The sequence below is a fragment of the Pseudoxanthomonas spadix BD-a59 genome, from assembly GCF_000233915.3.
Taxonomy (GTDB): Bacteria; Pseudomonadota; Gammaproteobacteria; order Xanthomonadales; family Xanthomonadaceae; genus Pseudoxanthomonas_A; species Pseudoxanthomonas_A spadix.
The window spans coordinates 1,414,685-1,530,027 of the sequence record NC_016147.2; the positions used below are offsets into that span (position 1 = coordinate 1,414,685).

Sequence of the window (115,343 nt, forward strand, 5' to 3'; positions counted from 1 at the left end):
GGCCACTTCTCCCCGCAGGCGGGGGGGAGAAGAAGCTGCTTGTCCCTGTCAACGGCCAGGCGGGGCTGCTTTGCTCCCTCTCCTCCGCCTGCGGGGAGAGCTCGAAGTCGCGGCGAGCGACTGAGGGGGGTGATGGAGCTGGCGCCGGCGACGATCACGATCAACGGTCAGGCGGGGCTGTTTTGCTCCCTCTCCCCCCGCGAGCGGGGGAGAGGGCCGGGGGTGAGGGGGGCGCGAGCAAAGCGAGCGCGCTCTTGCGTCGTTTCACCGCATGTGAGGCAACAGCACACTCGCTGCGCTCGCCCCCTCATCGACCCTTCGGGCCACTTCTGCTTCGCACCCCGGCCCGCGCTAGCGGCGCGGGCGCTCCAAGGCACGCGCGCCAGTGGCGCGCAAGCCGTGCCTTCTCGCCCCGCAGGCGGGGGAGAAGAAGCTGCCAAACGCGATGTCCGCCGGCTGCGCTCGCCCCCTCATCGTCCCTTCGGGCCACTTCTGCTTCGCACCCCGGCCCGCGCTAGCGGCGCGGGCGCTCCAAGGCACGCGCGCCAGTGGCGCGCAAGCCGTGCCTTCTCGCCCCGCAGGCGGGGGAGAAGGAGCTGCCAAACGCGATGTCCGCCGGCTGCGCTCGCCCCCTCATCGACCCTTCGAGCCACTTCTGCTTCGCACCCCGGCCCGCGCTAGCGGCGCGGGCGCTCCAAGGCACGCGCGCCAGTGGCGCGCAAGCCGTGCCTTCTCGCCCCGCAGGCGGGGGAGAAGGAGCTGCCAGCGCTGCAGCTTCACGCCGCCGGCGCCAGGGCCGCGAGTAGTCCCTTGGCCGCGTTGAAGCGGTCGGCTGGCTCGGGCAGGGGCAGCTTGATCCTGAGCTTGTCCGGGCCGTCCATGACGTAGATTCGCGGCTGTTTCTGGATCATCTGGATCACGGTCATCGGGTCGACCTGGGGCTTGGCGTCGAACACGATGCGGCCGCCGTTCTCGCCCAGTTCCAGCTTGCGGATGCCCAGCGCGTCGGCGGTGAGTTTCAGCTCGGCGGTGGCGAACAGCGACTTGACCGGGTCGGGCAGCAGGCCGAAGCGGTCGATCATTTCCACCTGCAGTTCGCGCAGTTCGTGCACGTCCGGGGCGCTGGAGATGCGCTTGTACAGGGTCAGGCGGGTGTGCACGTCGGGCAGGTAATCTTCCGGGATCAGCGCGGGCACGTGCAGGCTGATCTCGGCCCCGCGCGCCTGGCCGGCATCCAGGTCGGGCAGCTGGCCCCTGCGGATCGAGCGCACCGCGCGCTCCAGCAGCTCGGTGTACAGGCTGAAGCCGATCTCGGCCATCTGCCCGCTCTGGTCCTCGCCCAGCAGCTCGCCGGCGCCGCGGATCTCCAGGTCATGGGTGGACAGCATGAAGCCGGCGCCCAGTTCGTCCATCGAGGCAATGGCTTCCAAGCGGCGGCGCGCATCATCGGTAAGCGAACGCATCTCCGGCGTGACCAGATACGCATAGGAGCGATGGTGCGAGCGACCCACCCGCCCGCGCAGCTGGTGCAGCTGGGCCAGGCCGAAGCGGTCGGCGCGATTGATGATGATGGTGTTGGCGTTGGGGATGTCGATGCCCGACTCGATGATGGTCGAGCACAGCAGCACGTTGAAGCGCTGCTTCTGGAAGCTCAGCATCACCTGCTCCAGCTCGCGCTCGGGCATCTGGCCGTGGGCCACGCCGATGCGCGCCTCGGGCACCATGACCTGCAGGTCGCGCTGCATGCGGCCGATGCTTTCCACGTCGTTGTGCAGGAAATACACCTGGCCGCCTCGGCTGAGCTCGCGCTGGAAGGCCTCGCGCAGCAGCGCCTCGTCCCACACGGTGACAAAGGTCTGCACCGCCATGCGGTTGGCCGGCGGGGTGGCGATGATCGACAGGTCGCGCAGGCCGGCCATGGCCATGTTGAGGGTGCGCGGGATCGGCGTGGCGGTGAGCGTGAGCAGGTGCACGTTGGCACGCAGGGCCTTGAGGGCCTCCTTCTGGCGCACGCCGAAGCGCTGTTCCTCATCGACGATGACCAGGCCCAGGTCCTTGAACTTCACATCCGGCTGCAGCAGCCGATGGGTGCCGACGATGACATCCAGCTCGCCCTCGGCCAGCTTGGCCAGCTCGGCCTTGATCTGCTTGGCCGACTTGAAGCGCGAGAGCACTTCAACGCGCAGCGGCCAGTCGGCGAAGCGGTCGCTGAAATTGCGGTAGTGCTGCTCGGCCAGCAGCGTGGTCGGCACCAGCACGGCCACCTGCTTGCCGGCGCTGGCCGCAGCGAACGCGGCGCGTACGGCGACCTCGGTCTTGCCGAAGCCCACGTCGCCGCAGACCACCCGGTCCATCGGCTGGCTGCTGGCCAGATCGCGCAGGACCGCGTCGATGGCGTGCAGCTGGTCGGGGGTTTCCTCGAACGGGAAGGTCGCCGCGAACGGCTCGTACATCGCCCGGTCCACGTCCAGCGCCAGGCCGGCGCGCGCCTGGCGGCGGGCCTGGATTTCCAGCAGTTCGGCGGCCACATCGCGCACCTTCTCCGCCGCCCGGCGCTTGGCCTTGGTCCAGGCTTCGCCACCGAGCGAATGCAGCGGCGCGGTTTCCACCGACGCGCCGGAATAGCGGCTGATCAGGTGCAGCTGGGCCACCGGCACGTACAGGCGGTCGCCCTTGGCGTATTCGATCTCCACGTATTCGGCCGGCATGCCGCCGGCTTCCAGCGTGACCAGGCCGCGGTAGCGACCCACGCCGTGGTCTTCGTGGACGATCGGCGCGCCTTCGGACAGCTCGCCCAGATCGCGGATGATCGCCTCGGGCTCCTTGCCGCTGCGGCGCCGGCGATGCGGCTGGTTGGCCCGCTCGGGGAACAGCTGGCGCTCGGTCAGCACCGCGATGGGCGGGGATTCCAGCGCAAAGCCGTCTTCCAGCGGCGCCACGGCGATGGCGAACCTGCCTTTGAGCCCCTCTCCCACCGGGAGCGGGGTGAGGGTGCGGGACGTGCGCGATGGTTCGGACGTTGCGGTCTTCGTCGTACCCTCATCCGACGCTTCGCGCCACCTTCTCCCGGAGGGAGAAGGGTTCAGAAAAGCATTGAAATCGGCCACCACTTCCGGCATCAGACCGGCCGACTGCATCACTTCCATCAGCGCTTCGCGGCGGCCGGCCGAGTCCGAGGCGATCAGCACCCGGCCCGGATAGTCCTGCAGGAAGGTCTTGAGCGCCTGTCCTGCCGGTGCATCGCGCGGGGCCAGCGGCAGCGGCGGCAGGGCGACATCGCCCAGCGGCGTGGCGTCCTCGAAACGCGGATGCGCCGGCCCGCACAGCTCGATGCGCGGCAGCCGGTTGAGCGCCTCACGCAGCGGATTGGGCCCCAGGTACAGTTCCTCGGGTGGCAGCACCGGGTGTTCGACATCGTGGCGGCGCTGCTCGTAACGCGCCTGCGCCTGCAGCCAGAACGCATCGCCATTGCTCAGTGCCACCTCGGCCAGCAGCGGCAGCGCCGTCTGGCCCAGGTAATCGAACAAGGTGGCGGTCTGCGCGTAGAACAGCGGCAGGTAGTACTCCACCCCGGCCGGGGCGATGCCGGATTTGAGGTCCTGGTAGAGCGCGCTCTTGCGCGTGTCCACGTCGAATCGCTCGCGCAGGGTGTTCATCGCCTGCTCGATGCTGCGCGGATCCAGCGGCACTTCGCGCCCGGGCAGGATGCGGATGGCCTCGGTCTTTTCCAGCGAGCGCTGGGTGTCCGGGTCGAAGGCGCGGATGGTGTCGATGGTCTCGTCGAACAACTCGATCCGCAGTGGCGCTTGCGCGCCCATCGGGAACACGTCCAGCAGCCCGCCGCGCACGGCGAAGTCGCCCGGGTCCTGCACCTGCGGCACGTTGCGGTAGCTGGCCGCCTCCAGGCGGCGCTTTTCCGCGTCCAAGTCCAACCGCTGGCCAACCTTGTAGTCGAAGCTGCTGCCGACCATGCGCGCCACTGGCGGCAGCCGCTGCATCAGGGTCTGGATCGGCACCACCACGATCCCGCGGCCCAGCGTGGGCAGGCGGTTCAGTGCCGACAGGCGCTGGGAAATGATGTCCGGGTGCGGGCTGAAACGGTCGTAGGGCAGGGTCTCCCAGTCCGGGAATGGCAGCACCGGCAGCTCCGGGTCCGGCCCCAGCAGGGTGTGCAGGTCCGATTCGAGCTGGCGCGCGGCCTGGTTGTCGGCGGCAATGGCCAACAGCGGACCGTCATGTGCGCGGGCGGCCTGGGCGATGTACCAAGCCAGCGCGGTCGGGGACGAAGGGGCGCGCCACCAGGCGCGCGATTGGCCGGCACGCGGCAGCGGCGGGGAGTGGGGGGACTTGCTCATCAGTCCGCCATTTTAGCGTGGCCAGCGCGCTGAACCGCGTCCGAGCGCGCCACCGGCGCGACGGGGCTTGGGCGTAGGAGCAACTGTCTTCTCAGGCGCCTGTCATTCTCCATTCAGTTTGGTCTCTGGCCATGGCGTTGAGGCGGGTGAGCAGCACCCGCATGCAGGCGGTGATGGCGACCTTCCGATCTACTGTTCGGGCTAGGGACGAGGTCGATGTGCGGCGGCCCGGGCTCCTACACGTGCTTGGCAACACTGCGCTCCATCGGCCTGCCGCACATCGCTCTCCACCCAAACTCTAGACCTTCGCGCAGACACAAGCGCACCTCAGGGCGCGATGGGGCTTTCCCGGTGAAGCCTCGCGCGGCCCTGCGGTCCGCTCCTACGGGGCGCAATCACAGGATAGGGCGAAGGAGGCTGCCCGGCCACGCAGGGCCGGAAACGGTCAGCGTGCCGGCACAAGATCCGGCTCGCCGGCCTTGCCGGCTGCGGTTCCAAGATCCAGCACAACCCGGGCCAGGCCGGGGGCGTCATGGGCTGGCAGCACGCGAAAGCCCAGCGACCTGACCAGCTGCAGCATCGGCTGGTTGTCGTCCAGGACTTCGCCGTGCAGCTGCTCCAGCTTGCGGCTGCGGGCCCACTTCACCAATCGGCGCATCAAGTGCCGGCCGACACCCTGGCCGACGATGAAACGGCTGACCAGGATCGCGTATTCGGCATGGCGCGCGCCGTCCAGGACCCGGGCCCTGGCCACCGCACCGACCAGCGCCTCACCCGGCGGCAGCGGCTCGGCGGCGACCAGGGCGAATTCGCTGCGCGGGTCCGGGCTGCACAGGCGTGCAGCCTGTTCCGCCGGAAGTTCGGCCATGGTCGTGAGAAATCGCCGGCGGATCTGCTCAGGCTCCAGCAGCAGAAAACCTCCGCGGATCGGGGCCGCATCCTCGTGCCGGATGGGGCGAATCAGCAGCTCCCGGCCATCTTGCAGCCGGAACTTCTCATGCCATGGCGGCAATCGCTTTTGCCCGCTCATGCAACCGATGCTGGCACGCATGAAGTGAAAGCCGGTTTGACATCCGCATTACAGGCGCGACAGCGCAACGTGGGGGCCGCGCGATGGCGTCATTCGGGTTGCTTGAGCCACTCCAGGCGGGTGGTGGCACCGGCCTGGCCCAGCAGGTTCTGCAGGATGGGCAGGGCCGGGGCGATGGCCTGCTCCAGCTGCCAGGGTGCGTTGATCATCAGCATGCCGCTGCCGGCCAAGCGCAGCGGTGAATCATCCGCGCGCACCTGCAGTTCGGCCAGCCAGATGGAGCGGGCCGGCAGCGCGGCGGCCTTGCGCAGGAACGGCAGCAGGGTGCGGCGCTGCTTGATCGGGTACCACACCGCCCAGGTGGCGTGGGGCCAGCGGCCCAGGCCTTCGCGCACGCTGGCGATGATCTGCCGGTACTCGGCGTCCTGCGTTTCGTAGGGCGGGTCGATCAGCACCAGGCCGCGGCCGAACCTGGTCTGGCCGATCCGCGGCGGCAGCAGCGCCTTGATCGCGCCGTAGCCATCGCGGGTATGCACGGCCACCCGGCTGTCGTGGTGGAACAGCTCGCGCAGGCGCTGGGCTTCCTCCGGCTGCAGCTCGCAGGCGGCCAGGCGGTCCTGCTGGCGCAGGTGCTGGGCGATCAGCAGCGGTGAGCCGGGGTAGGCCAGCAGCGCGCCGACCGGGTTGTGCGACTGCACCGCGCGCAGGTAGCGCTCGATGCTTTCGTGCAGGCGGGCCTGGCCGAACAGCTTGAAGACCCCTTCCTCGGCCTCGGCGGTCTTGCGGCTTTCGGCCGCAGCCAGCAGGTAATGGCCACGGCCGGCGTGGGTGTCCAGCACGAAATACGGGCTGTCCTTGCGCGCCAGCGCCTCCAGCAGGTTGACCAGCACCATGTGCTTGAGGACATCGGCGTGGTTGCCGGCGTGGAAGGCGTGGCGGTAATTCATCGCGTGCAGGATACAGAAAGGCCGCAGGGCGCCGTTATGCTGCGCGCCATGCCCAACGTGCTGGTTGTCGAAGACGAAGCCGCCATTGCCGACGCCGTGCTCTACGCGCTGCGCAGCGAAGGCCTGCAGGCCGAGCACGTGACGCTGGCGCGCCAGGTCGCCCCGCGGGTGCGTGCCGGCGGGGTGGACGTGGTGGTCCTGGATGTGGGCCTGCCTGACGGCAGTGGCCTGGATGTGTGCCGGCAGCTGCGCGCGTTTTCCGAGGTGCCGGTGCTGTTCCTGACCGCGCGCAACGAGGAGATCGATCGGGTGCTGGGGCTGGAACTGGGCGCGGACGACTACATCGCCAAGCCGTTCTCGCCACGCGAGCTGGTGGCGCGGGTGCGCGCGCGGCTGCGTCGCAGCATCGCGCAACCGGCACAAGGCCCGGCCCGCGGCGAGTTCAGCGTGGACCACGAGGGCCACCGGGTGCGCTTCCGCAACACGGTGCTGGACCTGACCCGCTATGAGTACGCGCTGCTGGCCGCGCTGCTGCAGCGCCCTGGCGCCATCCTCAGCCGCGCCCAGCTGATGGACCGCGGCTGGGACCGCGATGCCGACAGCGCCGACCGCACCGTCGATACCCACATCAAGACCTTGCGCGCCAAGCTGCGCGCGGCCGGCGCCGACCCCGACCCGGTGCGCACGCATCGCGGGATCGGCTATTCGCTGGAGCTGTAGGCCGTGCGGATCGGGGTGCGGCTGTTCCTCGGGTTCTTCCTGATCACCGGCCTGGCTGCGTTCTTTGTGATGCGGGTGTTCGTCAACGAGGTCAAGCCCGGCGTGCGCCAGGCGATGGAGTCCACCCTGGTCGATACCGCCAACGTGCTGGCGGTGATGGCGGCCGACGACCTGGCCGCCGGCCACATCGCCGATGGCCAGTTCGCGCGCGACCTGGAGGCCGCCGCCGAGCGCGAGGTGGATGCGCATATCTGGCAGATCCCCAAGAAGCGGGTCGACTACCGGGTCAGCATCACCGATGCGCAGGGCGTGGTGGTGTTCGATTCGCGCGGGCATGAGCTGGGCCGCGACAACTCGCGCTGGAACGATGTCTACCGCACCCTGCGCGGCCAGTACGGTGCGCGTTCCAGTCCCGAGTCGCCTGGCGATGAGGTGCACACGGTGATGCACGTGGCCGCGCCGATCCATGCGCCGGGCGTGACGCCGGCACGGCTGATCGGCGTGCTGACCCTGTCCCAGCCCAACCGCACCTTCGAGCCGTTCATCGCCGCCAGCCAGCAGAGCATCCTGCGCCGCGGCGGCTGGTTGATCGGGCTGTCGGCACTGATCGGCCTGGCGATGACCTGGTGGCTCTCGCGCGGCATCGGCCGCCTCAACCGCTACGCGCAGGCGGTCAGCGCCGGGCTGCCGGTGGCCCCGCCCAAGCCGCGTCGCGACGAGATCGGCGACCTGGGCCGGGCGCTGGAAACCATGCGCCGCAAGCTGGAAGGCAAGGACTACGTCGAGCAGTACGTGCAGTCGCTGACCCACGAGATGAAAAGCCCGCTGGCCGGCATCCGCGGCGCGGCCGAACTGCTGCAGGAGCCGCTGCCCGAGGCCGAGCGCCAGCGCTTTGCCCGCAACATCCTGGAGCAGCAGCAGCGCCTGACCGAGACCATCGACAAGCTGCTGGCGCTGGCCGAAGTGGAGCAGCACGGCTGGCTGCAGAGCCGCGAGCCGGTCGCGCTGCAGGACCTGTTTTCGCAGGCGACCGGGGCGGTGCGGACGCGACTGGATGCGGCCGATGTGCGCCTCGAGGTCCAGCTCGCCGATGGGCTGGCGGTGCACGGCGATGGCTTCCTGCTGCGCCAGGCGCTGTCCAACCTGCTGGACAACGCGATCGCGTTTTCGCCGCGTGGCGGACGGATCGTGCTGTCGGCCGTCGCCCAAGGCGATCAGGTGGAGATCAGCGTGCGCGATGACGGGCCGGGCGTACCGGATTACGCGCTGGAGCGGGTCTTCGAACGGTTCTATTCCCTGGCCGCGCCGGCAACCGGACAGCGGGGCACGGGCCTGGGATTGCCGTTCGTGCGGGAGGTCGCACGGCTGCATGGCGGCAGCGTGACGCTTGTGAATGCCGAGGGTGGGGCGTTGGCGGTGGTCGTGCTGCCGGTCGCTTGATCCTTCGGGATCTGATCGAAATTTCTGAAGCAAGGGCTTTCGCACCGCTTCGTGGCCCGCCCGCCCGCTTCGCGGGTCCGCGACGGGACGAGGGATTTTTGGATGGAACATCACTGTCAGTGCGAACATGCCGCACATGCTTGTGCGGTGCGCCGCGGGTCTGATGCTCGTCCTTGGCCGCGGCTCACCGAGGATTTCAGCGCGTAAGCAAAAAGCAGCCGCGCACGCCCGGCTGCTTCGGCTTCGGCTTCGGCTCTGGCTTTGGCTGTTGCCTGCTCTTGATCTTCAGCGCCTTCAAAGCGAGCCGAGCACCGCAGGCTGATCGGGTCGTAGAGGCGCCCTGTTTGAGCGTAGCGAGTTTGGGCGCCGTGCCCGATCAGACGAGGAGCACAGGGCACCGCCGCCAGAGCGGCGGCGAGTGTCAGGCGCAGGCGGTTTTGGCTACTTTTGCCAAGACAAAAGTAGCTCGCGCCGTCAGGCGCGAAAGCCTTTGATCTTGCCGTGCAAAAAAGAACAGGCCGTGATCGATTTCGATCCGTTGCAGGATTGGAAGAGCGGACTCAAGCCGTCGCCCGGATCACATCCCCCAGCACATTGAAGATCCGGTCAATGTGTTCCTTCTCGATGATCAGCGGCGGCGACAGCGCGATCACATCGCCGGTCACGCGGGTCAGCATCTGGCCGTCGTGGAAGGCGCGGTTGAACACCTCGAACCCGCGCGCGCCCGGCGCATCCGGGCGGGCCGCGAACTCGATCGCGCCGATCAGGCCGAAGTTGCGGATGTCGATCACGTTGGGCAGGCCCTTGAGCGAATGCAGGCCCTGCTGCCAGTAATGGCCCAGTTCGATCGCCTTTTCGAACAGGTTCTCCTCGGCGTAGGTGTCCAGGGTGGCCAGCGCAGCGGCGCAGGCCAGCGGATGGCCGGAGTAGGTGTAGCCGTGGAACAGGTCGATGGCGCTGTCCGGGCCCTGGGTGAACGCCTCGAAGATGTCCTCGGACACGAACACCGCGCCCATCGGTACGCAGCCGTTGGTGATGCCCTTGGCCGCGGTGATGATGTCCGGGGTGACGCCGAAACGCTGCGAGGCGAAGGCCTTGCCGACGCGGCCGAACCCGGTGATCACCTCGTCGAAGATCAGCACGATGCCGTGCTTGCTGCAGATCTCGCGGATGCGCCTGAGATACCCGTCCGGCGGCAGGATCACCCCGGCGCTGCCGGAGATCGGCTCGATGATCACCGCGGCGATGGTCGACGGATCGTGCAGGGTGATGACCCGTTCCAGTTCCTCGGCCCATTCCAGGCCGTGCGTCGGCAGGCCCTGCGAAAAGCCGTTGCGTTCGATGTCCAGGGTATGGCGCAGGTGGTCCACGCCGGGCAGGCCCGGGCCGAACCACTTGCGGTTGTTGGGCAGCCCGCCCACGGAAATGCCGCCAAAACCCACGCCGTGGTAGGCCTTCTCGCGGCCGATCAGGCGAAAACGCTGGCCCTCGCCGCGGGCGCGGTGGTAGGCCAGGGCGATCTTCAGTGCCGAATCCACCGACTCCGATCCGGAGTTGGTATAGAAGACGTGGTTGAGATTGCCCGGGGTCAGTTCGGCCAGGCGCTGGGCCAGCACGAACGGCAGCGGCGAGGACATCGAGAAGTTGGGCGCGAAATCCAGCGTGCCGATCTGCTGTCTGACCGCCTCGACGATGCGCGGCCGCGCGTGGCCGGCGTTGACGCACCACAGGCCGGCGCAGGCATCGAGGATCTGCCGGCCCTCGATGTCGGTGTAGTACATGCCCGCGGCGCTGGCCAGCAGGCGCGGGCTGGCCTTGAAGGCCTTGTTGGCGGTGAACGGCATCCAGAACGCCTCCATCGAGGCCGGCATCTGCATGCCCAGCTGTGCGTAATGGGCGGCGTAGCCGGCAGCGGGAGACGGGGAATCGGCGCTCATGCGGACCTCGGGGGATGGCGGACGCAGCTAGCCTATCGCGTTGAAAAAACTTTACAACCGAGCCGCAAAAAGGGCTCAATGCGGGCGGTAGTGTCAAGAATTTCGCAACGCGGCGGACGAGGAAGTCGATGGACATCGGGGCGCGACTGCAGCAGGTGCGCACTTCCAAACAGCTCAGCCAGCGCGAGCTGGCCAAGCGCGTGGGGGTCACCAACAGCACCATCTCGCTGATCGAGCAGAACAAGGTCAGCCCGTCGGTGAGTTCACTGAAGAAGGTGCTGGACGGGATCCCGATCTCGCTGGCCGATTTCTTCACCCTGGACCTGGAAGCCGGCTCGCCGGACAACCCGTTCTACGCGCTGGCCGACACCCCGGATGTGGGCAGCGACGGCGTCCATTATTTCCTGGTCGGCCAGCGCGTGGCCAAGCGCCAGATGTGCATCCTGCGCGAGGTCATGCCGCCGGGCACCGACACCGGCCAGACCATGCTGGCCCATGCCGGCGAGGAAGGCGGCGTGGTGGTGTCCGGCGAGGTGGAAGTCACCGTGGGCGATCAGGTGCGGGTGCTGCGCGCCGGCGAGGGCTATTACTTCGAAAGCCGGCTGCCGCACCGGTTCCGCAACCTGGGCGATGCCGAGGCCGTCATCGTCAGTGCCAACACGCCTGCCACCTTTTAGTACTTGGCTTTGAGCCCCTCTCCCGCCGGGACGGCAACCCCCTTCTTGGGGGAGGGGTGGGGTGAGGGTTCGGAACGAGCGATAGACCGCGCATGCCACGGTGAAGTCCGCCAGCACGGTGCGAATCGCCCGTCCCGCACCCTCATCCGCCCCTTCGGGGCACCTTCTCCCGATGGGAGAAGGAGAAAAGCAGTGTGCTGGCTTTCCTTAATTCTCTGCCCCTGGAATCCCCATGACCGCCACCTTCGAATCCCGCAAATCCCAGGCCGCCGCGCTGTCCATCGCCACCCAGGCCTTCATCGACGGTCAGTACGTGGACGCGGCCAGCGGCGCGACCTTCGACTGCATCAGCCCGATCGACGGGCGGGTGCTGGGGCAGGTGGCCGACTGCGGCCAGGCCGACATCGACAAGGCGGTGCGGGCGGCCCGGCGCAGCTTCGAGGCCGGGCACTGGGCCCAGACCGCACCGACCCATCGCAAGAAGGTCCTGCAGCGCTTTGCCGAGCTGGTGAACGCGCATGTCGACGAGCTGGCGCTGCTGGAATCGCTGGACATGGGCAAGCCGGTCGATGACGCGCTGGGCTACGACGTGCCGGCGACCGCCCGCTGCCTGGCCTGGACCGGCGAGGCGATCGACAAGGTCTACGGCGAAGTCGCCGCCACCGGGCCGGGCGAGCTGGGCCTGATCACCCGCGAGCCGCTGGGCGTGGTCGCGGCGATCGTGCCGTGGAACTTCCCGCTGGTGATGGCCGCCTGGAAGATCGCCCCGGCGCTGGCGATGGGCAATTCAGTGGTGCTCAAGCCGTCTGAAAAATCGCCGCTGAGCGCGCTGCGCCTGGCCGCACTGGCGATGGAAGCGGGCATTCCGCCCGGGGTGTTCAACGTGGTGCCGGGCTTCGGCAAGACCGCCGGCGAGCCGCTGGCCCTGCACATGGATGTCGACGGGCTGGTGTTCACCGGCTCGACCGCCGTGGGCAAGCGCCTGCTGCAGTGCGCGGGGCTGTCCAACATGAAACGCGCCTACATGGAATGCGGCGGCAAGAGCCCGAACATCGTCTTTGCCGATGCGCCGGACCTGGACAAGGCCGCGCAGGTCGCGGCTTCGGCGATCTTCTACAACCAGGGCCAGGTGTGCACCGCCGCTTCGCGGCTGCTGGTGGAGGAATCGATCCACGCGCAGTTCGTCGAGCGGGTGGTCGCGGCCGGCCGCAAGCTGCAGCCGCAGCATCCGTTCACCCCTGGCGCGGCGATGGGGGCGATGGTCGATGCCGGCCAGGTCGAGCGGGTCATGGGCTACATCGCCAAGGGTCAGCAAGAAGGCGCGCGCCTGGTGCTGGGCGGCCGCCAGGCCAGCGTGGTGGAAGGCGGCTGCTATATCGAACCGACCATCTTCGACGGCGTCCAGCACGGCCAGACGATCAGCCGCGAGGAGATCTTCGGGCCGGTGCTGTCGGTGATCGGCTTCAGCGACGAGGCCCAGGCGATCCGGTTCGCCAACGACAGCGAGTACGGCCTGGCCGCGGCGGTATGGACCGGCGACATCGCCCGCGCCCATCGGGTGACCCGCAAGCTGCGCGCCGGCAGCGTGTGGGTCAACTACTGGGACGGCGGCGACATGACCGCCCCGTTCGGCGGCTACAAGCAGTCCGGCAATGGCCGCGACAAGTCGCTGCACGCCTTCGACAAGTACACCGAGCTCAAGGCCACCTGGATCAACCTGGAGGGTTGAAAGCCAGGCGCGCAGGCCACTTTCCGCGCGCGCCGCGCCAGGTTTGGACTGGTGCCTGCTGCGCGCGGCCGGTGCGGTCGGTGTCGTTGCATTGCCCGGACACGGCGGTATCGATTTACATCATGCCTGCCGCGCCGCGAACGCTTCTGCGGTCATGATCAAGTCGGGAAAAACCTCTCGCATGGCAAGAATGTCCGCATCGCCGGTGATCAACGCATCGGCCTTGCCGACATGCGCGAGCACCAGGAACACCTGGTCCTTCTCGTCGCGGCAGGCTGGCAGGTCTGGCCATGGTGCCGGCAGTTCCACCACCTCGGCGTAGGGCAGAAAGTCCGCCAGCAACTCCTGTTGCTCCAATGCCGAGAGCTTCAACTTGGGATAGGCCAGGACGCGCAGGAGTTCACCGGCCGTCTCCCGGCAGACCAGCGGCTGCAACTGCTGGCGCTGCCAGGCCTGTCGAATCCAGGCCTGTCGAATCCAGGCCAGAGGTCCGGCACTGAAGATCAGCGCCGAGAGCACGATGTTGGTGTCCAGGACGACCCTGCGCATCAGCGCCGCGCCCAGGCCACCGCATCCTCGACGTCCTGCTCGGTGATCCCGAGTTGTTCCAGCTTCTCACGCACGGCCTGGGCATTCTGGACCCGCACCGGCGTCAGGACGATCCGGCCGCCCTCGACGGTCACCTCGAAGTACTCGGCAGCATCCACGCTGGAGACAGCCGCCTTGGGCAGCGTGATCTGATTTTTCGACGTGAGCTTGGCAAGCATGGAAGCCTCCTGTAGGTTTCAAAGGAAATCTTACTTCCTTACTTCATTCCAAGCAAACACGCCTTGGGCGCCAAAAGGTCAGCCCCGGCGTCCATCAGCGATCCAGCCGCAGTGGCCCGGCATTGACCGGGCAAGGCAGGCGCGCGATGGCGCGCCGCGGCGTTTAGAATTGGCGTTCTTTCTTTCCCAGCACCCCTGATCGCCTTCATGACCACTTCCCACGCCCCCCTGCGCGGTAGCATCGTCGCGCTCGTCACCCCCATGCACCAGGACGGCAGCGTCGACTACGCCGCCCTGCGCAAACTGGTGGACTGGCACGTGGCCGAAGGCACCGACTGCATCGGCGTGGTCGGCACCACCGGCGAGTCGCCCACGGTCAACGTGGACGAACACTGCCAGATCATCCGGGTCGCGGTCGAACAGGCCGCCGGCCGGGTGCCGGTGATGGCCGGCTGCGGCGGCAATTCCACCGCCGAGGCGATCGCACTGGCCCGGTTTGCGCGCGAAGTCGGCGCCGACAGCCAGCTGCAGGTGGTGCCCTACTACAACAAGCCCGGCCAGGAAGGGCAGTACCGCCACTTCGCCGCCATTGCCGAGGCCACCGGCGATCTGCCGATCGTGCTCTACAACGTGCCCGGCCGGACCGTGGCCGACCTGCAGCACGACACCGTGCTGCGCCTGGCCCAGGTGCCGGGCATCGTCGGCATCAAGGAAGCCACCGGCAACATCGAACGGGCGCAGTGGCTGATCCGCGAGGCGCCGCCGGGGTTTTCGATCTACTCCGGCGACGATGCCACCGCCGTGGCGCTGATGCTGTGCGGCGGCCACGGCAACGTCAGCGTGACCGCCAACGTCGCCCCGCGCCTGATGCACGAGCTGTGCATGGCCGCGCTGGCCGGCGATGTCGCCACCGCGATGTCGATCCAGCTGCGCCTGCTGCCGCTGCACAGGCAGCTGTTCGTCGAATCCAACCCGATCCCGGTCAAGTGGGCGGTCTCGCGCCTGGGCCGGTGCGGCGGCACCCTGCGCCTGCCGCTGACCGAGCTGGAGCCGGGCAACCAGGCCCGGGTGGAAGCGGCCCTGCGCGGAGCGGGCCTGCTGGCATAAGCCAGCGAGCCGGCCCATCAGCGCCCGGCCTGCGCCGCGCTGTCCGGGCGCAGCCCCATGACGCGCGGCGCACCGGCGCGCGGGCGGCCTGCCGGCACCGCATGCTGCCGAAGCGTCAGACGTGACAGAATTCGCCGGATTGGTTCATGGAACAGACCCTGAAGATGGCCGCCGTCCCCACCACCGCCCCTGTCAATTCGCCTGCCCGCGTGCTGCTGGCCAGCCTGATGGGCACCACCATCGAGTTCTTCGACTTCTACATCTACGCCACCGCCGCGGTGCTGGTGTTCCCGAAGCTGTTCTTCCCGCAGGGCGATCCGGTCGCCGCGCAGCTGGCTTCGCTTGCGACCTTTGCGGTGGCCTTTGTGGCGCGGCCGTTCGGCTCGGCGCTGTTTGGCCACTTCGGTGACCGCATCGGGCGCAAGGCCACGCTGGTGGCTGCGCTGCTGACCATGGGCATCTCCACCGTGGTGATCGGCCTGCTGCCCACCTACGGGACCATCGGCGTGATCGCGCCGGCGCTGCTGACCCTGTGCCGCTTTGGCCAGGGCATTGGCCTGGGCGGCGAATGGGGCGGGGCGGTGCTGCTGGCCACCGAAAACGCACCGCCAGGCAAGCGCGGCTGGTACGGCATGTTCCCGCAGCTGGGCGCGCCGCTGGGCTTTCTGCTGTCGGCGGCGACCTTCCTGATCATGGGCGCCACGCTGAGCCCGGAGCAGTTCATCGGCTGGGGCTGGCGGGTGCCGTTCATCGCCTCGGCGCTGCTGGTGATCATCGGCCTGTGGGTGCGCCTGAGCATCAACGAGACCCCCGCCTTCCAGCAGGCGATCGAATGCAACGTGCGCCTGCGGGTGCCGTTTCGCGCGGTGTTCTCCCAGCACCTGGGGCCGCTGGTCCTGGGCACCCTGGGCGCGTTGGCGACCTTCGTGCTGTTCTACATCATGACCGTGTTCGCGCTGGGCTACGGCACCGGCATCCTCGGCTACAGCCGTCAGCAATTCCTGCTGCTGCAGATGGTGGCCATGCTGTTCTTCGCCGCGGGCATCCCGCTCTCGGCGCTGTACGGTGACCGCACCACCGCACGCGGGGCGATGCTGGTGGCCAGCGTCGGCATCCTGGTGTTTGGCCAGCTGTTCGGCCCGCTGTTCCAGGCCGGGCATGTGGTCCAGGTGGCGATCTTCCTGTGCATCGGTTTGTTCATCATGGGCTGGACCTACGGCCCGGTCGGCACCCTGCTGGCCGAGGTCTACCCGACCGAAGTGCGCTACACCGGCTCGTCGCTGTCGTTCAACCTGGCCAGCGTGCTGGGCGCGGCGCCGGCGCCGTACGTGGCCACCTGGCTTGCGAGCAACTACGGCGTGCAGATGGTGGGTTACTACCTCAGCGCCGCCGCCCTGGTCACGATCCTGGCGCTGCTGGCGGTGCAGCGCCACGCCAGCGTCAAGTAGGAGTCAGCTCACGAAATTCGTTCAAACGCATGCCGAAACCGCCCGTGCTCTTCAATCAACCCCAGTGCAACGCGCGGGCCGGGTGCGTCGACGAATTTGCAGATCCAACGCCGTGAAGGGTCAGCACGAGCAAAGCAGGCATGGGACGACTCATGGGTGAGAAGCGTCGTCGTTGTTGCGCACGGTGCCCAGTAACTGCAACAAGTTGGGGAGCGCGGTTTGCACCGTCTCCCACACCACGTCGAGGTTGATGTCGAAGTAGCCGTGGGCGATGCGGTTGCGCATGCCACGCATACTCCGCCACGGCACGTCGGGATGGGCCTGGGTGAACTCGGCGTAGCCATCCATCACCTTGGTGGCGGCCTCACCGATGACGATGAGGCTCATGACGACCGCCTGCTGGGTGCGCTTGTCGGCAAGGAAGTCGCCCTTGCTCAAACCGTCCACAAATCCGCACGCGTCGGCCGCCGCCTGCCGCATATGGTTCAGGTAGTCGGCCAGGCGGCGATCGCTCATACGGGCTGCGCTTCGGCGAGCACCTGCGCACGGAACGACGCTGGAAGATCACTCGGCGTCAGCAGATCGACGGAGATGCCGAGCAAGGCTTCCAGCTCGACCTGCAAACCGCCGAGGTCGAACAGCGTTGCGCCGGGCAGCGCGTCGACCAGCAGATCCAGGTCGCTGCCCTCCTGATCCGTGCCACGCAGCACGGAACCGAAGATGCGCGGGTTCGCCGTACGAAAACGGCTTGCTGCTTCGCGGACGGCACTTCGCTTGAGATCGAGCACGATCGACGGGCGCATCCGGCATTCTCCTTTATCGAAACTCATGGTTACGGTAGTCGTGCATGAATAGGGTTTCAAGAACTGTTGTGCTACCCGCGCCGTCCCGGTTTCGCGTTGCCGCCCGATGGCGAGCCGCCCGCGGCCTTGCTGATGCACGTCGTCGACAGTTGCGCATCGAGCCGGCGGTGTGGCCGCAGTATGCACAGCGGCCGGAAACTCGGCGCGAGCATCTCGCCAAATTGCAGACGTGGCTCAACCTGAGACCGTTCTCGGCCGCCGACTATCGCCGCGTGGTCCACCAGCTCAGCGAGCTCGCCCAGCAGACCGACCGTGGCATGGTGCTGCCGCACGCGCATCGGTCTTCGCGACCGGCCGCGGCGGGGCCGCCGCTTCAGTGAAAGAAGCGGGCCAGGGTGCGATTGAGCCAGCCGCCCTGCTGGTGGCTGCGGGCGAACTGATCCAGGTGCCTGCGCACGGTGTCGCTGTAGGCCCTGTCGTCGCTGCGGATGTGGTTGAACAGCCAGCGCGAGAGCAGGGTCTTGAGGTCGTCGGCCACTTCCTCGCCGGCTTCGAACCTGAGCCGGTAGTCACCCACACGCTTGACGAACACCTCGTGCACCCGGCGATGGGCGGCGCAGAACGGGTAGCCGGCCTCCTCCATCAGCTCCTCCTCGAATGCGAAGTGCGACATCGTGTAGTCGATCAGTTCGGCGATCACCTCGCCCACGCCATCACGCGAACCGCGGCCCTGCGCGGCGTGCAGCTGGTTGATCATCTCCACGATCCGCCGGTGCTGGTTGTCGATCACCTCGATGCCGGTGTCCAGGTCGTCCTGCCAGATCAGCAAAGCCATGGAAACGCGCTCCAGTGCCGGGACTGCCGGCCCGGCGCGCGCAGTAGGCAAGCGGCCCATGGCGGACATTGATCCGGATCAAGGCGATGCCGGCGCATGTTTGCGCGCCGGCCACGGCGCCACCTTCAGCCGCTCACCACAGGGCATCGCGCAGCTTGTACCAGCCCGTCGCCGCCACCAGCAGCGGCGTGCGCAGCGCCTGGCCACCGGGGAACGGCGCATGGCTGATCTTCGCAAACAGGTCCAGCCGCTGCGCCTGGCCGGCAATGGCCTGCGCAATCAATCAGTTTGCCGGCCCGCGCGCTGGCAAGTGATCAATAAGCCGGCGCCTGGTGCCAGCGCCAGGCGCTGTCGATGATCTCCTCCAGCCCGGGGTGGCGCGGTTGCCAGCCCAGCACGTTGCGGGCCTTGTCGCTGGCGGCCACCAGCACGGCCGGATCGCCCGCCCGGCGCCCGGCCTGCTGGTAGCCAATGTCGCGGCCGGTGACCGCGCGCGCCGCCTGCAGCACCTGCAGCACACTGAAGCCTTGCCCGTTGCCCAGGTTGAAGGCGTGCGCGCCCGGCTGGCGCTGCATCAGTTCCAGCGCACGCAGGTGTGCATCGGCCAGGTCCAGCACATGCACGTAGTCGCGCACGCAGGTGCCGTCGACGGTGTCGTAGTCGTCGCCGAACAGCTTCAGGGCCGGGCCGGTGCCCAGTGCCGCGCGCAGCACATTGGGGATCAGGTGGGTTTCGGGCTGGTGCGATTCGCCGATGTTCTCATCCGGCGCCGCGCCGGCGGCGTTGAAATAGCGCAGGCACACCGAGCGCAGCCCGTAAGCCTGGGCCGCATCGGCCAGGATGCGCTCGACCATCAGCTTGCTGGCCCCGTACGGATTGATCGGCGCCTGCCGATGGTCCTCATCGATCAGCGCGCTGAGCGGGTTCCCAAAGATCGCCGCGGTGGAGGAAAACACCAGCCTGTCCACCCCACGCCGGGCCATCGCCTGCAGCAGATGCAGCGTGCCCACCACGTTGTTCTCGTAATAGGCGTAAGGCGCGCGCACCGATTCGCCCACCAGCGAGCGCGCGCAGAAATGCATCACCGCATCGACCGGGCGCTGAAACGCGGCATCCAGGGTGTCCGGCTGGAGGAGGTCGGCCTGCACCAGCGGCCCCCAGCGCACCGCGGCGCGATGGCCGGTGGCCAGGTTGTCCAGGACCGTCACCGCGTGCCCGGCCCGCGACAGGGCCAGCGCCGCATGCGCACCGACGTAGCCGGCGCCGCCGCAAACCAGGATGTGCATGCTCGCTCGTGGTTGTCCCCGTGGGGCGCAGATTGTAGCCAGCCAGGGCGCCGCCGACGGCGCGCAGGCGTGCGCCGGACCAGCGGCCGGTGCAGATTTACCCGCGCCGGCGCCCATGGCAGACTGCAATGGCTCGCGCCAGCTTGCGGCGGCGGCACACGGGGCAACGCGAAGGCCATGGGGTGTGCCGGCGCAGCACCGCGCCCCGCCCATCCTCGGCACGCCCCCCCTGCGCGCAACCTTCCCTCACGTGCCCGGTCCCCACATGAACCCTGACTCCCGCATTTTCGTCGCCGGCCACCGTGGCCTGGTCGGCAGCGCCATCGTCCGTCGCCTGCAGGCGCTGGGCTACAGCAACCTGCTGCTGGCCGGCCGCGAGGTGCTGGACCTGCGCGAGCGCACCGCGGTTGATGCCTTCTTCGCCCGGGAACAGCCGCAGGTGGTGTTCCTGGCCGCGGCCAAGGTGGGCGGCATCCACGCCAACGACACCTATCCGGCCGAGTTCCTGCTGGAAAACCTGCAGATCCAGAACAACGTCATCGACGCGGCCTACCGCAACGGCGCGCACAAGCTGACCTTCCTGGGCTCCTCGTGCATCTACCCCAAGTTTGCCGAACAACCCATCCGCGAGGATTCGCTGCTGACCGGCCCGCTGGAACCCACCAACGAGTGGTACGCCATCGCCAAGATCGCCGGCATCAAGCTGTGCCAGGCCTACCGCCGCCAGTACGGATTCAACGCCATCAGCCTGATGCCCACCAACCTGTACGGCCCCGGCGACAACTTCGACCTGGACAACTCGCACGTGCTGCCCGCGCTGATCCGCAAGTTCCACCAGGCCAAACTGGCCGGCGCGCCGGAGGTGGTGATGTGGGGCACCGGCACGCCGCGGCGCGAGTTTCTGCACGTGGACGACATGGCCGCCGCCACCGTCTACCTGACCCAGACCTACAACGGCGCGGACATCGTCAACGTGGGCGTGGGCGATGACATCAGCATCCGCGAGCTGGCCGAACTGGTGAAGGACATCACCGGCTACACCGGCAGGATCGTCAACGACACCAGCAAGCCCGACGGCACCCCGCGCAAGCTGCTGGACGTCAGCCGCCTGCACAGCCTGGGCTGGAAGGCACAGGTGGAGCTGCGCGAGGGCATCGCCGCCACTTACCAGTGGTTCCTGGACAACCAGCAGTCCCTGCGCGCGGCCTGAATGTGCGGACGCGCTGCCAGCCGCCCCCAAACCGCTGAAGGGACAGCAAGGCCAGCTCAACTGACAAATCCTCGCCCAGCCCGCATGCCGCCGCGTTTGCCCCATGGCCGTGCTGCCCGCGATGGGTGACGGGCTGCCCCTTGGCAGCTGGCGCTGGTTCACGCCGTGGGGCGATGCGCTGCTGGTGCTGCCGCTGGTGGTCTGCGCGGCGGCGCTGCTGGCCTGGCACCACCGCGATGCGCGCCGGCCCGCACTGCGTTGGCTGCTGATCGTGGCGATGGCCTGTGCGGTGACTGCGGCCAGCAAGATCGCCTTCTACGGCTGGGGCACCGGCGTGCCTGCCTGGGACCTGACCTGCTTCAGCGGACATGCGGTGGTGGCCATGGTGTCCTGGCCGGTGCTTGGGGCGCTGCTGGCGCCACGCCGGTGGCCGGGCGCGCGCCAGGCCATGTGCCTGGGCGGCATCGTGCTGGCACTGTTGACCGGCTACTCGCGCGTGCACGTGGGCGGGCACTCGCTGGCAGAAGTGATCGCCGGGGCCGGCCTGGGCGGCCTGGGCGCCTGGCTGGCGCTGCGCGCACTGCGCAGCCACACCCTGGACCTGGCCCGCCGCGTGGTGCTGGTTCCGCTGGCCCTGGTACTGGTGGCCGTCACCGCCGCGCCGCCGGTCCGCATCCCCACCGAGAGCCTGCTGGCCCGCATCGGCACGCTGCTTTCAGATGCACCCACCCCGGTCTCCCGGAAAAGCTGGCGCCAGGCGCATGGCTACGGCGACATGGGGGCAGAGAAGGAATAGATGCGCCGACCGAGGCCCGGTCTGGCAGCCGGGCGGGGCCCATCCTCGGCTGCTACAGCCGTGCATGCCCGGCCTCCCGTTGACTTCGCACGGCCAGGATGAAAACCGTATCAATCGCCGCGGCATAGCGATACAGCGCCACATACCCGCGCGCACCCCGACCGATCACCAACTCGCGATTGCCCGCGATGTCCGGACGGCCGATCAGGGGATTGCGTTCCAGCACGTCGATTGCCGCGATGATGTCCTGCAACCGCGACGGGGCGTCCGCTACGTCGTACTCGGCAAGATGGGCCAGAATCCGGTCAAAGTCATCCGCAAGCTCCGGAGCCAGCTCGATACGGGACACCTTCAGGGCGCCAGCTTGCGCGCCGCCGGCCGCGCGGGACGCTTGCCCTCCATGCTTTGCTCAAGGTAGCGCCGCATTTCCTGCCACGGGATGGTCTCGCCGGACGCCACGATGTCCGCATACCGCTGGTTTGCGGTCTCGTTGAAATCCTGCCGCAAGGCTTCCTGTTCGGTTTTCTCCACAATGGCTTGCAGGATGAAGCCGTGGGTTGTGGTGCCTGATCGTTCCGCCGCCAGACGGATACGCTGTTTGAGTTCATCCGACAGGCGAATGGTCGTGGTGGACATGGGCCGCTCCAGAAGCAAAATGATGTAGCACTTTAGTGTCACATGCTCGCAGGTTTCCGCGCCGCAAGTCCAGCCCGTAGGAGCGGCGCCCCGCCGCGACCAACGCCGGCGGCCACCCCCGTAGAAGCGGCGCCCCCGCCGCGATCGGTCCCCGATGCCGTTCGCAATCCATCGGCCCGAGGGCGGGCCTCCTACAGGCACCCGGTAGGAGCGGCGCCCTCGCCGCGATCGCCCCCGCGCAATCAACGGCCCGCGGCCACACCGCACCGCCCAAACAGAAAATCCGCCTGCACCGCGCGGCCTTGGCCGTCATCGGCCATGTTGTAGGCGCCCGCAAGCCCCAGCCCGCGCTCGCGCTCGCGCAGCCAGGCGATCACCGCATCGGCCAACGCCTGTCCCGCATACAGCTCCATGAACCAGCACTCCACATATATCCAGGCGAAGCGGTCCAGCATGCCCTCGCAGCCCGCCAACGCCGGCAGCTCGAAGCCCTGGACATCCATCTTGAGCAGTGCCGGTTCGGCGAGATCCGCCGCTGGCACTTCACCCGCCGCATCACACGAATGCTGGCCGTGCCCGCCTGCAAGAATGATTTGATTGCAAGACCAGAGGATCGTCCACCAGAGGACACCTACACCAGTGCAACGCTCACACCCAAGGCCTCTGCCGCAGCGGCAAGACCACGATCCAGCGTGCGCACCCGGGCTCCGCGCCGGCTGGCAACCGCCAGGTGCAGGGCATCACCCGCGCGCAGGCCGGTGGCGTGCTGATCGGCGAGGCGCGCGGCGACCCGGAAATCCTGCCCCGAGACCGGCAACACCTGAAAGGAGGCGTCCACCAAAGCCGTGAAAACCGCCAGGGCTTCCGCCCGATCGGGCGCGGCCAACTGCCCGGTCCGCACCTTGACCGACATCGCCGCCGAAAACTCCGTCAACACCCACTCACTGATTGCGAGCACCCCCGCGGCCTGATCCGCCAGCCACGCCTGCATCCGGCCGGTAGCCGGTTCGCGGGTCAATGCCGCCACCAGAATGCTGGTGTCGACGTACAGCATCAATACCGGCTCTGATCGCGCACCTGGCGCATGAACTCGCCCGCGCTCTGCGGCTGCTCGGCCATGCGTGCGGTCAGCTCCCGCAGCGCATCGGCATCCACCGGCCGCAGCAGCCGCTCGGCACGAATCAGTCGGCCCACCGGACGGCCCCGCTTGGTAATCACCACCTCGTCACCTGAAGCCAATTGCTCCGTCAATTCGCTCAAGTGAGCCTTGGCGTGCGCAAAGCTCACGATTTTCTCGCCCATACATCACCTCGTGACCACATTACTGGTCACATAGTAGCCGCCGCCATGCATCGGGACAATATCCGCCACGCCCGTCGCCCACACCCAACCCATCGGCCCGGGGGCGGGCCTGCTACAACTGATGCCGCGTAGCCGATGCCGCCGTGGCGGTGCTGGACGTTGTACCAATGCACGAAGGCCGCCATCACGCAGCAGCAGGTCGATCGGAGACCGGCGGGGCGTCGCCGGCCGCGTGCAGAAGTCGGCCTGCACCAGCAGCGGCGTCGTCAGGGTGAGCGAAATTCCCGGGTCTTGAGGCGCTCGGCGGGATTACCGACATAGACACCCCAGGGTTCAGCGTCCTTGAAGAGCACGGTGCGTGCGCCAAGCACGGCGCCTTCGCCGACGGTCACGCCAGGACCGACGAACGCCTCCGCGGCAACCCAGGCCCGTGTCCCGATGCAGATAGGCCGCGTCACCAGCTGGAAATCTGGATCGGCGATGTCGTGTGTCCCGGCGCAGAGGTGCGCGCCCTGGGACACGATCGCCTTCTCGCCGATGTCGATCCGGCCCTGGCAATAGCAGTTGACCCGCGGGCCCATCACCGCGTGCGCGGCCATGGTCAGGTTTAGCGGAAACCAGATGCGGGCCGAGCCATAGACCCGCGCGCTGGGATGCAGCCTTGCACCAAAACAGCGCAGCACCAAGTTGCGCCAGCGATGCAGCGGCGGCGGCGTCCAGGCGGCAAGCAACAGCCAGGTGATGCCCCACAGCGCCCGCAACAGCCGGTGGCGCAACGAAAAGCTGGGGCCGCCTTCCAGGGCGCGCTGGTCCTGGGCATTGAGTACGGTCATCGGGGCGGATCCTCCGTACGGTTGGCGCCCTGCGGAGCGCAGTACTCGCTTTCGCGCGGCGGTTGGCGCAGGAAGGCGGCGTGGCGCCGCTCCTGTTCCTCGTCGGCGAAGCGCTTGCGGATGAAGCGGGCGGGTACGCCGCCGACCACTGAAAACGCGGGCACGTCGCGAGTTACCACCGAACCGGCGGCGATGATCGCGCCGTCGCCGATGCGTGTGCCAGCCATGACCACGGCGTTCGCGCCGATCCAGGCGTCGCTGCCGATCCGCGTGGCTTTGAACGGAGGCCGCCCGGAAAAGATGATCGCGCGGCCTGCGACGTCAAAGACGTGATCATTGCCGACGATCTTTACCCCAGGCCCGAGCATCGTGTAGGTGCCGATCTCCACCCCCGGGTCGATCAGGCAGCCGGGCCCCACGTAGGCATACGCGCCGGCGACGAAGTCCCGGCTGATCGACGAGCGACCGCCGACGAGGAAAGTCGGGTGCACCGAACGCAGGCGCAGGCGCTTGCGCCAGTACGCGCGGCGCAGCGCGCGGACTAAGCGGCGCAGGCTCATGCCTGCTCCCGCGCGAACAGCGTGAAGGCGTCGTCGCCGGTGGCGGCGGGCAGGCCGCAAACAGCGCGCAGCATCACTTCGGCCTGCTTGTCGGGGTTATAGAGGCGGTCGATCATCGTGAAGCACCTCTCTCGGGTCAGCCGGCGGTCGGGGAAACGCGCGGGGAACGTGGCCAGTTTGTCTGCGAGGTCCGACACCGATCCGGCGCGGAAAAGTTCGCCGGTGAAGCCGGGCACGATCGCCTCTACTTCCGGCATCTGAGACTCGAAATCGTCGTGGGTTATCACCGGCGTGCCGAACATCAGGCTGTGCATCGCAGTCAGCCCGACCTTGCCCGGCGACACAGTGACGTCGGCGTCGAACACCAATCCGGCGATCCGTGACTCATCGTAGATCGCGCCGTGAAATTCCACATCCACGCCCAAGTCGCGCGCCTGTCGCTCTAGCGCCTCGCCTTCCGGGCCGTCGCCGACGAAGACAACGCGGCTGCGGATGCCTTTGCCGGCTAGCTGCGCTGCCGCGTCCAGCAGCATATCGTAACGGCATATCCGGGTCAGCCGGGAGATGCAGAAGATGCGCAGGACCGAGCCGTCGCGATGGCCCGCCTGATTGCCTCCTAGCAACGCCTGGCGCAGTGGCAGCTGCGCGTCGTAGTTTAGTGAGTTGAAGCCCACGTGAATGCGTCCCGGGTCCGCGCCCAGCGCCATTGCGTTGCGCTTCGCCCGCCAGCCGTAGGCGTAGAAGTCGTGGGCGAGCGAGAAGAACAGCTTGCGCACCCGGTTCTTTAGGTCGCGACGCGCGTACTTGAAGCCATGTCCCCAGAACACTACGCGCTTGCCACGCAGGCGGGCGATTAGCGCGCCGATCCAGGTGCTCACGTGGTTGGGGCTGGCCAGGAAGACGAACACGTCGCGCCGAGCGCGCAGACAATAGCCGACCACGGCCGGCTGGAACGCTAGCTTACCGAGGTAATAACAGCGTGCCGCATGGAATTCCTCGCCATGGTCGAAGATGTAGGGAGCGATCCCTTCGGCGCCTTTGCGGTCGCCGACGAATGCCGCATCCAGCCGCTGTGTTAGTGCGCGAACCACGCCGTAGCGGTAGTGCGGGAAGAAATGGTAGATGAACGCAACCTTCTCGGTCGGTCGGATGGTCGGCGCGGTCATGATGTCATCGGAGTAGCAAAGGGCTTTCGTTAGGAGCAGCGGCCGCGGGCCGGGCTGCCGGCGATCCGTCTTGGCATCTTGTGGCTGTCTGCGGGCGAGCGAATGGACTGCGACCATGCCCACGCACCGGTAATGGCCAGTGCGGGGTACGGCCGAAGAAGTGGGTAACGATAGCGAAAGCGCCACGCGGCTTCGTCCACTGTCCAGCTTCGGTCGGAGTGGATGCGGTCGTTGAACCAGGCCTCGAACTCGAACGGATTGCGATCAGCCAGCGCATTGAAGCGCTCGACCATGTAGGGGGAGGGGATGTTGTTCCAGTAGACGACGAAGGGCCGCATTTTATTTTCCCGGCCACTGCAGGATGTTCCCGGACAGAAATTCACGCACCGCCCAGGTCCCGGCCTGACGATCCAGCAAGCGCCGCCAGATGCTCCCACGGGTGAGGTCGATGAGCGCCATGCTCTTTACGTGGCCGAGCCAAGATTGGATAAATAGTTCACGCAGGTCGCGGTGGGTAAAATAGTGGATATGGCCATCATCCCAGACGCCATCGAGCGCATTTCCGTCTGCCGTTTGCGGCCCGTAGCCAGAAAACACGACATGGGCGATATTCTTCAGATAGCGAATATTTGGCGTGGTGATAACACAGCGCCCGCCTGGGCGAAGAATGCGATGAATTTCCCGGCTGAATTTGACGGGATCCAGGATGTGCTCAATCGCTTGATTGGCGATGACGACATCGGCCAAACCATCCGCCAGTGGGAACAGGCCATTCAGGTCCGCCTCGCGGAACTCCCAGCCGTCCGTCTTGCCATCCCCCAGCGTATCCAAGCGCGTTCGGGAGACATCCAGACCGATGCGCTGATCGAATCGTTCGGCCAGTGCGATTAGCAAGCGACCGGAGCCGCAGCCGAGATCGACTGCGCAGGACCCCGTGCCGATACTGGAATTCAATCTGGTGTCCAGCATTTTTAATGGCTCTCGGTAAAGGAGGGGCAGCCTCGCATAAAGATTGGAGCGGCCGCTGGATGATCCGAAGCGTCGGACTTCATGCACATGCTGACTGCACGTCAATTCTGGGCCCAGCAACACAGGGCGCTGGGTGTCGGTATCGGCAATCCACGAGAACGTGACGTCCCCGCCCCTCGCCCGAGCTCGCGGCAGAGCGATGCAGCTCTGAAAAAATGCGCTTTGCAATGCGACCAGCGGACATTATGGAATAGATTAATCTCCATCAGAAATCTCTAAACTTGGCCAGAATTTTCCGCGTAATGATTCTTTTTTTCTGGTGTCGCTAGATATGCGCAAAATGTGCCGAACCAAAATGCCCGATAAGTGACCGTAGCCTGACCGCCGTCGAACAGAAGTGGAATTGCGAAAGCTGATAGTAGGAGAAGAAAGCTGAAAACCCCTCGGCTATGCTGTGATTTGTAGGCTCTCAACATTAACCAGAAGGTAGCGGGCACAGAAACCAGATATCCGTAATGGTAAGTTATAAAAAGAAGTAGAGAATCAGCTGTATTACTGGCACTAGATATACCATTGAACCAAGGGTCAAAATTCTCAGATTCGACTGACGTCCCCAGGCCGAGGCCGTGAGGGAAAATAAGATTAAACGACTGGTCGTACATGTAGCCGAAATAGGAAATCCGAAGGCTATCACTATCTGATGCGTAACCTCCATCAAAATAATTCAAGGCGTCCACCGTTTTTCCGATTGACTGAATATAGAGAGATTCGTTACTATTAAAGAGGGTGTTGAAAAACCCATAGGAAAATAATGCGATGAACGCCATGGCGGAGGTCGCTATTAACTTTGTCGAGATGATTTGATTCCCCCTTTGTCTCCGAAACAAGCATGCTACGACGACAAAGAGCGCGACAAGCCAATACTGCCGATAGAAAGAGACAGCGGACAGAAAAAGCACTGCAATGACCGCGCAAACTAATTGCAATGTCTTTGTTCGATCTGTGGCGATTAGGGCGGCCACGGCCGGGGCGAACAGGGGATTGGCGAACTTCGAACCTAGTTGTCCGCTTGAGTATAAAAAGAGCCAATAAAATGCACTATAAATTGCTGTGCACATGGCGAGCATGTATATATAATCTGGACGTCTTTGCAAGACGTGCCTGCAAACAATAAAGCCAACTACCAGAAATAGGGATGATCTAAATTGGGCATACGCATTGAGAATGCTTCCGTGCCGAAGCGAGCCGATAACAAAGAAGGTTGCAATGAAGAATGCTGCAAATGAAAGAGATACTCTGTTCGAGATTAATGAGCGCGCAAACTCTCTTCCAAGGTTGTCTCGGAAGATGATGTGGAAAGCGATCACGGTCAGCGCTGCAAGCTCAAAAAAATATCTTCCGCCGACGTTAAATATTGTATAGGTTGTTGGTGAGAAAAGTATAAAACTATACGCCGCGGCGGCCAGCCACGATTTAAATTCAGACTTCGATATCGAGTAGCTCCGGTGCATTTTAATCGGGTTTAATAAGGGGGATTTTTGGTTAGAGAAAGAATATAAATTAAAAGAACTACCGTCCTAGCTAGGTGAAATTACCTTAAAAAGTTGCGACCTAATATTCCGAAATGCGGATTTCAGACGAGAATTCTTGTAGGAGATTCCCATTGAGCCTGACACACCCATTACCCGCGGTGTTGGCGTCATGACATAGCGTGCAGGTGATATTTCAGCAAGAGCTTCACAGAATGCATGCTCAAGATAGAATCCATCCAGGTCGCTGACGCTTTCATGGGCCTCAAGCAGGTTCTGGATGTAGAAGCGCTTGCTAACAATGTAGAATCGCGTGTCGATCTTGTGCGGGCTGAATCGTCCTTCGTAATCGAAAGCGGCTTCACCGTTGAAATTTCGTGCGCACTTTTCCGCATTTGTTACCCATAGCTTGGCAGTGCATTTCATGAATTGCGTTGCACTGCGTAGCACCTCGCTCTCTTTCAGGGCGAACTTGATAATCTCGCCTTCTCCCCAGCCTTTTCCCTTTCTGGAGATCATATTCAGGTCGTTTTGGAAACGAATGAGCTCTATTTTTTCGTAAGCCGGGATGACATTTGCGATATGGGGGGCAAGGTCGAAGTTCGACCCGTCGCAAACAATGATTTTGTCCGTGACCCCCATCTCGATCCATTGCCCGAGCGCCTTGATGGTTTCGAGAAGCCTCTCAGAGCTATCGCTAAGCATGGTTTTGGGAGCTGAAGCGATGATTGACGAGGTGATGAGTAGCGGGATCATGGTGACACCCGTGGCGGTTCTAGGCCCAAAGCATCCGAGTCGGCTGCGTCTGCGGAATAGTCGCCGGTGATCGGGTCATGAGCCAGAATTTCGGCCCCGGGATGACGAGGCGTATGGATAAGGTGGAGCAGTCGCATTTCAGGCCATCTCCGAATGGAGCAGGTGCCGGTTCGTCAGCCAGATCGCGATGCCGCAGAGGCCGACGGTGCATGCGGCTATTGCCACCGCGCCCGAACCGCCGAAGGCGATGCCCGCCGGCCAGCCGACCGCCAGCAATATGGCGAATGCCAATAGCGTGATGATGATGTTGTTGCGCATGTGCCCCGAGGCCATTCCCAACAGATAGGCGGGAATGCCCACCACGTTGCCCAGGAATCCCAATGCCAGCAACGCCACGTATAGCCAGTAGGTGGCGTCTATTCTGTTCAACCAGAACAGCGACGGCAGTGGCGCGAGCGCGACGACGGCCAGCGAGGCGGCGGCCATCAGCTGTGCGGACAGCCGGAACGCACGCGCGTAAAGCTGACGCAGCCTCTGCCGGTCTGCACGGAACAATGCGGTGATGGACGGCATGGCAGCGGTCACGGTGGATGCGATCAGGTTGCGCGGCAGCAGCACGGTCTTGTAGGCCAGCTCATAAAGTCCCTGGGCCGCCATCCCGCCGAAGTGGCCCACGAGCATTTTCGATACCGGCTCGATCAGTCCATTGGCGATGTTGACCACCTGGGCTTTCAGGCTGTAGCCCAACATGTCGCGGAAGGCGGGCAGGTCAAAGCTGTACGGACGCAGCACACGGCCCAGTTTTCTGCTGACGGCGGCAAAGGCCAGCAACATCACGATGGCATATTGCGCAACCTGCGCCCACGCCAGGCCGATCAAGCCATGTGAGGGAACCAGCACCAGAACGGCAGCCAGTTGGGTCATCGTTCCGAACACCGAGAGTTGCGACCGGCGGTAGCCCAGGTGCAGGCCTTGAAGCATGCCCATCAAAGTGCCGGCGACGTTCAGCAGGAAGAAGCCCAGCAGCAGCCAGGGCAGGACATGCCGCGCCTCCGCAGCGTGGTCCGCGCCGACGATGCGATCGACAAATGGCGAAATGCCAGCGTAGGCAATCAATGCCAAAGCGCCGAACTGCACGATGTTGGTCAGCAGCGCCGTCTCGGCGTAGGTACGCACCCGTTGCTGTTCCTTCCCCACATCCCACATCGCCAGGAAGCGCGTTGCGGCAACAGCCACCCCGGCATCGCCCAAACGGATCAGGTTGGTCCATGCGTAAAGGGTGGACCAGACACCAATCGCCTCGATTCCGCCCTGTTTGATGACAAGGCGATAGCCGACGAACAGCAGCAGCGTGGTGAGAATGAACTCGCCTGCCGCGTAAGAAACGTTCTTGCGCAGGTTCAGTCGTTCAAGCAGTCCTTCGGGGGCGCTCATCGGCGCAGGTCCAGGGCCTTGTGCAAGGTTTGCAGGCTCTCGTCGCGCATGCGTCGGGTCCGAGCCAGTACGACAGCGCGTGGTTCCCTGGGCGGGATGTGACTCAGGGACTCCCAGTCGTGGTCAGCAGTGCCGATGGCAACGCATGGAATGCCTTCTCGCAGGCACTGCCGGTGGATCAATGCGCCTTTCCGGACCACGACGGGAATCCCCAGTTGGACCGCACGTCCAAAAATGCCAGATGCCTGATCATAGCTCGCGTCATACGCGCACCAGACAAGGTCAGCCCCTGAGTAGAGCTGCATCAGCTCATCATCGCTGACAAAGCGGTTGCAACCAAAGCCTCCGGAGCGCGTGAAAGATTCCAGGGGGGCAGCCAGATCCTGGCTCACCTTGCCGCCGAACGCGAACAGCACCGACTCACGCAATCGGAGATTTTCTGCGAAAAGTCGGCAAAACCAGTCAAATCCCTTGCTCCTGTCCTGCCGACCAATGGCCATGCAAATCGGTCTCCCGCCCGCACTTGCGTGCAACTGATTCAAAAGGCCAGGTGTAGATGGGGGAGCGGATTGCCTTTTCTGTTCCTCCAGATCCCAAAGTTGTGGATCATGGATCCAGTCATCTGCAATCTCGGCAAAGCGCGGCTCCACTTCGAAGGGCAGGATGGTCAACGTCGTGACGCGCGGGAATCTTCGCAGTAGTGCAAGCAAAAGGTACTTCGCTTTGAGCCGCACTCCGTTTCCGTACAGTGCCGGCAAGGGGCGGAACAGCAAGCCGGCGGTCGATCTGCCCATCAAGGAGCGGATGACGGCCGTGGCAGCGTAGATGAGAAACGATTCCTCGACCATCGGGACAAGGACGGGACGTCGCGAAAACACGGCTCGCCGGCAGAAGCCCATTCTTTCCAGAGGGAAGAGACTGGAAAGGAAAGAGACATACGATGCGCGATGGCCGTCTTCAACCATGCCGATGTCGAGCAGCGTTATGGACTTCGCGGAATCGGCAGCCAATCCTTCCGGCCCGCGCTGGGGGATTTCGCTGACGCATTCCATTTGAGTCCCATCACTCTCGGGCAGTTGCAACGGTATAGCCGTGCGTACTGAGCAACGCATGCTGCCTTGCCACGTGTAAGTCGCTCGCCACCATCTCCTTCACCATCTCCTGCAACGTGACCTGCGGCACCCAGCCCAGGTCTGCCTTGGCTTTGGCCGGATCACCCAGCAGCGTCTCCACTTCCGCCGGGCGGAAGTAGCGCGGGTCCACCTGCACGATCACATCGCCTGGCTTGACCGCCGGGGCCTTGTCGCCTGCCACCGCCTGGACCACGGCGCGCTCGTGGGCGCCTTGGCCCTCGAAGGCCAGGGTGATGCCAAGTTCGCTGGCGGCCATCTCGATGAACTGGCGCACGCTGTACTGCACGCCGGTGGCGATCACGTAGTCCCTGGCCAGCTCCTGCTGCAGCATCATCCACTGCATGCGCACGTAGTCCCGGGCGTGGCCCCAGTCGCGCAGGGCGTCCAGGTTGCCCATGAACAGGCAGTGCTCCAGGCCCTGGGCGATGTTGGCCAGGCCGCGGGTGATCTTGCGGGTGACGAAGGTTTCGCCGCGGCGCGGGCTTTCGTGGTTGAACAGGATGCCGTTGCAGGCATACATGCCGTAGGACTCCCGGTAGTTGACCGTGATCCAGTAGGCGTAGAGCTTGGCCACCCCGTAGGGGCTGCGCGGGTAGAACGGGGTGGTTTCGGTCTGCGGGGTTTGCTGGACCAGGCCGTACAGTTCGCTGGTGGAGGCCTGGTAGAAGCGGGTCTTGTCGGTACGCTTGAGGAAGCGGATCGCCTCCAGCAGGCGCAGGGTGCCCATGCCGTCCACGTCGGCGGTGTATTCGGGGGCCTCAAAGCTCACCGCCACGTGGCTCTGCGCGCCCAGGTTGTAGACCTCGTCCGGCTCCACCTCGGCGATGATCCGGGTCAGGTTGCTGCTGTCGGTCAGGTCGCCATAGTGCAGGTGCAGGCGCGCGCCAGGCTGATGCGGATCCTGGTAGAGGTGGTCCACGCGCTGGGTGTTGAACGAGGAGGCGCGGCGCTTGATGCCGTGGACCTCGTAGCCTTTTTCCAGCAGCAGCTCGGCCAGGTAGGAGCCGTCCTGGCCGGTGATGCCGGTGATGAGTGCGCGCTTGCTGGTCATGCAGGGTCCGTGTCGGTCAAGGGTTCGCTGGGCGCGCCGCGCGCCAGCAGGGATTGGATGTCGATGTTCAGGCGCGTGAGGATGGACTCGCGCGCCAGCGTGCTTTCGGCCTGGGCGCGGGCGGCAGCGCCCAGCTTGCCACGCATGGCTGCATCGCAGGCCAGCTCGCGCAGCGCATTGACCAGTGCCTGGGCATCGCCGGGCGGCACGCTCACCCCGGAGCCCAGCAGCGCGTTGGCCACGCCGGTGCCGGGCAGGGCGGTGGCCAGCACCGGGCGTCCGCTGGCCAGCATGCCGGTCATCTTGGATGGCATGACCAGGTCGGCCACGTCGGCGCGTTGCGGCAGCAGGTGGATGTCGGCCAGGCCCAGCCAGTCGTTGAGGCGCTCGGTGGGTTGCAGGCCCAGGAAGTGCACGTTGGACAGGCCCTGGCAGTTCTGTTCCAGCAGTTCGCGCCCCGGGCCCTGGCCGCCGAACACGAAGTGGAGCTGTGGCAGGTCGCTGGTGGCGCGGGCCACTTCAGCCAGCAGCTCCAGGCCCTGCTTGAGGCCCATGTTGCCCGAGTACAGCGCCACCAGTGCGTCTTGCGGGATGCCCAGCTCGGCCCGGTACGGGCTGGGCGCATCCAGCGGACGGATGCCGTCGATGTCGGCCCAGTTGGGGAAACAGGTGCAGGCATCGGCCTGGACCCCCTTGGCGTGCAGCCGCTCCAGCATCTTGTCCGAAATCGTCGACACCCGGTCGAACGCGCGCATCACCAGGCGCTCGATGCCCATGGCGATCTTCCTGGCCGGGCCGGCGTTGACGATGCCCATGTCCAGGGCGGCATCCAGCTCGAAATCCTGCACGTGCAGCCAGGTCTGCGAGCCGGACAGCCTGGCCGCCAGCAGGGCACCCGGTGCGCTGGCCAGGGTCGGGGCGATGTTGATCACCACGTTGGGGTGGAAGAACAGCGAGCCGACCAGCGGCGGCAGGCACGACAGGCCAAAGCTGGCCAGGTGGATCATCCGGGTCAGGCCGCCCGGTCTGGCCGGCACCCAGACCGGGCAGCGGATCACGTCCACGCCCGCGATGGTCTCGCGCGACCACCACCAGCGCCTGTAGCCGGCGGCGACTTTCCACGCCGGGTAATAGGGCGGGGCGGTGACCACCCGCACCCGGTGCCCCTGCGCGGCCAGCCAGGTGGCCATCTCGCTGGTGTACTTGCCGGTGCCGATGTTCTCCGGGGCGTAGTTGATGCCGGTGATCAGGATATTGGCCACGGTGGACTCTCCTTGCAGGCGACGCACCGCGGCGCGCCAGGCGCCACGGACCGAAAAAAAGGGGCGGGGGAGTGGACCGCGGCTGCGGGGCTGCCGGACGTGGGATCGGGGTGCGCGCATCAGTACGCGTTCCTTCCCGCAAATCCGGTCAGCACGGTCTGCACGATGATGCGCAGGTCCAGCAGCAGCGACCAGTGCTGCAGGTAATGCAGGTCCAGTTCGATCCGCCGCGACATCTTGTCCACCGTGTCGGTCTCCCCGCGCAGGCCGTTGACCTGGGCCCAGCCGGTGATGCCCGGCTTGATGCGGTGGCGCTGCATGTAGTCGACGACCTGTTCCATGTACTGCTGGTTGTGGGCCACCGCATGCGGGCGCGGGCCGACGATGGACATCCGGCCCTGCAGCACATTGATGAACTGTGGCAGTTCATCCAGGCTGGTGCGGCGCAGGAACGCGCCGAAGCGGGTGAGCCGGGCGTCATCGCGGGTGGCCTGGGTCACGCTGCCGGCGTGCTCGTCATGCACGTGCATGCTGCGGAACTTCCAGACCTCGATTTCCTGGCCGTTGCGCCCGTGGCGCGACTGGCGGAACAGCACCGGGCCGGGCGAGGACAGCTTCACCCCGATGGCGATGGCCAGCATCAGCGGCCAGATCAGCAGCAGGATGAGACAGGCCAGCAGGCGGTCTTCCACCGCCTTCAGCAGGTAGGCATTGCCGTTCATCGGGGTGCTGCGCAGGTTGATCACCGGCATGCCGGCCACCTGCTCCACCGAATGGTTCAGCAGCTGCAGGCCGAACAGGTCGGGCACCATCTTGATGTCGGCGGTGGAATGGCGCAGCGCGTCCAGCACGTGGGCGATCTGGTCCTGCGCGCGCATCGGCAGGACGATCCAGACCTGGTCCACGCGGTGGGTTTCGACGAATGCCGGCAGCGCGTCCAGTTCGCCCAGGCATGGCGACTCATCCAGGTATCTGTGGCTGTTGGGCGCGGCAAACCAGCCCAGCACGTGGATGCCGGCCCAGGGCTGGGCCTTGAAGGCGCCGACGATGCGCCGGGCATTGGCGCCACCGCCGACGACCACGGCGGTGCGCTGGTCCACGCCGCGCGCGCGCAGCCGTTCGGCGGTGTGGCGCACCGCCACCCGCACCGAGATCACCGCAGCCAGGCCCAGGCCGTACCAGGTCAGCCACCACGCCCGGGACATCCCGCCAAACTGCTGGACCAGGGTGCTGTACATCACCATGCACCCAAACAGCATCGTCCACAGCGACACCACCCGGGTCAGCTCCGCGGGCAGGCCGCGGCCGCGCCAGCTGCGATAGAGCGAAGAACTGGTCAGGATGATCAGCGCGAACAGCACCGAACACAGCAGGGTCTGGCGGTAGGCCAGTTCCAGGGCGAAGCTGCCAAAGCGCAGTCGATACGCGAGCACGCCGCCGCCCACCAGCGCAAGGATGTCCGTCAGCCGCAAGGTCAGGCCAAACAGCGCCGTGAACTTGCTTGCGGAGCGCGCAGCCGTTTCAGCTTCCCGCCAAATCGGTGCCAGCAACATGCTGTTTCGCCCCCAGTTGGGCCGCTTTCCTGATGCAGCCGCGTCTTCCATTGGCGCCATCCCCAGGTCTCGGCAACGCTAGTCCCACAAGATCAACAACATCGGTCCCCGCAAGCAGCGCGGACGGTTGTTCTCGTGTGCAGGCAGAAAAAGGCATCTTCACTCATGGTTCGCGAAGTTGACGCGCCCATGAATGCAGCGCCCCACCTTAATGAAAAGGTGACGGACGTGCAACTTCGGTTGGCGCTAGCGGCCATGGCTGGCAGCGGGTCACTTGTCGATCTGGTCGAAGTTGTCACGGAACAGGTCGGTGTCGCGCTCGCTGGTCAGCTGGTACAGCGAATAGCGTCGCGCCAGCCGTGCGCCGCCGTCGCGGGTCAGTGGACTCCACACCACCGTGGCCCGGCCGCGGGTGGAGCGCGGCAGCAGGAAATCCATCGGCACCGAGAAATAGATGCCCTTGTCGAAGCTGCCTTCGCCAAACTCGGCTGCCGAGACGTTGGTCTTGGTCGCATAGGCGCCCATGGTGACGCCGTTGTCGAACACCCGGCCCACGTTGAGCGTCGCGCCCCAGTCGCCGGCCAGGTAGCGGCCCGCTGCCACCGACACCACCGTGCGCTGCGCGCGGCCCAGCTCGTAGTAGCCGCTGACGTGGCCGGTGGTGATCCGGTAGTCGCGGAAATCGAAGTGCTGTTCAAAGCCGCGCTGCTTGACCCAGTTCAGGTCGATGCCCAGGGCCCAGCGCTCGCCGAAGGGGCGGTACAGCAGCTCGCCGCCGGCGCCGGCGTACATCGATTCCAGCAGGCCCGCGTAGCCCATGCCGTAGAGCGCGCCGCCCAGGCTGCGGGCCGTGGTCAGCTGCAGGCTGGGCACGGTGATATCCGAGCTGGTCAGGTACTGCCGCATGTAGGTGCGCACGCGCGGCAGGTTGCTCGGCGCGTCGTAGCGGAACTTGTCGAAGTTGTTGAGCAGGTTGACGCTGACCACGCCGCTGAGCCAGGTGCGGCGGCTGAAGAAATAGCTGGCCCCATAGTCGGCCGACAACTGGTACAGGATGAAGCCATCGGGCCCGCCCAGCACCTGCCGATAGCCGGGCGCAAATCCGCCGCGGTAGCGCTGCAGCGGGGCCTGGTACAGCACCTCGCGCTGCTGCTGGGTGGGCGCGGTCAGTTCGGTCGCCCGCGCCAGGGCCTGCAGGTCGCGGTCGTGGCCCAGGTATTGCCGGAATGCGCTGCGGTTGATGCTGCTTTCGGCCACCGGCATGCCCAGGCGGGTATGGGCCAGGGTGAACCACTCGATCGGCGGGCCGACGCTGTTGTCCAGCACGCGCGCCGCGCGGCCCAGTCCCTGCGCCGGATAGAAATAGCGCACCTGTTCGCCACTGACCACCAGCTCGCTGCCGCGCACCGAGATCTGGTCGACCCGCAGGCCGGCGTTGTCGCGCAGGCGGGCGGCGACATCGGCCCAGTCGGTGCCGGCCAGCGCGGCCACGGTCTGCTCGCGTTCGGCATGGGCCTTTTCGGCGGCATCGCGGTAGGCGCGCGCCGGTGCCGGGCTGGCTTGCGCGGCGGTCGATGACGACGGGCGTGGGCGCACGGGCTCGGGCGGCGGATCGAGCAGCTTGGGCATGCCTCGCGCGCGCTTGAGGTTGTTGTGCAGGGCGATGCTGGCCATCATCGTGGTGCCGCGTTCCCAGCCCAGGCTGACATCGACGTTGCGGTTCAGTGCGTACACCACGCCGACGTTCACCGGCGTGCGCTGGCGCTGGTTGTTGTTCTGGGGTTCGTGCCGGTAATCGTTGCCGTCGTATTCCAGCTTCAGCTGCAGTGGCGCCCACGGGGTCTGGTAATGGATGCCGCCGAAGATGCCGACCCGGCCGCGGAACATGGCGCTGGTGCTGAAGTCACCGGCGGCCACCGAGCCCCCGGGCCGGGTCTTGAACCGGTCATCCAGCACGCCCAGTGGATTTCCGAAATCGCCGCGGTTGCCCAGATAGCCCGTTGCCAGGCCCAGGCTGGCATCGAAGGCACCAAAGCGCTTGCTGGCCACCAGGTATTCGCCGGCAAACAGGCCGGTGCCACCGATGTCGCGGATGCCCAGGGCCACGTCGGGCAGCCAGCGGCTTTCCTTCCACAGGCGGACCTTCACATCGATCGACTTGTCCTTGTAGTTCTGGTCGCCGGCGATGGCCGGGCCATACCGGCGGTTGGCCACCGAGGTGTAGCGGAAGCTGCCTTCCAGCCAGGAGAATGGCTGCAGGGCGATGTTGTAGCGGCTGTAGGGCGAGACATGGCTGGCGCTGAAGGCCAGCTCGCCCTCCTCGGCCATGCGCGCGCTGGGGGTCTGCAGCAGGCCCACGCCGCCCCAGTCGCTCTGCGAGGACAGGGCCTGGGCGTGCGCGCCGCCGGCCAGGCCAAGGCCCAGCGCGGCCAGGATCTGGCGGCTGAGCCTGCAGCTGAGGGGGCGGCCGGAGTTCATGGCGACCCGGCCGGCGCGGGCAGTGGCTGGGTGGCGATGAAGGCCGCAAATTCGCGGTTGAAGTCCGGGTCGACCTTGCCCACGGCGCGCTCGGCCAGCGGCACATACACCGTGGCCCCCGGCGCCAGGGCCTGGGGCGGGCTGCGATTCCAGGCCGCGATGCCGACCGTTTGCACGTGCCCGTCCGGCTGCACGACATAGACCTGGTCGCGGTCCGCGGCCCGGCTGCGGGCACAGGCGGGCAGGTAGCTGGCCACGTCCTGCAGCGGGATATGCGGCAAGGTGCAGTCCTGGACCACCGCGCCGACCACGGCAATGGTGCTGGGACGAAGCGGATAGACAAAGCGGTCGCCGTCGGCCAGCAGGCCGTTGGCATCCAGGTCCAGTTCCAGCCGGCGAGGCTCCAGCTGCACCACCACGCGCCCGGTGGCCGCTCGCCCGGCCAGCCACGCGCGCAGGCGCGAGGCGTCCTGGGACAGCGGCGCATCGGCCGAGGCCGGATCGGCCAGCAGATCCAGGTCGTACAGCAGGCCGGCCTTCAGCCGGACCTGGGCCTCGATCTGGCTGCGGCGCATGAGCGCGGCGCCCAGCGGATAGGCCAGTTCGGTCGGCCGCGCGTCCAGGACCGCATCGGCCAGGCGGGCGCCGGCGCCGAAGGTGCGGGTGCCGGGGACTGCGACCGCGCCCTGCACGCTGGCCTGGACGGTCTGCGCCCGCGCATCGGCCAGGGCGAGCGCAAGCACAAGCAACATGGCCAGGCCAGGTCCGCGCCTCATCGCTGCGGCCTGTAGGGTTTGAGCTGGGTGATCTCCACGCTCAGGCCGGGGGCGACCAGCTGGCGGCTCTTCCAGATCTCGCCGCTGGCCGGATCGACCCAGTACTGGTTGAGCGCGCGCAGGCCGGGGCCTTCCAGCACTTCTTCAAAGCGATCCAGCTGCCGGTCGGTGCCCAGGATCCGGACCGTCTCGCGGCCGCGGCGGACCAGGCGGCCGCGCACCACCGCGCCGTAGCGGTAGCCCGGCATCCAGTCATAGCGGCGGATCACGGTCGTGGCCTGCGCAGCGCGGGTCAGCTCGTCGAACGGGTTGTCGCCTTCGATCCGGATCTGCATGGCGTCCTGGGCAAAGCCGGTGCTTCCAACCAGCAGGCCATCGCGCAGATACACCATGTGCCGGTCGTTGCTGTACCAGGAGGTCTGCCCGGCGTCGTCATTGCCCAGCACCATCAGCGCGCTGCCATCGGGCCAGTTGAGCAGGATCTGCGCGTAGGGCAGGGCCGCCACCTGGGCCGGGGTTGGCGCAAGCTCGCGATGGCTGGCCACGATCGTGCGCAGCGCGTCGTAGCTTGCGCGGCTGGTGGTGCTGCAGCCAGCCAGCGCCGCCAGCGCCACGGCGCAGGCGAGCAACCGGCGTCGACCGGCCGCAAGCCGTCGGGGGTGATGAATCGGGGGGGCACTCATGCGCGCGCTTACGACCGGGCCGAGGGCGGCGTCAGTTGGACAGGTCGTTCTTGCTGCTCGCTGCGCTGCTGATGATCCCCGAGAAGGGCAGCAACTGGCTCACGAAGCGGCTCCAGCGCGTGATTCCCGCCGCCCCCACAAACACCACATCGCCCGGAAGCAGTTTGAACTGGCTGGCCACGGCAAAGGCCGCCGGTGACCTGGCTTCCAGCTGGTAGACCGCCGAAGGGGTCTGCTGCAGGTCGGCCGAACCCCGGATGACATAGACCGCGTTGCCGTTGGCAGTCGGTTGCGCCAGCCCACGGGCACGGCCCAGCGCCTGGCTCAGGCTGATGTTGCCGGTCTTGAAGTTGAGCGCGCCGGGTGCAATGACCTCGCCGACCACGAAGACTTCCTTGGCATCGAGGAAGGGCACGTACACCTGGTCGTCCTTCTTCAGGTAGATCGTGCTGCCGGCCTGGCTGTCCAGGTCGATGGTGTAGGTCACGCCGTCGCGGATCAGGCGCACGCCGGACAGATCGGCAGATTCGGGATTGAGCCCGGCCTGGCTGACCGCATCGCTCAGGGTCAGCGGCACCACGGTGAGCGGGATCGCGGAGGACTGGTTGACCGCGCCGGTGATCCACACGCGCTGGCTGGCGTAGGAAAGCACCGTGACGTCCACCTGCGGGGACTCCACATAGCGGGCCAGTTTGGACATGAGCTGGTCACGCAGGGCCTGCGGGGTCATGCCGGCGGCCTGGATCATGCCGACGTAGGGGTAAAACAACGTACCGTCGGACTGGACCGGGCGCCCGGCCGCGTTGAGCTGTTGCTGTGGGCCGGCCGGGACCGTCAATTCCGGGTGGTCCCAGACGGTGATGTACAGCACGTCACCGGGACCGATGGTGTAACTGGGCGGCCGGTAGCTGGTAAGCGCCTCGGGCAGCTGCGGCACCTCGCGCGCGGCGCGGTCCATGGCCACCAGCTTCGGGGTGATGCCGATGACCTCCACCTGGTCATCGCCGACGGTCTGCATCTGGTTGGGTCCACCGGCCTGCCGGCGCATGTGCTGGCCAGGTGCCCAGGCGCAGCCGCTGATCAGGAGGGCCGCCGCTGCGGCCGCGACAACAACGCGCGGGAACTTCATTGCAGACTCCATTTCACACATTTATAACAGCGGAATGCTGCCCATAAAAAACCCGCCGAGCCAGCCCAGCGGGTTATTTGGCCCCCGGTCCAGGGGCCTGATGCGGTTCAGTTCGTGGTACCGGTGGTTCCAGTCGTGCCGGTCGTGCCGGTCGTGCCGCCGGTACCGCCGGTGCCGTCACCGCCGCCATTGTCATTGCCGTCATCACCGCCGCCGCCACCCGAGGCGGCCGCCGCGCCCACTGCGGCAACACCTGCCACGATGCCGATGGTCGCTGCGGTGCTGAGGCCGGCGCCAACGGCTACCCCGGTCCCGGCCGCGCCGCCAGCGACTGCACCGCTGCCAGCCGCACTGCTGCCAGCTGCACTGCTGCCAGTTGCACTGCTGGCGGAAGAACCTTCTGCGCCCGAGGCCGGCGTGGTCGCGGGCTGCTGGGCAGGCTGCGGCTGCGGGGTTGGCTGCGGAGCCTGCTGCTGGGCGAGGCTGGTGGAGGACAGGGCCAGAAGTGCCGCCATGCCGACTGCATTCACGAGCTGCTTCATGATGTACCCCTTGCGCCGTCGATGGGTTTAACAAAGATTAAAACTAGGCGCCTGGGTCCGCCCTGTCAAGCTTGGCCCGGCGCGGGCTCATCGGGGCGGGCTGCGGCAGGCATCTCGGTCGCAGTGGTGCAGCATGCGCTACCCTGTGGCGGCTGCAGCCTGGGGCCGCCAGGCATCGAGCAGGGGAATCGGGGACGCGTGTTTCGCAAGATCTTGTTTGTCTGCGTAGGCAACATCTGCCGCAGTCCGACCGCCGAAATCATGATGCGGCATGCGCTCGGGCGCGATGACATGGACATCGGCTCGGCCGGCCTGCAGGCAATGGTTGGCCATCCCATCGAAGCCACCGCCGGCCTGTTGCTGCGCGAGCACGGCCTGGACGGCAGCGCGCATGTCGCCCGCCAGGCCACGCCGGCCCTGCTGACTGCGGCCGACCTGATCCTGGTGATGCAGCGCAGGCACCTGGCCGACATCAGTCGCGACCTCCCGCAGGTCAGCGGCAAGGTCTTCCTGCTGGGAAAGTGGCGCGAAAACTGCGAAATTCCTGACCCCTACCGGCAGCAGCGTGTCGCCTTCGAACACGTCTATGACCTGATCGCCGACAGCGTGGCGAGCTGGGTTCCCTACCTGCGGTAGTTTTTTTTTATCCAAGAGAGAACAGCCTGAATGAGCAACGACCTGAGTGCCAACTCCGCACAGGATGAAGATGAGATCGACCTGCGCGAACTGGTGGGCGTGCTGCTGGACCACAAATGGCTGATTGCGGGCATTACCGGGCTGTTCTTCGTGGTCAGTGTCGCCTACGCGCTGCTCGCAGCGCCGGTGTACCAGGCCCAGGCCATGGTCCAGGTCGAATCCAAGATGCCCTCGATTCCCGGCCTGGCCGACCTGTCCTCGCTGGGGATGGACGGGTCCAGTTCGGCGGCGACCACCGAAGTGGCGCTGATCACCTCGCGCGCGGTGGTGGGCAAGGCGGTGGATCAACTGAAGCTGGACACGCAGGTCGCGCCCAAGCGGTTGCCGCTGCTGGGGGATTTCCTTGCGCGGCGGTTCAAGCCGGAGACCGAAGGCGCGGTCGCCCCGCCCCTGCTCGGCCTGAACCGCTACGGCTGGGGTGGAGAGCGTCTTGCGATCGCCAGGCTGGCGGTGCCCGAGGCCATGCTTGGTTCGCCGATGACCCTTGAAGTGGGCGATGCGGCAGGCCGCTACACCTTGTTTGACGAAGAAGGCGAGGTCCTGCTTGAGGGTAAGGTCGGCGAAGAGGCCCGCGGGCACCAGGTGACCCTGCTGGTCGAGTCGCTGGCCGCCAACCCCGGCACCCATTTCAGTGTCACCCGGCAGCGTCGGTTGAACGTGGTCACCTCGCTGCAGGGGCAGGTCAAGGCGTCCGAGCAGGGCAAGGAGTCCGGCATCCTGCAACTGAGCTATCAGGACGAGGACCCCGACCTGGCTGGCAGGTTCCTGCAGGAGGTAGCCGAGGCCTATGTGCGCCAGAACGTGGACCGCAATTCGGCCGAAGCCTCCTCGCAGCTGAGTTTCGTCAGGGAGCAACTGCCGGTCGTGCGCCGCCAGGTCGAGGCGGCGCAGGCGGCGATGAACGCCTACCAGACCCAGGCCAAGTCGGTCGACATCACCATGCAGACCCAGGGCCTGCTGGAGCAGCAGGTCGCGGTCGAGACCAGCATCCAGCAGCTGCACATGCAGCAGGCGGAGATGGACCGCAGCTTCACCCGTGAACACCCGGCCTACCGCGCGCTGCTCAAGCAGATCGCCGAGCTGGAAAGCCGCAAGGCCGGCTTCAATCGGCAGGTCGGCGAACTGCCAGACACCCAGCAGGAACTGCTGCGCCTGAGCCGCGACCTGCAGGTCAGCAACGAGTTGTACACCGCGCTGCTCAACCAGGCCCAGCAGCTGGACGTGGCCCGCGCCGGCACTGTCGGCAACGTCCGCATCATCGACGCTGCCGCGGTGGATGTGACCCATCCGGTGAAGCCGCGCCGGTCGCTGGTGGTGCTGGTCGGCACCCTGCTGGGCGCCTTCCTGGCGGTGGGTCTGGTGTTCCTGCGCCGGATCATGAACCCGGGCATGGAAGATCCCTCGCAGATCGAGGAGCTGGGCCTGCCGGTGTACGCGGTCATTCCGCTGAGCCCGGCCGAGGACCTGCTGGAGCGCGGCAAGCGCCGTCGGCGCGGTCGGCGCAGCAGCCGCAGCACGCAAGGCCGCCTGCACCTGCTGGCGGTCAATGCGCCGGCCGACCCGGCGGTTGAAGCGATCCGCAGCCTGCGCACCAGCCTGCATTTCGCCATGCTGGAAGCCAAGAACAACGTCCTGATGATCTCCGGTCCGCGCCCCAGCGTGGGCAAGACCTTCGTCTCGGCCAACCTGGCCGCGGTGATCGCCCAGACGGGACAGAAGGTGCTGGTGATCGATGCGGACATGCGCAAGGGCACGCTGCACAAGGTGCTGGACGTGGTGCCCGGCGCCGGGCTGTCCGACCTGCTGGTGGGCAAGGCCGACCAGGCCGCGACCATCCACCCGCTGGAGCAGGTGCCGAACATGTACTACATGACGCGCGGCGAGATCCCGCCCAACCCGTCCGAGCTGCTGATGCACCCGCGCTTCACCGCGCTGCTGGAATCGATCTGCTCGCAGTTCGACCTGGTCATCATCGATACCCCGCCGATCCTGGCGGTGACCGATGCGGCCATCGTCGGCCAGCACGCCGGCTCGTCGCTGCTGGTCACCCGGTTCGGCGTGAACCAGCCCAAGGAAGTGCTGTTGACCAAGAAACGCTTCGAGCAGAACGGCGTGCAGATCAAGGGTGCGATCTTCAACGCGGTCGAAAAGCGGGTCACCGGTTACTACAGCTACGGTTACTACGAGTACAAGTCCGGCGGCGCCAGCGCCTGATCGCGCCGGTCGGACGGGAGCGGGAAACGGCGCCGGGTTGGCGCCGTTTCACTGTCCGCAGGGTCGAACCGGAACGGGCTGTCGATCAGGGGCGATGCCGGCGCGCGCTTGCACGCTGGCTGGCGGCCGCACCTTCAGCGCATCGTCGGGCTCACCACAGCGCATCGCGCAGCTTGTACCAGCCCATCGCCGCCACCAGCAGCGGCGTGCGCAGCGCCTGGCCACCGGGGAACGGCGCGTGGCCGATCTTCGCAAACAGGTCCAGCCGCTGCGCCTGGCCGGCAATGGCCTGGGCAATCAGCTTGCCCGCCAGTCCGGTGGCGACCACGCCGTGGCCGGAGAAGCCTTGCGCGAAGTACAGGTTCGGTTGCAGCCGGCCCCAGTGCGGCGCGCGGTTGAGCGAGATGTCGACCAGGCCGCCCCACACGTACTCCAGCGGCACCTCCTTCAACTGCGGGAAGACGCCGGCGATGCGCCGGCGCATGATCCCCTGCAGGTCGCCCGGGTCGCGCCCGGAATAGCTGGCGCGCCCGCCGAACAGCAGCCGGTGGTCATGGCCGAGCCGGTAGTAATCCAGCGCCCAGGCGGTATCGGCCACGGCCATGTCGTTGCCGATCAGGGCGCGCGCGCCATCCTCGCCCAGCGGCGCGGTGGCGGCGATGTAGGTGCCGACCGGCATGATCCGCGCCTCCAGCTCCGGGGCGATGCCGTGCAGCAGCGCGTTGCCGGCCAGCACCGCGAAATCGCAATGCACCTCGCCCTGGGCGGTCCTGAACAGCGGACGTGCGCCGCGCACCAGCGAGGTCACTTCGGACTGTTCGAAGACCTGCACGCCAGCCTCGATGGCGGCGCGGCCCAGGCCCAGCGCATAGGCCAGCGGATGCAGGTGCCCGCTGATCGGGTCATACAGCGCGCCCAGGTAGCGGTCGCTGGCCAGCGTGCCGCGCAGCTGTTGCCGGTCCCACCATTGGACCGGATGGTCGTAGCGCGTATTGAAGTGCTCGACCATCGCCTGCAGCTCGCGCTGCTGGCGCGGCTTCAGCGGGACGGTGGCGTGCCCGGGGCGCCAGTGCGCCTGGATATCGTGCCGGGCCAGACGGCCATGCAGCCAGTCCAGGCCTTCGCGCGAGAGGTCGAACATGCGCCGCGCATCGTCCGCGCCGACCAGGGCTTCCAGCTTGCGCTCGCCACAGCCGAAGCCGACGATCGCCTGGCCGCCGTTGCGGCCCGACGCGCCCCAGCCGATCCGCCGGGCTTCCAGCATCACCACCCGATAGCCGGCTTCGGCCAGTTCCAGTGCGCAGGCCAGGCCGGTGTAGCCGGCACCGAGCACGCACACATCGCAGTCGATGCGCCCGACCAGCGCGGGCTGGACGGGCAGGGGCGTGGTGCTGGCGGCGTACCAGCTGGGCGGGTAAGCCGGGGTCATGTCACGTGCCGACGCGGGTGGGCGGGGCCAGCGCAGCGCAGTGTCTGGACCCCTTCTCCCCCGCGTGCGGTGGAGAAGATGCCCGCAGGGCAGATGAGGGGGGGCATTTCGCGGGTGGCTTGATGCATTGACATGGGCTTCGGTATGGCCTGAAGGGTCGTGCGGGCCCGGTCTTCGATTGCCCCCCTCACCCCGGCCCTCTGCTTCGCACCCCGGCCCGCGCCAGCGGCGCGAGCGCTCCAAGGCACGCGCGCCAGTGGCGCGCAAGCCGTGCCTTCTCGCCCCGCGGGCGGGGGAGAGGGGGCAAAGCGGGCCGGCTTGCTCTTCCTGACTTGCGGGCGGGGGAGAGGGGGCGAGGCCAGGCCGCTTGCTCGTTCCGGCAGGCGGGGGAGCGGACCACCCGCGAGCCGACGTGCTGCGGGAGCTGCTCAGACTGCACGCAGGTACCAGGCGTATTCCAGGTCGGTGACCTGGGTCTCGAAGCTGCGCAGTTCCTTGAGTTTCTGCTGGCCGTAGATGTGGCGGAAGCGCTCGCCGAACTGGCGGGCGATGAACCCGCTGGTCAGAAAATCATCGATCGACTGGCGCCAGTGCGGGCTGCGGTTCTCGGTCTGCTGGTAGGCGTTGCCGACGATCGGTGGGCCCGGGTCGAGGCGATCTTCCAGTCCGTGCAGCATGCCGGCCAGCACCGCCGCGCAGGCCAGGTAGACATTGGCGTCGGCGCCGGCGATGCGGTGTTCGATGCGGGTGTTGCTGGCATCGCTGTGCGGGATGCGCATGGCCACGGTGCGGTTGTTGAAGCCCCAGGTCTCGCCCAGCGGGACGAAGGCGTTCAGCACGTAGCGGCGGTAGCTGTTGGCATGCGGGGCGAACAGCAGCATGGTGTCGCGGGCGCTGGCCTGCAGGCCACCGATGGCGTGCCTGAGGGCGTCGGCGGGCGCGGTCTGGCTGCCGGCGAAGAGGTTGTGGCCGTCGCGGTCCAGCACGCTCACGTGCACGTGCAGGCCATTGCCGGCCTGGTCTACCAGCGGCTTGGCCATGAAGCTGGCCTGCAGGCCTTGGCGCTGGGCCACCGCCTTGATGGTGCGCTTGAGCATCAGCGCCTCGTCGCAGGCGCGCAATGCATCGGCGCGATGCTTGAGGTTGATCTCGAACTGGCCCGGCGCATATTCGGCCACGGCCGTGTCGGCCGGAATCTCCTGCGCCGCGCAGGCGCTGGACACCGCGTCGATGAAGTCGCGGTTGTCGTCCAGGTCCTCCATGTAATAGACCTGGGTCGACGCGTTGCGCGCGCCGGTGCTGGGGTTGATCGCGGTCTGCGGGCGGCCATCGGCACCGGGCAGGCGGTCGAACAGGTAGAACTCCAGTTCGATCGCCACCACCGGGGTCAGGCCGCGCTCGGCGAAGCGCTGCACCACCCGGCGCAGGACCTCGCGCGGGTTGGCCTCGAATGCGCCACCGGCGCCGTCCTCCATCGCCAGCAGCAGTTGCGCCATCGGTCGTGGCGACCACGGCACCGGGCGCAGCGAGCCGGGCACCGGCCGGCAGATCCGGTCCTCGTCGCCGATGTCGTAGCCCAGCCCGGTTTCCTCGACGGTGTTGCCGGTGATGTCGGTGGCGATCAGTGACATCGGCAGGCACACCCCGTCGCTGTAGACCTTGTCCAGCGCGTCGGCGGTGATGCGCTTGCCGCGCAGCAGGCCGTTCATGTCCGGCAGCAGCAGGTCGACTGCTTCCAGGTCGGGGAGCGCGGCCAGGGTGGCGGCATCGCGGGCGCGCAGGGCGTGGTCTGAGGCGTCGGAAAAGGCGGTCATGGCGGCCTCGGGAATGGTGCAGGCCAGCTTATCAGGGTGCGGCGCTGTCAAGAATACTCAACAGTCGGCGGTTTCCAGGCAGCAAAATGGCCCTTGATGTCGGCGAAACCCCGGTCACAGGCGCTGGGCGTGTTGTAAAAATAAAACGCCCACGCTACTTTGCGGCAACGCCCCACGCCCGCCGAGTCACGCATGGCCAAGCCGCCGCTGATCGGAATTCCCACCGACCGCACCCAGATCGGGCTGCACCCGTTTGTGGCGGTCGGCGAGAAATATGTGCGCGCGGTGGTCGATGGCGCCGGCGGGATTCCGCTGCTGTGGCCGGCGCTGAGTCCGCCGCTGGATCCGGCCGTGCTGCTGGAGACGGTCGATGGCCTGTTGTTGACCGGCGCGGTCAGCAACATCGAGCCGCATCACTATTCCGACGAGCCCAGCTGGGAGGGCAACCTGCACGACCCGGCGCGCGATGCCACCACGCTGCCGCTGGTGAGCGCAGCGCTGGCGGCCGGCGTGCCGATGCTGGCGGTCTGCCGTGGCTTCCAGGAGGTCAATGTGGCCCTCGGCGGCACCCTGCACCAGAAGGTCCACGCGGTGCCCGGCCTGATGGACCACCGCGAGGACCAGCAAGCGCCTTTGGACGTGCAATATGGTCCAGCCCACGTCGTGAGCCTGGCCCCCGGCGGCCTGCTGGCCGCAGTTGGCGGCGCCCGGCAACAGGTCAACTCGCTGCATGGGCAGGGCATCAGGCGGCTGGCCGAGGATCTGGTCGTTGAAGCCACCGCCCCGGATGGGCTGGTTGAAGCCTTCCGCCATGCCGGCGCCACCTTCCTGCTGGGCGTGCAGTGGCATCCGGAGTGGAAGCTCACCCAGAACCCTTTTTATGCCGGGATCTTCCGTGCGTTTGGCGATGCCTGTCGCGCCCGTGCCCGCCTTCGCCGCGAGCCTGCCTTCGCATGAGTCGCCGCCAGGTCCAGCCCGCCACCCCGATCGAGCAGCCGGAGAATTCGCTGCGCCGCTGGCTCAAGGAGCGGCGCATCACCGAGGTCGAATGCCTGGTGCCGGACATCACCGGCATCGCCCGCGGCAAGATCATCCCGGCCGACAAGTTCAGCCACGACTACGGCACCCGCCTGCCCGAAGGCATCTTCGCCACCACCGTGACCGGCGACTATCCGGACGACTATTACGAACTGACCAGCCCGTCGGACTCGGACATGTTCCTGCGCCCGGATCCGTCCACCGTGCGCATGGTGCCGTGGGCCGCCGATCCGACCGCGCAGGTGATCCACGACTGCTGGACCAAGGACAACGTCCCGCACGAGCTGGCCCCGCGCAACGTGCTGCGGCGCGTGCTCAAGGCCTACGAGGATGCCGACCTGCAACCGGTGGTGGCGCCGGAGCTGGAGTTCTTCCTGGTGCAGAAGAACACCGACCCGGATTTCCCGCTGCTGCCGCCGGCCGGCCGCTCGGGCCGTCCGGAGACCGCGCGCCAGTCGTACTCGATTGACGCGGTCAATGAGTTCGACCCGATCCTGGACCTGATGTACGACTACTGCGATGCGATGGAACTGGACGTGGACACGCTGATCCACGAGTCCGGCGCGGCCCAGCTGGAGGTCAACTTCACCCATGCCGATGCCTTGAGCCGCGCCGACCAGGTGTTCCTGTTCAAGCGCACCATGCGCGAGGCGGCGCTGCGCCACGGCATCTACGCCACCTTCCTGGCCAAGCCGATGGAGAACGAGCCCGGCAGCGCCATGCACATCCACCAGAGCGTGCTGGACCGCAAGACCGGCAAGAACGTGTTCGCCGGCAAGGTGGAGGGCAAGGAGAGCAAGACCTTCCATCACTACATCGGTGGCCTGCAGAAGTACGCGCCGCTGACCATGGCCTTCTTCGCCCCGAACGTGAATTCCTACCGGCGCCTGGCGATCGGCCAGGTCGCGCCGATCAACGTGCAGTGGGGTTACGACAACCGCACCTGCGGCCTGCGCGTGCCCAAGGACACCCTGGAGAACACCCGGGTGGAAAGCCGCTTCGCCGGCTCGGACGCCAACCCGTACCTGGCCATGGCCGCAACCCTGGCCTGCGGCCTGATGGGCATCCAGGAAAAGCTCAAGCCCACCGCACCGCTGGCGAGCAGTGCCCAGGACCTGGGTTTCGAACTGCCGCGTTCGCTGGGCGAGGCGCTGGACGAACTGGAAGCGGCGACGGTGCTGCACGAGCTGCTGGGCCCGCGCTTCGTGCGCGCCTACATCTCGGTCAAGCGCAAGGAGTACGAGACCTTCTTCCGGGTGATCAGCTCGTGGGAACGGGAGTTCCTGTTGTTGAACGTGTGAGGGGTGGTGCTGAGTCGGTGTTCGGGAACGGCGCAGAGCAACAGCTTTTCGCGTCAGGCGCCGACGCGAGCCGCCATGGCTGCGCCGCAAGGCAACGGCAACGGCAACGGCAGATTGCACTGAATCTTTTCCAACTGCTGTTCTGAACAATCAAGGAAAAAAGGATCCATGGACATCCAACAAACCCGCATCCTCCAGGACCTCGATGCCGCCCACCACCTGCATCCGTTCAACGACAACGGCGCGCTGGCGGCCAAGGGCACCCGGATCCTGACCAGGGGCCAGGGCTGCTACGTCTGGGATGCCGAAGGCAACAAGCTGCTCGATGCCTTCGCCGGGCTGTGGTGCGTCAACATCGGCTACGGGCGCAGCGAGCTGGGCGAGGTCGCGTCCAGGCAGATGACCCAGCTGGCCTACTACAACAGCTTTTTCCAGTGCACCACCGAGCCGACGATCCGGCTGGCGGCCAAGCTGGCCGAACTGACCCCCGGCGATCTCAACCATGCCTTCTTCGTCAATTCCGGCTCGGAAGCCAACGACACCATCCTGCGGCTGGTGCGCCATTTCTGGGCGGTGCAGGACCAGCCGCGCAAGAACATCTTCATCGGCCGCCACAACGGCTACCACGGCACCACCATGGCCGGCGCCAGCCTGGGCGGGATGAAGGGCATGCACGGCCAGGGCGGCCTGCCGATCCCGGACATCGTCCACATCGAGCCGCCGTTCTGGTTCTATGACGGCGGTGACCTGTCCGAGGACGAATATGGCCTGGTCGCCGCACGCCGGCTGGAAGACAAGATCCTGCAGCTTGGCCCCGAGCGGGTGGCCGCCTTCATCGGCGAGCCGATCATGGGCGCGATTGGCGTGTACATCCCGCCACGCACCTACTGGCCCGAAGTGGAGCGCATCTGCCGCAAGTACGATGTGCTGCTGGTGGCCGACGAGGTGATCTGCGGGTTCGGCCGCACCGGGCAATGGTTCGGCTCGCAGTATTTCGGCTTCCAGCCGGACGTCATGCCGATCGCCAAGGGCATCACCTCCGGCTACATCCCGCTGGGCGCGGCGATGTTCAACGATCGGGTGGCCGGCGTGCTCAAGGACCAGGGCGGCGAGCTGGCCCACGGCGCCACCTATTCCGGCCATCCGGTGTGCGCGGCGGTGGCGCTGGAGAACATCCGCATCCTGCAGGAGGAGAAGATCGTCGAGACCGCGCGTGACCACATCGCCCCGTACCTGGCCCAGCGCTGGGCCGAGCTGGGCGAGCATCGGCTGGTCGGCCAGGCGCGCATCGCAGGGCTGATGGGCGCGCTGGAACTGGTCCCGCACAAGGGCCAGCGCACAACCTTTGCCGAGCGCGGTACAGTGGGCACGCTGTGCCGCGACAACGCGTTGCGTCACGGCCTGATCCTGCGCGCCACCTACGATTCGATGCTGCTGTCGCCGCCGCTGGTGATCACCCGCGCGCAGGTGGACGAGCTGTTCGACAAGGCCTGGAAGGCGCTGGACGAGACGGCCGAGGCGATTGCAATCTGAAGTTCCCTGGGGAGGGATCAACGCGCGAGCCGCACCGGTGTGTGGACCGCACTTCCTGTCCAACGCCCCGCATGGGGCCGCAAGTGGAGAGACGCGATGAAGTTGCGATTGCTGTATGTGATGGTGGCGGCGGCGACACTGGCCGCCTGCAGTGGCGGCGACAAGGCACCAGAGACATCGGCCGCAGGTGACCAGGAGCCGGCCGCCGGCGGCGGTTCCAGGACGGTCAACGTCTACAACTGGTCCGACTACATCGCCGAGGACACCAACGCCAACTTCGAGAAGGCCACCGGGATCACCGTCACCTACGACGTGTTCGACAGCAACGAGGTGCTGGAGGCCAAGCTGCTGGCTGGCTCCAGCGGCTACGACGTGGTGGTGCCCTCGCTGAACTTCCTGGGCCGCCAGATCCAGGCCGGCGTGTTCATGCCGCTGGACAAGAGCAAGATCCCCAACAGCGCCAATCTCGACCCGGAGATGATGAAGCGGATCGAGAAGCAGGACCCGGGCAACAGGTACGCCGTGCCCTACATGTGGGGGACCACCGGCATCGGCTACAACGTGGACAAGGTCAAGGCCGCCTTCGGCAACACCGATGTCGCCAACAGCTGGGACCTGGTGTTCAAGCCGGAGAACCTGGCCAAGCTCAAGGACTGCGGGGTGACCTTCCTGGATACCCCCAGCGAGATCGTGCCGATCGCGCTGAACTACCTGGGCGAGGATCCCAACAGCACCGACCCGAAGGTGATCGACAAGGCCGCCGCGCTGCTCAAGACCATCCGGCCGTCGATCAGCCAGTTCCATTCGTCCTCCTACATCGATGCGATGGCCAACGGCGATACCTGTCTTGTGGTGGGCTGGTCCGGTGACGTGATCCAGGCGCGCGACCGCGCCGAGGAAGCGGGCAACGGGGTCAAGATCGCCTATTCGATCCCGAAGGAAGGCGCGCCGCTGTGGTTCGACATGCTGGCCATCCCCAAGGACGCCAGGAACGTGGACAACGCCTACGCCTATATCAACTACCTGCTTGATCCGCAGGTGATGGCCAACAACTCCAACTTCATCAGCTATCCCAACGCGGTACCCAAGGCCAAGGAGTTGATGGACGAGCAGATCACCTCCGATCCGACCATCTATCCGCCACCGGAAGTGGCCGCCAAGCTGTTCACCTTCGCAATCATTCCGCCGGAAGTGGACAAGCAGTACACCCGGCTCTGGACCGACCTGAAGACCAACAGGTAAGCCGTCGCGGGGCAGGCCACCGGGCCTGCCCCGCGCGCCGTGCGGGAGACGCACGTGCTGCGCACGCGCCAGGAGACGCAAGCCACGCACCGCCGGCCGCACGCGCCGCGCGGCACCAGACAGCCACGGGGACCGACATGGCAGCAGTGGAACAGCACGCGGTTTCAGGCCACGGGCCCTTGCACCTGCCCGGCGCGGAAGGCTATCTGCGCATCGAGAACGTGCGCAAGGAGTTCGACGGCTTCGTGGCGCTGGACGAGATCACCCTGTCGATCCGCAAGGGCGAGATCTTCGCGCTGCTGGGCGGCTCGGGCTGCGGCAAGTCCACGCTGCTGCGCTGCCTGGGCGGGTTCGAACACCCCACCGCCGGGCATATCTTCCTGGACGGCCAGGCGCTCAACGGCCTGCCGCCGTACGAGCGGCCGATCAACATGATGTTCCAGTCCTACGCGCTGTTTCCACACATGACGGTCGAACAGAACATCGCCTTCGGGCTCAAGCAGGACCGCATGTCCAGGGCCGACATCGCCAGGCGCGTGGAGGAAATGCTGGCGCTGGTGCAGTTGAACAAGCTGGCCAGGCGCAAGCCGCACCAGCTCTCCGGCGGCCAGCAGCAGCGCGTGGCACTGGCGCGCTCGCTGGCCAAGGGGCCCAAGCTGCTGCTGCTGGACGAGCCGATGGGCGCGCTGGACAAGAAGCTGCGCACCCTGATGCAGCTGGAGCTGGTTTCGATCATCGAAAAGACCGGGGTGACCTGCGTGATGGTCACCCACGACCAGGAAGAGGCCATGACCATGGCCACCCGCATCGCGCTGATGGATGCCGGACGCATCCGCCAGGTCGGCCCGCCCGATGAAATCTACGAGCAGCCGGCCACCCGCTTCGCCGCCAGCTTCGTCGGCTCGGTCAACATGATTGACGCGGTGATCGACCAGGATGAGCCGGAATTTGTGACCCTGCGTTCGCCACAGCTGGAGACGGCCATCTACATCGGCCACGGCATTTCCGGTTTCGAAGGGCAGCAAGTGTCCTTCGCGGTGCGCCCGGAAAAACTCGGCATCGGCAAGGACGAACCGGCGCAGGCGCACAACAAGGCCCGCGGCGTGATCGAGGACATCGCCTATTTCGGCAGCCACTCGGTCTATCACGTCAAGCTGGCCACAGGCTTCACGATCATGGCCAACTTCGCCAACGTCCAGCGCTGGGCCAGCGAAGGCATGACCTGGGGCGACACGGTGTGGGTGTGGTGGGGCGACAACGACGGCGTGGTGCTGACCCAATGAGCGCGGCCAGCGTCTTCCACGCGCTGCGCAAGCTGACCCCCGGACCGCGCTGGGGGGTGATCGGCATTCCCTACCTGTGGATGCTGGTGTTCTTCGCCATCCCGTTCCTGATCGTGCTGAAGATTTCCTTCGCCCGGCTGGCCATTGCGATGCCGCCGTACACGCCGATCCTGGAAATCGACGGCGCCGAGGTCGCGCTCACGCTCAACCTGTCCAACTTCCTGCAGCTGGGCGCGCTGCAGAACGGCTACATCGCCGCCTACTGGAGTTCGATCGAGATCGCGGCCATTGCGACCTTGCTGACCCTGCTGGTCGGCTATCCGATGGCCTACGTCATCGCCAGGCTGCCGACCTCGAGCCGCAACACCGCGATGATGCTGGTGGTGTTGCCGTCGTGGACCTCGTTTCTGATCCGGGTCTATGCGTGGATCGGCATCCTCAAGAGCAGCGGGCCGGTCGGGCGCCTGCTGGAAAGGATCGGAGTGATCGACGCGCTGCAGTCGCTGGGCTGGATCGAGGGCCGGCAGATCCTGTACACGCCGCTGGCCACTTACATCGGCATCGTCTATTGCTACCTGCCGTTCATGGTGCTGCCGCTGTACACCAACCTGGTCAAGCATGACGGGCACCTGCTTGAAGCGGCCTACGACCTGGGCGCGCGGCCCTGGAAGGCGTTCCTCAGGATCACCTTGCCGCTCTCGCGCGCCGGCATCATTGCCGGCTGCATGCTGGTGATGATCCCGGCCGTGGGCGAGTTCGTGATCCCTGAACTCCTGGGCGGCCCGGACACGCTGATGATCGGCCGGGTGCTGTGGAACGAGTTCTTCGCCAACCGCGACTGGCCGCTGGCCTCGGCAGTGGCCATCGCCATGCTGCTGCTGTTGATGATCCCGATCGTGATCTTCAACCGCGTCCAGCAGCGCCAGATCGAAGGCAGGCTGACGTGAGCATGGTCGGACGTGCGCGCTGGCCGAGCTGGATCATCCTGGGTCTGGGGTTTTCCTTCCTGTACCTGCCGGTGCTGCTGTTGATGCTGTGGAGCGTCAACCGCTCGCGCCTGGCCACGGTGTGGGCGGGGTTTTCGTTCAAGTGGTACGGCGAGCTGCTGCGCGATGCGTCGATGCTGGAGGCGGCCTGGGTCAGCCTGCGCATCGCGTTCTGGACGGCCTGCGCTTCGGTGGTGCTGGGGACCCTGGCGGCGCTGGTGATGACGCGCATGCGCCGCTTCCCCGGCAAGACCCTGTTTGGCGGCTTGATCACCGCGCCGCTGGTCATGCCCGATGTGATCATTGGGCTGTCGATGCTGCTGATGTTCGTCTCGCTGGGTGATCTGTTCCATTTCCAGCCCAAGGGCATGCTCTCGATCTGGATCGCCCATACCACCTTCGCGCTGGCGTTCGTCACCGTGGTGGTGTCCTCGCGCATGGCCGAGCTGGACAAGTCGCTGGAAGAGGCCGCGATGGACCTGGGCGCCAACCGGATCAAGGTGTTCTTTCTGATCACCCTGCCGATCATCGCCCCGGCCCTGGTGTCCGGCTGGCTGCTGGCCTTCACTCTGTCGCTGGACGACGTGGTGATCGCCAGCTTCGTCTCCGGTCCCAGCTCGACCACGCTGCCGGTGAAAGTGTTTTCCTCGGTGCGCCTGGGGCTGAGCCCCAAGATCAACGCGCTGGCCACGTTGATGATCGCCATCGTCTCGGTCTGCGCCTTTATCGGTTGGTGGCTGATGTCGCGCAGCGAAAAGCGCCGCCGGCGGGACATTCAGCTGGCACTGCAGGAACATGATTGACAAGAAGTGGGACTTCGAGTTTCACTTTCACAACGTCATGCGGTTGTCGTGATCTAGGAGTCTGTCGGGCTTTGGCGGTCGAGGCGAAAATTCGGCTGCGCGAGGACAGATTTTCGCCGATTCGCCGCCCCATAGTGGTTCTATGGGGCAAGAAGCGACGGAAATATGGACCGCACAGCCGGATTTGCAGCCCGGCCGGCCAAAGTCCGACAGGCTCCTAGCATCCGGCGGCGTATTTGCACGGCATTGAGGCCGGCATCTCGGCCGCCCGGTGCCTGGTGCAGGTCGGGCCCAGACCCATCCCACCCAGCAGGACCTGCCGCCTTGAGCCAACACGAAGACGACGACCACAACGACCAGGCACGCGCCCGGGACAAGGATCGAGGCAAGGATCAAGGCAGGGATCAAGGCAAGGATAACGGGCAGGGCGGGGCTGACGGCCAGGCGGGTGGCGCGGACAAGGACGGTCCTGGAAAGCCTTCGCCGCTGAAGAATCCGAAAGTGAAATGGACCCTGATCGTGGCCGGCATCCTGGCGCTGGTGCTGCTGATTGCCTGGCTGGTCTACCACCTGCTGGTCGGCCGCTACCTGCAGGAAACCAACGATGCCTACCTGCAGGCCGATTCGGTCGCCGTGGCGCCGCGGGTCAATGGCTACGTCACTGCGATCTACGTGCAGGACCACGCCTGGGTGAAGGCCGGCCAGCCACTGCTGCAGATCGACGACCGCACCTATCGCGCGCAGCTGGAACAGGCCCAGGCCGCCGTGGCCCTGCGCCAGGCCGACATCGAGGCCGCCCAGGCCGGCCTGGACGGTTACCGTGCCCAGCTGGCGCAGTCGCGTACCCAGGTCACCTCGGCCGCGGTCCAGCTGAAGTTCGCCAATGCCGAGGTCGCCCGCTTCGCGCCGCTGGCCGCCTCCGGCGCCGACACCCACGAGCACCAGGAGCAGCTGCAGCAGCAGCGCGACCAGGCCAAGGCCCAGTACGAGGCGGCCATGGCCCAGGTCACCAGCGCGCAGAGCCAGATCGCCGCGGGCGAGGCGCAGCTGGAGCAGGCCCGGGCCGGTCTGAAGCAGGCCCAGGCCAACGTCGACCAGGCCCAGGTGGCGGTGGAGGACACCCACCTGAAGGCTGCCATCGACGGTCGGGTGGGCGACAAGACCGTGCAGGTCGGCCAGTTCCTTGGTGCCGGCACGCGCACCATGACCATCGTGCCCATCCATGCGCTGTACCTGACCGCCAACTACAAGGAAACCCAGGTCGGACTGATGCGCGAAGGCCAGCCGGTGGAGATCGAAGTGGACGCGCTGCCCGGGGTCAGCCTGCAGGGCCATGTGCAGAGCCTCTCGCCCGGCACCGGCGCGCAGTTCGCACTGCTGCCGCCGGAAAACGCCACCGGCAACTTCACCAAGGTCGTGCAGCGGGTGCCGGTGCGCATCCGCGTCGAAGCCGGTCCAGAGGCGCGCAAGGTGCTGGTGCCGGGCATGTCGGTGATCGCCACGGTCGATACGCGCTCGGCCAGGGACGCCAGGGAGCGCACCGAGGACGAAGCCGAACGTCAGGACGCCGCACGCCCATGAGCGCGACCGGCGCCAGCGCAGGCGGCAGGGCGCAGTCCGGCGGCGCACAAAAAGCCGACACAGGCGCCTGGCTGGCCGTGGCCGCCGGCACCATCGGCTCGTTCATGGCGACCCTGGATATTTCCATCGTCAATGCCGCCCTGCCCACCATCCAGGGTGAAGTCGGCGCCAGTGGCACCGAGGGCACCTGGATTTCCACCGCCTACCTGGTCAGTGAGATCGTGATGATCCCGCTGACCGGCTGGTTCGTACGCACCCTGGGGCTGCGCAACTTCCTGCTGATCTGCGCGGTGATGTTCACCGCGTTCTCGGTGATGTGCGGGCTGGCCACCTCGTTGCCGATGATGATCATCGGCCGGGTCGGCCAGGGCTTTGCCGGCGGCGCGCTGATCCCCACGGCGCTGACCATCGTGGCCACCCGCCTGCCGCCGTCACAGCAGACCCTGGGTACGGCGCTGTTCGGCATGACCGTGATCATGGGGCCGGTGATCGGTCCGCTGCTGGGCGGCTGGCTGACCGAGAACGTCAGCTGGCACTACGCGTTCTTCATCAACGTGCCGGTGTGCCTGGGCCTGCTGGCGCTGCTGCTGCTGGGCCTGGAACACGAGCAGGCCAACTGGGCCGGGCTGCTGGAGGCGGACTGGCTGGGCATCTTCGGCCTGACCGCCGGGCTGGGCGCGTTGACCGTGGTGCTGGAGGACGGCCAGCGCGAGCGCTGGTTCGAGTCGACGTTCATCGTGTGGCTGTCGGCGCTGGCGGCGGTGGGTTTGGCCGCGCTGCTGCTGTCGCAGTTCATCAGCCGCGAACCGGTGATCCAGCTCAAGGTGCTGCTCAACCGCAGCTTCGGCGCGGTGTTCCTGATGATACTTGCGGTGGGCATGATCCTGTTCGGCGTGATGTACATGATCCCGCAGTTCCTGGCGATGGTCTCCGGCTACAACACCGAGCAATCCGGCTACGTGCTGCTGCTGGCCGGCCTGCCCACGGTGTTGCTGATGCCATTCATGCCACGCCTGCTGCAGACGGTGGACGTGCGCGTGCTGGTGATCAGCGGGCTGCTGTGCTTCGGCGCGGCGTGCTTCATCAATATCGATCTGACCGCCGAAAGCGTCGGTACCGACTTTGTCGCCGGCCAGTTGCTGCAGGGCTGCGGCCTGGCGCTGGCGATGCTCTCGCTCAACCAGGCCGCCATCAGTGCGGTGCCGACCGAATTGGCCGGCGATGCCTCGGGCCTGTTCAACGCCGCGCGCAACCTGGGCGGCTCGATCGGCCTGGCCCTGATCTCCACGTTCCAGGACCGGCGCCTGACCTATCACACCCAGGTCCTGGGCAGTGCCACCACGGCCAATTCGCCGCTGGGCCAGGACTACATGCAGCAGCTCAGCGGCGCGCTGCAGGGCAGCGGCGCCGATGCGCCGATGCAGGCGATCGGCGCGTTTGCGCAGACCGTCCAGCTGCAGGCGCTGGTGATGACCTACAACGACCTGTTCTGGATCTTCGGGGTGATCGTGGCCTGTTCGATCCCGCTGGCCTTCCTGCTCAAGCCTTTGCCGAAAGGGGCACACCTTGCAATGCACTGATCTGCCCGGTGTGCGCAGCGCACTGCTGGCGCTGACGGCGCTGCTGCTGGCCGGCTGCGTACTGGGCCCCAACTACGTGCGTCCGGAGGTCGCGCCCGCGGCGGTCAACGCGCCGCAGCTGCATCGCGCCGCCAATGCCGGGGTGGTCAGCGCGTTGCCGCCCAGCCGCTGGTGGCTGCAGCTGAACGATCCGCAGCTGACCTGGCTGATCGACACCGCGCTGGCGCACAGTCCCAACCTGCGCGCCGCCGATGCGCGGGTGCGCGCCGCGCGCGGACTGGCTGCGCAGCGTCGCGCCGAGCGCCTGCCGCAGGTCGGCGCGCTGGGCGCCTACGCGCGGGTGGACTCGCCGGACTCGGCCGAGGACGCCAGCCGTGATGCCGCCGAGGGCCTTGCCCAGGCGACCGATCCGGCGACTGGCACGGCCATCCGCCAGGCCAGCGAGAACCTGGAGCTGGACGAGGACCTGTATGTGGCCGGGTTCGACGCCAGCTGGGAGCTGGATTTTTTCGGGCGCCGCCGCCGCGCATTGGAAGGCGCCGCCGCCCAGGCCGAGGCCGCGCAGGCGCAGCTGGCCGACGCCCAGGTGCGCCTGGCCGCCGAGATCGGCCAGGTCTACGTGAACTATCGCGGCCTGCAGCAGCGCATCGACCTTGGCCAGGGCAACGTGGTCAGCGCGCAGCGCTCGCTGGAGCTGACCCAGCAGCGGCGCAGTCGCGGTGCCGCCTCGGACCTGCAGGTCGAGCGCATGCGCGGCCAGCTGCAGCAACAGCAGGCGATGCTGCTGCCGCTGCAGGCCCAGCGCGAAGCGGCGCTGGACCAGCTGGCGCTGATGATCGGCCAGGTGCCCGGTGCGCTGGATGCGCGCCTGGCTGCGCAGCAGCCGATTCCGCAGCTGCCGGCGCAGGTCAGGGTCGATGATCCGGCCGCGCTGATCCGCCGTCGCCCCGACGTGCGCCAGGCCGAACGTGAGCTGGCCGCTTCAAACGCCCAGATCGGCCAGGCGCTGTCGGGCTATTTCCCGCAGGTCACGCTGGTGGGCAATTACGTGGCGGTGGGGACCTCGCCGGGCGAACTGGGCGGCGATTCGACGGCGACGTTGCTTGCACCGATGCTGCGCTGGTCGATCTTCGATTTCGGCCGGATCAAGGCGCAGGTCGCCCAGGCGCGCGCCGGCACCGAAGCTCGCCTGGCCGCATACGAAAACACGGTGCTGGCCGCGCTGCAGGACGCCAACACCGCGCTGTCCAACCTGGGCTCGGCGCGCAGGCAGGCGCTGGTGGCGCAGCAGGCGCAGACCTCGGCCGATCGTGCTTCGGAACTCATGCAACAGCGCAACCACGCCGGCGCCTCGTCCTTGATTGACCTGCTGGACGTGCAGCGCCAGCAGCTGTCGGCCACCGACCGCGCCGTGCAGGCGCAGGTGCAGCTGGTGGTGGATTTCATCGCCCTGCAGAAGAGCCTGGGCCTGGGCTGGCAGGACGCGCCGGTGCCGGGCGCCGCCCAGCCCGATACTGCCTCCCGCTGACCTCGACTCAAGTTGTGGGAGCCGCGGCGAAGCAGTCTTCCCGGTCTGTCCCGATCGCCGCCGTGGCGGCTCCCACCGGCAGATCGTGCGCGCGGCAAGTGCGCCGGTCCGCCTGGCTGGACCCTGGCCAGACTCGGCAGTTCCCAGGGCAAGGCAGATCCTGCCCAACGGGACCCTTCAACTGGCTGAAGCGGCCTGGCGGGGGGGGGGCGGCCACGGCAGGCACGACCCTCTAACGGCGCCGCGAGGATCATGGCCGCCTATATTTTTGACTTACGGAGACCCACATGATCACCGAAACCCCCAATCCCGCCACCGGCCAGGTCGAGCATCGCCAGGAGCTGATGGGCGCCAACACCGTCGAGGCCATCCTGCACGCGGCGCAGACCGCGTTCCCCGAATGGGCCCAGCGTTCGCTCGAGCAGCGCGCGGGCGTGCTGCATCGCGTGGGCGAGGTGTTGCGCGAGCGGCGCGAGGCGATCGCGCAACTGATGACCGCCGAGATGGGCAAGCTCAAGGGCGAAGCGCTGGCCGAAGTGGACAAGTGCGCCGGCGCCTGCGACTACTACGCCGACCATGCCGCGGGGTATCTGCAGCCCGAGCCAATCAAGACCGAGGCGCGCGCCAGCTATGTGCGCTACGAGCCGATCGGCTGCGTGTTCGCGGTGATGCCGTGGAACTTCCCGATCTGGCAGGTGTTCCGGTTCCTGGCCCCGACCCTGATGGTCGGCAACACCGCGCTGCTCAAGCACGCGGTCAACGTGCCACGCTGCGCTGATGCGATCGCCGATGCGCTGCGCGCCGCTGGCGTGCCCGAAGGCGTGTTCGGGGTGTTGCACATCGACAACGACCAGGCGGCCGAAGTCATCCGCGACCCGCGCATCGCCGCGGTCACGCTGACCGGCTCCGAGCGCGCCGGCAAGTCGATCGCCGCCACCGCCGGCAGCGTGCTGAAGAAGTGCGTGATGGAACTGGGTGGCAGCGATGCCTTCGTGGTGCTGGACGATGCCGACCTGGACAAGACCGTGGCCGCGGCGGTGAAGGGCCGCTTCGACAACGCCGGCCAGACCTGCATCGCGGCCAAGCGCTTCATCGTGGTCGATGCCATCGCCGATGCCTTCGTGCAGCGCTTCGTCGAAGCGGCCGGCAAGCTGCAGACCGGCGACCCCAACGATGCCGCCACCACGCTGGCGCCGATGGCGCGCCAGGACCTGCGCGATGCGCTGCACCGCCAGGTCGCCAGCAGCGTGGCCGACGGCGCCCGGGTGCTGCTGGGCGGCAAGCCCGGCCCGGGCCATGCCGACTATCCGGCGACCATCCTGGATGGCGTGCGGCCCGGCATGGCCGCCTACACCGAAGAACTGTTCGGCCCGGTCGCCAGCATCGTGCGGGTCAAGGACCAGGCCGAAGCCGTGCGCGTGGCCAACGACACCAGCTTCGGTCTGGGCGGCAGCGTCTGGACAAGCGACGTCGAACGCGGCGAACGCGTGGCCCAGCAGCTGCAGTGCGGCTCGGCCTTCGTCAACGCGCTGGTCAAGAGCGATGTGCGGTTGCCGTTCGGCGGGACCAAGCGCTCGGGCCATGGCCGCGAGCTCGCCCGCCACGGCATCCAGGAGTTCACCAACATCAAGACGGTTTACGTGGCCTGACCGCATCTGCCCGGGCGTGCGAAACGCAACGCCCGGGGGACATCCGATGAAGGAAAGGGCAGTTGCGCGGCTACCTTCCAGCTGCCGCCTGCATCTGTTGCGAAATCACGATGCGAGGATCGTCGTGCGCATCCAGCAATGCGGCAAGCAGGGCGCGGCCTGTTCGCTCCTGCAGGAATTCAACCGAAGGGGTCCACGTGCCCGGCATGCGCTGGGCGATCCGCGCAATGTCGATGTCGCTCATCTCGGCCAAGGCCTGCTGCACCAGCCGCTGCGACACACCCACCCGCAAGGATCCGGTCAGCAACTTGTTGAACACCAGGCGCTGGCCGTAGGGCAGGGCGCGCCAGGCGTCCACCACCACCGCGCGGCGCAGCGCTTGGTCCTTGTTCGCCACCGGCAACAGGCGTTGCTCGATCCATTCGGCCAGGCCGATGTCCGGCTGCGGCGCGCCAGGATCGCCCAGCAGCAGCGCCAGCATCTCGGTCAGCTCGCCGACATGCGCATGGCTGGCATCCACCAACCAGTCGGGCGTGGCCGATTCCTGCGCGATCCACGCACGCAGTTCGCCGGTGGCGGCGATCTTTCGCCGCGCGCCGGTGACCTTGCCGCCGGACAGCAGATACGGCGCCCACACCGCATTGCGCGGCGGCGCGTGGCGGAAGTAGGCGATCAGCGCCGCGCGCTTGTCCAGGGTGGCGGGCTTTCGTCCAGCGCCTTGCAGGGGTCGGCGAAGCGTTTCATGGAGACGCCTCGCAGCAGAAACAGCAGACGTCGTTCCCGCGAAGGCGGGAACCCAGAGGCCTTCCTCGCAAATCCGTCATCGTGCGCAGTGCCACTGGATCCCCGCCTTCGCGGGGATGACGCTGCTGATGGTTCTGTGCGAGATGGGTTTGGCCACCCTCATTTCTCGTTGCCGCCATCGGTACGGAAGGCTTTGGCGGCGATCCCGGCTTCGTTCATCACGCGGATGATCGCCTCGGTGTTGTCGTGGGCGCCGACCTGGCCGTCGGCCAGACCACAGGGAGGGTCAACGCCCGTCAGCAGCTTGCGGCACAATCGCAGGCCGGGAGGAGGACCCATGGACACACCCAGCACGCGCTCGTTCGCCACGCACGTGGTGGACAACCAGCCGCCGGAGTTTGCACCACGCGATCTGCATGCCGATGACGCGGTGTTGCGTGAGGGCCTGGCGCGCGCAGGCGCCGCGGCCTTCGATGCGGCGCTGGCCGGCTATGGCGCGCTGGCCGGCAGCACGCTGTACGCGCTGGGCTTCGAGGCCAATGGCGACAAGCCGCGGCTGAAGACCCACGACCGCTTCGGCCATCGCATCGACCTGGTCGAATTCCACCCCGCCTATCACCAGCTGATGCAGGCGGCCAAGGAACACGGCGTGGCCGGGCTGTCCTGGCACGCCCCGCAGCCCGGGGCCCACGTCGCCCGCGCCGCGCTCAGTTACCTGCATCACCAGGCCGAGGCCGGCACCAGCTGTCCGCTGACCATGACCCATGCCGCCGTGCCCGTGTTGCGCCGCGAGCCTGCCCTGCAGGCGTGGGCCGACAAGGCCGCCGCGCCGCACTACGACCCGCGCGATGTGCCCATCGCCGACAAGGCCGGCATCACCGTCGGCATGGGCATGACCGAGAAGCAGGGCGGCTCGGACGTGCGCGGCAACACCACCTGCGCCACCGCGACCTCGGTCGAGGGGGAATACACGCTGGTCGGGCACAAGTGGTTCTTCTCCGCGCCGATGTCCGATGGCTGGCTGGTGCTGGCCCAGGCGCCGGGTGGCCTGACCTGCTTCCTGCTGCCGCGGCGGCTGGCCGATGGTCAGAAGAACGCCTTCCAGCTGATGCGCCTGAAGGACAAGCTCGGCGACTGGGCCAACGCCTCCGGCGAAGTCGAGTTCACCGGCGCCTGGGCACGCAGGGTCGGCGCCGAAGGCCGTGGCGTGGCGACCATCCTGCAGATGGTCATGCTGACCCGCCTGGATTGCATGCTGGCGGCCACCGCCGAGATGCGCATGGCCCTGGCCCAGGCCGTGCATCACACGCGCCATCGCAGCACCTTCGGCAAGGCCCTGGTCGAACACGCGCTGATGCGCAACGTGCTGGCTGACCTGTCGCTGGAATGGGAAGCGGCCCTGGCCCTGTGCCTGCGCGTGGCCGCCGCGGTGGATCGCGCGCCCACCGCGCCGGCCGAGGCGGCCTTGGCCCGGGTGGCCACCGCGATCGGCAAATACTGGATCTGCCGGCGCGCCCCGGCCTTCGTCAACGAGGCACAGGAGTGCCTGGGCGGGGCGGGCTACGTGGAGGAATCGATCCTGCCACGGCTGTTCCGCCAGTCACCGCTCAACGGCATCTGGGAAGGCAGCGGCAACATCCAGTGCCTGGACGTGCTGCGCGCGCTGGCCAAAGAGCCCGAATGCGGGCAGGTGCTGCTGGCCGAACTGGCCGCCGCGCGCGGCCTGGACCACGCCTACGACCGCCAGTTCGAGGTTGTCGCCGCGCAGCTGGCCGCAGGCCACACCGTCGAGGCCGGCGCCCGCCTGCTGGTGGAACATCTTGCCCTGCTGCTGCAGGCCAGCGTGCTGCTGCGCGCCGGCAGCCCGGCCGCCGAGCTGTTCTGTCGCTCGCGCCTGGGTGGACAGCACGGACTGGCACTGGGCACGCTGCCGGCCGGGGTCGATTTCAGCGTCCTGATCGGGCGCGCGTTGCCGTAGGGCGGGTCTCGACCCGCCGCTCTCGACCCGCCAAGACGGCCTCGATCCATGCATGTGGGTGGGGGGCGCCATGGCAATGGCGGGTCAAGACCCGCCCTACGTGCTCCGTCTGGGTGGGCATCGGCAGCAGCAATGGCGGGTCAAGACCCGCCCTACGCCGGCCGGGGCCGATTTCAGCGTCCTGATCGCGCGCGCGTTTGCCGTAGGGCGGGTCTCGACCCGCCGCTCTGCCGGCCGGTGCCGATTTCAGCGTCCTGATCGGGCTGGCGTTGCCGTAGGGCGGGTCTCGACCCGCCGCGCGTGGTTCGAGGGGCAGCGATGGCGGGTCTCGACCCGCCGCTCTCGACCCGCCAAGACGGCCTCGATCCATGCATGTGGGTGGGGGGCGCCATGGCAATGGCGGGTCAAGACCCGCCCTACGCCGGCCGGGGTCGATTTCAGCGTCCTGATCGCGCGCGCGTTTGCCGTAGGGCGGGTCTCGACCCGCCACTCTCGACCCGCCAAGACGGCCTCGATCCATGCACCTGGGTGGGGGCGCCATGGCAATGGCGGGTCAAGACCCGCCCTACGCCGCCATCGCCCGCGAGCCGGTCAGGATCATCCGCAGCATGGTCGAGAGCTGCTCCACCAGCTCCGGGTCGCGTTCGGGCGGCAGGTCCATGGCGGTGGCACCGGCGGCGAAGACCAGGCGGGTGATCGCCTTGGAGACCAGCGCCGGCTCGTGCAGGGTCGCGCCGTCGGCGGCGGCCAGGCGGATCAGGTCCACCTTCAGCTCGTCCTCGAAATAGCTCAGCTCGCGCTCGACCGCGGCCTTGAACGCATCGGAGCCGACCATGCCTTCGCGCAGCAGCACGTGCAGCAGCTTGTCGTCGGCGCGCAGCTGTTCCATGAAGGTTTCCACCGAGGTGCGGATCACGCTGCGCTCGGCGCGCAACGCGCGCCGGCGGGCCTGGCCGATGATCTGGCGCAGCGAGCGCCCGGCCAGGTCGATCAGGGCCACGGCCAGTTCGTCCATGTCGCGGAACTGGCGGTAAAAGGAATTGGGCGCGATCCCGGCCTCGCGGGCCACCTCGCGCAGGCTCAGCGAGGACAGGCTGCGGTGCGGGCCGACCAGGCGCAGGGCTGCTGCCAGCAGGTCCTGGCGCGAAATGCCGGCCCGGCGCACGGGGACGGCATCTTCTATGGGGGTGTCGATGGCAGGTTCGGGAGCGCGCATGGCAGGCAAATCCTCTCCCGGAGCAGTCGGGTCGATGGATCATAGTCTCATCACGACTGCACAAGTGTATAGACAGATGTTCTGACATCTGTATAGTGGCCTCCATGACTGCCGTCCTGCCCCGCCGCACCGCTTCCCCGTTTTCCCGCGTTCTGCGCGCTGCCAGTGCGCTGGTGGTGCAACCGGCGGTGTTCGATTTCTGGGCCACCCGGGTCAATCCCCTGTGGACCTGGGAGCGACCGCTGGCGCGCCTGCGCGAGCGCCGGCAAGCCGCGGCCGATGCGGTGACCCTGGTGCTGCAGACCAACCGGCACTTCGCCGGTGTGCGCCCGGGCCAGCACGTCAACCTTGGGGTGGAGGTCGATGGCGCCCGCCTGAGCCGCAGCTACAGCCCCAGCGCGGTGGCTGGCGACCGGATCGAGATCACCGTGCGCGAAGTGGCCGGCGGCCGCGTCAGCCGCCATCTGTGTCGCGATGCGCGGGTGGGCGAGGTGTTCGACCTGGGCGCGGCGTTCGGGGAGATGACCCTGCCGCCTGTGGTGCAGGGCCGCTGGCTGTTCCTGGCTGCCGGCAGCGGCATCACCCCGCTGATGGCGATGCTGCGTCAGCTCGACGCCGCCGGCATGCCGGTGCAGATGGACCTGATGTACTGGGCACGCACCCGCGCCCAGGTCTGCTTCGCCGATGAACTGCAGGCGCTGGCCGCCCGGCATGCCGGTTTCAGGCTGCACCTGGCGCTGACCGGGCAGGACGATGGCCGGGGCGGCTTGGCGCCGCGGATCGGCCAGACCGACCTGGCCACGCGGGTGCCGCAGCTGGCGCAGTGCCAGGTCTATGCCTGCGGCCCGCACGGCTTTGTCCAAGCCGCCCGCCAGGCACTGCAGGGCCGGGTGGCGCGCTTCGATGCCGAAGCCTTCACCCCGCCCCAGGCCCAGCCCGGCCAAGCCGGTACCGCCGAAGTCACCCTGTCACGCAGCCGGCGCACCCTGACCGTGCCGCGCGACCGCCCGCTGCTGCAGGCGCTGGAAGAGCAGGGCCTGCGCCCGGCCTCCGGCTGCCGCATGGGCATCTGCAATACCTGCGCCTGCGGCAAGCGCCAGGGCATCACCCGCGACATCCAGACCAACGCACGTTCGGCCGAGCCGGACGCCACCGTGCGCATCTGCATCAACGCCGCCGCCTCCGACCTCACCCTGGATCTGTAATGGCCCACAAGAACCGCCCGCTTTCCCAGGACGAACTGCAGCAATTCGGCGCCGAACTGGACGCGTTGCGCGCGCGCACGCTGGCCCAGCTCGGCGCGCCCGACGCGCGCTACATCCGCGGTGCGGTTTCGGCCGTGCGCTGGACCGGCGCGCTGGGCCGGATCCTGTTGTTCGTTGGTGCATTCGTGCCGATGCTGCTGTGGCCGGCCTGCATCGCCGGCACCCTGTTGCTGGCGCTGTCCAAGATCCTGGAGAACATGACCGTCGGCCACAACGTGATCCACGGCCAGTACGACTGGATGGGCGACCGGCAGCTGCACAGCCGCAGCTACGAGTGGGACATCGTGGCCACCAGCGAAAACTGGCGCAGGACGCATAATTTCCGTCACCACACCTACACCAACGTGCGCGGGCTGGATGACGACATCGGCTACGGCCTGCTGCGCATTTTCCCCGAGCAGAAGTGGAGGCCGTTCTACCTGCTGCAGCCGCCGATCGCGGTGGTCTTCTGCCTGCTGTTCGAGTGGGGCGTGGCGATCCAGGACCTGCGCCTGGGCCGGTTCCTTGCCGGCAAGATGAGCTTCAGGCAGCTGCGCGCCCAGCTCAGCCCGCTCGGCCGCAAGATCGGCCGCCAGGTGCTCAAGGACTATGTGATCTTCCCCGCGCTGGCCGGTCCGTTCTTCCTGCCGGTGCTGCTGGGCAACATCGCTGCCAACGTGCTGCGCAGCATCTGGACCTACGTGGTGATCTTCTGCGGCCACTTCACCGCCGAGGTGGAGACCTTCCCCAAGGACGTGGTGCGCAAGGAGAGCCGTGGTCACTGGTACCTGCGCCAGCTGCGTGGTTCGTCCAACATCAGCGGTGGGCGCGTGATCGACGTGCTGACCGGCGACCTGAGCCATCAGATCGAGCATCATTTTTTCCCGGACATTCCGGCCAATCGTTATGCGGACATGGCCGTGGAAGTGCGCCAGATCTGCAAGCGCTACGGCCAGCATTACAACACCGGCTCGCTGTTCAGGCAGTTCGGCCAGGTGGCCTGGCGCATCGTGCGACACGCCTTCCCCAGCAGGCCGCGTCGCCAGGTGGCGTTGACCCGCAAGCCGGCGGCCGCGCGGGAACTGGGCGCAAACCAGGCCGCCCAGCAGGCTGGCTGAACGATCCGCCTTGCCGCAACGCGATTGCGGGCATGAACAGCCGAAAACGGCCGGTCGAGACCAGCCTTACCGATGCCGGCCCCGTCGGGCGGCCTGGCCGGATACCGCGAAAAGCCGTCATGCACGCGTCCGCGATTCCGAGCCGTGGGGTGGGTCTCGACCCGCCACCACAAATTCGCCGCAACGCCGCCAAGCACGCGCAAGCGGCGATTTTTTTCACCGGCGATGCAGCCGTGCCGGCGTACCGTCAAGGCATTCCTTCGCAAGCAGGACATCGCCATGAAAGCCTCCGTCATTTCCCTGTCCGCGGCACTGCCGCTTCTGGCCGTGTTTGCCGCCGGCGCGCAGCAGCTCAGGCAGCCAACCATCGCCCCGGCACAAAGTGGCGCCCGCACGCTGCCGCAGCCGGCCAGCCCGCAGAGCCGCTCGGTCGCCAGCGACCCCGGCCAGCGCAGCCAGGCGCCACTGATCAGTCCGAAGGGCCCGGCCACCGATGCCAATCGTCCGGTCCAGCCGAGCACCGCAGCACCGGCCACGCCGGCAGCGTCAGCGCGCGTGGTCGATCCGCAAGGCAGGCCGATCAGCGGTGCGGTGCCGATGGGGACCAACCAGGTCATGGACCCCAAGACCGGAAAGGTCTACACCACCATGCCCCACGGTGATGGCCAGCGGATCATCCAGCCGACGCCCAAGCCCTGAGCGGATGCACCTTGCCCGCGCTGCAGGCACCGGTGTCGACGCGTTACGTGCTGGACCTCTGCACGCCGGATGTGGCGGCATGAAGACCCTGCTGATTTGCGCCTTCTCCGCACTGCTGCTCCTGCCAACGGCCAGCGGCGCGCAACAGTTGGGTCAGCCGCGCGCGGCACCTTCGGTGCGCCAGGACCTCTCCGAGCGCGCCGACACCACGCCCAGGGTCGCTTCCGACACCGGCATCACCCCTGTCCGCGTGGAACAGCCGCTCTCCATCCAGCCCGACCCGCCGACCCGGCCGGTCCGGGTACTTGATGCGCGCGGGCGGGAAATCCCGGGCGCGGTGCAACTGGGTCCGAACCGGGTGCTGGATCCCAGGGACGGGAGGATCCATATGACGATGCCGGTCGGCGACGGCCAGCGGATCATCGAGTTTCCCAAGAACAGTGACCCTCCTGGATAGGCAAAAGCCCGGCCATTGGCCGGGCTTCTTCTCGGGCCGAATGCGCTGGCGCCTGGGTCAGTCGAGCCTGGTCTCCAGGCCGCGTTTTTCCAGCAGCGGTTCGATCTGCGGCGCGTGGCCGGCAAAATCCTGGAACAGCTTCATCGCGTCCTGGCTGCCGCCCTGCGAGAGCAGCAGCTTGCGGAAGCGATCGCCGTTGGCCCGGCTCAGGCCGCCGTGCTGCTCGAACCACTGCTGGGTGTTGGCATCCAGGACCTCGGACCAGATGTAGGCGTAATAGCCGGCCGAATAGCCGCCCATGATGTGACTGAAGTACGGGGTGCGATAACGCGGCGGCACCGGCGGATAGGCGATGCCGTCGGCGGCCAGGGCCCGGGCTTCGAACGCCATCACGCCTGCCGCATCGGGCACCTGGTCGATGCTGATCTGGTGCCAGCGCTGGTCCAGCATCGCCGCGCCCAGATATTCGGTGGTGGCAAAGCCCTGGTTGAACTTGGCCGCGGCCAGGACCTTGTCCAGCAGCTCCTGCGGCATGGCCTCACCGCTTTGGTGATGCCTGGCGTAGTGCTTGAGCACCGACGGATAGTCGGCCCACATCTCGTTGACCTGCGAGGGGAACTCGACGAAATCGCGTGGCACGCTGGTCCCGGAGAAATACGGGTACTGCACGTTGGAGAACATCCCGTGCAGCGCATGGCCGAACTCGTGGAACGCGGTGGTGACCTCATCCCAGGTTAGCAGGGTCGGCTGGCCGGCCGGTGGCTTGGGGATGTTGAGGTGGTTGGCGACCACCGGCTTGTCGCCGGTCAGGCCGGACTGGGGCACGTAGGCATTCATCCAGGCACCGCCGCGCTTGGAGGCGCGCGCGTACGGGTCGAAGATGAAGATCGCCAGCTGCGAGCCGTCGGCATCGAACACGTCGTAGACGTAGGTGTCCGGGTGGTACTTGGGCAGGTCCGTGCGCGCCTTGAAGGTCAGCCCGTATTCCTGGCCGGCGGCGTAGAAGACGCCGTTTTCCAGCACGTTCTTCATTTCGAAGTAAGGCTTGAGCTGCGACTCGTCAAAGTTGTACTTGGCCTGGCGCACCTTCTCGCTGTAGAAGGCCCAGTCCCAGGCGGCCAGCGCGAAGCTCGGCTTGCCGGCCGCCTTCTGCTCGGCATCGATCATCGCCTGCAGGTCGGCCGCCTCGCGTTTGGCGTTGGCCACCGCCGCCGGCGCCAGCTTGCCCAGCATGTCGTTGACCGCCTGCGGGGTCTTGGCGGTCTGGTCTTCCAGCGAATAGGCCGCGTAGGTGGGATAGCCCAGCATCTTCGCCTTCTGCGCGCGCAGGGTCATGATCCGCGACACCAGGGCGGTGTTGTCGTAGGCATTGCCGCGGCTGCCGCGATTGATCGAGGCCTTGAAGATCTTCTCGCGCAGGTCGCGGTTGGTGAGGTTGGTCAGCGGCGGCTGTCCGGTGGTATTGAGCAGGGTGATGACGTATTTGCCGGGCAGGTTGCGCGAGTTGGCTTCGTCAGCTGCGGTGGAGATCTCCGACTCGCTCAGGCCGGCCAGTTGTGTGACGTCATCGACCACCACGGCCGAGTCGTTGACCTCCTTGAGCACGTTCTGGCTGAACTGCGTGGCCAGCGCGGCCAGCTCGGCATTCATCTCCTTGAGCTTGGTCTTGTCCGCATCGGAAAGTTTGGCACCATCGCGAACGAAATCGGTGTGGTACTTCTCGATCAGGCGCACGCCCTGCGGGTCCAGGCCCAGCTCGGTGCGCGTGTCGTACAGCGCCTGGATGCGCGCAAACAGCTTGCCGTTGAGCGAGATCGCATCGCGATGCGCGGCGAACCTGACCGAGTAGTCGCTGCGCAGTTTCTCGCGCACCGGGTTGGTATCGGTGCCGACCAGGTTGAAGAACACCGTGCTCGCCCGCTCCAGCAGCTGGCCGCTCTTTTCCATCGCCACGATGGTGTTGTCGAAGGTCGGCCTGGCCGGGTTGTCGGCGATGGCCTGGATTTCCTCAAGCTGCGCAGCCATGCCCGCGTCGAAGGCCGGCGCGAAATCGGCATCGGTGATCCTGTCGAACTGCGGGTAGTGCAGCGGCAGCGGGCTTTGCGCAAAAAATGGATTGGCCGGCTGGCTGGCTGCGCTGGCAGGCGTCTGGGCATGGGCGGACATGGGCATTCCAAGGGCAAGGGCGAGCGCCAGGGCGAGGCGGGTGGTCATGCGTTGCAGCTTCCGGTTGCGAAGGATGACCGTGAAGGCTACCGCAGTCGCGCATTTGCAGCACGCGCGGGCGCGCGATGCATGACACGGCCGTCATCTGCCAGCTGCCCGCTCGCACCGGGTCCAGGCCCAGGACCCAGGCGGCACGCTGCTGGCAGGGCACTCCTGCAGCGCCTATGATCGCGGCGGGACTGGTCGGGGAATCGATGCATGCGGGGCGTCTTCGAGTTTTCTGCGATTGATATCAACGGGCACGAGCAGCCATTGTCCGACTGGGCCGGTTCGGTCCTGTTGATCGTCAACGTCGCCTCGCGCTGCAGCTTCACCCCGCAGTACGGCGGGCTGGAAGTGCTGTGGCAGCAGTACCGCGATCGCGGACTGGTGGTGCTGGGATTTCCGTGTGACCAGTTCGGCCACCAGGAGCCCGGTGACCAGGACCAGATCCGCGCGTTCTGCAGCCTCAACTACGCGGTCAGCTTCCCGATGTTCGCCAAGGTGGAGGTCAACGGCGAGCGCGCCCATCCGCTGTGGCAGCGACTCAAGCGCGAGCGGCCCGGCCTGCTGGGCACGCAGCGGATCAAGTGGAACTTCACCAAGTTCCTGGTCGGCCGCAACGGCCAGGTGCTCAGGCGTTACGGACCGCGGCGCGCGCCGGCCTCGCTGGCGGCTGACATCGGGCGCGCGCTGGGTTGAAGCCGGCCGCAGTGCGCACGACATTGGTGCCTGCGAGCCGGGCCGGTGGCGCCGGCACGGGCGCTTTCACTTCTCCACGAAGGCCCGTTCGAACACGTAGTGCCCGGGGCTGCCGATGCGCGGCGAGGCCTGGAAGCCGCGGCTGTCCAGCAGCGCACGCAGGTCGGCCAGCATCTGCGGGCTGCCGCAGATCATGAAGCGATCGCGCGCCGGATCGATCGGTTCCAGCCCCAGGCTGCGCGCCATCTGGCCGCTGTCCAGCAGCTCGGTCAGGCGGCCGTGGTTGCGGAACGGCTCGCGCGTGACCGCCGGGTAGTACAGCAGCTTGTCGCGCAGCATCGGGCCCAGGAACTCGTGCCGGGGCAGCACCTTCTCGAACTCGTCGCGGTAGGCCAGGTCCTTTTCGAAGCGCACGCCGTGGGCCACGATGACCTTGTCGAAGCGCTCGTAGGTCTGCGGATCCTTGGACACGCTCAGCCACGGCGCCAGGCCGGTGCCGGTGCCCAGCAGGTACAGGTTCCTGCCCGGCTGCAGGTCGGAGATCAGCAGGGTGCCGGTGGGCTTCTTGCCGACCAGCACGCTGTCGCCGGGCTGGAGATGCTGCAGGCGCGAGGTCAACGGACCGCCCGGCACCTTGATGCTGAAGAACTCCAGCTGCTCTTCCCAGTTGGCACTGGCGATGGAATAGGCACGCAGCAGCGGCCGCGGCTGCGCGTCCAGGCCGATCATCACGAACTGGCCATTCTCGAAGCGGAAGCCGTCGTTGCGGGTGGTGGTGAAGCTGAAGTAGTCGTCGGTCCAGTGGTGGACCTCAAGCACCGTCTCGGTGCCGTAAGCGGAAGACATGGGCGAATCGTCGTCACGGAGGGGATCATGCAAGACGCAGTGTAAGTGGCGCCATGGAACCGGTGCTCACCTCTTGCGAGGTGGCGCGCACTTGTCTGCAAGCGTGGTCGGGCGCGGGCGCGCCCTGGAACAGGCACCTCGAGGCGCGCGCGGCACGCGCCCCCCCAAAGTTGGTGGCGCCTAGCCGTTGCCACCGCCGCGCGGACCGCGGCTGCCGCCGCGTGGGCCGCCAGGCTTGCCACCGGGACCGCGATTGGCGCCCGGACGTGGGCCGGCGCCGCCGGGACGCGGGCCGCCGGCCGGCCGGTTGCCGCCACCGGGCCGGCCCTGGCGCTGGCCGTACGGGTTGTAGGCGCCGGGCGTGGCATGGTCGGACGGGAAGCTCGGGGCGTTGCCCGGATGTCCATACGGCCTGGCCTTGCGCTGCTGGCCCTGGCCGGCGCCCTGGCCGACGCCCTGACCGCGCGCGCCCTCGCCGAAACCGCCGTAGGGACCGCTGCCACCGAGGCCTGCGCCGGGACCGCCGCGACGCGGGCCGCCGGGCTTGCCGCCATAGGGCTTCTTCGGGCCGCCGGGACCGGCGTTGCGGTGGCCGGTCGGGCCGGTGTCCACGCCCTCGGGCACGTACCAGCTGCGGAACGCGGCCGGGTTGCCATCGGGCAGGGGCTTGGGACCCTTGGCCGCGCGCGTCTTGAAGGGCTTCTGCGACTGGTTGGCCGCCGCTTCACCGGTGACCGTCAGGCCGCCCTTGAAGCTGGGCTTGCCGCGGCCGCCGCGGCCACGGTCCTCGCGCACGTGGTCGAAGCGACGCAGCTCACGCGCCTCGTCGGCCGCGGTGGTGTGGCCGTTGACGTAGGCATTGCCGGCGCCGCGGGCGTTGACCACGGTCCTGGACGCCCTGCGCTGGCCGATGACCGGCTGCAGGGTCAATGCGGCCGGCGCGCCATCCTCGAGCTTGAGTGACTTGCGCAGCGCCTGGACCTGGCCATCGGACAGTTCCTGCGACTGGCCGCGCAGCAGCGGCTGCGGCAGTTCGATGGCCCCGTAGCGGGTGCGCTTGAGCCGACTGACCTGGCAGCCCTGCGACTCCCACAGGCGGCGCACTTCGCGATTGCGGCCTTCCTTGAGGGCGACCCGGTACCAGTCGTGCGAATCGGTCCCGCCGATGCGCTCGATCTCGTCGAACTTGGCCGGGCCGTCTTCCAGCTCCACGCCATTGCGCAGGCGCTCGACCAGCGCGTCGGACACCGTGTCCTGGCCTTCCGGGGCGCGCACGCGCACCACGTACTCGCGGCTGACCTCGTGGGACGGATGCATCATCGCGTTGGCCAGCTCGCCGTCGGTGGTGAGCAGCAGCAGGCCGGTGGTGTTGATGTCCAGGCGGCCGATGGCGATCCAGCGTGCGCCCTTGATGGCCGGCAGCGACTCGAACACGGTCGGGCGGCCTTCGGGATCCTCGCGGGTGGTCACCTCGCCTTCGGGCTTGTTGTAGATCAACACCCGCGCCGGCTCGGTCAGTGCGCTGGCGACGAAGGTGCGGCCATCCAGCTCGACCCGGTCGCCGCTGCCGATGGACATGCCGGTCTGTGCGACCTCGCCGTTGACCTTGATCAGGCCGTCGGCGATGCGCTGCTCCAGCGCACGGCGCGAGCCGAGTCCGGCCTGGGCCAGCACCTTGTGCAGGCGCTCCTGCAGGCGGACTTCGGGGATTGCGGCGGCGTCGCGCTTCAGCGACAGCTTGCTGCGGGGGGTGTCACTCATGGTTTCTGCTCCGACGAGACCGGTGCGGCGTCGTCTTCTTGGGGTTGTCGGGAAGTGGAGGGGTCGTGCGCGTGGCGGCCGTCATCGGCGGTGGGCGCGGCGTCTTCGACGGCGTCGGCCGGGGCCGGGACGTCATCGGGGTGTGGGCCTGCGTCGTCGAGCGCGGCCTGCTGCAGGTCCTGGGCCGGCCACTCGGACCCAGCTTCGGGATCGGCGCCCGCTGCATCCTGCGGTGCTGCCCCCACCGCGGCGTCGTGCGCATCAGCCCGGTCGGCCTGTGCGGTCCCTGCGCCGTGCTCGGGCGGCTGGCCCTGGGCATCGGCCCTGGCCGCGATCGGCGCCCTGGCGAACGGCAGCTGCGGGTCCAGCTCGCCGATCTCCTTGAGCTCGGACAGTGGTGGCAATTCGTCCAGGCGCTTGAGGCCGAAGTAGTCCAGGAACGTGCGGGTGGTGCCGAACAGGGCCGGCCGACCGGGCACGTCGCGGTGGCCGACCACGCGGATCCATTCGCGCTCTTCCAGGGCCTGGATGATGTTGCTGCTGACCGCCACGCCGCGGACCTGTTCGATCTCGCCGCGGGTGATGGGCTGGCGGTAGGCGATCAGGGCCAGGGTCTCCAGGGTGGCGCGGGTGTAGCGGGTCTTGCGCTCGGTCCACATGCGCGAGACCCAGCCATGGACCTCGGCCTTGACCTGGTAGCGCCAGCCGCTGGCCACTTCGACCAGCTCCACCCCGCGCCCGGCGCAGGCGGCCGACAGCTGCTCCAGCGCGGCCCTGACGCTGGCCTCGGCGTCGGGATGGTCCTCGGGCAGCAGGCTGGCCAGCTGCGGCACGGCCATCGGCTGGGGCGAAGCCAGCAGTGCCGCTTCGATGATGCGGCCGACCAGCGCCGGCTCCAGCTGGGCTGGCGTGGCGGTGTCGGTCCGGGGTTGGTGGTCGAAGGCGTCGTCTTGCATGCAGTGTCGTTTCAGGCCGGGCATCGGCCCGGGCGTGACAGGTCAGTCGCGGCGGCCGGGTTCAGGCGTCATTGGCCGCATCGGAATCATCGAACGTGCTGGAGAACTGCAGCGGCTCATTGGTGTTGCCAAGCGCCAGGGACTTGACGTAGATCGGCGCCAGCGCGGCTTCCTGGACGATGTCCAGCAGCTGTTCCTTGGCCAGTTCCAGCACCGCCAGGAAGGTCACCAGCACGCCCAGGCGTCCTTCCTCGACGGTGAACATCGTCTCGAACCGGTGGAACCTGCCGTCCTCCAGGCGCGAGAGCAACTCGCCCATGCGCTGGCGCACGCTCAGGGCCTCGCGCTTGATCGCGTGGCCGGTGAACAGCTCGGCGCGCCTGAGCACTTCGTGCAACGCCAGCAGCATTTCCTTCAGTTCGACATCCGGTAGGACCTTGATCGCCGCCCGATCCGGCACGTGGGCATGGGCCGGCGCGGTGTCGCGGTCCTGGCGGGGCAGGGCGTCGATGTCCTCGGCGGCCTGCTTGAAGCGCTCGTACTCCTGCAGGCGGCGCACCAGCTCGGCGCGCGGATCGCCTTCCTCGGCTTCCACCGCTGGCGGCCGCGGCAGCAGCATGCGCGACTTGATCTCGGCCAGGATCGCGGCCATGACCAGGTATTCGGCTGCCAGTTCGAAGCGCAGCTCCTGCATGACGTTGATGTAATCCACGTACTGGCGGGTGATCTCCAGCACCGGGATGTCCAGGATGTCCAGGTTCTGCCTGCGGATCAGGTACAGCAGCAGGTCCAGCGGGCCCTCGAACGCATCCAGGATCACTTCCAGCGCATCCGGCGGGATGTACAGGTCCTGCGGGATCTGCAGCACCGGCTGGCCATGCACCAGCGCCAGCGGCATCTGGTGCTGCTGCCGATTGTGCGTGGTCTCGGTGGAAGCGGTCGCGCCGGGCGCGGGTTGCGATGTCATCAGGGGCCGTGTCGCGTCAACACTACGGTTGGGGCCGTCCACCGCGTGCTGGCGCCGGTGGAGCATGCAATTGCGAAAAACACGCGGGCCTGGCGGGCTGCGCGCGGGTGACTGCAGCGATGAAACCTTGCGTGGCCAAGGCGCTTGGCACGTAAGCCCAATGCGGCGCACGCCCACGGGGGATGGCGGCGGGGAACGTTGGGAGAAGGTGATCTGGCTGCGAAACGCGCGTGGCAGCGGTAAAAGGGTCGTCCACGGACCCCACTGGGATCTGGACGAGCGCCGCTGCAGGTCGTGCCGTGCCGAATTGTGCCAAAGAGTACGGGCTGGCAAGGCGCGTGTCCAGCGGACAGGGCCAGTACAATGCGCCGGTGTTCAAGCTGCGGACCTGATATTGCCATGTGGTATGCCATCGAAGGCCATGACGTGGCCGACTCCCAGCCCCTGCGCCAGCCGGCGCGTGCGGCCCACCTGGCCCGGCTGCAGGCCCTGCAGGACGCTGGCCGACTGCTTGTGGCCGGGCCGTGCCCGCGGATCGATTCGCCCGACCCGGGACCGGCCGGCTTCAGCGGCAGCATCGTGATCGCCGAGTTCGAATCGCTCCAGGCCGCGCGCGCCTGGGCCGAGGCCGATCCCTACGCGCTGGCCGGTGTCTACGCGCGGGTGGAGGTGCGCCCGTTCCTGAAGGTGCTGCCGTGAGTCAACCGCGCCTGGCCCGGATCCGCGCCGCGCTGGAGTCGGGGCTGCAGCCCTGTGCGCTGGAACTTGAGGATGAAAGCCACCGCCATGCGGGCCACGCCGGCGCGCGTGATGGGCGCGGTCACTTCCGGGTGCGGGTGGTCAGCGAGGCCTTCGCCGGCAAGCTGCCGCTGGCCCGGCACCGGATCGTGTATGCCGCGCTGGGCGAGCTGATGCAGACCGATATCCATGCCCTGAGCATCCAGGCCCTGACCCCGGCCGAGTCCGAACAGGCCGGTTGAGCGGCCCACCCGGGCCAGCATCTGCGCCGACCCGGGCATGGAACCGCGGCCGGTTTTCGCAAGGCCTTGATCACCCGCCTGTAACCTCCTGCGAACGTCGGGTTTACGCGGCTGCGTGGAAGCGTTTACAGTGCGCGCCGACCAACGACAGTCATGACCGCGGAGGGCGGACGTGCGGCGAAGCGGCACCATCACCATCAGGGACGTGGCACGTGAGGCTTCGGTCTCGGTGGCTACCGTGTCGCGCGCGTTGAACGGCCAGGCCAATGTTGCCGCCGGGGTCCGCAAGCTGGTGCTGGAAACTGCCCAGCGCCTGCGTTACCAGCCCCATGCCGCTGCCCGCAGCCTGAGCAGCCGCACCACCCAGACCATTGGCGTGGTCCTGCCGGACCTGTACGGCGAATTCTTTTCCGAACTGATCCGCGGCATCGACGGGGTCGCGCGCGCGCGCGGCAAGCACCTGCTGGTGTCCAGTTACCACGGTGCCCAGGAGGCACAGGGCGCGGCGCTGCGGGCGATGCGCGGGCGCGTGGATGGATTGGTGGTGCTGTCGCCGTACGCCGACCAACCCGGATTTTTGACCGACAACCTGCCGGCAGGCCTGCCGGTGGTGATGATCAACACGCGCGTGCCCGACGGCGCCTATCCGGTGCTCAACATCGACAACCACGGCGGGGCGGTGACGATGATGCGGCACTTGGTCGCGGCCGGACACCGGCGCATCGCCTTCATCGCCGGGCCACAAGGCAACTTCGATGCGGCCGAGCGCCTGCGCGGCTACCGCGACGCGCTGGCCGAGCTGCTGCCCGGCAGCCAGGCCTGGGTGGTGCCGGGCAACTTCGACGAGGCCTCCGGCATGGAGGCCGGCACCGCGCTGCTGGCGGCGGCGCAGCGGCCCGATGCGGTGTTCGCCGCCAACGACATGATGGCCCTGGGGTGCCTGTTCGCCTTCAACCAGGCCGGCGTGCAGGTGCCCGGCGACATTGCCCTGGCGGGTTTTGACGACGTGCCGGTGGCGCGCTTCGTCCACCCCACGCTCACCACCATGCGGATCAGTATTGCCGAGCTGGGCGCCAATGCCCTGCAGCGCCTGCTGCAGGACATCGACGCCAAGGACCAGCTGATGCCCGCGCCGGAACCGCTGATCCCGGAACTGATCGTGCGCCATTCGGCGCCGGCAGTGAAGCAATGAACGCCCGTGCCTGACCGGCGCGGTTTTCCCCCCTTGCAGCACGCCTGCTGCACTGACGATCCCCCGAGTCATTGATTGGGCAAGCCCTGGGAGGGGCCAACGCATGAAGCACTGCACGCACATTTCCGCCCGGCCTGCGCGCCGCCTGCTGAGCTGCGCCCTGGCCAGCTGGCTGTTGATCGGCGCCGCGCCGCTGGCCCATGCCCAGTCGACCTCGGCCACCCTGCGCGGCCAGGTCAGCGGTGCCGGCCAGGGCGCCACGGTGACGGCAACCAACACGGCCACCGGTCTGTCCCGCACCGCGCGCGTTGGCGCAGACGGCAGCTACATCGTCGGCGGATTGCCGCCCGGGCCCTACAGGGTCGAGGTCGTTGCCGATGGCCAGGCCAGCAGCCAGGCCTTGACCCTGCAGGTGGGCCAGACCGCGACGCTCAACGTGGACGCCGCGCCATCGGCGGCGGTTACCCCGGACCGCGGGGCGACCGACCTGAGCACGGTCAAGGTCACTGCGCCGCCGGTCATTGCAGAAACCAGGACGTCCGAGGTGGCGACCTACGTCAGCCAGCAGCAGATCCAGTCGCTGCCGCAGAGCTCGCGCAACTTCCTGGCCTTTGCCGATATCGTGCCGGGCATGATCTTCGAACAGTCCGCCGATGGCTCGGCCAGACTGCGTAGCGGTGCCCAGAACGGCAATGGCATCAACGTCTTCATCGATGGGGTCGGGCAGAAGAACTACGTGCTTCAGGGCGGCGTCAGTGGCCAGGACTCTTCCAGCGGCAACCCGTTCCCGCAGCTGGCAATTGGCGAATACAAGGTCATCACGTCCAATTACAAGGCCGAATACGACCAGATTTCCGGGGCAGCGGTGACCGCCCTGACCAAGTCGGGGACCAACGCGTTCAAGGGTCAGTTCTTCTGGGACTACACCACCGAAAAGTGGCGCGATCGCACCTACGCCGAGGAGCAGCCCGGCGGGGTCAAGGTGCCTTCCAGTGAGGAGCAGTTCGGCGCGTCCTTCGGCGGTCCGATCATCCAGGACCGCCTGTTCTTCTTTGCAACCTACGAGGCCAAGCGCATCGACCGGCCCCGCACGGTGCGTGTGGGAGATACCGCGTTCGATCCGGCCGACCTGACGCCCGAGCTGGCCAACTACCTCGGCCCGGTGACGGTGCCGTTCGAGCAGGACAGCTACTTCGGCAAGCTGACCTTGCAGGCCAACGAGAACAACCTGATCGAGCTGTCGGCCAAGATTCGTGATGAGACAGAGCTGACCAACGTGGGGGATGGTCCCAACGTTCCTTCCTACGGCAGCGACAAGTCCAACGACTCCAAGCGCTTCGACCTGCGTTGGCAGTTCAGCAACGAGAACTGGCTCAACGACCTGCACCTGACCCACGAGGATGACGCGTGGAGTCCTCGCCCGATCAGTTTTGGTCCCGGCTATCAGATCCGCAACAACCTGGTCAATACCGAGGACGGCAACGCCATCCTCAACGTCGGTGGCGGCGCGGACTACCAGGACAAGGCGCAGAAGGGCGACGGTCTGCAGAACGACCTCACGTTCTACGGGCTGCAGGGCCACACCATCAAGGTGGGCGTCAAGTACAAGGACGTTGAAGTCAGCTCCCTGCAGCGCAATCCGGCCAGTCCGCAGTATTCGGTGGATTACTACGAGAACCTGGACGCCGGCAACACCACCCTGGACAGCTTCATTCCGTATCGCGTGCGTTTCCAGTCGGTGCTGCCAGGGGCTGAAGAAGGCGCGGTGAAATCCAAGAACAAGCAGTTCGGCCTTTATGTGCAGGATGACTGGCAGGTCAACGACAGGCTGGAGCTGAATCTCGGGGTGCGCTATGACTATGAAAAGACGCCGGCCTACGAGGACTTCGTGACGCCGCAAGGCCTGGTCACGGCCCTGCAAGGCTGGAGCAATATCCAGAACACCGACTACAACATCAACGACTACATTTCCACCGGTTCAAACCGCGAGGCCGACAAGGACAACTGGGCGCCGCGCCTTGGCTTTTCCTATGACCTGGCCGGCGACCAGCGTCACGTGATCTTTGGTGGCGCAGGTCGCTCATACGATCGCAACCTGTTCGACTACCTGGCGCTGGAGCAGATTTCCACCAGCTTTGCGCCCTATACCTATAACTTCGACAGCGCCAATCATCCCTGCGACGTCGGCACGACAACCTGCCTTGCATGGGACACAAGCTATTTCGATCCAGCCAATCTCGATGCGCTGGCGGCGGCCAACCCGAACCTGGGTTCGGAAGTCCAGTTGCTCAACAACGACCTCAAGACCCCGTACTCGGACCAGTTCAGCGTGGGCATGCGCAACATCGTCGAGCTGGCCGGCGCGCAGTGGAACACCTCGGCCGCCATCGCACACGTGCGCAGTTACGATGGCTTGCTGTTCACGCTGGGCAACCGCAATCCGGATGGCTCCTTCCACGGCTGCGACAACGGCGCGCAGTGGAGCTGCGCACCATTCGATCAGCCGATCCCCGGCTACGGCAATCTGCTTCTGGTGGACAACGCCATCGACACCAAGCTCAACCAGCTGCTGCTGTCGGCGGACAAGGCCTATACCGAGCAATCACCCTGGGGCGTGACCATCGCCTACACCTTCAGCGATGCCAAGGAAAACAGGCTCAGCACGGCCGCTACAAACGAGCATTACCTCTTTGATTTGCCCAGTCTGGACGGACAGTCGTTCCTGCGTTCGGCGGGCGTCCCGCGCCAACGCCTGGTGATGACCGCAATGGCCGGGGTTTGGGGTTTCACGCTCTCCAGCAAGCTGACCCTGGCCACGCCCGAACCGATTGCGGCGGTCGATTGCCGCGCCGGGGATGGCAACTGCAAGTTCGCCTCGTATACCCCCGATCACACGATCGGATACAAGCAGTTGGACATGGCCCTGGAAAAGGTGTTCGACACCGGCACCAGCGTGAAGATGCGAGTCCGTGGCGACGTGTTCAACGTCTTCGACTGGAACAACTTCACCCAGTACAACACCGACTACGCCAGCGCGCTGCTCGGTACCCGCAGTGGTCCCGATACCCGCTGGCCGCCGCGCATGTTCAAGCTGTCCTTCGGCCTGGACTGGTAACCTTCAGGCACCGCTGCCGGGCCGGTCCCGGCAGCGGTTGCAGTCCGCGCCGCTTCGGCTGTCCCGGTGCGGACGTGCATCTGCCTTTGTAAACGTTTACATGGAATTCCGGACTTGAAGATTCGCCATTTCCTTCCTCCGCTGGTGCCGGTCGCGACGGGCATGCTGGTGGTCCTGCTGGCCGCCTGCGACAGCAGGCCCGCGCCTACCCCGATCAAACCGATCAAGGTCACTGGTCGTCCGCCCGTGGAGTTGCCCGTGGAAGACAAGAAGCCCGATCTGTCGCCGCTGTTCCGCGACATCGAGCGCCGCACCTTCCAGTTCTTCTGGGACACCACCAACGAAGTCAATGGCCTGACGCCCGACCGTTATCCGTCGCGCCCGTTCGCCTCGGTGGCATCGGTGGGCTTTGCCCTGACCGCCTATCCGATCGGCATCGAGAACGGCTGGGTCAGTCGCAACCAGGCGGTGGACCGCACCCTGACCACGCTGAAGTTCCTGCAAGGGCTCAAGCAGGGCAAGCAGCCGACCGGCACGGCCGGCTACAAGGGGTTCTACTACCACTTCCTGGACATGCAGACCGGCGAGCGCTTCAGCAGCTGGGTCGAGCTGTCCACGGTGGATACCTCGCTGCTGTTGATGGGCGTGCTGTTTGCCCAGTCCTACTACGACAAGGACGATCCGCGCGAGAAGCAGATCCGCGAGCTGGCCGAGCAGATCTACCGGCGCGTGGACTGGACCTGGATCCAGCCACGCTCGCCGTTGATCTCGATGGGCTGGTTCCCCGAAAGCGAGTTCATCAACCATGACTGGACCGGTTACAGCGAAGGCATGATGGTCTACATCCTGGCGCTGGGCTCGCCCACGCATGCGGTCGAACCCGATGCCTGGCAGGTGTGGACGCGCACCTACAACGAGATCTGGGGCGTCTACCAGGGCCAGGAATACCTGTCCTACGGTCCGTTGTTCACTCATCAGTACACCCATGTGTGGGTGGACTTCCGCGGCATCCAGGACGATTTCATGCGCGAACACGGCATGGACTACTTCGAAAACAGCCGCCGCGCCGCCTATGCCCATCGCCAGTACGCCATCGCCAATCCGATGAAGTGGAAGGACTACGGCGAGAACGTGTGGGGCCTGACCGCCGGCGATGGCCCGCAGCAGACCCTGCAGGAATACCGCGGCGAACAGCGCGAGTTCCGCCACTATTCGGCGCGCGGCGCCGGCCTGCGCGACAACTTCGATGACGGCACCATCGCCCCGACCGCAGCGATCGCCTCGCTGCCGTTCGCGCCGGAGATCGTGATCCCGGCCACCGAGGAAATGCACAGGCGCTTTGGCGACTACCTGTATTCCAGCTACGGCTTCCTGGACTCGTTCAACCGCAGCTTCACCTACGACATCCCGCTCAAGACCGGACGCATCGTGCCGGGCAACGGCTGGGTGGCCAGTGATTACATCGGCATCGACCAGGGCCCGATCCTGGCCATGATCGCCAACTACCGCAATGACTTCGTCTGGGAGGTGATGAAGAAGAACCCGCACATCCGCAGGGGACTGGAGCGGGCCGGTTTCAAGGGCGGTTGGCTGGCGGCCGAAGAGGGCGAAAAGCCCAAACCCGCCGCGAAGGCGCCGGCCGCCGAAGGCCCGGGCCAGATGGACGCGGCCACCGCGCGCGCGTTGGGCACGGCCGAATCGCGCGCCAACCGGCAGCCGACCCAGACGCCGCAGCGTCCGCAGCAGCCCGAGTAAGGCCGGCATGCCGTTCGCGCGATTTCCCTTTGCCGGCCGGGCGACGGTGTATCGCCTCCGCGCCCGCGTCGGCACAGTGCTGGCGCTCGGCCTGGCTGCGGCCGTCGCGGTGCTGGGCAGCGGTTGCAGCCGCGCGCCGGCGGACACGACCACGGTGAGCTTCTGGGCGATCGGGCGCGAGGGCGAGGTCATCAGCACCTTGCTGCCGGAGTTCGAAAAGGCCCATCCCGGCATCCGCGTGGACATGCAGCAGATCCCCCTCACCGCTGCCCATGAAAAGCTGCTCACTGCCTTCGCCGCCGACACGCTGCCGGACCTCTGCCAGCTGGGCAACACCTGGATTGCCGAGTTCGCCGCGCTCGATGCGCTGACCCCGCTGGAGCCCTACGTGCAGGGCTCGGAGGTGGTGAAGCAGGACGATTACTTCCCCGGGATCTGGGAGACCAACGTCATCGACGGCCAGCTGGTCGGGATCCCCTGGTATGTCGACACGCGCCTGCTGTTCTATCGCAAGGACATCCTGCGCCAGGCCGGGGTCAAGTTGCCCATCGACACCTGGGAACAGTGGAACACGGCCATGGCCCAGGTCAAGGCGTACGTGGGCCCGGACCGCTATGCGATCCTGATGCCACTGAACGAGTTCGAGCAGCAGCTCTCGCTGGGCCTGCAGCAGGACGATCCGCTGCTGCGCGATCACAACAACCGCGGCAACTTCCAGAGCCCGGGCTTCCGCAAGGCGCTGGCCTTCTATGCCAACATCTTTGCCCGGCAGTGGGCGCCGCTGGCCTCGGAAACCCAGGTCTCCAATGTCTGGGACGAGTTCTTCAACGGCTACTTCGCCTTCTATTTCTCCGGCCCCTGGAACATCCGTGAATTCCGCAACCGTGCGCCCGAAAACCTCAAGGACCAGTGGGGCACCATGCCGCTGCCCGGTCCGCACGGACCAGGCGCCGGGATTGCCGGTGGCTCGAGTCTGGTGCTGTTTCAAGGCTCCCGGCACAAGGACGCGGCGTGGAAGCTGGTCGAGTTCCTTTCGCGCCCGGATATCCAGCAGCGCTTCCACGCGATGATCGGCGACCTGCCGCCGCGCCGTTCGACCTGGCGCACGCCGGAGCTGGAAAGCGATCCGCTGGCACGGGCCTTCGCCGACCAGCTCGAGCGGGTCAAGCCCACCCCCAAGGTGCTGGAGTGGGAACGCATCGTGCAGGAGATGCGCCTGGCCACCGAGCGGGTGGTGCGCGGCGGGCAGCCGCAGGACGCTGCACTGGCCGAACTGGACAGGCGCGTGGACCAGATCCTGGCCAAGCGTCGCTGGATGTACCAGCGCGACCACACTGACGCCGGCACCGCAGGGGCGTCGCCATGAAGCACAACACGCTTGCCGGCTGGGTGTTCGCCGGGCCTTCGTTGATCGTGCTGGGGGTGTTCTTCGGCCTGCCGGTGCTCTCGGCGCTGGCCCTGAGCGTGACCGACTTCGACCTGTACGCATTGGCCGACCTGCACAACCTGCGCTTTGTCGCGCTGGGCAACTACATCGACCTGCTGGGCACGCCGATGTTCTGGAAGTCGCTGTGGAACACCACTTATTTCGTGATCCTGGGCGTGCCGATGTCCATTGCTGCCTCGCTGGGCGCGGCCTTGCTGCTCAACGCGCCGGCGGCACGCTTCAAGGCGCTGTTCCGCACCGCCCTGTTTGCTCCGGTGGTGACCACGCTGGTGGCGGTGGCGGTGATCTGGCGCTATCTGTTCCACACCCGCTATGGCCTGGTCAACTACGCGCTGGCGCACCTGGGCATCGACCCGATCGACTGGCTGGGCGATCCGCACTGGGCGATGCCCACCATCATGCTGTTCGCGGTGTGGAAGAACTTCGGCTACAACATGGTGATCTTCCTGGCCGGCCTGCAGGCGATCCCGCAGGACCTGTACGAGGCTGCGCGTATCGACGGTGCCAACCGCTGGCAGCAGTTCCTGCACATCACCCTGCCGATGCTGGGGCCGGTGCTGCTGGTGGTCGGGGTGATCACCATCTCCGGCTATTTCCAGCTGTTTGCCGAGCCCTACGTCATGACCCGCGGCGACCCGCTGCAGAGCACGGTCAGCGTGCTGTATTTCATGTTCGAGGAGGGCTTCAAGTGGTGGAATCTGGGCCGCGCCTCGGCGGTGGCGTTCATGCTGTTCCTGATCATCCTGGCGGTGACCACCTTGATGCTGCGCCTGGGGCGCAGAAAGGACCTGGTGTGAATCCCTCACAAGCGCAGCGCGCGCTTCCATGCGCGGGTGATTGTGCATGAGCCGCGACGTCGGTCAGTCGCGCTGGAACGCGATCCTGGTCAATGGCGCGCTGTTGGCGGTGGCCATCATCAGCCTGGCGCCGCTGGCGTGGATGGTGTCGGTTTCGTTCATGCCGGCCGGCGAAGCCAGCCGGTTCCCGCCGCCGATGTTGCCCAGCGTCGCGACCCTGGCCAACTACCACGCCCTGTTCGAGCGCACCGGCATGGCCCGCAATTTCATCAACAGCCTGATCGTGTCGATCGCGATCACGCTGGGCGCGCTGCTGTTCAACACCATGGCCGGCTATGCCTTTGCCAAGCTGCGCTTTGCCGGGCGTGATCGGATCTTCCAGATGCTGCTGGCCGCGCTGGTGATCCCGGCGCAGGTGGCGATGCTGCCGCTGTTTCTGCTGATGAAGCAGTTGCACCTGGTCAACACCTTCGGCGGGGTGATCGTGCCGGCCCTGGCCACGGTGTTCGGCATCTTCCTGGTCCGCCAGTACGCGCGCAGCATTCCCGACGAGCTGCTGGAGGCGGCGCGCATGGACGGCGCCGGCGAGATGCGGATCTTCTTCCAGATCGTGTTGCCAATGCTCAAGCCGGTGCTGGTGACGCTATCCATCTTCACCTTCATGGCGGCATGGAACGACTTCATGTGGCCGCTGATCGTGCTGACCGACCAGGACCGCTACACCTTGCCGGTCGCCCTGGCGTCGCTGTCGCGCGAGCACGTCATGGACGTGGAAATGATGATGGCCGGGGCCGTGGTCACCGTGGTCCCGGTGCTGGTGTTGTTCCTGCTGCTGCAGCGCTACTACATCCAGGGCCTGCTCCTCGGAAGCGTGAAGGGGTGAGGCGCCTTGTTTGCGCGCCACTGGCGCGCAAGGCGCCGAACGCCCGGCCATGGATGGCCGGGCCGGACGCCCCGGAGCCGAGGTGTCGCGCCATGGATGGCGGCATGAAACCGGGTGTGGCCGGACCCGCGCCACTGGCGCGCAAGGCGCCGAACGCCCGGCCATGGATGGCCGGGCCGGACGCCCCGGAGCCGAGGTGTCGCGCCATGGATGGCGGCATGAAACCGGGTGTGGCCGGACCCGCGCCACTGGCGCGCGCGGCCGCGAACGCCCGGCCATGGATGGCCGGGCCGGACGTCCCGGAGCCGGGGTGTCGCGCCATGGATGGCAGCATGAAACCGGGTGTGGCCGGACCCGCGCCACTGGCGCGCGCGGCCGCGAACGCCCGGCCATGGATGGCCGGGCCGGACGTCCCGGAGCCGGGGTGTCGCGCCATGGATGGCAGCATGAAACCGGGTGTGGCCGGACCCGCGCCACTGGCGCGCAAGGCGCCGAACGCCCGGCCATGGATGGCCGGGCCGGACGCCCCGGAGCCGGGGTGCGCCGCACCCTCACCCCAACCCCTCTCCCGGTGGGAGAGGGGCTTTTTGCCGCCCTTGCAGTTCTTTTTGCCGCCCTTGCAGTTCTTTTTGCCGCCCTTGCAGTTCTTTTTGCCGCCCTTGCAGTTCCTGATGTCCTGCGGAAACTTTCCATGACCTCTACACATCTTCCGCCGTCGCATTCGACTTTTCTCGCCCTGTCCCTGCTGGCCGGCGCGGCCACGTCCGCGCTTGCGCAGGAGCGGGTCATCGACAGCTTCGATGACCCGGCCAGCTGGAAGGTGGTGACCTCCAACCAGGTCACCGCCGCCCTGCGCGTGGTGCCTGGCGCCGACGGCGGCAAGGCGCTATGCCTGGACTACGACTACCACGGCGTGTCCGGCTATGCCGGCCTGCAGAAGGTGGTCGACATCGATTACCCGGACAACTACCGTTTCGACTTTCAGATCCGCGGCCATTCGCCGGCCAACGACCTGCAGTTCAAGCTGATCGATGCATCCGGCGACAACGTGTGGTGGGTCAACCGGCCCGGCTACGATTTCCCGGAAAGCTGGACGCCGGTGAGCTATCGCAAGCGCCACATCGACAAGGCCTGGGGACCGGACCCGGACAAGACCCTGCGCCACAGCGCCAGGCTGGAATTCACCGTCTACAACAACGCCGGCGGCAAGGGTTCGGTGTGCCTGGATGCACTGACCTTCGCACCGCTGCCGGCGCAGGACAACAGCCCGCTCACCGGCTCGGCCAGCGCCTCGGTGGCCAACATCGGCAGCAATGCGAACCAGGCGGTGGACGGCAACGCGGACACGGCCTGGTATGCGGATTTCGATGCGCCAACGCCGCCACAGCTGATCCTGGACCTGCACAGGCTGCGCGAATTCGGCGGGCTCAAGCTGGTCTGGAAGCCGGGCGAACACGCCGCCGACTACCTGCTGCAGCTGTCCGACGAGGGCCAGCAGTGGCGCGATGCGCGCGCGGTGGTGGGCGGCAACGGCGGCACCGACTGGATCGTGCTGCCCGAAACCCAGGCGCGCTATGTGCGCCTGCTGCCGGTGCAAGGGCCGCATGGCTCGTTCGGCCTGTCTGAACTGCAGGTGCTGCCGCTGGCGTTCTCGGCCACGCCCAACGAGGTGGTCAGGACCATTGCCGCGCAATCGCCCCGGGGCTGGTTCCCGCGCGGCTTCAGCGGCCAGCAGCCGTACTGGACCATCATCGGCCTGGATGGCGGCACCGAGCAGGGCCTGATCGGCGAGGACGGCGCGGTGGAAGTGGCCCGTGGCGGTTTCACGATCGAGCCATTCGTGGTCACCGACGGGCAACTGGTGGGCTGGGCCGACGTCACCCAAGCGCAGTCCCTGCAGGACGGCTACCTGCCGATCCCCAGCGTCCAGTGGCGCCATCGCGCGCTGCAGCTGACCACCACCGCCTTCGCCGACGGCACGCCGGCCGATGCCCAGCTGGTGGTGCGCTACCGCCTGCACAATCCGGGCGAGGTGCCGCACGGCTATCGGCTGGCGCTGGCGCTGCGGCCGTTCCAGGTCAATCCGCCGACCCAGTTCCTGAGCGTGCAGGGCGGCATCAGCCGGATCGAGACGCTGTCCTTTTCCGGCACGACCGCCAGCGTCAACGGCGCGCCGCGCGTGTTTGCCTCGCAGGCGCCCGATGCGGTGTTTGCCAGCAGCTTCGATGGCGGCATGGCGGTCTCGCACCTGACCGAGGACGTGCTGCCTGAATCCACCAACGTGGTCGATCAGACCGGCCTGGCCTCCGGCGCGTACGTGTACGAGCTCACCCTGGCCGCCGGTGAGTCGCGCGAGTTCGACCTGCGCATCCCGATGACCGGCAAGCCCAGGTGTGCGCAGAAGGTGACCACGCCCGAGTGCAGCGCGCAGGCGCGGCAGGATGCGGTGGCGGCGATGTGGCGCGACAAGCTGGACCGGGTGCGCTTCACCGTGCCGGCCGCCGGCCAGCCGCTGGTCGATACCCTGCGCACCTCCACCGCGCACATGCTGATCTCGCGCGTGGGCCCGCGCCTGCAGCCGGGCACCCGCTCCTACAACCGCAGCTGGATCCGCGATGGCGCGATGATCTCCGAAGGCCTGCTGCGCATGGGCCGTCCTGGAGTGGTGCGCGAGTACATCCAGTGGTATGCGCCGTACCAGTTCAAGGACGGCATGGTGCCGTGCTGCGTGGACCGGCGCGGCAGCGATCCGGTGCCGGAAAACGACAGCCATGGCGAGCTGATCTTCGCCATCGCCGACTACTGGCGCTACACCGGCGAGGCGGCTTTCGTGCAGCGCATGTGGCCACACGTGGAAGGTGCCTACCGCTACATGGAGAAGCTGCGCCTGTCCGAGCGCACCGAAGCCAATCGCCTGAAGAACCCGGCGTTCTACGGGATGATGCCGGTGTCGATCAGCCACGAAGGCTATTCGGCCAAGCCGGTGCATTCGTATTGGGACAACTTCTGGGCGCTGCGTGGCTACAAGGACGCGGTGCTGCTGGCCAGGCTGCTGGGCAAGACCGAGCAAGCCAAGCGCATGGCGGCCTCGCGCGATCAGTTCCACGCCGACCTGATGGCCTCGCTGGAGCTGGCGGCGCGCCAGCACCGCGTGGATTTCATCCCGGGCTCGGCCGAGCTGGGAGATTTCGATCCAACCTCGACCACCATCGCGCTGGCGCCGGCCGGCGAGCAGGCCAGCCTGCCGCAGCCACTGCTCAACAACACCTTCGAGCGCTACTGGGTCGACTTCCAGACGCGCGCCAACGGCCAGCGCCCATGGAAGGACTACACCCCCTACGAATGGCGCAACGCGGCGGCCTTCGTGCGCCTGGGCTGGCGCGAACGGGCCAACGCGGCGGCGGCGTTCTTCTTCGGCCATCGCACCCCGCTGGCCTGGAACCAGTGGGCCGAGGTGGTCTCCCACACGCCGCGCACGCCGTTCTTCCTTGGCGACCTGCCGCATGCGTGGGTGGGCTCGGATTTCGTGCGCACCGCGCTGGACATGTTCGCCTACACGCGCGAGGACGATGACAGCATCGTGCTGGCGGCGGGCATTCCCACGGCGTGGCTGGACGGGCCGGGCATCGCGATCAGCGGCCTGCGCACCCCGCACGGGCAGCTGGCGTATTCGCTGCGGCGTCAGGCCGGCATGCTGCAGCTGGAGGTGCCGGCTTCGGGCCTCACGCTGCCCAAGGGCGGCCTGGTGCTGCCCTGGCCCTACGCCGGGGCACCGGGCAAGGCCACCATCGATGGCAAGCCGGCCAGATGGGATGGCAACGCGCTGCGCATCAGGCAGCTGCCGGCCACCGTGCAGGTGGCCGCGCCCTGAGCCCGCGCCTGCCTGCAGGGCATGACCTGCCCAACGCTGCGCTTCAGGCACGGGGTCGAACGCATGCCGTCCGGCATGCAGGTATGGCCTTGGTTGGCGGGTGCGCAGACGGCAAAGCCGCCCATCGGGGCGGCTTCCTGCATCGCAGCGGTGGCGCTTGGCTCAGCCGCCGCGCACCTGGCTGACGATCTGCGCGGCGCGCGCGGCGGTGTCGCGGATCGAGGTCCAGTCGCCGGCCTGGATCCACTGCCGGGGCACCATCCATGAGCCACCGACGCAGACCACGTTGGGCTGGGCCAGGTATTGGGCCGCGCTCGCCTCGGTGATCCCGCCGGTGGGGCACAGCTTGAGCTGCGGCACCGGGCTGTGCAGGGCCCTGATCATCGCCAGGCCGCCCACGGCGCTGGCCGGGAACAGCTTGCACACATGGAATCCCAGGTGCAGCAGGGTCAGCAGTTCGGTCGGCGAGGCCGCACCCGGGATCACCGGAACCGGCGCACTGGCCAGCGCTTCGGCCATGTGGGTCGGGGTGCCGGGGGTCACCAGGAAGTCGGCGCCGGCCCCCACGCACTGGCCGATCTGGTCGATGGTCAGCACCGTGCCGGCGCCGATCGCGAAATCGGGCAGTTCCTTTTTCAGGGTGGCCAGGGCATCCATCGCCACCGGCGTGCGCAGGGTCAGTTCGATCACCGGCAAGCCGCCTTCCAGCAGCGCGTTGGCCACGCCGCGGGCCTGGTCCAGGGTATCCACGGCCACCACCGGCAGGATGCCGGCGCGTGACAGGAGGTCTTCGGTCTGCTGCTGGCGCTTGGAGATGATCATCGGTCGGTCCTGTGCGAAATGAAAAGGCGGCGGCGCCCCAGGCGCCGGTCAGGCGTCCTTGGCTTCGTGCGGCGCGGCGGCAGCTTGGGCGTCGTGGCCCAGTTCGTATTCGGCATCCACCTCTTCCCAGCCGTGCTCGGGCGAGGGCGGGCCGCAGGAGATCGACAGCGCGCCCTCGTCGGCCGGGCTGACGAAGGCGCGGCTGAAGGCGAACAGGTTGCGGCCCAGGTTGTGCGAAGGCCTGGTCGTGTTGGGGGCCAGGGTACGCAGCTTCCATTCCTGCGCATCGACCTGTGCCTCCAGGATCCCGGCCTGGGCATCGAGCAGGATCATGTCGCCTTCGCGCAGCCGTGCCAGCGGGCCGCCTGCAGCCGCCTCGGGGGTGATGTGGATGGCGGCGGGGATCTTGCCCGAGGCGCCGGACAGGCGCCCGTCGGTGACCAGTGCCACCCGCCGGCCCTGGTTCTGCAGCAGGCCCAGCAATGGGGCCAGCGAATGCAGTTCCGGCATGCCGTTGGCCTTGGGTCCCTGGTAGCGCACCACCGCGACGAAATCGTGCGGCAGCGCGCCGGCGGCATGCAGCGTGTTGAGGCTGCGCGGGTCGTCCACCACCACGGCCGGAGCGTGGATGCGGCGGTATTCGGGCTTGACCGCAGAAACCTTGATCAGCGCACGGCCCAGGTTGCCGCGCAGCAGGCGCAGCCCGCCCTGGGACTCGAACGCGTTGGACACCGGGCGCAGGACCGTGTCGTCGGCACTGCTGGCAACGCCGGGCGCGTAGCCCAGGCGGCCATCGACCACGCGCGGCTGGTCGCAGTACGCACGCATGCCGCCGGCGACGATGGTCGGGATGTCGTGCATCAGGCCGGCATCGAGCAGTTCGCGGAACACGAACTGGGTGCCGCCGGCGGCGGCGAAACGGTTCACGTCGGCCTCGCCATTGGGATACACGTGCGCCAGCAGTGGCACGGTCTGCGAGATCTCGTCGATGTCGTCCCAGCTCAGCACGATGCCGGCCGCGCGCGCCACCGCCACCCAGTGGATGGTGTGGTTGGTCGAACCGCCGGTGGCCATCAGCGCGGCGATCGCGTTGACGATGGCGCGCTCGTCGACCAGTTGGCCGATCGGGCGGTAGTCCTGGCCCAGCGCGGTGATGTGCAGGGCGCGCTCGGCCGCGGCCCGGGTCAGCACCTGGCGCAGCGGCGTGTCCGGATTGACGAACGAACTGCCCGGCAGCTGCAGGCCCATGGCCTCCAGCAAGGTCTGGTTGGAATTGGCGGTGCCGTAGAAGGTGCAGGTGCCGGCACTGTGGTAGCTGGCCGATTCGGCTTCCAGCAGTTCCTCGCCGGTGGCCTCACCGGCGGCGTAGCGCTCGCGCACCGCGGCTTTTTCCCTGTTCGGGATGCCCGGGGTCATCGGCCCGGCCGGCACGAACACCGCCGGCAGGTGGCCGAAGGCCAGCGCGCCGATCAGCAGGCCCGGCACGATCTTGTCGCACACGCCCAGATAGAGCGCGGCGTCGAACATGTCATGGCTGAGCGCGATGGCGGTGGCCTGGGCGATCACATCGCGCGAAAACAGCGACAGCTCCATGCCCGGCCGGCCCTGGGTCACCCCGTCGCACATGGCCGGCACGCCGCCGGCGACCTGTGCGGTGGCGCCCAGCTCGCGCGCCACCTGGCGGACGATGTCCGGATAGGTCTGGAACGGCTGGTGGGCCGAGAGCATGTCGTTGTAGGCGGTGATGATGCCCAGGTTCGGGGCCACGTCCGCACGCAGCCGGCCCTTGTCGGTCGGGCCGCTGGCGGCAAAGGCATGGGCCAGGTTGCCGCAGCTCAGGCGGGTGCGTCGCGGGCCGGCACTGAGGCTGGCGTCGATGACTTCCAGGTAGGCCCGGCGCGGATAGGTGCTGCGGCGGCGGATGCGGTCGGTGACAGCTTCAATGCGCGGATGCAGGCTCATGAGCGGCGCCTTGTAACGGATCGAAGAGGGGATGCGCGCCTTCCGGCGTGTAGACCACTGGCAATACCAGTTTCCGGTCCATCACCGACGACGCGACATCGGGCAGGATTCTAGCGCTTCCTCACACACCTGATGGGCTGACGAGAAGATACCAATGCAAGCCCAGTCAGGCGTGGGCTGGCGTAGGCAGGGTTCCGCCGACATTGCCAAACGCTTCGGCCGCCGCCGCCGCCGCACCCAGCAGGCCCGATTGCGGATGCAGGTTGGCCAGCACCGGGATCGTGCCCATCGTCGGCGAGAACCGGCCCTTGTTTTCAAAGCGCTGGCGGAAGCCGGAGCGCTGCAGTTGCGGCAACAGGCGTGGGACCAGGCCGCCGCACAGGAACACCCCGTCCCATGCGCCCAGGGTCAGCACCAGATCGCCGGCGATGGCGCCGAATACGGCAAAGAACACGTCCAGCGTATGCAGGCACAGGGCGTCGCCTTCTGCCGCCCGCGCGGTCACGTCGGCCGGCTGCAGCGGGCCGGGATCCTGGCCGGCCATCTCGCTCAGCGCGCGGTGGATGTTGACCAGCCCCGGGCCGCAGATCAGGCGTTCGTTGGACACCCGGCCGAACTGGCGCGACAGCCGTTGCAGGATCTCGATTTCCTCCGGATTGCCCGGCGGAAAGCTGACGTGGCCGCCCTCGGCGTCCAGCGCGATGCGCTTGCCGTCACGGACCAGCAGGCCGCCGGCGCCCAGGCCGGTGCCCGGGCCGATCACCGCGTAGGTGCTCTTCCTGGCCAGGTCGAACGGCATCCAGCGGGCCGAACCGACCTGGGCCACGTCGGCCGGGGTCAGCAGCGACACGGCCAGGGCCTGGGCAGTGAAATCGTTGATCAGCCTGACCCCCTCCAGCCCCAGCATGCTGCGCAGGCGCGGCACCTGGATCACCCACGGATGGTTGGTGATGCGGGCCTCGTCGCCATCCACCCGTCCGGCCACCGCGAACACCCCGTTGCGGACCTTGGCACCGGTTTGCTCCAGGTAATGCCTGGCCGTATCGGCCAGCGAGGGGAACTCGGCCACGCGGTACTCGCGCGTGCTCTCGGCCAGGAACGGATGGTCGGCGCCGGTGTCGGCCAGCGCAAAGCGCGCATTGGTGCCGCCGATGTCGGCCAGCAGGACGCACTGCGCAGGATCGGGTGAGGTCATGTCGGAGTCCTGGGGCAGAAGTTGGGTCGCCGCGCGCCTGCGTTGACGGCGACCGGGCGTGGGGCGCGGCCGATGGTAGCGCGTGGCCGGTGCCGGAGATGTCCCCGCATACGAATGCGCGGATGATTGCGACATGGATTCTCCGGCGGCGTCGGCAATGGCAGGGTTGCGTGGTGAAAACGCTTACATGGCACAATGCCGCGCCGCGCCGGCACCCGTCACGAGGGCTGGCGTAGCCTTTGCAGCGTCGCAGTCCGGGCAGGCTCCGCTGCGCCGCAGCCACCTTTTGACCGCCCACGGGAGTGACGATGGCGAGTGTGCAGCTGGATCAGGTCCGCAAGGTCTACGACAACGGCCAGGTGGCCGTGCAAGGCGCCACTTTCCAGGTCGCCGATGGCGAGCTGATGGTGCTGGTGGGCCCCTCTGGCTGCGGCAAGTCCACCTTGCTGCGCATGATTGCCGGGCTGGAGCAGATCAGCGGCGGCACCCTGAAGATCGGCGAGCGGGTGGTCAACGAGGTGGCGCCCAAGGATCGGGACATCGCCATGGTGTTCCAGTCCTATGCGCTGTATCCGCACATGACCGTGGCCGAGAACCTGGCCTTCGGCCTGAAGCTGCGCAAGCACGACAAGGCCACCATCCAGGCGCGGGTCAAGGCCGCGGCCGAAACGCTGGGCCTGACCTCGATGCTGGACAAGCTGCCCAAGGCGATGTCCGGCGGCCAGCGCCAGCGGGTGGCCCTGGGCCGTGCGCTGGTGCGCGAGCCGGCGGTGTTCCTGCTCGATGAGCCGCTGTCCAACCTGGACGCCAAGCTGCGCACCTCGGTGCGCACCGAGATCGCCCGGCTGCACCGCCAGCTCGGCACGACCATGATCTACGTGACCCACGACCAGGTCGAAGCGATGACCCTGGGCCAGCGCATCGTGGTGCTCAAGGATGGCCAGATCCAGCAGATCGATACGCCAATGGCGCTGTACGACCGGCCGGCCAACCTGTTCGTGGCCGGCTTCCTGGGCAGCCCGGCGATGAACGTGCTGCGCGGCACCGCCGCCGCGCAAGGCCTGCAGCTGGAGACCGGCGTGCTGGTTCCCTGGAATGGCGCCGCTCCGGCTGCGGCCAGGGTCGGCCGCAGCCTGATCGTGGGCGTACGTCCGGAAGACCTGCACCTGGCCGAACCGGGCGCACCCGGCAGCTTCGCCGCCACCATCGAAACGGTCGAACCGGTCGGCAACGAGATCTTCGTCCACCTGCGGGTCGGGACGCTGGCGCTGATCGCCCGGGTGGCCCCGCGCACCCTGCCCGCGGTGGGCGAGCCGATCGGCCTGCAGCTGGCCGCCGGCCGCCTGCATTGCTTCGATCCGGCCGACGAGCGCCGCCTGGACGCCTGACCCGCCGGCCTGTTCAGGCGCCGGTGACAGGCCAGCGCCGCCGCTATACTCCGCTGTCCGCCGATGGCCTCGCCGCGCCGGGCCGGTCCTGTTGCAGACACCGGCCTTCCAGGGACGCAGCGCCGCCGGCACCTGTTCAATGGCTGCCTGGCGACTCGATCGAAAGAGCCCGCCGCGCGCCCCAACGCGATGCCACGCATGCGCCTGTCCACGATCAAGCTGTCCGGTTTCAAATCCTTCGTCGATCCCACCACGCTGCACCTGCCGACCAACATGACCGGCGTGGTCGGGCCCAACGGTTGCGGCAAGTCCAACATCATCGACGCGGTGCGCTGGGTCATGGGCGAAAGTTCGGCCAGCCGCCTGCGCGGCGATTCGCTGACCGACGTGATCTTTTCCGGCTCCTCGGCGCGCAAGCCGGTGTCGCAGGCCACCGTCGAGCTGATCTTCGACAACAGCGACCACACCATCTCCGGCGAACTGGCCGCGTTCAACGAGATCTCGGTCAAGCGCACCGTCAGCCGCGACGGCCAGAGCAACTACTCCCTCAACGGCACCAGGTGCCGGCGCCGCGACATCACCGACCTGTTCCTGGGCACCGGCCTGGGCCCGCGCAGCTACTCGATCATCGAACAGGGCATGATCAGCCAGATCATCGAGGCGCGCCCCGAGGATCTGCGCGTGTACCTGGAGGAAGCCGCCGGCATCTCCAAGTACAAGGAGCGGCGCAAGGAAACCGAGACCCGCATCCGCCACACCCGCGAGAACCTGGAGCGCCTGACCGACCTGCGCGAGGAAGTGGACAAGCAGCTCGAGCACCTCAGGCGCCAGGCGCGCCAGGCCGAGCAGTATCAGGCCCTGCAGGAAGAACGCCGGATCAAGGACGCGCAGTGGAAGGCGCTGGAATACCGCGGCCTGGACCACGCGCTGGGCGGCCTGCGCGAAGGGCTCGCGGTCGAGGAGACCCGCCTGCAGCAACTGATCGCCGAGCAGCGCCAGGCCGAGGCCCGGATCGAAGCCGAGCGTGTGCGCCGCGACCAGGCGGCCCAGGCGCTGGCCATTGCCCAGGCCGATGTCTACCAGGTCGGCAGCACCCTGGCCCGGATCGAACAGCAGATCCAGCACCAGCGCGATCTTGCCAGTCGTCTGGCCAAGGCCCAGGCCGAAGCGCAGGCGCAACTGGCCGAGCTGGGCAGCCACATCGAGGGCGACAGCGCCCGCCTGACGGTGTTGCGCCAGGCCGTGGACCAGGCCGAGCCGCAGCTGGAGCAGCTGCGCGAGGAGGACCTCATGCGCCAGGACGCGCTGCGCGAGGCCGAAGCCAGGCTGGCCCACTGGCAGTCGCGCTGGGACGCGCACAACCGCGCCACCGCCGAATCCTCGCGTGCCGGCGAAGTCGAACGCACCCGCGTGGATTACCTGGATCGCCAGACGCTGGAAGCGGACCGCCGCCGGCAAGCGCTCAAGGCCGAACGCGCCACGCTCGACCTGGACGCGCTGGCCGCCGCCTACCAGGCGCTGTTCGAAGAACACCAAACCAAGCTGGCCGCGCTGGAGGAGCTCAACCAGGTGCTGGCCCAGCGCAAGCAGGCCGTGGACGGTTTCAGCGAGCAGCAGCGCACCCTGCAGACCGAGCTGGCCGAGGTGCGCAAGACCGCCCAGGCCGCGCGCGGCCGGCTGTCCTCGCTGGAAACCCTGCAACAGGCCGCGCTGGGCCAGGAGCAGGGCGCCGCGGTGGCCTGGCTCAAGGCGCGCGGGCTGGATTCGGCCAGGCGCGTGGGCGAGGCCCTGAGCGTGGAAGCCGGCTGGGAAAATGCGGTGGAAGGCGCGCTCGGTCGCCTGATCGAAGGCGTGCTGGTGCAGTCCCCCGAGACGCTGGTCGAGGCCCTGGCCGAGCTGGGCGAAGGCCGGATCGCGCTGGTCTCGGCCGAAGCCGGTGCCGAGACATTCGCCCCGACCTCGCTGGCGGCCAAGGTCCAGGGGCCGCTGGCCGTGCGCCGGCTGCTGGCCCGCCTGCACGCGGCCGAGGATCTGGCCGCCGCGCGCGCGCTGCAGCCGCAGCTGCCGGCGGGCGATGCGGTCATCACCCGTGCCGGCGAACGCCTGGGCCAGGGCTGGGTCCACGTGCAGCGCTCCGGCGCAGCCAAGCAGGGCGCGCTGCTGCGCGAGCGCCAGATCCAGGCGCTGCGCGAACAGATCGACACCCTGCAGGCGCGCGAGGCGCAGGTCGAGCAGGCGCTGGCCGGCCTGCGCGCGCAGGCCCTGGCCGGCGAGCAGGCGCGCGAGGAAGCCCAGCGCAGCCTGTACGCCGCACACCGTCTGGTCTCCGAACTCGGCGGCCAGCTGCAGGCCCAGCAGGGCAGGCTCGAGGCCGCGCGCACCCGCATCGAGCGCATCGACGGCGAGCTGGCACAGCTGGTCCAGACCCTGGAAGAGGCGCGCGACCAGGCCGCCGAAGCACGGCTGCGCCTGGAAGACGCCATCACCCGCATGGCCGACCAGGAAGACGCGCGCCTGCAGCTGGAGGCCGAGCGCCGCGCACTGACCGCCGCCCGTGATGCCGCGCGCGAAGCCGCACGTGCCACCGGCGAGGCCAGCCATGCCCTGGCGTTGACCCTGGAATCCCAGCGCGCCCAGATTGCCTCGTTGACCCAGGCGCTGGAGCGCATGGGCGGCCAGCGCGGCCAGCTGGATGCGCGCCTGGGCCAGATCACCGCGCAGCTGAGCGAAGGCGATGATCCGATCATCGCGCTGGAATCCGAGCGCGAGAACGCCCTGCACGAGCGGGTGCGCACCGAGCGCGTGCTGGCGCAGGCGCGCGCGATGCTGGACGGCATCGACCATCGCCTGCGTCAGGACGAGCAGACCCGCCAGCAGCGCGACCAGCAGGCCCTGGCCCAGCGCGAGGCGATCGCCCAGCGTCGCCTGGACCAGCAGGCGCTGGTGCTCAAGGCCGAGCAGTTGTCCAGCGCGGTGGAGCAGGCCGGCTTCGTCCTGCAGGCGGTGCTTGAGACCTTGCCCGACGCCGCCGACGCAGCCGAGTGGGAAGCGGCGGTGCAGCAGATCGAGGGCCGCATGCGTCGGCTGGAGCCGGTCAACCTGGCCGCCATCCAGGAATACGGCGAGGCCAGCACCCGCAGCGAATACCTGCAGGCGCAGAACGCCGACCTGAGCGCGGCGCTGGACACGCTGGAAGAGGCGATCGGCAAGATCGACCGCGAGACCCGCGGCCGCTTCAAGGACACCTTCGACAAGGTCAACGCCGGCGTGCAGGAACTCTATCCACGCCTGTTCGGCGGTGGCCATGCCTATCTCGAGCTGACCGGCGAGGACCTGCTGGACACCGGCGTGACCATCATGGCGCGCCCGCCGGGCAAGCGGGTGTCCAGCATCTCGCTGCTGTCCGGCGGCGAGAAGGCGATGACCGCAGTGGCGCTGGTGTTTGCCATCTTCCAGCTCAATCCGGCCCCGTTCTGCCTGCTCGACGAGGTGGACGCGCCGCTGGACGAAGCCAACGTCGGCCGCCTGGCCGCACTGGTCAAGGAGATGAGCCAGAAGGTGCAGTTCCTGTTCGTCAGCCACAACAAGGCGACGATGGAAGCGGCCAACCAGCTTGCGGGCGTGACCATGCGCGAACCGGGCGTCTCGCGCCTGGTCTCGGTGGACCTGGCCGAGGCCTCGCGCCTGGCCGGCGCCGGGTGAAGCCGAGGAGTGAGGAGTGAGGAGCGAGGAGTGAGAAGTGAGAAGTGAGAAGGACGGCGTCCCTGCTTTCCCTCATTTCTCACTCCTCCGCCCTCATTTCTCGCTCCTATGTCCTCATTCCTCGCCCCACAGGGATGGATGCCTTGCGCCAGCCATGGCACCATCCGGCCTGTTTTATGAAAGGAGTGCCCGATGTCGGATATGTGGATGCTGCGGATCGGCATCGCCGTGGTCGGCGTCATCCTGATCGCCGCCATGATCGTGTTCGGCCGGCCGAAGAAGCCGCCGCAGGGCCGGCGCCTGGAGTCGGGCGAGCGCGATCCGTCTCGGGTCGAGCCCAGCCTGGGCGGTGAGAACACCGGCTACGACGCGCAGGCCGACTACAGGGGCGAAGGCGTGGTCCAGCCCGAGCTGGGCCTGGCCGATGCCAGTGCCGCCGACAGCGACCTGGGCAAGCGCCCGGCCGCGGACTTCGACAAGATCATCTCGCTGTACGTGGCGGCCAAGTCCGGGCACATGCTGCGCGGTGAGGACATCGTGGTGGCCGCCGAGAAGACCGGGCTGACCTTCGGCCACATGAACGTGTTCCACCGCCTGATCGAGCATCATCCCGAGCGCGGCCCGGTCTTCAGCATGGCCAACATCATGCAGCCGGGCAGCTTCGACATGGCCGCCATCCGCGAGCTGGAAACCCCGGCGATCGCCTTCTTCCTGACCCTGCCGGCGCCGCTGACCGCGCTCGATGCCTGGGAAATGATGCTGCCCAACGTCCAGCGCATGGCCGAGCTGCTCAATGGCGTGGTCCTGGACGACAGCCGCAACGCGCTGGGCCGCCAGCGTATCCAGCACATCCGCGAAGAACTGCGCGGCTACGACCGCCAGCACCAGGCCCCGCCGCTGAGCAAGGCCCCGCGCTGGTGAGTCGGGCGCCTGCTGCAACGGATCGACGCGGGATCCTTGTTGGCGCGGCCGCGCGCGGCCAGCCGCGATAGGGCGGTCATCGCCGATCGCCACGCGCCTCGTGCAACGCGGGCGTGGCCAGCGCTTGGGTAAGATCGCTCGATGACCAAGACCCCTGATCCTGCTGCGCGCATCGCCGCGCTGCGCCAGCAGCTGGACGAGGCCAGCTATCGCTACTACGTGCTGGACGCGCCCACCATCCCCGATGCCGAATACGACCGGCTGCTGCGTGAGCTGGAGCAACTGGAAGCGGCGCATCCGCAACTGGTGAGCCCCGACTCGCCGACCCAGCGGGTGGGCGCACCGGCCGGATCGCACTTTGCCCAGGTCCGCCACGCCATCCCGATGCTGTCGCTGGGCAATGCGTTCGACGATGCCGAAGTGCTCGATTTCGTGCGCCGCATCGGCGACAGGCTCGGTCGCGAAAGGCTGATCTTTTCGGCCGAGCCCAAGCTCGATGGCCTGGCCGTGAGCCTGCGCTACGAACACGGCAGGTTCGTGCAGGGCGCCACCCGCGGCGATGGCTTCACCGGCGAGGACGTCACCGCCAACCTGCGCACGGTCAAGGCGATCCCACTGAAGCTGCGCGGCAGCGGTTGGCCGGACGTGCTGGAAGTCCGCGGCGAGGTCTACATGCCGCGCGCCGCGTTCGAGGCCTACAACCAACAGGCGCGCCTGCACGGCGGCAAGGTGCTGGCCAACCCACGCAACGGCGCGGCCGGATCGCTGCGCCAGCTCGATGCGCGGATCACCGCGCAACGGCCGCTGGCCTTCTTCGCCTATGGCGTCGGCCAGGTGGAAGGCGGCGCCCTGCCGGACCGGCATTCGCAGGTGCTGCGGCAGCTGCGGCAATGGGGCCTGCCGGTCAGTGATCTGACCAAGGTGGTGGAAGGCGCCGAGGGCCTGCTGGCCTACTATCGCCAGATCGGCGCGCGCCGCGACACGCTGCCCTTCGACATCGATGGGGTGGTCTACAAGCTGGACGATGTGCAGGGCCAGCGCGAGATGGGCTTCGTCTCGCGCGCCCCGCGCTGGGCCCTCGCCCACAAGTATCCGGCGCAGGAGCAATCCACCACGGTGGAAGCCATCCAGATCCAGATCGGTCGCAGCGGCGCGGCCACGCCGGTGGCGCGGCTGGCGCCGGTGCAGGTCGCCGGCGTCACCGTCACCAATGCCACCCTGCACAACGCCGACCAGATCAAGCGGTTGGACGTGCGGGTGGGCGATGCGGTCATCGTGCGCCGTGCCGGCGATGTGATCCCGGAAGTGGTCGGCGTGATCCTCGAACGCCGGCCCAAGGGCACCACGCCCTGGCAGATGCCCAGGCATTGCCCGGTGTGCGGCTCGGACATCGTGCGCGAGGAGGGCGCCGCGGTCTGGCGCTGCTCGGGCGAGCTGAGCTGCCCGGCCCAGCGCAAGGAGGCCATTGGCCATTTCGTCTCGCGCCGGGCGATGGATGTGGACGGGCTGGGCGAGAAGTTCATCGAAGTGCTGGTCGATGCCGGCGTGGTCCAGGGCGTGGCCGACCTGTACAGGCTCGACCTGGACCTGCTGCTGCAGTTGCGCCTGGTCACCAGCGCGCAAACGCCCGAAGGCTTCCTGCGCGCGGCGCGCGAGCATCTGGCCAGCGGCGCGTATTCGACCCTGGAGGCCACCGTCGCCAGGATCTGCGGCAAGGCCGGAGCGGTGCCGGACACCTGGCAGGCCGAGCTGCTGCGCGCCGGTCTTCCGGCCTTCGACTGGAACCGCAAGAAGATCGCCAGCAAATGGGCCCAGAACCTGATCGCCGCGCTGGACAAGAGCAAGCACACCACCCTGGAGCGTTTCCTGTTCGCGCTGGGCATCGAGCACGTCGGTGAGAGCACGGCCAAGGCGCTGGCGGCGTGGTTCGGCGATCTGGCCCTGATCCGCACGCTGCCCTGGCCACTGTTCAAGCGCGTGCCCGACATCGGTGGCGAAGTGGCGCGCGCGCTGGGCAGCTTCTTCGCCCAGGCAGGCAACCAGCAGGCCATCGATGCGCTGCTGCAACGCGGGGTGGTGATCGGCGACACCCATCCGCCCAGCGCGCTGCTGCGCCAAGGCCTGGACCTGGCCACGCTGCTGGTCGACCTGGAAATCCCCAGGCTCACCAGGATCCGCGCCGAGTCCCTGGTCAAGGCGCTGCCCGAGGTCGACGACATTCTCCAGGCCGGGCCGGAGGCGCTGGTCGGCGCGGGCCTGCCCCAGGACACGGCCGCCGCCCTGATCCAATGGCTGCGCGAAGACGACCACGCGCAACTGCTGCAGGCCGCCGGCGCGGCCCTCAAGCAGCTCGACGCGATCACCCCGCAGCAGGCGACGGGCCAAGCCGGCCCGCTCAGCGGCCAGACCGTCGTGCTCACCGGCAGCCTGGAAGCCATGACCCGCGAGCAGGCCGGCGCCAAGCTCGAGGCACTGGGCGCCAAGGTCACCGGCAGCGTGTCGAAGAAGACCAGCTTCGTGGTGGCCGGCGCCGAAGCCGGTTCCAAGCTGACCAAGGCCCGGGAGCTGGGCATCGAAGTCTGGGATGAAGCCAGGCTGCTGGAATTTCTTGCAGGGCAGCGTGCATGAGCCCGCCATCCTCGATGCCGTTGCCGTTGCCGTTGCCGTTGTTGCTGTTGCCCCCTCTCCCCCGCTCGCGGGGCGAGAAGGCACGGCTTGCGCGCCACTGGCGCGCGTGCCTTGGAGCGCCCGCGCCGCTGGCGCGGGCCGGGGTGCGAAGCAGAGGGATGGGGTGAGGGGGGAGCTTTCCGCATGGACCACAGCAAACGCCTGCGCCAAGAACAAACCGACGCCGAGCATCGGCTCTGGCAACGCCTGCGCAATCATCAGTTCGGGTTGAAGTTTCGGCGCCAGCACCGCATCGGTGGCTACATCGTGGATTTCGTCTGCCTTGAGGCTGGCGTGGTGGTGGAGCTGGATGGCGGGCAGCATCTGGAGCAGGCCGACGCGGATGCGGCGCGGACGGCATTTCTGGAAACCAGGGGATTCAAGGTCGTCCGATTCTGGAACGACGATGTTCTGACGCGGACCGAAGCGGTGGTTGAGGCGATTTGGCATGCGTTGCAAGCTGTGAGGCCAGGTGCAGAGCGGCCCCCTCACCCCAACCCTCTCCCCCGCAGGCGGGGGAGAGGGAGCAAAAACAACAGCAACAACAACAGCAAAAACAACAGCAACAACAACAGCAACAGCAACAGCAACAGCAACAGCAACAGCAACAGCAACAGCAACAGCAACAGCAACAGCAACAGCAACAGCAACAGCAACAGCAACAGCAACAGCAACAGCAACAGCAACAGCAACAGCAACAGCAACAGCAACAGCAGTCGCGGTGAACCGGCTACGCGGGTTGCCGGCGCAGGCGCGCAACCGACAGCCGATGCCTGGCGTCCCGGCGCGACGCTGGAAGTCATCAAGTTGCGTGCGCAGCTCAACGCCCACGTGCGCGCCTTCTTCGCCCAGCGTCAGGTGCTGGAAGTGGAGACGCCGGTGCTCTCGCAGGCCGGCAACACCGAGCCGAACATCGACAGCTTCACCACCGCGTTCAGCGGCCATGTCAGTGCCGGCGCGCGTACCCGCTGGCTGCGCACTTCGCCGGAGTATCCGCTCAAGCGTCTGCTGGCCGCCGGTGTCGGCGATTGCTACGAACTGGGCCGGGTGTTCCGCAATGGCGAAGCCGGCGGTCGCCACAATCCCGAGTTCACCATGCTGGAGTGGTACCGCGTCGGCTGGGACCACGTGCGCCTGGCCGAGGAAACCGTGGCCCTGGTGCAGGGCGCGCTGGCCCTGGTCGGGCGCAGCGCCACGGTCCAGTCGCTGAGCTACCGCGCCCTGTTCCAGCACGCGCTGCAGATCGACCCGTTCAGCGCACCGCTGGAACAGCTGCAGGCCGCGCTGGGCCCAGTGCGGGTCGACCCGCAGGGGCTCGAGCGCGACGACTGGCTGGACCTGCTGGTCAGCCATCGCCTGCAGCCCGATTTTGCTGGCGATGCGATCACCATCGTCCATGACTGGCCGGCCAGCCAGGCTGCCCTGGCGCGCATCCGCCCGGGCGATCCACCGGTGGCCGAGCGCTTCGAGCTGTACCTGGGTGCGGTCGAGCTGGCCAACGGCTACCACGAGCTGCGCGATGCGGATGAACAGCGTGCCCGGTTCAGCCACGACAACCAGCGCCGGGCCGCGCGCGGGCTTGTTCAGCCACCACCGGATTGGCACTTGCTCGACGCCCTGCCACTCATGCCACACTGCGCCGGCGTGGCGGTCGGGATGGATCGGCTGCTGATGGCGATGCTGGGGACCTCCCGGATCGCCGAGGTGCTGGCCTTCGATTTCGCAAGGGCCTGACATACGCACGGCATACAGGAACCGTAAACACGTCAATGAGCTGGCAGGTACTGCCAGCGAGGAGCTCAGTCTGGGTACCGTTCAGGGGAAGGCCGTGTCGAACTGCCACTGGGTCCGCTGGAGCATGCTCGCCTGCGCTGCGTCGGCCCTGGCCGGCTGCAGCACCTTCGGGCGCTGGTTCGGTGGTCATGAAACCGCCCCGGGCCAGGTGCCGGTGCAACACTTCAGCTGCGAGTCCAAGGGTGCCGAGCTGAAGTATTGCGACGTGGACGCTTCGGCCGGCGTGCGCCTGACCAGGCAGCTGTCCAGCATGCCCTGCATCAAGGGCCGGACCTGGGGCTACGGGCGCTTCGGGGTGTGGGTGGACCACGGCTGCCGCGGCGAGTTCGTCAGCGGGGCCGGCGATGACGATAGTGGCCAATTCGACCCCAGGCACCAGGTGCTGCGCTGCGAATCGCAGGACCAGAAGCGCAAGCACTGCCTGTTGCAGGTGGCCAGCTCGACGGTCGAGCTGGTGCAGCAGCTTTCCGACAGTGCCTGCGTGGAAAACAAGACCTGGGGCTGGGACGCGGACGGGGTCTGGGTCGACGCGGGCTGCCGCGCGCTGTTCCGCGTGCGCTGACCGCACCCATCATTCCGGGAACGCCACATGGCGCGGGTAAAATGCGCCGATGAACCAGACCTTCGACTACGCCCGCTACGACCGCATCCGGCCCCTGCTATGGACCGGCGATGCCCTGCAGGTGCTCGACCAGCGCAAGCTGCCGTTCGCGGTCGAACACGTGCAATGCACCACCAGCGACGAGGTTGCCGCCGCCATCCACGCCCTGGCCGTGCGCGGCGCGCCGGCGATCGGCATTGCCGCGGCCTGGGGCGCGGTCCTGGCCGCACGCCAGATCCAGGCCGGGGACGGCGCGCAGGCGGCGCCGAAGATCGAACCGGCCCTGCAGCGCCTCAACGCCGCCCGTCCCACCGCGGTCAACCTGGCCTGGGCGCTGGCGCGCATGCGCCGGGCCCTGTTGCCGGCCGGCGCCGACTGGCGCGCGGTGCTGGAACGCGAGGCCCAGGCCATCGCCAGCGAGGACCTGGCGGCCAACCGCCATATGGGCGAACTGGGTGCGGCGCTGATCGGGCAGGGCAGCGGCGTGCTGACCCACTGCAACACCGGTTCGCTGGCCACGGCCGGCTTCGGCACCGCGCTGGGCGTGATCCGCGCCGGCGTGGCCCAGGGCAGGATCCTGAAGGTCTTCGCCGACGAAACCAGGCCCTGGCAGCAAGGCGCGCGCCTGACCGTGTGGGAACTGCAGCAGGACGGCATCGACGCCACCCTGATTGCCGACTCGGCCGCCTCGCACCTGATGAAGACCGGCGCGGTGCAGTGGGTGGTGGTCGGCGCCGACCGGATCTGCGCCAACGGCGACACCGCCAACAAGATCGGCACCTACCAGCTGGCCATCGCCGCGCGTTACCACGGCCTGAAGTTCATGGTGGTGGCGCCTTCGTCCACGGTCGACATGGACACCGCCAGCGGCGAGCTGATCCAGATCGAGGAACGCGATCCGGGCGAGTTGCATGGCATCGGCGGGGTGCGCATGGTGGCCGAGGGCATCAAGGCCTGGAATCCGGTCTTCGACGTCACCCCGGGCGAGTTGATCGATGCGATCGTGACCGAGAAGGGCGTGGTCCAGGCGCCGACCACCGAGAAGATGCGCGCGCTGTTTGGCTGAACCCTGGCGCGCAGCCCGCGCGATTGTGCGGGCGGGCTCGGAGGCCTTGGTGGAACCTGCCGCGCAAGGTCTCCGCCGGCGCCGGGTTCCACGCGCAAGTGCTTGATTTGCGCCGAATCCCGGGCGGCGTCGTGGGGGCGTGGCGTGTTACAATTTCACGGTTCAACACCCCTCCCAGACCCAGGTGCCGCGATCGTTGCGGCAGACCGGGTTTTGGCCTGACGTACCGAAGACAAGCACGGACATTCAATGGCTGATCTCGCCACCGAAATCATCCCGGTCAACCTCGAAGACGAGATGCGCAAGAGCTACCTCGATTACGCCATGAGCGTGATCGTGGGCCGCGCCCTGCCCGACGTGCGCGATGGCCTCAAGCCGGTGCACCGGCGGGTGTTGTTCGCGATGCACGAACTGGGCGCGCACAGCAACAGGCCGCACTTCAAGTCCGCGCGCATCGTCGGCGATGTGATCGGCAAGTACCACCCGCATGGCGACCAGTCGGTATACGACACCCTGGTGCGCATGGCCCAGCCGTTCTCGCTGCGCTACATGCTGGTCGATGGCCAGGGCAACTTCGGTTCGGTCGACGGCGATTCGGCCGCGGCCATGCGCTATACCGAGTCGCGCATGTCGCGCCTGGCCCACGAGCTGATGGCCGACATCGACAAGGAAACCGTCGATTTCACCCCCAACTACGACGAGAAGGAACAGGAGCCGTCGGTCATGCCGACGCGCTTCCCGAACCTGCTGGTCAACGGCTCGGCCGGCATCGCCGTGGGCATGGCCACCAACATCCCGCCGCACAATCTGTCCGAAGTCATCGACGGGTTGATCGCGATGATCGACAACCCGCTGATCGAGATCGACCAGCTGCTGGAATACATCCCCGGCCCGGACTTTCCCACCGCCGGCATCATCAACGGCACCGCCGGCATCATCGCCGGCTATCGCACCGGCCGTGGCCGGGTGCGCATGCGCGCCAGGGCCGAGGTGGAGGTGGATGACCGCAGCGGACGCGAGGCGATCATCGTCACCGAGATCCCCTACCAGGTGAACAAGGCGCGGCTGATCGAGAAGATCGCCGAGCTGGTCAAGGAAAAGAAGCTGGAGGGCATCAGCGAGCTGCGCGACGAATCCGACAAGGACGGCATGCGCATCTACATCGAGGTCAAGCGCGGCGAATCGGCCGAGGTGGTGCTCAACAACCTGTATTCGCAGACGCCGATGGAATCGGTGTTCGGCATCAACATGGTCGCCCTGGTCGACGGCCGTCCGCAGCTGCTCAACCTCAAGCAGATGCTGGAAGCCTTCGTCCGCCACCGCCGCGAGGTGGTCACCCGCCGGACCATCTTCGAGCTGCGCAAGGCCCGTGCCCGCGCGCACGTCCTGGAAGGCCTGACCGTCGCGCTGGCCAACATCGACGAGATGATCGAGCTGATCAGGACCTCGGCCAACCCCGGCGAGGCGCGCGAACGCATGCTGGCCAGGACCTGGGAGCCGGGCCTGGTCGGTTCGCTGCTGGCTGCGGCCGGCAGCGAGTCCTCGCGTCCGGAAGACCTGCCCAAGGGCGTGGGTTTCCTGGACGGTCGCTATCAGCTGACCGAGACCCAGGCCCAGCAGATCCTGGAAATGCGCCTGCATCGCCTGACCGGGCTGGAGCAGGAAAAGCTCACCGAGGAATACAAGCTGCTGCTGGAGACCATCGCCGGCCTGATCCGCATCCTGCAGAACCCGGATGTGCTCAAGCAGGTCATCCGCGAGGAGCTGCTCAACGTCAAGGAGGAATTCGGCGATGCGCGCCGCAGCCAGATCCGCCAGAGCGAGGAAGACTTCGACATCCTCGACCTGATCGCCCCGGAAGACATGGTGGTCACGCTCTCCCACGCCGGTTACGCCAAGCGTCAGCCGGCCAGCAGCTACCGCGCGCAGAAGCGCGGTGGCCGCGGGCGCAACGCGGCCACCACCAAGGAAGAGGATTTCATCGATCACCTGTGGCTGGTCAACACCCATGACACGCTGCTGACCTTCACCAGCAAGGGCCGGGTGTTCTGGCTGGCCGTGCACCAGCTGCCCGAAGCCGGGCCCAATGCGCGCGGCCGCCCGATCGTCAACTGGATCCCGCTGGAAGCCGACGAGAAGGTCCAGGCGGTGCTGCCGGTGCGCGAATATGCCGAAGGCCGCTTCGTGTTCTTCGCCACCCGCAACGGCACGGTCAAGAAGACCCCGCTGACCGAGTTCGCCTATCGCCTGGCGCGCGGCAAGATCGCGATCAACCTGGACCAGGGCGACGCGCTGGTCGGCGTGGCCCTGACCGATGGCCAGCGCGACGTGCTGCTGTTCGCCTCCAATGGCAAGACCGTGCGCTTCGGCGAGGAAGCGGTGCGCTCGATGGGCCGCACCGCCACCGGCGTGCGCGGCATCAGGCTGGCCAGGGGCGAGCACGTGGTCAGCCTGATCGTGGCTGACCGTGCGGCCGGCGCGGACGCCGACCAGACCGATGACGAGGTGGCCGACGCCGATGAAGCCCTCGAGGCTGCCGCCGAGGACACCGTGCTGGAGACCAGTCAGGACGAATCGGGCTGCTACATCCTCACCGCCACCGAGAACGGGTATGGCAAGCGCACCGCGCTGGCCGAGTATCCGCGCAAGGGCCGCGGCACCCAGGGCGTGATCGGCATCCAGACCAATGCCCGCAATGGCAAGCTGGTCGGCGCGCTGCTGCTGGGCAATAGCGACGAGGTGATGCTGATCTCCGACGGCGGCACCCTGGTGCGGACCCGTTCGACCGAGATCTCGCGGGTGGGCCGCAACACCCAGGGCGTGACCCTGATCCGCCTGTCCAAGGGCGAGAAGCTGCAGGCGATCGAGCGCCTGGATGCCTCGCTGGAAGAAGGCGAGGAACTGGACGCGGCGGCCCAAGGCACCGACGCATCCAGCCAGATCCAGCCCGAGGGCTGAAACGTCGGATGGCCTCCGGTTCGCCCCGTAGGAGCAACTGTCTGCTCGGCGCGTTCGTGCCCCCTCTCCCTCGCTTGCGGGGGAGAGGGGGCAAAATCCCAGCGATGTGGCCGTAGGGCCATGGCCGCGATGGGCTTTCCCGTAGGAGCGCACCGCAGGGGCGCGATGGGGCTTTCCCGGTAGGTCACATCGCCGCTGAAGCCGCTCCCACTCCAGACAACTGCTCATTGGCGCCGTTTTGAAGGATCGTCCGCGTTCTATACTCCCGCGCAAACCTGGGCAGGGGAATGCGTCACATGGAGAGCACGCAGGGCCACGGCGCACGCGCATTGCAGCACGCCGCCGCGCTGGATGCGCACCAGGCTTCAGCCGCCCGGATGTCTTCCCGCTTCGCATCGCAACGTCCCTGGCGCAACGCGCTGCTGGCCGCCGCGCTTGGGCTGCTGGCACTGGCCGGCTGTGACCGCAACAAGACCGGCGAGCTGCCCCAGGTCTCCGGCGAGGCAGTCAGGGCCGAAAAGGCCAAGGCCATCGCCGGCTTCGGCCTGGTCAACGCCTATCCGGACCAGGAGGACGGCGAAGTCGCCCTCGCCCTGGAATTCAGCCAGCCGCTGGTGGAATCGCAGGACTTCGACGCGCTGCTGCACGTCACCGACGACAAGGGCGCGCCGGTCAGCGGCAGCTGGGTGCTGGGGGATGAGGGCAAGGTCCTGCGCTTCCCGTCGGTGGAGGCCGCGCGCGACTACACGGTGAAGATAGACGCCGGCCTGCTGGCCGCCGCCGGTGCGCGCCTGGGCAAGGGCGTCGAGCAGGTGGTGCACAGCGGTTCGCTCAAGCCGTCGGTGGGCTTTGCCTCGCAGGGCAGCGTGCTGCCGGCCAAGGACAGCCGCGGCCTGCCGGTGGTGTCGATCAACGTGGCCGAAGTGGACGTGGAATTCCTGCGCGTGCGCGAGGCGGATTTGCCGCGCTTCTTCGACCAGTACCAGCGCGGCGGCAGTCGCGGCGCCTGGGACCTGGACCGCAGCTACGGCGACCACACCCCGCTTGGAGACATGGCCGACTCGGTCTACCTCAACCGCTTCGTACTGGACGGCAAGCCCAACGAGCGCGCGCTCAGCTACCTGCCGACCCAGGACATCAGGCAGCTGCAGGAGCCGGGCCTGTACTTTGCGGTGATGAAGCGGGTGGGGCGTTACTCGGAAGACCTGCAGACCGTGTTCTTCAGCGTCAGCGACTTAGGCCTGCATGCACGCGCCTACAAGGACACGCTGTTCGTCCACACCGCCTCGCTGGCCACCGGCGAGGCGAGCAAGGGCGCTCAATTGCGGGTGCTCGACGCCAAGGGCAATACCGTGCTCAAGGGCGAGACCGACGGCAACGGCAACGCGCTGCTCAAGTACGCGCTGGACGCCGGCCAGGTACTGGTGGCCAGCCGCGGCAAGGATGTGACCCTGTTGCCGTTCAACCAGCCGGCGCTGGACCTGTCCGAGTTCGCGGTGGCCGGGCGCGAGCAGGCCTGGTTCGATGTGTTCGCCTGGTCCGGCCGCGACCTGTATCGCCCGGGCGAAACCGTGCGCGTGTCGGCGCTGCTGCGCGATTTCGACGGCAAGCCGGTCAAGCCCGGCCAGCCGCTGTACCTGCGGCTCAAGCAGCCCGATGGCAAGGTGTTCCGCGAAACCCGCCTGGCGCCGGCCGAGCAGGGATATTTCGCGTTCGAACAGGCCATTCCCGCCGAGGCGCCGACCGGGCGCTGGCAGATCGAGTTCCGCACCGATCCGGCCAGCGCCCAGGCGGTGCAGGGCATGACCCTGCAGATCGAGGAATTCCTGCCCGAACGCATGAAGCTGGACCTGTCCGCGGCCGACACGCTCAGGCCCGGCGCGCCGCTGGCGCTCAAGGCCGACGCGGCCTACCTGTACGGCGCCCCGGCCGACGGCAACCGCTTCACCGCCAAGCTGGCCGTGGCGGTCGAGCAGCACCCGCTGGACAAGCTGCCGGGCTGGTTCTTCGGCGACCCGACCGTCGAGCTGCCCAAGGAAGCCAAGGGGGTGGTCGATGCGACCCTCGACGCCAGGGGCCACTTCGAAGGCGACCTGGCGCTGCCCGACGAGGTCAAGCCGGTCACGCCGGTGGCGGCCATCGTCTCGGCCAGCGTGTACGAGACCGGCGGGCGCACGGTCAACCGCACGCTCAAGCGGGTGATGTGGCCGGCCGCCGTGCTGGTGGGCGTGCGGCCACTGTTCGACGACAAGCAGGGCTCCGATGCCAACGGCACCGCCGGCTTCGAGATCGCGCGCATGGATGCCACCGGCAAGCGCCTGTCGGGCCAAGGCCTGAAGGTCACCCTGGTGCGCGAACGCCGCGACTACCACTGGACCCATGACGAGGACACCGGCTGGGCGTTCGACTACACCCAGCGTTTCGAGAACGTGGACACGCGCACGCTCGATGTCCGGACCGACCCGGCGCGGGTCGAGTTTCCGGTGGAGTGGGGCGGCTATCGGCTGGAGGTGTTCGACCCGGCCACCGGCCTGACCACGCGCTATCCGTTCACCGCCGGCTGGAGCTGGAGCGACGAAAACCGCGGCCTGGATGCGCGCCCGGACAAGATCAAGCTGTCGCTGGACAAGGCCGGCTATCGCGCCGGCGACACGCTCAAGGTGACGCTCACCCCGCCGCACCCGGGCAAGGGCGTGCTGATGGTCGAGTCCGACCACATGCTCTACGTCAGGAACATCGACGCCAAGGCCGGCAGCACCTTCCAGATCCCGGTCACCGCCGACTGGGAACGCCACGACGTATACGTGACCGCGCTGGTGTTCCGCGGCGGCAGCGCGCCGTCCAGGATCACGCCCGCACGCGCGGTCGGGGTGGCGCACGTGCCGATGGACCGCACCGCCCGCCGCGTCGCCGTCGGCCTGAAGGCGCCGACCCAGATGCAGCCCGAGCAGGACCTGGCGGTCACCGTCAGCGTGCCGCAGCTGGCGGGGAGGAACGCGCACGTGACCGTCTCGGCGGTGGACGTGGGCATCCTCAACATCACCGGCTATCCGGTGCCCGATGCGAACGCCCAGTTCTTCGCCCAGCGTCGCCTGGGCGTGGACAGTTACGACGTGTACGGACGGGTGATCGAGAGCTTCGAGGGCGACACCGCGCGCATGCGCTTTGGCGGCGACATGGCCCTGGGCCCGCTGCCACAGGCCAGGCGGCCCACCGCCAGGGTGCAGACGGTGGACCTGTTCGCCGGGCCGGTGAAGCTCGATGCCAAGGGCAATGCGCGCATCGTGCTGCACGTGCCGGACTTCAACGGCACCCTGCGCGTGTCGGCGCTGGTGTACTCGGACGACCAGTACGGCAACCGCGACGTGGAAACCCTGGTGCGTGCGCCGGTGGTGGCCGAGGCCAGCCTGCCGCGCGTGCTGGCACCGGGCGATCGCAGCATGGTCACCCTGGACGTACAGAACTTCACCGGCAAGCCGGGCGCCTTCAAGGTGCAGGTGGACGGGATTGGCCCGCTGGCGATCGGCGAGGGCAGCCGCAGCGCGCAGCTGGCCGATGGCGCCAAGACCACCCTCAGCTTCCCGCTCATGGCCAACGAGGGCTACACCACCGCGCAGGTGCGGGTGCAGGTGGAAGGCGGGGCGACCGGCTTCAAGGTGGACCGCAAGTATGACCTGCCGGTGCGCGCCGGCTGGCCCAGCGTGGTGCGCACCGAAAGCCGGGTGATCGATCCGCTGGCGCCGGTGAGCATGGGCGCGGCCTTCGGCGAGGGGCTGATGGCCGGCTCGATCAACGCGCGCATGGTGGTCAGCGCGCTGCCGCCGATTCCCTTCGCCGCAGCGCTGGAGGACCTGCTCAAGTATCCCTACGGCTGCATCGAGCAGACCACCAGCAAGGGCTACGGCACCCTGCTGCTGGACCAGGCCACCGCCGAGCTGCTGGGCACCCACGGACTGGATGCCAACAAGCGCCGTGAACGCATGGAAGGCGCGTTCGGCCGCATCACCTCGATGCAGGTGGCCAACGGCAACTTCTCGATGTGGGGCGATGACAGCGACGTGGTGCCCTACCTCACCCCGTACGTCACCGAGTTCCTGCTGGATGCGCGCGATGCCGGCTTCGCGGTGCCCGATGCGGTGCTGCAGAAGGCGCTCAACCGCCTGAGCGAGGACCTGCTGTCCGGCGGCAACCAGTTCTATGGCGCCGACTTCCGCGACCACCTGCGTTTTGCCAACCAGGCCTACGAAGGCTACGTGCTGGCGCGCGTGGGCCGTGCGCCGCTGGGCACGCTGCGCGCGCTCTATGACAACGACCGGGTCAAGTCGATGACCGGCCTGCCGCTGGTGCATCTGGGCATCGCGCTGTCGCTGCAGGGCGATACCAAGCGTGGCAGCCGCGCGATCGCGCTGGGCTTGGACAAGACCGGCGACCGGCCGGGTTACCTGGGCGACTACGGCACCCCGCTGCGCGATGACGCGTTGATGCTGGCCCTGGTGCGCGAGCGCAAGCTCTCCAGGCCCGAATACGACGCCCGCGTGATCTCCCTGGGTCGCGAGCTCGACGAACGCCGCAAGGCGCGCTGGTTCTACCTGAGCACGCAGGAGCAGGTGGCCCTGGCACGCCTGGGCAAGTCGCTGCTGGGCGATGCACAGGCCAAGACCGTCAGCGGCACCTGGGCGGCCAACGGGGCGAGCGAAGCAGTGGACAGCCAGCGCCTGTTCGCACGCAGCTTCGACGGCGACACCCTGGCCAAGGGCGTGACCTTCACTCCGCAAAGCCTGTCCCCGACTGGATCGGGGAGCACGCCGCCGCTGTACGCCAGCCTGGAAATCGCCGGCGTGCCACGCACCGCGCCGGCCGAGGACACCTCCAGACTCAGCGTGGTGCGCCGTTACTACACCACCGATGGCAAGGAATGGACCGGCGGGACGTTGAAGGAGGGGCAGGCGCTGATCGTCGGCCTGAGCATCACCGCCGACACCGCCATGCCCGACGCACTGCTGACCGACCTGCTGCCGGCGGGCCTGGAGATCGAGAACTTCAACCTGTCCGACGCCAAGCAGTGGGCCGATGTGGTGGTGGACGGCATCAACATCACCGATCGCGGCGACGCGGCCGACGTCAAGCACGAGGAGTTCCGCGACGACCGCTACGTGGCCGCCCTGCGCCTGTCGGCCGGGGGCCGCGGCGCCAAGGTGTTCTACCTGGTCCGCGCGGTGACCCCCGGCACCTACACCGTGCCGCCGCCGCTTGTCGAAGACATGTACCGGCCGCAGATCCGCGGTGTGGGCGCCTCGTTGCCGGCGACGATCACGGTGGTGCAGCCGTAAATGAAAAGCGCCCGCCAGCAGTCTGGTTGATGCTGGCCGGCGCGTTGTCCACGTCCGGGACGATCAGGCTGACCGGCACGGCCGCTATCATGCGTGGCCGCCGTGGATGCCTTCACCTGCGCCATCGCTGACCAATGAGCCAGGACCCGCACCGTCGATGAAGGCGCTACGCCCGCGTATCGCCATGCTGCTCAAGGTCCTGCGCTGGACCAGCGTGGGCGTGCTGCTGACGTTGCTGGTGCTGGACTTGACCTTCCCGCCGCCGTTGCCCAGGGCGGGCGACACCAGCACCCTGGTGGTGGCGCGCGATGGCACCCCCTTGCGTGCGTTTGCCGATCGCGATGGCGTGTGGCGCTATCCGGTCCCGCGCGAAGGCGTCTCGCCGCTGTACCTGCAGGCGCTGCTGACCTATGAGGACCGCTGGTTCTGGCAGCATCCGGGGATCAAT

The 115,343-nt window shown here is 67.5% G+C and carries 92 protein-coding genes and 4 pseudogenes (1 of these 96 cut by a window edge); 49 read left to right on the plus strand and 47 right to left on the minus strand.

Translation table 11 applies throughout. The annotated features are described in order from the left end of the window. Positions 1-776 precede the first annotated feature (776 nt). The 3 genes from mfd to DSC_RS06365 all read right to left on the minus strand — a co-directional run bounded on the left by mfd (position 777) and on the right by DSC_RS06365 (position 6,332). A complete protein-coding gene (gene mfd / locus DSC_RS17540) occupies positions 777-4,355 on the minus strand; it encodes a transcription-repair coupling factor (protein WP_014160317.1) in 3,579 nt (1,192 codons plus the stop codon). A gap of 445 nt (positions 4,356-4,800) precedes the next feature. After that, on the minus strand, positions 4,801-5,385 hold the full coding sequence (locus DSC_RS06360) for a GNAT family N-acetyltransferase (RefSeq protein WP_043290449.1): 585 nt from the start codon (positions 5,383-5,385) through the stop codon (positions 4,801-4,803). An 89-nt stretch (positions 5,386-5,474) separates the two neighbouring features. Then, on the minus strand, positions 5,475-6,332 hold the full coding sequence (locus DSC_RS06365) for a 23S rRNA (adenine(2030)-N(6))-methyltransferase RlmJ (RefSeq protein ID WP_014160319.1): 858 nt from the start codon (positions 6,330-6,332) through the stop codon (positions 5,475-5,477). A 36-nt stretch (positions 6,333-6,368) separates the two neighbouring features. On the opposite strand from DSC_RS06365, the gene creB reads away from it, so the two are divergent. Further along, positions 6,369-7,052 (plus strand): two-component system response regulator CreB, encoded by a 684-nt coding sequence (creB, locus tag DSC_RS06370; protein WP_014160320.1) that lies wholly within the window; start codon positions 6,369-6,371, stop codon positions 7,050-7,052. 3 nt (positions 7,053-7,055) lie between these two features. Then, positions 7,056-8,492: a two-component system sensor histidine kinase CreC gene (creC, locus tag DSC_RS06375; RefSeq protein ID WP_014160321.1), complete on the plus strand. Its 1,437-nt coding sequence runs from the start codon at positions 7,056-7,058 to the stop codon at positions 8,490-8,492. 560 nt (positions 8,493-9,052) lie between these two features. Here the strand turns inward: creC and aptA are convergent. Further along, positions 9,053-10,429, minus strand: a complete 1,377-nt coding sequence (gene aptA / locus DSC_RS06380; RefSeq protein WP_014160322.1) for an omega-aminotransferase AptA — start codon at positions 10,427-10,429, stop codon at positions 9,053-9,055. A gap of 128 nt (positions 10,430-10,557) precedes the next feature. On the opposite strand from aptA, the gene DSC_RS06385 reads away from it, so the two are divergent. Continuing rightward, positions 10,558-11,106 carry a cupin domain-containing protein gene (locus DSC_RS06385; protein ID WP_014160323.1) on the plus strand — a complete coding sequence of 183 codons (549 nt, stop codon included), beginning with the start codon at positions 10,558-10,560 and terminating at the stop codon, positions 11,104-11,106. A gap of 232 nt (positions 11,107-11,338) precedes the next feature. After that, a complete protein-coding gene (locus DSC_RS06390) occupies positions 11,339-12,835 on the plus strand; it encodes an aldehyde dehydrogenase (RefSeq protein WP_014160324.1) in 1,497 nt (498 codons plus the stop codon). Between the two features lie 120 nt (positions 12,836-12,955). Here DSC_RS06390 and DSC_RS06395 read toward each other — a convergent pair whose 3' ends face one another. Both DSC_RS06395 and DSC_RS06400 read right to left on the minus strand, forming a co-directional pair. Further along, complete coding sequence (locus DSC_RS06395; protein ID WP_014160325.1) at positions 12,956-13,384, minus strand: putative toxin-antitoxin system toxin component, PIN family; 429 nt, start codon at positions 13,382-13,384, stop codon at positions 12,956-12,958. Beyond that, complete coding sequence (locus DSC_RS06400) at positions 13,384-13,602, minus strand: AbrB/MazE/SpoVT family DNA-binding domain-containing protein (RefSeq protein WP_014160326.1); 219 nt, start codon at positions 13,600-13,602, stop codon at positions 13,384-13,386. The genes DSC_RS06395 and DSC_RS06400 overlap by 1 nt, the downstream gene beginning before the upstream one ends. A gap of 207 nt (positions 13,603-13,809) precedes the next feature. Here DSC_RS06400 and dapA point away from each other — a divergent pair, with 207 nt between their 5' ends. Together dapA and DSC_RS06410 are read left to right on the plus strand one after the other, a co-directional pair. Continuing rightward, the gene (gene dapA, locus DSC_RS06405) at positions 13,810-14,709 is read left to right on the plus strand and encodes a 4-hydroxy-tetrahydrodipicolinate synthase (RefSeq protein ID WP_014160327.1); all 900 of its coding nucleotides are present in this window, start codon (positions 13,810-13,812) and stop codon (positions 14,707-14,709) included. Positions 14,710-14,855: 146 nt separating this feature from the next. Further along, complete coding sequence (locus DSC_RS06410; RefSeq protein WP_014160328.1) at positions 14,856-16,157, plus strand: MFS transporter; 1,302 nt, start codon at positions 14,856-14,858, stop codon at positions 16,155-16,157. A 150-nt stretch (positions 16,158-16,307) separates the two neighbouring features. Here DSC_RS06410 and DSC_RS06415 read toward each other — a convergent pair whose 3' ends face one another. Both DSC_RS06415 and DSC_RS06420 read right to left on the minus strand, forming a co-directional pair. Further along, a complete protein-coding gene (locus tag DSC_RS06415; protein ID WP_014160329.1) occupies positions 16,308-16,673 on the minus strand; it encodes a HepT-like ribonuclease domain-containing protein in 366 nt (121 codons plus the stop codon). Then, positions 16,670-16,960, minus strand: coding sequence for a nucleotidyltransferase family protein (locus DSC_RS06420; protein ID WP_014160330.1), 291 nt, complete (start codon positions 16,958-16,960; stop codon positions 16,670-16,672). Before DSC_RS06420 ends, DSC_RS06415 begins: the two co-directional genes overlap by 4 nt. Before the next feature lie 149 nt (positions 16,961-17,109). Here DSC_RS06420 and DSC_RS17055 point away from each other — a divergent pair, with 149 nt between their 5' ends. Further along, positions 17,110-17,340 carry a DUF4158 domain-containing protein gene (locus DSC_RS17055; protein ID WP_014160331.1) on the plus strand — a complete coding sequence of 77 codons (231 nt, stop codon included), beginning with the start codon at positions 17,110-17,112 and terminating at the stop codon, positions 17,338-17,340. On the opposite strand, the gene DSC_RS06430 is transcribed toward DSC_RS17055, so the two are convergent. The 3 genes and pseudogenes from DSC_RS06430 to galE form a co-directional block, all read right to left on the minus strand. After that, positions 17,334-17,795 (minus strand): bacteriohemerythrin, encoded by a 462-nt coding sequence (locus DSC_RS06430; RefSeq protein ID WP_014160332.1) that lies wholly within the window; start codon positions 17,793-17,795, stop codon positions 17,334-17,336. The genes DSC_RS17055 and DSC_RS06430 overlap by 7 nt on opposite strands. A gap of 133 nt (positions 17,796-17,928) precedes the next feature. Then, positions 17,929-18,078: pseudogene (locus DSC_RS16010) on the minus strand (FAD-dependent oxidoreductase); the annotation flags it as partial. 31 nt (positions 18,079-18,109) lie between these two features. Further along, positions 18,110-19,081 (minus strand): UDP-glucose 4-epimerase GalE, encoded by a 972-nt coding sequence (gene galE, locus DSC_RS06435; RefSeq protein WP_014160334.1) that lies wholly within the window; start codon positions 19,079-19,081, stop codon positions 18,110-18,112. A gap of 265 nt (positions 19,082-19,346) precedes the next feature. Here galE and fcl point away from each other — a divergent pair, with 265 nt between their 5' ends. Together fcl and DSC_RS15675 are read left to right on the plus strand one after the other, a co-directional pair. After that, positions 19,347-20,291 carry a GDP-L-fucose synthase gene (fcl, locus tag DSC_RS06440; RefSeq protein ID WP_014160335.1) on the plus strand — a complete coding sequence of 315 codons (945 nt, stop codon included), beginning with the start codon at positions 19,347-19,349 and terminating at the stop codon, positions 20,289-20,291. A 103-nt stretch (positions 20,292-20,394) separates the two neighbouring features. After that, positions 20,395-21,087 carry a phosphatase PAP2 family protein gene (locus DSC_RS15675; RefSeq protein WP_014160336.1) on the plus strand — a complete coding sequence of 231 codons (693 nt, stop codon included), beginning with the start codon at positions 20,395-20,397 and terminating at the stop codon, positions 21,085-21,087. Positions 21,088-21,139: 52 nt separating this feature from the next. Here DSC_RS15675 and DSC_RS06450 read toward each other — a convergent pair whose 3' ends face one another. The 22 genes from DSC_RS06450 to DSC_RS06545 form a co-directional block, all read right to left on the minus strand. Then, positions 21,140-21,436: a type II toxin-antitoxin system RelE/ParE family toxin gene (locus DSC_RS06450; RefSeq protein WP_043290450.1), complete on the minus strand. Its 297-nt coding sequence runs from the start codon at positions 21,434-21,436 to the stop codon at positions 21,140-21,142. Positions 21,437-21,438: 2 nt separating this feature from the next. Next, positions 21,439-21,723: a type II toxin -antitoxin system TacA 1-like antitoxin gene (locus tag DSC_RS06455; RefSeq protein ID WP_014160338.1), complete on the minus strand. Its 285-nt coding sequence runs from the start codon at positions 21,721-21,723 to the stop codon at positions 21,439-21,441. A 242-nt stretch (positions 21,724-21,965) separates the two neighbouring features. Then, complete coding sequence (locus DSC_RS06460) at positions 21,966-22,265, minus strand: FkbM family methyltransferase (protein ID WP_014160339.1); 300 nt, start codon at positions 22,263-22,265, stop codon at positions 21,966-21,968. Between the two features lie 89 nt (positions 22,266-22,354). After that, entirely contained in the window at positions 22,355-22,777 is a 423-nt protein-coding gene (locus DSC_RS06465) for a type II toxin-antitoxin system VapC family toxin (protein ID WP_014160340.1), read from the minus strand. Further along, the gene (locus DSC_RS06470) at positions 22,777-23,025 is read right to left on the minus strand and encodes a type II toxin-antitoxin system Phd/YefM family antitoxin (protein WP_014160341.1); all 249 of its coding nucleotides are present in this window, start codon (positions 23,023-23,025) and stop codon (positions 22,777-22,779) included. Before DSC_RS06470 ends, DSC_RS06465 begins: the two co-directional genes overlap by 1 nt. A 266-nt stretch (positions 23,026-23,291) precedes the next feature. Next, positions 23,292-23,858 carry an LbetaH domain-containing protein gene (locus DSC_RS06475; RefSeq protein WP_014160342.1) on the minus strand — a complete coding sequence of 189 codons (567 nt, stop codon included), beginning with the start codon at positions 23,856-23,858 and terminating at the stop codon, positions 23,292-23,294. After that, complete coding sequence (locus tag DSC_RS17545) at positions 23,855-24,418, minus strand: CatB-related O-acetyltransferase (protein WP_014160343.1); 564 nt, start codon at positions 24,416-24,418, stop codon at positions 23,855-23,857. The genes DSC_RS06475 and DSC_RS17545 overlap by 4 nt, the downstream gene beginning before the upstream one ends. Continuing rightward, the gene (locus DSC_RS06485) at positions 24,415-25,584 is read right to left on the minus strand and encodes a glycosyltransferase family 4 protein (RefSeq protein WP_014160344.1); all 1,170 of its coding nucleotides are present in this window, start codon (positions 25,582-25,584) and stop codon (positions 24,415-24,417) included. Before DSC_RS06485 ends, DSC_RS17545 begins: the two co-directional genes overlap by 4 nt. 29 nt (positions 25,585-25,613) lie before the next feature. Next, positions 25,614-25,922 carry a hypothetical protein gene (locus tag DSC_RS06490; RefSeq protein ID WP_014160345.1) on the minus strand — a complete coding sequence of 103 codons (309 nt, stop codon included), beginning with the start codon at positions 25,920-25,922 and terminating at the stop codon, positions 25,614-25,616. 1 nt (position 25,923) lies between these two features. Then, positions 25,924-26,553 (minus strand): class I SAM-dependent methyltransferase, encoded by a 630-nt coding sequence (locus DSC_RS15680; RefSeq protein WP_052299772.1) that lies wholly within the window; start codon positions 26,551-26,553, stop codon positions 25,924-25,926. A gap of 275 nt (positions 26,554-26,828) precedes the next feature. Then, complete coding sequence (locus tag DSC_RS16575; RefSeq protein ID WP_148268097.1) at positions 26,829-28,064, minus strand: hypothetical protein; 1,236 nt, start codon at positions 28,062-28,064, stop codon at positions 26,829-26,831. Between the two features lie 66 nt (positions 28,065-28,130). Beyond that, the gene (locus DSC_RS16580; protein WP_148268098.1) at positions 28,131-28,838 is read right to left on the minus strand and encodes a hypothetical protein; all 708 of its coding nucleotides are present in this window, start codon (positions 28,836-28,838) and stop codon (positions 28,131-28,133) included. 138 nt (positions 28,839-28,976) lie between these two features. Next, positions 28,977-30,272 (minus strand): oligosaccharide flippase family protein, encoded by a 1,296-nt coding sequence (locus DSC_RS06500; RefSeq protein ID WP_014160348.1) that lies wholly within the window; start codon positions 30,270-30,272, stop codon positions 28,977-28,979. Then, a complete protein-coding gene (locus tag DSC_RS06505; protein ID WP_148268099.1) occupies positions 30,269-31,354 on the minus strand; it encodes a hypothetical protein in 1,086 nt (361 codons plus the stop codon). The genes DSC_RS06500 and DSC_RS06505 overlap by 4 nt, the downstream gene beginning before the upstream one ends. Beyond that, positions 31,335-32,456, minus strand: coding sequence for a GDP-mannose 4,6-dehydratase (gene gmd / locus DSC_RS06510; protein ID WP_014160350.1), 1,122 nt, complete (start codon positions 32,454-32,456; stop codon positions 31,335-31,337). Before gmd ends, DSC_RS06505 begins: the two co-directional genes overlap by 20 nt. Then, on the minus strand, positions 32,453-33,718 hold the full coding sequence (locus DSC_RS06515) for a glycosyltransferase WbuB (protein ID WP_014160351.1): 1,266 nt from the start codon (positions 33,716-33,718) through the stop codon (positions 32,453-32,455). The genes gmd and DSC_RS06515 overlap by 4 nt, the downstream gene beginning before the upstream one ends. 119 nt (positions 33,719-33,837) lie before the next feature. Then, complete coding sequence (locus DSC_RS06520) at positions 33,838-35,190, minus strand: undecaprenyl-phosphate glucose phosphotransferase (protein WP_238527674.1); 1,353 nt, start codon at positions 35,188-35,190, stop codon at positions 33,838-33,840. 351 nt (positions 35,191-35,541) lie between these two features. Next, positions 35,542-37,749, minus strand: coding sequence for a YjbH domain-containing protein (locus DSC_RS06525; RefSeq protein WP_014160353.1), 2,208 nt, complete (start codon positions 37,747-37,749; stop codon positions 35,542-35,544). Continuing rightward, on the minus strand, positions 37,746-38,501 hold the full coding sequence (locus DSC_RS06530) for a capsule biosynthesis GfcC family protein (RefSeq protein WP_014160354.1): 756 nt from the start codon (positions 38,499-38,501) through the stop codon (positions 37,746-37,748). The genes DSC_RS06525 and DSC_RS06530 overlap by 4 nt, the downstream gene beginning before the upstream one ends. A 20-nt stretch (positions 38,502-38,521) precedes the next feature. Then, a complete protein-coding gene (locus DSC_RS06535) occupies positions 38,522-39,208 on the minus strand; it encodes a YjbF family lipoprotein (protein ID WP_083833500.1) in 687 nt (228 codons plus the stop codon). A gap of 31 nt (positions 39,209-39,239) precedes the next feature. Further along, positions 39,240-40,337: a polysaccharide biosynthesis/export family protein gene (locus tag DSC_RS06540; RefSeq protein WP_014160356.1), complete on the minus strand. Its 1,098-nt coding sequence runs from the start codon at positions 40,335-40,337 to the stop codon at positions 39,240-39,242. Positions 40,338-40,444: 107 nt separating this feature from the next. Next, entirely contained in the window at positions 40,445-40,879 is a 435-nt protein-coding gene (locus DSC_RS06545; protein WP_014160357.1) for a hypothetical protein, read from the minus strand. 198 nt (positions 40,880-41,077) lie between these two features. Between DSC_RS06545 and DSC_RS06550 the strand changes: the two genes are divergently transcribed. Together DSC_RS06550 and DSC_RS06555 are read left to right on the plus strand one after the other, a co-directional pair. Next, positions 41,078-41,515: a low molecular weight protein-tyrosine-phosphatase gene (locus DSC_RS06550; RefSeq protein ID WP_014160358.1), complete on the plus strand. Its 438-nt coding sequence runs from the start codon at positions 41,078-41,080 to the stop codon at positions 41,513-41,515. Positions 41,516-41,545: 30 nt separating this feature from the next. Next, complete coding sequence (locus DSC_RS06555) at positions 41,546-43,789, plus strand: polysaccharide biosynthesis tyrosine autokinase (RefSeq protein WP_014160359.1); 2,244 nt, start codon at positions 41,546-41,548, stop codon at positions 43,787-43,789. Between the two features lie 151 nt (positions 43,790-43,940). On the opposite strand, the gene DSC_RS06560 is transcribed toward DSC_RS06555, so the two are convergent. Further along, entirely contained in the window at positions 43,941-45,218 is a 1,278-nt protein-coding gene (locus tag DSC_RS06560; RefSeq protein ID WP_014160360.1) for an NAD(P)/FAD-dependent oxidoreductase, read from the minus strand. 428 nt (positions 45,219-45,646) lie between these two features. Then, on the minus strand, positions 45,647-47,032 hold the full coding sequence (locus DSC_RS06565; protein ID WP_014160361.1) for a glutamine synthetase family protein: 1,386 nt from the start codon (positions 47,030-47,032) through the stop codon (positions 45,647-45,649). Between the two features lie 192 nt (positions 47,033-47,224). Here DSC_RS06565 and DSC_RS06570 point away from each other — a divergent pair, with 192 nt between their 5' ends. The 11 genes from DSC_RS06570 (at position 47,225) to DSC_RS06620 (ending at position 61,556) form a co-directional block, all read left to right on the plus strand. Then, positions 47,225-47,989 carry a gamma-glutamyl-gamma-aminobutyrate hydrolase family protein gene (locus tag DSC_RS06570; protein WP_014160362.1) on the plus strand — a complete coding sequence of 255 codons (765 nt, stop codon included), beginning with the start codon at positions 47,225-47,227 and terminating at the stop codon, positions 47,987-47,989. Further along, complete coding sequence (locus DSC_RS06575) at positions 47,986-49,371, plus strand: glutamine synthetase family protein (RefSeq protein ID WP_014160363.1); 1,386 nt, start codon at positions 47,986-47,988, stop codon at positions 49,369-49,371. Before DSC_RS06570 ends, DSC_RS06575 begins: the two co-directional genes overlap by 4 nt. Positions 49,372-49,539: 168 nt before the next feature. Further along, entirely contained in the window at positions 49,540-50,904 is a 1,365-nt protein-coding gene (locus DSC_RS06580) for an aspartate aminotransferase family protein (RefSeq protein ID WP_014160364.1), read from the plus strand. Between the two features lie 96 nt (positions 50,905-51,000). Beyond that, complete coding sequence (locus DSC_RS06585) at positions 51,001-52,146, plus strand: polyamine ABC transporter substrate-binding protein (RefSeq protein ID WP_014160365.1); 1,146 nt, start codon at positions 51,001-51,003, stop codon at positions 52,144-52,146. A 137-nt stretch (positions 52,147-52,283) separates the two neighbouring features. Further along, positions 52,284-53,429, plus strand: a complete 1,146-nt coding sequence (locus tag DSC_RS06590) for an ABC transporter ATP-binding protein (protein ID WP_043290451.1) — start codon at positions 52,284-52,286, stop codon at positions 53,427-53,429. After that, on the plus strand, positions 53,426-54,376 hold the full coding sequence (locus DSC_RS06595; protein ID WP_014160367.1) for an ABC transporter permease subunit: 951 nt from the start codon (positions 53,426-53,428) through the stop codon (positions 54,374-54,376). Before DSC_RS06590 ends, DSC_RS06595 begins: the two co-directional genes overlap by 4 nt. Positions 54,377-54,378: 2 nt before the next feature. Then, complete coding sequence (locus DSC_RS06600; RefSeq protein ID WP_043290452.1) at positions 54,379-55,218, plus strand: ABC transporter permease subunit; 840 nt, start codon at positions 54,379-54,381, stop codon at positions 55,216-55,218. Positions 55,219-55,542: 324 nt separating this feature from the next. Continuing rightward, a complete protein-coding gene (locus DSC_RS06605) occupies positions 55,543-56,799 on the plus strand; it encodes an HlyD family secretion protein (RefSeq protein ID WP_014160369.1) in 1,257 nt (418 codons plus the stop codon). Further along, positions 56,796-58,379 (plus strand): MDR family MFS transporter, encoded by a 1,584-nt coding sequence (locus DSC_RS06610; protein ID WP_014160370.1) that lies wholly within the window; start codon positions 56,796-56,798, stop codon positions 58,377-58,379. The genes DSC_RS06605 and DSC_RS06610 overlap by 4 nt, the downstream gene beginning before the upstream one ends. 10 nt (positions 58,380-58,389) lie before the next feature. Beyond that, entirely contained in the window at positions 58,390-59,907 is a 1,518-nt protein-coding gene (locus DSC_RS06615) for an efflux transporter outer membrane subunit (protein ID WP_014160371.1), read from the plus strand. A gap of 287 nt (positions 59,908-60,194) precedes the next feature. Further along, positions 60,195-61,556, plus strand: coding sequence for an NAD-dependent succinate-semialdehyde dehydrogenase (locus DSC_RS06620; protein WP_014160372.1), 1,362 nt, complete (start codon positions 60,195-60,197; stop codon positions 61,554-61,556). 166 nt (positions 61,557-61,722) lie between these two features. Here DSC_RS06620 and DSC_RS06625 read toward each other — a convergent pair. After that, positions 61,723-62,300 (minus strand): annotated as a pseudogene (locus tag DSC_RS06625) (ATP-dependent DNA ligase); the annotation flags it as partial. Positions 62,301-62,459: 159 nt separating this feature from the next. Continuing rightward, positions 62,460-62,639, minus strand: a complete 180-nt coding sequence (locus DSC_RS16590) for a hypothetical protein (protein WP_148268100.1) — start codon at positions 62,637-62,639, stop codon at positions 62,460-62,462. Between DSC_RS16590 and DSC_RS06630 the strand changes: the two genes are divergently transcribed. Further along, a complete protein-coding gene (locus tag DSC_RS06630) occupies positions 62,638-64,278 on the plus strand; it encodes an acyl-CoA dehydrogenase family protein (protein ID WP_014160375.1) in 1,641 nt (546 codons plus the stop codon). The genes DSC_RS16590 and DSC_RS06630 overlap by 2 nt on opposite strands. A gap of 565 nt (positions 64,279-64,843) precedes the next feature. Here DSC_RS06630 and fabR read toward each other — a convergent pair. Continuing rightward, positions 64,844-65,494: an HTH-type transcriptional repressor FabR gene (gene fabR / locus DSC_RS06635; RefSeq protein WP_014160376.1), complete on the minus strand. Its 651-nt coding sequence runs from the start codon at positions 65,492-65,494 to the stop codon at positions 64,844-64,846. A 104-nt stretch (positions 65,495-65,598) separates the two neighbouring features. Between fabR and DSC_RS06640 the strand changes: the two genes are divergently transcribed. The 4 genes from DSC_RS06640 (at position 65,599) to DSC_RS06655 (ending at position 69,012) form a co-directional block, all read left to right on the plus strand. Then, the gene (locus DSC_RS06640; protein WP_014160377.1) at positions 65,599-66,699 is read left to right on the plus strand and encodes a ferredoxin reductase; all 1,101 of its coding nucleotides are present in this window, start codon (positions 65,599-65,601) and stop codon (positions 66,697-66,699) included. Next, on the plus strand, positions 66,699-67,856 hold the full coding sequence (locus tag DSC_RS06645; RefSeq protein ID WP_014160378.1) for a fatty acid desaturase family protein: 1,158 nt from the start codon (positions 66,699-66,701) through the stop codon (positions 67,854-67,856). Before DSC_RS06640 ends, DSC_RS06645 begins: the two co-directional genes overlap by 1 nt. A 279-nt stretch (positions 67,857-68,135) precedes the next feature. Then, the gene (locus DSC_RS06650; protein ID WP_147475058.1) at positions 68,136-68,555 is read left to right on the plus strand and encodes a hypothetical protein; all 420 of its coding nucleotides are present in this window, start codon (positions 68,136-68,138) and stop codon (positions 68,553-68,555) included. Between the two features lie 79 nt (positions 68,556-68,634). Further along, complete coding sequence (locus DSC_RS06655; RefSeq protein ID WP_014160380.1) at positions 68,635-69,012, plus strand: hypothetical protein; 378 nt, start codon at positions 68,635-68,637, stop codon at positions 69,010-69,012. A gap of 57 nt (positions 69,013-69,069) precedes the next feature. Here the strand turns inward: DSC_RS06655 and DSC_RS06660 are convergent, their stop codons facing one another. Further along, positions 69,070-71,226: a M3 family metallopeptidase gene (locus tag DSC_RS06660; protein WP_014160381.1), complete on the minus strand. Its 2,157-nt coding sequence runs from the start codon at positions 71,224-71,226 to the stop codon at positions 69,070-69,072. Positions 71,227-71,436: 210 nt separating this feature from the next. On the opposite strand from DSC_RS06660, the gene DSC_RS06665 reads away from it, so the two are divergent. Then, on the plus strand, positions 71,437-71,919 hold the full coding sequence (locus tag DSC_RS06665) for a glutathione peroxidase (RefSeq protein ID WP_014160382.1): 483 nt from the start codon (positions 71,437-71,439) through the stop codon (positions 71,917-71,919). Positions 71,920-71,985: 66 nt separating this feature from the next. Here DSC_RS06665 and DSC_RS06670 read toward each other — a convergent pair whose 3' ends face one another. From DSC_RS06670 to DSC_RS06685, 4 genes and pseudogenes are all read right to left on the minus strand, one after another. After that, entirely contained in the window at positions 71,986-72,765 is a 780-nt protein-coding gene (locus tag DSC_RS06670) for a ferredoxin--NADP reductase (RefSeq protein ID WP_014160383.1), read from the minus strand. A gap of 180 nt (positions 72,766-72,945) precedes the next feature. Then, positions 72,946-74,526: a pseudouridine synthase gene (locus tag DSC_RS06675; RefSeq protein WP_014160384.1), complete on the minus strand. Its 1,581-nt coding sequence runs from the start codon at positions 74,524-74,526 to the stop codon at positions 72,946-72,948. Beyond that, positions 74,526-75,425: pseudogene (gene scpB / locus DSC_RS06680) on the minus strand (SMC-Scp complex subunit ScpB); the annotation flags it as partial. The pseudogene scpB and the gene DSC_RS06675, both read right to left, overlap by 1 nt. Before the next feature lie 118 nt (positions 75,426-75,543). After that, entirely contained in the window at positions 75,544-76,449 is a 906-nt protein-coding gene (locus DSC_RS06685; RefSeq protein WP_014160386.1) for a segregation and condensation protein A, read from the minus strand. 399 nt (positions 76,450-76,848) lie between these two features. Between DSC_RS06685 and DSC_RS06690 the strand changes: the two genes are divergently transcribed. From DSC_RS06690 to DSC_RS06730, 10 genes are all read left to right on the plus strand, one after another. Further along, positions 76,849-77,148: a YciI family protein gene (locus DSC_RS06690; protein WP_014160387.1), complete on the plus strand. Its 300-nt coding sequence runs from the start codon at positions 76,849-76,851 to the stop codon at positions 77,146-77,148. Next, a complete protein-coding gene (locus tag DSC_RS06695; RefSeq protein WP_014160388.1) occupies positions 77,145-77,429 on the plus strand; it encodes a BolA family protein in 285 nt (94 codons plus the stop codon). The genes DSC_RS06690 and DSC_RS06695 overlap by 4 nt, the downstream gene beginning before the upstream one ends. Positions 77,430-77,601: 172 nt before the next feature. Next, positions 77,602-78,621 (plus strand): LacI family DNA-binding transcriptional regulator, encoded by a 1,020-nt coding sequence (locus tag DSC_RS06700; RefSeq protein WP_014160389.1) that lies wholly within the window; start codon positions 77,602-77,604, stop codon positions 78,619-78,621. A gap of 103 nt (positions 78,622-78,724) precedes the next feature. Then, on the plus strand, positions 78,725-81,736 hold the full coding sequence (locus DSC_RS06705; RefSeq protein ID WP_014160390.1) for a TonB-dependent receptor: 3,012 nt from the start codon (positions 78,725-78,727) through the stop codon (positions 81,734-81,736). A 162-nt stretch (positions 81,737-81,898) separates the two neighbouring features. Further along, positions 81,899-83,491, plus strand: coding sequence for a glucoamylase family protein (locus tag DSC_RS06710; protein ID WP_043291054.1), 1,593 nt, complete (start codon positions 81,899-81,901; stop codon positions 83,489-83,491). Between the two features lie 7 nt (positions 83,492-83,498). Beyond that, positions 83,499-84,857: a sugar ABC transporter substrate-binding protein gene (locus DSC_RS06715; RefSeq protein WP_014160392.1), complete on the plus strand. Its 1,359-nt coding sequence runs from the start codon at positions 83,499-83,501 to the stop codon at positions 84,855-84,857. Beyond that, positions 84,854-85,735, plus strand: coding sequence for a carbohydrate ABC transporter permease (locus tag DSC_RS06720; RefSeq protein ID WP_014160393.1), 882 nt, complete (start codon positions 84,854-84,856; stop codon positions 85,733-85,735). The genes DSC_RS06715 and DSC_RS06720 overlap by 4 nt, the downstream gene beginning before the upstream one ends. 46 nt (positions 85,736-85,781) lie before the next feature. Continuing rightward, positions 85,782-86,618 carry a carbohydrate ABC transporter permease gene (locus DSC_RS06725; RefSeq protein WP_014160394.1) on the plus strand — a complete coding sequence of 279 codons (837 nt, stop codon included), beginning with the start codon at positions 85,782-85,784 and terminating at the stop codon, positions 86,616-86,618. A gap of 104 nt (positions 86,619-86,722) precedes the next feature. Next, a complete protein-coding gene (locus DSC_RS16595) occupies positions 86,723-87,313 on the plus strand; it encodes a hypothetical protein (RefSeq protein ID WP_148268101.1) in 591 nt (196 codons plus the stop codon). Continuing rightward, positions 87,310-90,489 carry a discoidin domain-containing protein gene (locus tag DSC_RS06730; protein ID WP_014160396.1) on the plus strand — a complete coding sequence of 1,060 codons (3,180 nt, stop codon included), beginning with the start codon at positions 87,310-87,312 and terminating at the stop codon, positions 90,487-90,489. Before DSC_RS16595 ends, DSC_RS06730 begins: the two co-directional genes overlap by 4 nt. 162 nt (positions 90,490-90,651) lie before the next feature. Here DSC_RS06730 and eda read toward each other — a convergent pair whose 3' ends face one another. The 3 genes from eda to glk form a co-directional block, all read right to left on the minus strand. Continuing rightward, positions 90,652-91,311 carry a bifunctional 4-hydroxy-2-oxoglutarate aldolase/2-dehydro-3-deoxy-phosphogluconate aldolase gene (gene eda / locus DSC_RS06735; RefSeq protein WP_014160397.1) on the minus strand — a complete coding sequence of 220 codons (660 nt, stop codon included), beginning with the start codon at positions 91,309-91,311 and terminating at the stop codon, positions 90,652-90,654. Between the two features lie 48 nt (positions 91,312-91,359). Beyond that, complete coding sequence (gene edd, locus DSC_RS06740) at positions 91,360-93,273, minus strand: phosphogluconate dehydratase (protein ID WP_014160398.1); 1,914 nt, start codon at positions 93,271-93,273, stop codon at positions 91,360-91,362. A gap of 166 nt (positions 93,274-93,439) precedes the next feature. Then, positions 93,440-94,468 carry a glucokinase gene (gene glk / locus DSC_RS06745; protein ID WP_014160399.1) on the minus strand — a complete coding sequence of 343 codons (1,029 nt, stop codon included), beginning with the start codon at positions 94,466-94,468 and terminating at the stop codon, positions 93,440-93,442. A 308-nt stretch (positions 94,469-94,776) separates the two neighbouring features. On the opposite strand from glk, the gene DSC_RS06750 reads away from it, so the two are divergent. The 5 genes and pseudogenes from DSC_RS06750 to DSC_RS17060 all read left to right on the plus strand — a co-directional run. Continuing rightward, positions 94,777-95,856 carry an ABC transporter ATP-binding protein gene (locus tag DSC_RS06750; protein WP_014160400.1) on the plus strand — a complete coding sequence of 360 codons (1,080 nt, stop codon included), beginning with the start codon at positions 94,777-94,779 and terminating at the stop codon, positions 95,854-95,856. 198 nt (positions 95,857-96,054) lie between these two features. Further along, entirely contained in the window at positions 96,055-99,558 is a 3,504-nt protein-coding gene (smc, locus tag DSC_RS06755; RefSeq protein WP_043290454.1) for a chromosome segregation protein SMC, read from the plus strand. A gap of 192 nt (positions 99,559-99,750) precedes the next feature. Then, complete coding sequence (gene zipA / locus DSC_RS06760) at positions 99,751-100,479, plus strand: cell division protein ZipA (RefSeq protein WP_014160402.1); 729 nt, start codon at positions 99,751-99,753, stop codon at positions 100,477-100,479. Positions 100,480-100,620: 141 nt separating this feature from the next. Then, on the plus strand, positions 100,621-103,107 hold the full coding sequence (gene ligA, locus DSC_RS06765; protein WP_014160403.1) for an NAD-dependent DNA ligase LigA: 2,487 nt from the start codon (positions 100,621-100,623) through the stop codon (positions 103,105-103,107). A 183-nt stretch (positions 103,108-103,290) separates the two neighbouring features. Further along, positions 103,291-103,590 (plus strand): annotated as a pseudogene (locus DSC_RS17060) (endonuclease domain-containing protein); the annotation flags it as partial. Positions 103,591-103,634: 44 nt separating this feature from the next. On the opposite strand, the gene DSC_RS17215 reads toward DSC_RS17060, so the two are convergent. Next, complete coding sequence (locus tag DSC_RS17215; RefSeq protein WP_238527762.1) at positions 103,635-103,949, minus strand: hypothetical protein; 315 nt, start codon at positions 103,947-103,949, stop codon at positions 103,635-103,637. On the opposite strand from DSC_RS17215, the gene epmA reads away from it, so the two are divergent. The 6 genes from epmA to pbpC form a co-directional block, all read left to right on the plus strand. After that, the gene (epmA, locus tag DSC_RS16015) at positions 103,939-104,880 is read left to right on the plus strand and encodes an EF-P lysine aminoacylase EpmA (RefSeq protein WP_043291057.1); all 942 of its coding nucleotides are present in this window, start codon (positions 103,939-103,941) and stop codon (positions 104,878-104,880) included. The genes DSC_RS17215 and epmA overlap by 11 nt on opposite strands. Positions 104,881-104,974: 94 nt before the next feature. Next, on the plus strand, positions 104,975-105,502 hold the full coding sequence (locus DSC_RS06780; RefSeq protein WP_148268102.1) for a DUF3011 domain-containing protein: 528 nt from the start codon (positions 104,975-104,977) through the stop codon (positions 105,500-105,502). A gap of 49 nt (positions 105,503-105,551) precedes the next feature. Continuing rightward, a complete protein-coding gene (gene mtnA / locus DSC_RS06785) occupies positions 105,552-106,607 on the plus strand; it encodes an S-methyl-5-thioribose-1-phosphate isomerase (RefSeq protein ID WP_014160406.1) in 1,056 nt (351 codons plus the stop codon). Positions 106,608-106,856: 249 nt separating this feature from the next. Then, the gene (gene gyrA / locus DSC_RS06790; RefSeq protein ID WP_014160407.1) at positions 106,857-109,565 is read left to right on the plus strand and encodes a DNA gyrase subunit A; all 2,709 of its coding nucleotides are present in this window, start codon (positions 106,857-106,859) and stop codon (positions 109,563-109,565) included. Between the two features lie 377 nt (positions 109,566-109,942). Beyond that, positions 109,943-114,895, plus strand: a complete 4,953-nt coding sequence (locus DSC_RS06795) for an alpha-2-macroglobulin family protein (protein ID WP_043291061.1) — start codon at positions 109,943-109,945, stop codon at positions 114,893-114,895. Between the two features lie 157 nt (positions 114,896-115,052). Further along, positions 115,053-115,343, plus strand: partial view of a penicillin-binding protein 1C gene (gene pbpC / locus DSC_RS06800; RefSeq protein ID WP_014160409.1) — the 5' portion only. 2,082 nt of this gene lie beyond the right edge of the window; only the first 291 of its 2,373 coding nucleotides appear in the window; its start codon is at positions 115,053-115,055; its stop codon lies beyond the right edge, outside the window.

What these genes read in the sequence shown, in the direction of transcription:
- DSC_RS06475 (WP_014160342.1), bottom strand. Translation starts at nt 23,858, where the DNA reads ATGACCGTACTCAATGCCCAGGACCAGCGCGCCCTGGAAGGCGGCCCC.
- DSC_RS06390 (WP_014160324.1), top strand. Translation starts at nt 11,339, where the DNA reads ATGACCGCCACCTTCGAATCCCGCAAATCCCAGGCCGCCGCGCTGTCC.
- DSC_RS06545 (WP_014160357.1), bottom strand. Translation starts at nt 40,879, where the DNA reads ATGAAGCAGCTCGTGAATGCAGTCGGCATGGCGGCACTTCTGGCCCTG.
- DSC_RS06715 (WP_014160392.1), top strand. Translation starts at nt 83,499, where the DNA reads ATGCCGTTCGCGCGATTTCCCTTTGCCGGCCGGGCGACGGTGTATCGC.
- DSC_RS06640 (WP_014160377.1), top strand. Translation starts at nt 65,599, where the DNA reads ATGACTGCCGTCCTGCCCCGCCGCACCGCTTCCCCGTTTTCCCGCGTT.
- DSC_RS06555 (WP_014160359.1), top strand. Translation starts at nt 41,546, where the DNA reads ATGAGCAACGACCTGAGTGCCAACTCCGCACAGGATGAAGATGAGATC.
- DSC_RS06560 (WP_014160360.1), bottom strand. Translation starts at nt 45,218, where the DNA reads ATGACCCCGGCTTACCCGCCCAGCTGGTACGCCGCCAGCACCACGCCC.
- DSC_RS06580 (WP_014160364.1), top strand. Translation starts at nt 49,540, where the DNA reads ATGGACATCCAACAAACCCGCATCCTCCAGGACCTCGATGCCGCCCAC.
- mtnA (WP_014160406.1), top strand. Translation starts at nt 105,552, where the DNA reads ATGAACCAGACCTTCGACTACGCCCGCTACGACCGCATCCGGCCCCTG.
- DSC_RS06575 (WP_014160363.1), top strand. Translation starts at nt 47,986, where the DNA reads ATGAGTCGCCGCCAGGTCCAGCCCGCCACCCCGATCGAGCAGCCGGAG.
- DSC_RS06395 (WP_014160325.1), bottom strand. Translation starts at nt 13,384, where the DNA reads ATGCGCAGGGTCGTCCTGGACACCAACATCGTGCTCTCGGCGCTGATC.
- DSC_RS15675 (WP_014160336.1), top strand. Translation starts at nt 20,395, where the DNA reads ATGGCCGTGCTGCCCGCGATGGGTGACGGGCTGCCCCTTGGCAGCTGG.
- edd (WP_014160398.1), bottom strand. Translation starts at nt 93,273, where the DNA reads ATGAGCCTGCATCCGCGCATTGAAGCTGTCACCGACCGCATCCGCCGC.
- ligA (WP_014160403.1), top strand. Translation starts at nt 100,621, where the DNA reads ATGACCAAGACCCCTGATCCTGCTGCGCGCATCGCCGCGCTGCGCCAG.
- fabR (WP_014160376.1), bottom strand. Translation starts at nt 65,494, where the DNA reads ATGCGCGCTCCCGAACCTGCCATCGACACCCCCATAGAAGATGCCGTC.
- DSC_RS06565 (WP_014160361.1), bottom strand. Translation starts at nt 47,032, where the DNA reads ATGACCGCCTTTTCCGACGCCTCAGACCACGCCCTGCGCGCCCGCGAT.
- mfd (WP_014160317.1), bottom strand. Translation starts at nt 4,355, where the DNA reads ATGAGCAAGTCCCCCCACTCCCCGCCGCTGCCGCGTGCCGGCCAATCG.
- eda (WP_014160397.1), bottom strand. Translation starts at nt 91,311, where the DNA reads ATGATCATCTCCAAGCGCCAGCAGCAGACCGAAGACCTCCTGTCACGC.
- DSC_RS06645 (WP_014160378.1), top strand. Translation starts at nt 66,699, where the DNA reads ATGGCCCACAAGAACCGCCCGCTTTCCCAGGACGAACTGCAGCAATTC.
- zipA (WP_014160402.1), top strand. Translation starts at nt 99,751, where the DNA reads ATGTCGGATATGTGGATGCTGCGGATCGGCATCGCCGTGGTCGGCGTC.
- DSC_RS17215 (WP_238527762.1), bottom strand. Translation starts at nt 103,949, where the DNA reads ATGACTTCCAGCGTCGCGCCGGGACGCCAGGCATCGGCTGTCGGTTGC.
- DSC_RS06525 (WP_014160353.1), bottom strand. Translation starts at nt 37,749, where the DNA reads ATGAACTCCGGCCGCCCCCTCAGCTGCAGGCTCAGCCGCCAGATCCTG.
- gyrA (WP_014160407.1), top strand. Translation starts at nt 106,857, where the DNA reads ATGGCTGATCTCGCCACCGAAATCATCCCGGTCAACCTCGAAGACGAG.
- DSC_RS16590 (WP_148268100.1), bottom strand. Translation starts at nt 62,639, where the DNA reads ATGGGTCCTCCTCCCGGCCTGCGATTGTGCCGCAAGCTGCTGACGGGC.
- DSC_RS06490 (WP_014160345.1), bottom strand. Translation starts at nt 25,922, where the DNA reads ATGCGGCCCTTCGTCGTCTACTGGAACAACATCCCCTCCCCCTACATG.
- DSC_RS06650 (WP_147475058.1), top strand. Translation starts at nt 68,136, where the DNA reads ATGAAAGCCTCCGTCATTTCCCTGTCCGCGGCACTGCCGCTTCTGGCC.
- DSC_RS06485 (WP_014160344.1), bottom strand. Translation starts at nt 25,584, where the DNA reads ATGACCGCGCCGACCATCCGACCGACCGAGAAGGTTGCGTTCATCTAC.
- DSC_RS06655 (WP_014160380.1), top strand. Translation starts at nt 68,635, where the DNA reads ATGAAGACCCTGCTGATTTGCGCCTTCTCCGCACTGCTGCTCCTGCCA.
- DSC_RS06430 (WP_014160332.1), bottom strand. Translation starts at nt 17,795, where the DNA reads ATGGCTTTGCTGATCTGGCAGGACGACCTGGACACCGGCATCGAGGTG.
- galE (WP_014160334.1), bottom strand. Translation starts at nt 19,081, where the DNA reads ATGCACATCCTGGTTTGCGGCGGCGCCGGCTACGTCGGTGCGCATGCG.
- DSC_RS06385 (WP_014160323.1), top strand. Translation starts at nt 10,558, where the DNA reads ATGGACATCGGGGCGCGACTGCAGCAGGTGCGCACTTCCAAACAGCTC.
- DSC_RS06730 (WP_014160396.1), top strand. Translation starts at nt 87,310, where the DNA reads ATGACCTCTACACATCTTCCGCCGTCGCATTCGACTTTTCTCGCCCTG.
- DSC_RS06660 (WP_014160381.1), bottom strand. Translation starts at nt 71,226, where the DNA reads ATGACCACCCGCCTCGCCCTGGCGCTCGCCCTTGCCCTTGGAATGCCC.
- DSC_RS17545 (WP_014160343.1), bottom strand. Translation starts at nt 24,418, where the DNA reads ATGAGCCTGCGCCGCTTAGTCCGCGCGCTGCGCCGCGCGTACTGGCGC.
- fcl (WP_014160335.1), top strand. Translation starts at nt 19,347, where the DNA reads ATGAACCCTGACTCCCGCATTTTCGTCGCCGGCCACCGTGGCCTGGTC.
- dapA (WP_014160327.1), top strand. Translation starts at nt 13,810, where the DNA reads ATGACCACTTCCCACGCCCCCCTGCGCGGTAGCATCGTCGCGCTCGTC.
- DSC_RS06725 (WP_014160394.1), top strand. Translation starts at nt 85,782, where the DNA reads ATGAGCCGCGACGTCGGTCAGTCGCGCTGGAACGCGATCCTGGTCAAT.
- DSC_RS06630 (WP_014160375.1), top strand. Translation starts at nt 62,638, where the DNA reads ATGGACACACCCAGCACGCGCTCGTTCGCCACGCACGTGGTGGACAAC.
- DSC_RS06600 (WP_043290452.1), top strand. Translation starts at nt 54,379, where the DNA reads ATGGTCGGACGTGCGCGCTGGCCGAGCTGGATCATCCTGGGTCTGGGG.
- DSC_RS06710 (WP_043291054.1), top strand. Translation starts at nt 81,899, where the DNA reads ATGCTGGTGGTCCTGCTGGCCGCCTGCGACAGCAGGCCCGCGCCTACC.
- DSC_RS06595 (WP_014160367.1), top strand. Translation starts at nt 53,426, where the DNA reads ATGAGCGCGGCCAGCGTCTTCCACGCGCTGCGCAAGCTGACCCCCGGA.
- DSC_RS15680 (WP_052299772.1), bottom strand. Translation starts at nt 26,553, where the DNA reads ATGCTGGACACCAGATTGAATTCCAGTATCGGCACGGGGTCCTGCGCA.
- DSC_RS06795 (WP_043291061.1), top strand. Translation starts at nt 109,943, where the DNA reads ATGTCTTCCCGCTTCGCATCGCAACGTCCCTGGCGCAACGCGCTGCTG.
- DSC_RS06465 (WP_014160340.1), bottom strand. Translation starts at nt 22,777, where the DNA reads ATGCTGTACGTCGACACCAGCATTCTGGTGGCGGCATTGACCCGCGAA.
- DSC_RS06665 (WP_014160382.1), top strand. Translation starts at nt 71,437, where the DNA reads ATGCGGGGCGTCTTCGAGTTTTCTGCGATTGATATCAACGGGCACGAG.
- DSC_RS06610 (WP_014160370.1), top strand. Translation starts at nt 56,796, where the DNA reads ATGAGCGCGACCGGCGCCAGCGCAGGCGGCAGGGCGCAGTCCGGCGGC.
- DSC_RS06410 (WP_014160328.1), top strand. Translation starts at nt 14,856, where the DNA reads ATGGAACAGACCCTGAAGATGGCCGCCGTCCCCACCACCGCCCCTGTC.
- DSC_RS06670 (WP_014160383.1), bottom strand. Translation starts at nt 72,765, where the DNA reads ATGTCTTCCGCTTACGGCACCGAGACGGTGCTTGAGGTCCACCACTGG.
- DSC_RS06750 (WP_014160400.1), top strand. Translation starts at nt 94,777, where the DNA reads ATGGCGAGTGTGCAGCTGGATCAGGTCCGCAAGGTCTACGACAACGGC.
- DSC_RS06415 (WP_014160329.1), bottom strand. Translation starts at nt 16,673, where the DNA reads ATGAGCGATCGCCGCCTGGCCGACTACCTGAACCATATGCGGCAGGCG.
- DSC_RS06530 (WP_014160354.1), bottom strand. Translation starts at nt 38,501, where the DNA reads ATGTTGCTTGTGCTTGCGCTCGCCCTGGCCGATGCGCGGGCGCAGACC.
- gmd (WP_014160350.1), bottom strand. Translation starts at nt 32,456, where the DNA reads ATGACCAGCAAGCGCGCACTCATCACCGGCATCACCGGCCAGGACGGC.
- DSC_RS06585 (WP_014160365.1), top strand. Translation starts at nt 51,001, where the DNA reads ATGAAGTTGCGATTGCTGTATGTGATGGTGGCGGCGGCGACACTGGCC.
- DSC_RS06705 (WP_014160390.1), top strand. Translation starts at nt 78,725, where the DNA reads ATGAAGCACTGCACGCACATTTCCGCCCGGCCTGCGCGCCGCCTGCTG.
- DSC_RS06720 (WP_014160393.1), top strand. Translation starts at nt 84,854, where the DNA reads ATGAAGCACAACACGCTTGCCGGCTGGGTGTTCGCCGGGCCTTCGTTG.
- DSC_RS06535 (WP_083833500.1), bottom strand. Translation starts at nt 39,208, where the DNA reads ATGAGTGCCCCCCCGATTCATCACCCCCGACGGCTTGCGGCCGGTCGA.
- DSC_RS06360 (WP_043290449.1), bottom strand. Translation starts at nt 5,385, where the DNA reads ATGAGCGGGCAAAAGCGATTGCCGCCATGGCATGAGAAGTTCCGGCTG.
- DSC_RS06420 (WP_014160330.1), bottom strand. Translation starts at nt 16,960, where the DNA reads ATGCGCCCGTCGATCGTGCTCGATCTCAAGCGAAGTGCCGTCCGCGAA.
- DSC_RS06455 (WP_014160338.1), bottom strand. Translation starts at nt 21,723, where the DNA reads ATGTCCACCACGACCATTCGCCTGTCGGATGAACTCAAACAGCGTATC.
- DSC_RS06470 (WP_014160341.1), bottom strand. Translation starts at nt 23,025, where the DNA reads ATGGGCGAGAAAATCGTGAGCTTTGCGCACGCCAAGGCTCACTTGAGC.
- DSC_RS06685 (WP_014160386.1), bottom strand. Translation starts at nt 76,449, where the DNA reads ATGACATCGCAACCCGCGCCCGGCGCGACCGCTTCCACCGAGACCACG.
- DSC_RS06590 (WP_043290451.1), top strand. Translation starts at nt 52,284, where the DNA reads ATGGCAGCAGTGGAACAGCACGCGGTTTCAGGCCACGGGCCCTTGCAC.
- DSC_RS06365 (WP_014160319.1), bottom strand. Translation starts at nt 6,332, where the DNA reads ATGAATTACCGCCACGCCTTCCACGCCGGCAACCACGCCGATGTCCTC.
- DSC_RS06675 (WP_014160384.1), bottom strand. Translation starts at nt 74,526, where the DNA reads ATGAGTGACACCCCCCGCAGCAAGCTGTCGCTGAAGCGCGACGCCGCC.
- smc (WP_043290454.1), top strand. Translation starts at nt 96,055, where the DNA reads ATGCGCCTGTCCACGATCAAGCTGTCCGGTTTCAAATCCTTCGTCGAT.
- DSC_RS06540 (WP_014160356.1), bottom strand. Translation starts at nt 40,337, where the DNA reads ATGAAGTTCCCGCGCGTTGTTGTCGCGGCCGCAGCGGCGGCCCTCCTG.
- glk (WP_014160399.1), bottom strand. Translation starts at nt 94,468, where the DNA reads ATGACCTCACCCGATCCTGCGCAGTGCGTCCTGCTGGCCGACATCGGC.
- DSC_RS16595 (WP_148268101.1), top strand. Translation starts at nt 86,723, where the DNA reads ATGAAACCGGGTGTGGCCGGACCCGCGCCACTGGCGCGCAAGGCGCCG.
- DSC_RS16580 (WP_148268098.1), bottom strand. Translation starts at nt 28,838, where the DNA reads ATGATCCCGCTACTCATCACCTCGTCAATCATCGCTTCAGCTCCCAAA.
- creB (WP_014160320.1), top strand. Translation starts at nt 6,369, where the DNA reads ATGCTGCGCGCCATGCCCAACGTGCTGGTTGTCGAAGACGAAGCCGCC.
- DSC_RS06570 (WP_014160362.1), top strand. Translation starts at nt 47,225, where the DNA reads ATGGCCAAGCCGCCGCTGATCGGAATTCCCACCGACCGCACCCAGATC.
- DSC_RS06690 (WP_014160387.1), top strand. Translation starts at nt 76,849, where the DNA reads ATGTGGTATGCCATCGAAGGCCATGACGTGGCCGACTCCCAGCCCCTG.
- DSC_RS06620 (WP_014160372.1), top strand. Translation starts at nt 60,195, where the DNA reads ATGATCACCGAAACCCCCAATCCCGCCACCGGCCAGGTCGAGCATCGC.
- DSC_RS16575 (WP_148268097.1), bottom strand. Translation starts at nt 28,064, where the DNA reads ATGCACCGGAGCTACTCGATATCGAAGTCTGAATTTAAATCGTGGCTG.
- DSC_RS06400 (WP_014160326.1), bottom strand. Translation starts at nt 13,602, where the DNA reads ATGCTTGCCAAGCTCACGTCGAAAAATCAGATCACGCTGCCCAAGGCG.
- DSC_RS06500 (WP_014160348.1), bottom strand. Translation starts at nt 30,272, where the DNA reads ATGAGCGCCCCCGAAGGACTGCTTGAACGACTGAACCTGCGCAAGAAC.
- aptA (WP_014160322.1), bottom strand. Translation starts at nt 10,429, where the DNA reads ATGAGCGCCGATTCCCCGTCTCCCGCTGCCGGCTACGCCGCCCATTAC.